Origin of the sequence: Flavobacterium pokkalii (assembly GCF_014596575.1) — a bacterium.
Lineage (GTDB): Bacteria > Bacteroidota > Bacteroidia > Flavobacteriales > Flavobacteriaceae > Flavobacterium > Flavobacterium pokkalii.
Window position 1 is genome coordinate 1 of record NZ_NASZ01000012.1, and the last position, 107,328, is coordinate 107,328.

Consider the following 107,328-nt stretch of genomic DNA (forward strand, 5'->3'; position numbering starts at 1 on the left):
CTCACTCAATATCTCAAATAACTTGCGCTCTTGCGGGCTGCAAATGTAAAACATTTTTTATCCAACTTCCAAACTTTATTTTTAAAAATTTCTTCTTAATTCCTCTTTCGTTTTTCAGTATGTCTATCAGAACGTTTTCGCTGTTGCGGGTGCAAAAGTAACACCTTTATTCAATTACACAACACCTTTTACTAACTATTTTGCTAACTATTTTTTAATAACCTGATAACAAAGCTTTTCTATTTTGAAGTTTTTTTTATTTGTAGGAATTTGGAAGGATTAAAATCGTTTTAAACACAAAGAACGCAAAGAAAGCACGAAGTATACTAAGGTTATTCACTATATAAAATTAATTTTACCACATAAGGCACAAAGAAAAAATCAAGAAAGCAAAAATTCATACTATAATATAAGTAGAAACCTCATTTTAAACTCTTACCCTAGCCCTGATAGTAGCGGCAGCCTCCTGCGCCGGGGTTCGGCGCTGGAGCTATAGCGAATAGCAGGAAACAGCTCCAAATAAAAACAAAAAACCCGTCTCGAACAATTGGGACGGGTTATAAGAATTAAAAACTACTATATCTTATTTAGTAGAAAACTTGAAAGTAGTTTTGGTTTTATAGTTTTCTCCAGGATTTAAAACCGTAGTTGGGAAAGCTTTTTGATTAGGAGAATCCGGATAATGCTCCGTTTCCAAACAAAGACCTGTTCTGTGTGCATAGGTTTTTCCGTCTCTTGTTGGCAAAGTACCATCTAAAAAGTTTCCTGTGTACAATTGAATACCCGGCTCATCAGTAAAGACTTCCATCACTCTTCCGCTTGTTGGTTCATAAACTGAGGCCGCAAAACGGAAACCTTTATCCTGATTGTTCAACACCCAACAGTGATCATAACCTTTTCCTCTTTTTAGCTGCTCGTTTGCAGTTTCAATATCTTTACCAATCGCTTTTGGCGTTCTGAAATCAAATGGTGTATTTGCAACATCATCCAACTTACCAGTAGGTATCAAAGTTTCATCAACCGGAACTAATTTATCAGCATCAATAGTCACAACGTTATCCAAAATCGTTTTTGTAAAATCACCTGAAAGATTGAAATAAGAATGTTGAGTCAAGTTCACCACTGTTTTTTTATCTGTAGTAGCTTCATAATCTACTTCTAAAGTATTATCAGACTTTAAAGTATAAGTTACAAAAACTGTTAAGTTTCCAGGAAAACCTTCTTCCATATCTTTTGAAACATATTTTAACTTTAAAACACCATCAGCTCCACCTTTAGCTTCAACAGCTGTCCAGATTGCTTTATGAAAACCCATTGGTCCACCATGTAAACTATTAGGACCGTCATTAGCAGCCAATTTGTATTCCACTCCATCTAAAGAAAATTTAGCTTTACCAATACGATTTCCGTATCTTCCAATTAACGCTCCAAAAAACGGATTATCTTTAGTGTATTGTTCGAAATTATTAAACCCAAGCACCACATCTTCAGAAACACCTGCTTTGTTTGGCACTTTTAGAGAAGTAATAATTCCACCATAGGTCATAATATCTACTTCCATCCCTTTTTGATTTTTCAGCTTATAGCTTTCAATCTTTTCTCCTTTGGTCGTAGTACCGTACTCTGATTTTTCAATGGTTACACTATCTTTTTCAGCAACATTTTGCTCTTGGTTTTCTTTCTTATCCCCTTTACATTGAACAGAAAGTCCCACTGTAGTAGCAACTACTAAACTTAAGACACAACTTCTTAATAAATTCATATTTTTTATTTTATTGGTTAATAGAAGAAGTCATAAAGCTAAAAAGAATTTCCTTTCAACTTTATGACTTTATTATTTTAGTTACTAACTAAGATTACAATCCCGTTTGAAATAAATGGTAGTAAGCTTCATTTGCATTCAAAGTTTCTTTGAAAGAACGAATCTTAGTATCGTTATCGATTACTACTAATTCGATTCCTGCAATATCAGCAAAATCTTCCATAAACTCAGTAGTAACTGCCTGGCTGTAAACTGTATGGTGAGCACCACCTGCTAAAATCCAAGCCGTAGCAGCGATATCCAAGTTTGGTTTACAATCCCAAAGTACACGTGCAACTGGTAATTTTGGTAAATCAGCCATTGGTTTTACAGCAGTTACTTCGTTAACGATTAAACGGAAACGAGTTCCCATATCTACCAATGAAACATTGATTGCATCACCTGCAGGTGAATTGAATACTAAACGAACAGGATCTTCTTTTCCACCAATTCCTAATGGGTGAATTTCGCAAGAAGGTTTTCCGTCAGTAATCGAAGGACAGATTTCCAACATGTGAGAACCTAAAACATACGATTTCTCAGGTGTAAAGTGATACGTATAATCTTCCATGAAAGAAGTTCCTCCTTCAAGACCAATGTTCATTACTTTTAAAACGCGAACCATAGCAGCCGTTTTCCAGTCACCTTCTCCACCAAAACCGTAACCATCAGCCATTAAACGCTGAGTTGCGATTCCAGGTAATTGTTTTAATTCTCCTAAGTTCTCGAAAGTATCAGTGAAAGCACCAAAACCACCTTCTTCTAAGAAAGCTCTTAAACCTAATTCGATTTTAGCAGCATCTAATAATGATTGTCTTTGCTCTCCACCTTTTTGCAATTTTGGAGCCAAATTGTATGATTCTTCATAAACCGCTACTAAAGCATCTACTTGCGCATCAGTAACCAGTTTCATTTTATTAACAATATCAGAAGAGTCATAACCATTTACAGAAACACCAAAACGAATTTGAGCCTCAACTTTATCTCCACAAGTTACAGCAACTTCACGCATGTTGTCTCCAAAACGCGCTACTTTCAAGTTTTGCATTTCGTCCCAACCTAAAGCTACTCTTGTCCAGTTCCCTAATTTTTGTTGAACACGTACATCTTCCCAGTGACCTACAACCACTTTACGTTTTTTACGCATTCTTGACATGATGTAACCAAACTCTCTGTCTCCGTGAGCTGATTGGTTCAAGTTCATAAAATCCATATCGATAGAAGCCCATGGAATTTCAGCATTGTATTGTGTATGTAAGTGACATAATGGTTTTTTAAGGATACTTAAACCATTGATCCACATTTTAGCTGGTGAAAAAGTGTGCATCCAAGCGATAACACCAATACAGTTTTTGTTTGTATTTGCTTCCAAGCAAATATCAGTAATCTCGCTAGGAGATTTTGCTACTGACTTATAAACCACTTTTACTGGAACGTGAGATGAAGCATCGATTCCTTTAGCAATTGCTTGAGAGTGAACCGCTACTTGCTTTAAAGTTTCTTCACCATATAAGTTTTGACTACCTACTACAAACCAAACTTCTTTTTTTGAAATATCTATCATTTTATATTTATTGTTTAATCGTTTATTTATGTGTTTTTTGAAATCAAAATTTACTGTCCGTAATAAGCATCTTTTCCATGCTTACGATCGTAATGTTTTTTAATTAAAGAATCTTTCAATCTTGGAGCAGCTGGATTAATTTGCAAAGTCAAATAAGCCATTTCAGCGCAAACTTCTAACACTTTAGAGTTGTAAACCGCTTTTGCTGCATTTTTACCCCAAGCAAACGGACCGTGATTTCCTAGTAAAACCATTTCTACTTCTTCGTAAGAAAGATTTTTTTCTTTGAAACAATCCAAAATTTGGATTCCTGTATTGTGCTCGTAGTTTCCTTCGATAAGATGATCAGCCATTGGAGCAGCACATGGAATATCAGCTGTTAAGTGGTCAGCATGAGTAGTTCCAAAAATTGGAATATCTCTTTGAGCCTGAGCCCAAGCCACTGAATAAGTAGCGTGCGTATGTGCAATTCCTCCGACATTTGGCCAATGTTTGTACAAATAAGCATGAGTTTTAGTATCAGAAGAAGGACGTTTGTCTCCTTCGATAATATTATTATCAAAATCAACAATTACGATATCTTCCGCTTTTAATTCTTCGTAAGGTACTCCACTAGGTTTAATAGCAAAAACTCCATTCTCTCTATCAACAGCACTTACATTTCCAAAAGTATACACCACTAAATTTAATTCATTTAGTTGCATATTAGCTTCGTAACATTCTTGTTTTAACGCTTGGTATTTTGACATACTCTTTTATTATTTTGTTATACTTTCTACGAATTGACTCAATACAGAGTACGAATCCATCAATTCCTGGTATTTTTCAATTTGATCAGCCTGAGGGAAATATTCACTTTCAAAATCACTTCCCATTTTTTTAGCCGCTTCTATTACATTTGGATAAATTCCGGCAGCGACCGCAGCATAAATAGCAGCTCCTAAAGCCGGTGCCTGATCAGAAGCACAAACTTTAATTGGCTTATTCAACACATTAGCCAATGTTTGCATGATAAATGGTGATTTTCTAGCTACACCGCCAATTCCAATAACACTATCAATACGAACACCTTCTTCTTCAAAACGATCTACAATTTTCTTAGATCCAAAACAAATTGAATTGATTAAGGCTTTGAAAATATGCGGCGCTTTAGTTCCTAAAGAAAGATTCGTCATTGCGCTTTTCAATCCTTGATTAGCATCCGGAGTTCTACGACCATTTACCCAATCCAAAGCAGTTGGAATACTTTCTGACAACGGAATTGCTTCGGCTTGTTCGGTTAAAGTTTTGATGAAATTAGATTCAACCTCATCTTTTAATTGGGCTTTTTGCTCATCAGATAAAATAGCTGAATTGTACACTAAATTATTCAACGGCCATGACAAAGTATCTTTGAACCAAGCCAAAACATCTCCAAAAGCAGATTGTCCTGCTTCCAAACCGATGTATCCCGGAATTACAGAACCATCAACCTGTCCGCAAATTCCTTTTACCGTTTTACTTCCTACAGCTTCATGAGAAGCCACAATAATATCACAAGTTGAAGTTCCCATTACACGAACTAATGCATGCTCATCAATTTTAGCACCTACAGCTCCTGAATGTGCATCAAAAGTTCCAACAGCAATAATCGTATCGGTAGTTAAACCTAATCTTGTTGCCCATTCCTGGTTTAATTTTCCGGCAACTAAATCAGAAGTATAAGTTTCATTGTATAATTTCCCTCTCAATTGAGCCAAATAAGGATCTAATTTTGTCAGGAATTCTTCCGGTGGTAAACCGTTCCAGTCTTCGTGCCACATGGCTTTATGTCCTGCTGCACAACGACTTCTTTTAAAAGTAGCTAAATCTTTATCATCAATTAACATGAAAGTCATGTAATCGCAGTGCTCCATCCAAGAGTGAGCTGCATTTTTCACCGCTTCGTCTTCACGAACAATGTGTAGAATTTTTGCCCAAAACCACTCCGAAGAATAAATTCCTCCTTCGTATTTAGTGAAATCCTCACCACCCCAGGAAGCAGCTAATTCATTGATTTCGTTAGCTTCGTTGATCGCGGTATGATCTTTCCACAAAATCATCATCGCATTTGGATTGTGCTCAAATTCTTTGGTTAAAGATAATGGAGTACCATCGGCAGTTACAGGGATCGGAGAAGAACCTGTAGTATCGATGCAGATACTTTTTATTTCTGACGGATTAACATTTGCCTGAGCAACAACTGATTTAATTGTTGATTCCAATCCTTCGATATGATCCAAAGGATGTTGACGGAATTGATTAATTGACGGATTACAATATTCATTGTTTTTCCATCTTTTGTAATGACAAACGTCTGAGGCTAGTTCATGCCCGTTTTCGGTATCAATTAATACAGCACGAACAGAATCCGAGCCGTAATCCAAACCAATTACATAATTTTTCATCTTCACTATTTAAAATATGGCTACAAATATATAATAAAAAACATTAAGTGTATCACTTACACTTAATGTTTTTTATTAAATTTTCTATAATTTTAGTTAAAATACAATTTGACTAAAATCAGCCGTAAAATTTTCTACTATTTCAATTTTAATTTTAAAACTACAAATGAATTAGCCGGCATATTTACCTCTGCTTTTTTTCCACTTACTTTATATTCTTTTTCAACAGGACTGATTTTTGTTGGCTCAGCCAAAGTATTATAATCCTCCAAATTGTCGTGAGTTAATATTATCATTTCTCCTTTGGACTTCACTCCTTTTCCGGACAAATTAATAGTAAGTTCCTGAGCTTTAGCTGAAGTATTTACCAATTTTACAATCAGTTCCTTTTGCTTCACATCTTTGGCTGCCGTAGCATACAAATCATTTTGACCCGTCAGGGCTTTTCCGTCCTGAGTAATTGACAACACATCGGTTCCTTTATTATTAGAATACATTTTCTGTACATAATAATTGGCTGTTCCGTAGGAATTCAGATTATCAAACCAAATCATATCCGGAGCCCATTGATAAGCTTCCACATGAGCCATCAAAGGCGCATAAGAAGTCAAATGAACCACATCGGCATTACGCTCTAAACCTGTCATAAAAGCTGATTCAGAAAGCGCTGCTAACCAGTTATTTTCCTTAAAACCATCTTCAACTCCTTTAGGATGTGCTGCATATTCTCCTGCAAAAACCTTAGGCCCTTTTCTATCATACTTATCATAACGTGCCGCATTTTCTTTAAACCATTCTGGATTTTTGTAATAATGCTCGTCTACGATTTCGGCATTCATTTTTTTCAATTCCTCCCATCCGTAATCAAACATTGCTCCGTCAGGCGAAGGTCCTGCTCCTGAAACAATAGTTATGTTAGGGTACTTAGATTTTATAGCTTTTGCAAAAACTTTATACCTTTCAATATATTGTGGTCCCCACTGTTCGTTTCCTACCCCAATAAATTTCAGGTTAAAAGGATTAGGATGTCCCATATCGGCACGTAATTTTCCCCATTTGGTAGTTACAGCACCATTGGCGAATTCAATTAAATCCAATGCATCCTGAACATAAGGATCTAATTCTTCCATTGGCACCAATTCACCAGAGTTGTACTGACAGGCAATTCCACAACTTAAAATTGGCAATGGCTGAGCGCCTAAATCTTCTGAAAGTTGGAAATATTCGAAAAACCCTAAACCAAAGGATTGGAAATAATCCGGAGCTTGTTTCTGCTTAAACTCCACATTCCAACGATTAATCATGGTTTCACGATCTTCAATTGGCCCTACCGTTTTTTTCCATTGATAACGGTTATCCAAAGTCATTCCTTCCACAATACACCCTCCCGGAAAACGAATAAATCCCGGTTTTAAATCATACAATAATTGAACGATATCTTTTCGAAGACCATTTTTTCTGTTTTTCCAAGTTTCTTCAGGAAAAAGTGAAATCATGTCTAGATCGATAATCCCTGTACCTTCAAAACTGATTTTCAACTGTGCCTTAGCTTCTGCAGCTGTTGCTGTAAGCTGAGCCGAATAGTCTTTCCAATCTGACGACGAAGGAACAATCATTGTTTCTCCTAAAACATTTTTATTAGCATCTATAAATTGGATGATTATCTTTTTGATGGCATTATCATGATTAGCTGCTTTTAATGAAAGATTATATTTGGCATCTTTCTTAATTCCCATGCCTCTGAAACCTTCATTAATTATTTGATAAACTTTGTCATTATTGATGGTAACTCGACAAAAATCATCATTTAATCTGTCTGCAGAAGCCTGCATTGGCAATGCAATTCCAGAATCTTTATTCATTGATTGGGTACTACTGTTGGGTTGTGACCATCCCATCAATGGAACATTAAATTCAAAAGAGCGATTTTTCACCATTTCGGCATACAAACCACCATCGGCAGCAAAATTGATGTCTTCAAAAAAGACACCGTACATTGTAGGCTGAATTTTTGCCACTGATTTTGTTAAATCTACAGTTAGATTCGTTTTTTGAGCGGTTGCTAAAAAACTGCTTAACAATAATCCGAAAACAGCACTTTTTTTTATTAAATTATTTTTCATGTATTTAATTTTATAGAATAAATTATCCCTTAGCCTTTTAATTAAATTGGAATATTGGTCTTCCGTTATTATCAAATTTCAATTTCATCATTCTTGCATGGCGATTAGGATCGTATAAAGGATCTGCGATGATCTCTTTCAACGGTCTTTTATCACTTGCAGGTACTACTTTTGGATCACCAATCGCTTTTTCATAATCTCTTGCGTGATATATTACTAAAGGTTCTCCGTTTTCATCAACAGTAAAAGAGTTATGTCCCGGACCATAAATCCCTTTTGCTTCATCCGTTTTTAATACCGGATATCTTGATTTTTTCCATGAATTTCTATCGAGTAAATCTGAATTTTCATCTGCCTCCATCATCCCCATAGCGTAACATGCTCCTGTAGCGCTTGCCGAAAAAGTAATGAAAATTTTTCCTTTATTTTTAATTACCGCCGGACCTTCATTCACCCAAAAACCAATACGCTCCCAATCATAATCCGGAGTGGTTAGCATAAATTGAACTGTTTTTAGTTTTATTGGTGATTCCATTTCGGCTAAGTACAAATTAGAAGCTGCAAATTGACCTCCTGTTTTTTCTGCCCAACAGAAATAGCGTTTGCCTCTATGTTCAAACACAGTACCGTCCAAAGAAAAATCGGTAAAGCTTTTTGGATCTGCATCAGCTGCCTGCATTTGTCCCAACTCAATCCATTTGTCATGCAACGGATCCGGACCTGTACACTGTAAAACATAAGGTCTTAACTTCCAAATATCTTCTTCTTCGCTTGCTGCAAAATACACGTACCAATTTCCATCCAAATAATGAATTTCCGGCGCCCAGACATGTCGACTCATTGGTCCACTTTTATGTTTTTCCCAAACTCTAAAAGTTTCGGCATTTTGAAGTTCATCAATAGATTTGGCACGCCTTAACTCTATGGCATCATAAGTAGGTATTGACCCCGTAAAATAGTAATAGCCATCGGTATGCTTATAGATAAATGGATCTGCTCTTTGCAATACAATCGGTTTGTTGGATAAACCCGTTTTTGTACTAATAGCCATTTCTTCTTTTGACTTATCATTTTGCGATTTTTTATCCGTAAAGGAAGCGACACTTACCAAAACAAGAGCATATAATGCTAGTTTTTTTATTTTTTTTATTTGCATCGTATACTTTGTTTGAATTAAAATTATTTGAAAGGAATTAGGAAATTCTACCTTAAGCACTTATTGACTTTATTAAAAATGGCTGGTTTTATAAATAAGGCCAGAAATCGGAATCCCATTTCATTTCTTTGATTAACAAAGTAGATTTTCCATTTTCCATAGCGTTATACCCATGAAATACCAAATAATCTACTCCATCAAAAGTATAGGCACTATTGTGTCCAACTCCATAGTAATCTTGATCTCCTTTTACAAGTATGCTTCCTCCTCCTTGGCTCAATAATTTTCCTTCTTTGTCTTTATAGGGACCTGTTACAGTTTTGGATCTTCCCACTGCAATTTTATAGGTACTTTCTTTGCCTTTACAGCATAAATCCCAAGAGGTAAATAAATAATAATAGCCATTTTTCTTAAAAATAAAAGGAGCTTCAATAGCAGATGTTTCACCAGAATGAACTGTATTTTTTCGATTTGCAACGGAATACCATTCCTGAGGTTGGGCAATAGATAGCAAATCAGAATTCAATTTCACCATTTTTATTCCGTCCCAAAATGAACCAAAAGACAACCAAGGCGTATTATTTTCATCAATAATCACATTCGGATCAATGGCATTCCATTCATCTCTGTTGGGATAAGATTGCACCACAATACCATGGTCTACCCATTTATAATTCGCATCATTTACATTTAATGTACTATTGGTAGCAACTCCTATTGCCGAGGTGTTTTTCCCAAAAGCTGAAATCGAATAATACAAATAGTATTGGTTATTATGAAAAATAATATCCGGAGCCCAAATATGATTTCCAAATTCTGGAACTACCTTATCTGTCCAAATTGGTTTTTCAGGAAAAACTACTGGTTCTGATTTCCAATTTTTCAAATCGGTTGAACTTAAACATTTTATTCCTTTTCCAGTACAAAACAGATAATAGGTATCCTTTTCTTTTATCATTACAGGATCATGTACAGAAATACTTTGTGCCAATGACGATAAACCAATTAGAACAGTTAGAAAAAAGAATAATGACTTTGTTTTGGAATATAATTTCATATTTTTTTGATTTATTTCTACCGCATTCTGAAATCTGATTTCTGCAAACTGTCTACTGAGTAATTCCTTCTGATGTCATTACCACACGTTTCATAGTTCCGTCGGGGTTATAATACAAACGATCTACACAAACCGAACGTCTGAAACTTCCTCCTTCTGTTGGGATAACGCCATTATGATAAATAAAATAAGACTTGCCTTTGAAATCAATAATCGACTGATGATTGGTATTCGAATTACCAGCCACTTCGTTTAAAATTCCTTTATATTGCCAAGGACCATTGATTGATTTACTCATGGCATAGGCAATTTTTTCAGGAAACTGGTACGCATAGGATAAATAATACCATCCATTTTTTTTATGAATCCAAGGTGCTTCAGTGAAATTAGGTAAATCAATGGTTTGCATCGGGCCATCCATTTCAATCATGTTTTCTTTCAATTTCACATAATTACACACAGTATTTCCCCAAAATAAATACGCCTGACCATCGTCGTCAATCCAAACAGTAGGATCAATATCATCCCAACTAATGTTGGTTTTGGTGGTCATATCATTCGTAATTAATGCTTTCCCCAAAGCATCTTTAAAAGGGCCGGTTGGGCTGTCAGAAACAGCAATCCCAATAGCTTTTCCATGGATTGTACCATGTGTAATAGCCACATACCAATAGAATTTTCCATTTCTTTCAATCACCTGTCCAGCCCAGGCATCTCCTTTTGCCCAGGCAAAATCCGAAGTCTTTAACGGAACCGGATGCTCCTGCCAATGCACCATATCAGTAGTAGAATAAACTAACCAATCGTTCATTCTATAGGATTGCACTCCTTTTTCCGGCACATCATGTCCCGTGTATAAATATACCTTGTCTTTATAAACCAAAGCAGCCGGGTCCGCAGTATATTTATCCGTAATAATTGGGTTATTCATTTTCAGCAATTGCTGATTTGTACTCGTTACTGTATCTTTTACAGCAGCTGTTTTACAGGAAACAACTGCCGATAAAAGACCTAAACTATATACTATTGTTTTTATTTTCATCACTCTTATTTAGCTTCTAAAACAACAACTGAAAACGCTGGAATAGTAATTTCTAACTTTCCTTTTGCATTTTTAAATCCTTTGAATTCTTTAGGCTCAATAGCATTTGGTTTATCAAACGAATTGTAATCCTGTAATTTTTTAGAAGTCAAAATTGTTCCTGTAACGTTTTTCAATCCTAAAGAAGCTAAATCTATTTCGATTTTATTATCTTTTTTAGAATCGATATTTACCAATGAAATATGTACCAACCCGCTTTTATCTTTAGAAGCCGAAGCAGAAACTGCAGGAAGTGTTTTACCTCCAAAAGTATATTCAGGAGATTTGAAATCAACCGGCAACAATTCGGCATCCTGATGTACACGATACATTTTCATAACATGATAGGTAGGCGTCAAAATCATTTTGGCCTTATCGGTCAAAATCACTGCTTGTAAAACATTCACACACTGTGCTAAATTGGCCATGCGCACTCTGTCGGCATGATTGTTAAAAGTATTCAAGGTTGTACCTGCAATCATCGCATCACGCATGGTATTTTGTTGGTACAAAAATCCAGGATTGGTTCCTTTTTCAACTTCATACCAGCCACCCCATTCGTCAACTGCCATTGTAACTTTTTTAGCAGGATCATATTTGTCCATAATGGCAGCATGTTTGGTAACCAATTCTTCCATTTTCAAAGCCGATTTCATGGTTTCAAAATATTGATCTTCGGTATAATCGACAGCATCTCCTTTTTTGTTCCAATTAATTACAGCATAATGGTGTACTCCAAGTCCGCCTAACATGTTCGTTGGAATATTTTTCATCAAAACTTCTGTCCAATTATAATCGGCACCATTTGATCCGGATGCAATACGAGTAATTCCACCTGTATTTTCCCAATCTGACATAAAAGTGGCATATTTGCGATACTCACCAGAATAATATTCTGCAGTCATATTTCCACCACATCCCCAGGCTTCGTTTCCTACTCCCCAGAATTTTACTTTCCAAGGTTCTTTTCTACCGTTTTTGATACGCAAGTCACTCATTGGGCTTTTCCCGCCAAAGTTTACATATTGAACCCAGTCCGCCAATTCCTGAACGGTTCCGCTTCCAATATTACCAGCTAAATACGGTTCAGCTCCCAGAACTTCACATAAATTTAAAAAATCATGGGTTCCAAAACTGTTATCTTCCGTTACGCCTCCCCACCATTGATTAACAATCGTTGGACGATTTTCTTTTGGACCAATTCCATCTTTCCAGTGATAAGTATCCGCAAAACAGCCGCCTGGCCATCTTAAATTTGGAATTTTTAATTCTTTCAAAGCCGCAATAATATCATTTCGAACTCCATTAGTATTTGGAATTTTAGAAGTATCTCCCACAAAAAAACCTCCGTAGATACATCTCCCTAAATGCTCTGCAAAGTGACCATAAATATTTTTATTAATAGTAACAGGTTTTTCCGCTTTGTTTATACTCAGCGTTGTGGTTTCTTTTTGAGAAAAAGCAAGTTGGCCACAAAAAGTAAAAGCCAACAATAAGAACAGATTTTTTTTCATTCTGATTAACATTTTTGATTGGTTATAAGTGTACGTTTAACATTTGTAAATATAGATAAAATAAAAGGATTAAAACAAACTAAAAATAAGTCCCGCTTGTATTTTAACAAAAACCCTTTCTTAAATGGAAAGGGTTCATGCTCTTTAATTTACTTTTTTACCCCAAACAGGTCTACCGTCAGCAGTTAGTCCGGAATAAGTTATTGTTACTTTTCTGGTTGAAGATTCCCAATCCCAGGCGTCACTTACTTTACATTTTATCCCATTAACTGTCAAGGTTTTATTAACACTATCATAAGACCAAGTACCAGTTATAGCACCACTTACCTTTTTGTCGGCAGTTAAATTAATTGTAACTGATTTTTGAATTGTTTGGAATTGATAATTCATCGTGATTTGCTCCCAGGTTCCAATAAAAGAAGCATCAGTAATTGTAGTTTCAGGAACAGCGGCATAACGCTCCGGATCTATTACCGGCCATCCGTCTTCTGTCCATTTAATAGCTCTTACATGCCCCATCATAATAGCATTAGAAACTGCAATTCCAGACACTCCTACAGGTAAGCGACCCTGAGAGGAATAATACCATTGTTTGGTATCCGGATTTTGAAAAATAGCACAATGAGAAATCCCCACCCATCCGGTATGATTATTAAAACTATAAGGGTGTGTTAACATAGGCCAACAATCAGCACCGTTAGTTACATTAGCCCCATTAATTCCATAATAAGGACCTGTAATTGTTCTGGAACGTGCCACACGGGTATTGTAGGCAACAGAAAGTTCATCATAAGCCATAAACAAATAATAATATTGGGTATCCGGATTATAAATGATTTCAGCGCCTTCCGAAGCCTGCCAACGACTGGAAGCATTTCGGGTTGCAATTCGAGTACCATAATCTGCTAAGGTTTTCAATTGATACGGTTTACCAGTTGTTGGATCTAATTTAACTATCGCAATACCAGAATGCCAAGATCCATAAATCAAATATTGCTCACCTTCTGGTGTTTCAATAAAACTAGGGTCGATAGCATTGTATTTAAAATAGGCGTTTTCCCAATTTCTGTCACCAGTATAAGAATATGATTTTACTCCATCCGGTTCAGAACATACGACCATACCTTTATCTGTCCATACATTAGAAGCCAAATCATCTGTTTCTGCTAAACCTATAAAAGCCCTTTCTGACCATGACGTATCAAAACTAGTTCCTACAATAGGATTATCTACCACAATACTATAATACATACGGTATTTATTCCCCACTTTACGCACACATGGAGCCCAATAACCATAATTTGGATTATCAATAGGCGGCAATGCCGGATTCATTCGAGCTCTTTTATTATTTAAAGAATCTTTGACCCATGCTGGAGCTGTAGTCATAGTAGACCCCATAAATTCCCAATTAACCAAATCTTTAGAACGACGGTAAAAAAAATGTCCATGTCCGTCATGAGCATTTCCGTATGAAGCATCGGTTTGATACATATAATAATAGTCACCCGACTTTTCTATAGAGGGATCGTGAACATTAGCCAAATTCCACTGCAATCTTGTATTCCAAGATGCAATTGATGAGTAATTATCAGCATAAGTTGGCCCCTTAAATGTGGCAGGAGGCACAACAACTACAGGAGGATCTACCGGATCCGAAGTTGTTGCATCATCGCCACTCGAACAAGCTGTTACCAATACTACTAAACCTATAACCGTCAAATATTTTTTTAATCTTAGAATTGATTTTAAATCTTTCATACTTTCATTTTTAAATTTTCTTTCCACATTACTTTCCTTTATCATTTAGTAGTTTTTCATAAAACTCTTTACACTAAAAATTTCATCAACTGGATAAATTTTAGTTTCAATCTTACTTTCAAACTTCAATAAGATTATAACACCATAATGGTTAATTCCTAAAAAAGGGACCATTATGGTGTTTTACAAATACTAACTATGAAAAAAATTAATAACTATCGTTTTGAATTGTACCCGGATTATTATCTCTTTCTAATTGTGGAATTGGGAAAAACTCTCTTCCAGGTGCATAAGAATTAAACTCTGCATCTCTTGATTTTAGCCAAGCTAATTTTGCTTCATCCTGCAACCATCCCCAACGACGAATGTCATCAAAACGATGGCCTTCCAAAGGAAATTCTAAGAATCTTTCATGACCTATTTGATCTCTCATTTGTGCTTGAGTCATATTTGGTTTCACTGTTGCTAAATTTGGTAAACCTACGCGGCTTCTAACAATTTGTATATATGTATAAGCTCCCGGAGTATCTCCTGTTTCATTTAAACATTCTGCATACATCAATAAAACATCAGCATAGCGCATTAAACGTTCATTAATACCAGAACGCCAATCAAACTCATTTACTTTTTGTCCATCAGAATTTTGATATTTTCTACAAAACAAATCGTTCAAATCAGCTGTATTAGAAGCGTACTTTGTAGCAAAATCTACTCCGTATAATTGCATTCCTCCGGGTTTATTATAAAACATAGTAGCATCTAAACGTGGATCGATCGTATTAGCAGTAGTTTTTTCAATTTGATATTCATTAAATAAGGTCCAGGTAGGTTGCACATCCGTAAATCCAAAATCTCTAGGACCATAAGTAATTGCTCTGGCCGAAGTTTTTCCCCAACCGGAAGCAGGAGCACCTCCCCAACCTAGGTCAACTCCACCTGCTTCTCTACTAAATTGCACTTCAAATATAGATTCTGAATTGTTCTCATTGGTTTCCGTAAAATTATCTCTGTAATTAGACACCAATGAATAAACCCCTAAATCAATTACTTCTTTAAAAGTATCGCGTGCATTTGTGAAATCTTTAGTAAACAAATAAGCTTTTCCCAAATACCCCAATGCAGCACCTTTAGTAGCACGTCCTTTTTGACCAACATCTAAACCACTTACATTATCATAAGAAACCGGTAGTAAGTCTGCAGCCATTTTAAAATCAGTAATCACCTGAGCCCAGCCTTCAGCTTCCGTTTTTTGAGGATAAATAGCAGCTAATTGAGTGGGAACTGGAACATTTTTAAACATATTTACCGCATGAAACAAATACAATCCTCTCAAGAAATAAGCTTGCCCTAAGATTCTGTCTTTTAATGCAGCATTTTCAAAATTAATTCCAGGAACATTAGCTAAAACCTGATTGGCTCTAAAAATACCCTGATAATAGGTTTCATAAGCCCAACCATAAATTGCTGCGTCACTAACATTAGAATTAAACTTACCTACATTAGCCATTGCTGGCCATGGACTATTACTTCTACAATCATCCCCTTTTAAATCTAACAATAATGGGGTACTTCTCATATAGGTTCCGTCTGTCAATAAACTTCCATAGGCCGCATTTACCCCTAATAAAGCATCACTATCCGTTTTCCAAAAAGAATCTACTGCTTTATTATTTGGATCAACCTGTATTAAATCTTCATCGTTTACACAACTAGTTGTTATTATTGCCATCGAAAAGATTCCGGCTAAATAATTATATATTTTATATTTCATTTTGATTCGTTTTAAATTAATTTACAGCTATTAGAAACTTACTTCAATACCCAAAGAAACTGTTCTTGGATTAGGGAAAGAACCTCCGTCATATCCTCTTGAGAACAATCCGTCACTCATGAAATCAGGGTCATAGCCTCTGTATTTAGAAATAATCCATAAGTTTTGTCCATTAGCATATACTCTTGCATTTTTAACAAAACTAGTCTTACCTAATGGTATATTATAACTAATCTCAGCAGTTTGTAATTTGATATAATTACCACTTTCTATAAAACGATTCGAATCTCGGCTGTTTCCGTTACCGTCCTCTATTGTTGGTCTTGGGACATTGGTATCAGTGTTTGTTGGAGTCCAATAATCTAACATATCGGTATGATGATTTCCATATTTCCCAACCATTAAGTCACGGTACAAACCATTAAATACTTTGTTTCCACCACTTCCCTGCCAAAACATAGTAGCATTCCAGTTTTTGTACGATGCACTCAAATTGATACCATAGTTGTATTTAGGGATCGTAACTCCCTGAAACACTCTGTCTCTATCATTTATAACACCATCTGCTGCATCCAAGACGCCATCTCCATCAGTATCTACTGTTAATTGATCTTTAAATTTCATGTCCCCTACTTCCACATTTGTTTGTGAAGGTGCTGCATCAATTTCAGCCTGAGACTGAAATATACCATCTGTTTCATAAGCATAAATTTCACCTATCGACCTTCCTACTTCTGTCATAGCGGCAAGACCCGGTATAGGGTTTCCGCTTTCAGAAAAACCAATTTGTGTTACTTTGTTTTTTAAAGTACCTATATTGGCCGCTATGCTGTATTTGAATTCATTTTTGTTATTATTATAAATTAATGAGAATTCAAATCCTCTGTTTTCTACAGCACCTGCATTGGTAGTAACGTCTGCGGGGAAAGCTCCTGAAGAAAAAGGCAACGGAACTCTAATCAATAAATCATTTGATTTTTTATGAAAGTATTCTGCCGTAAACTGTAAATCATTATTAAACATTCCAACTTCAAGAGCGACATTGGCAGTTTTAGTTTCTTCCCAATGTACATTTGGATCTAAGGCGTTCACAACTGTTGAACCAGGAGCCAATTCGTCATTGAAATCATAGCTGGCAAAACTGTTCATCGTAGTAGCAAAGAAATATTGCGGAATAGTATTGTTTCCTATAATTCCATAACCTCCTCTTAATTTAACATTACTAATCACTTCCGGTAAATGAATGAATTTTTCATTGCTCAATTTCCAGGCTCCTGAAAAAGAATAGAAATTAGCCGAATTGTATTTTTGACTGAATAGAGAAGTTTTATCCTGTCTAAAGTTAGCGGTTAATAAATATCGATCATCATATCCATAATTCAATCTGCTGATATAGGATTTCCCGGTAATAGTATATTCGTATTCATTGGTATTTGTATTATCTGCAAATTGTAATTTTTTAATATCAGTAGCATCGTAACCAACACCTGAAGAAAAATGGTTGTAATGCTCATTTCTTTCATCAATTGATCCAACTAAAGCATCAATATTATGTTTTCCTAAACTTAGATTATAAGTAAGAATGTTATTTACAAAGGTTTTAGTTTGGTTCCCTGTAGCAATGTTAAGTGTTGCTCTGTCGCTTGGCACTCTATAATACCAGCCTAATTCAAATTCCGGAGTATACTTTCGGTCAAACCAATGTAATTTATCATAACTAACATCCAGTTTATATTTTAATCCTTTAACAATTTCCAATTCTCCCCAGATGTCTCCAATAAAATGATTTCTTTTTCCTGTATTAGAAATTAAATTATTATATCCTATAACATTAAGCGAAATTGCTTTTTGAGTATCACTATAAGTTCCTCCGTATCCTCCTATCCAATGATCATCATACACTGGCATAGTAGGAATAGCGGTAACTAAAGCCTGAATAGCCGATTCTCCTACCCAGCTGTTAAAATTTTCTTTATCTGATTCGGTATAAGCTATTTTTGAGCCGTATTTGAATTTTCCTTTTTTTCCATGCAAATTCAAATTCATCGAATACCTTTCATAATCTTGTGGTGTCTCTAAATAAGAAGTATTTTTAAAGTAATCCACATTCAAATTATAACCTAAAAATTCTGCACCACCATTGAATGTAAGTGAATGATTTTGAATAGTACCTGTTCCATAGGCTTCTCTTTGCCAATTGGTATTGACATTGTTGATGTAAAAAGGACTTGTAGGATCATTTCCCGGAGCAATACTCAAACCATCATTCCTTTCAGCAGCCGAAGTAATATTTTGATACCCCACTCTATCGGTTACTGACCATTCTTTGGCTACATTTTGAACTCCATAAAGCGATTTATATTTAATCTCCATCGCTCCTGTTTTTCCTTTTTTGGTAGTAATAATAACTACTCCATTTGCTCCACGAACCCCATAAATAGCAGCTGAAGAAGCATCTTTTAAAACCTGCATCGATTCAATATCGCCAGGTGCAAAATCAAATGGTGAATCTACAATTACTCCGTCTATAACAAATAATGGATTGTTATTGCTAAAAGAATTCACTCCTCTAATTTTAATATTTACAAATCCTCCCGGTTCTCCCGAAGATTGCACACTAACACCCGGTGCCTGACCTTGAAGCATTTTAGCAACATCATAAGTCACTGCTTTTTTGGCACTTTCTACATTTACCACGGCTACAGAACCTGTTAAATCTGATTTTTTTTGAGTTCCATACCCCACTACAACAACTTCTTCTAACTTGGCGTAATCTTCTAAAAGTTTAACTGTAATATTGGTTTGACTACCCACTACAATTTCCTGATTTACAAACCCAATATAAGAAATCACCAGTACCGAATTTGGTCCGTCTACATCTATAGCAAATTTCCCGTCAAAATCAGACTGAACACCATTAGTAGTTCCTTTGACCAAAATATTTACCCCGGGAAGTACTGCTCCATTAGCATCAGTTATTGTTCCTGAAACCTTTTTTTTCTGTTGAACCTTTACCTCTGTCTTAATTTTAGTTATTACAATTTTATTTTTTCCAATAATTTCATAACTGAAATTTTCATCAGAAAGACTTTCGGTGAGTAATTTATTTGCATTAATTGTCCCTTTTTTAAGTTTTACTTTAGGAACATCTTTAAACATATCCTCTTGGTAAATAAATACAAAATCGGTTTGCTGCCTCAGCAAGTCAAAGACTTCATCAATTGTTACGGTTTTATCTTTATCGACAGTAATTTTCACATTCTGGGTAAAAACCTTGCCCGTAGTAAAACTAAATGCAGTCGTACAAAAAAACAATATAAATGCTTTCATACTGGTTAGTAAAAATTTTCTTTTCAAAAAGAAAAAATGGTTAGTAATTTCAATTTTCATACATTTGGTATTTATTGGTTAATTTTTATTAATTAATAAGTCTCTTAGGGGATAAAGTAGCGTACTGTCCAGGTATTACTTTATTCCCCTTTTTTTATTTGATAGTAATTTTTCTTTCTTTTATCTCATAGTCATTTATAAAATTGGTTTTCTTAATTATGGTTAGTATTTCTTTTATATCATCATTTTTACTTAGAACTCCGTTGAATTTTATTTTCTCCATAGCTGCTTTTTGAAACACTACGTCAACATCATACCAGCGAGACATTACGGTCATAATTTCTTTTAAGTTTTTCCCTTTAAAACTAAAAATCCCTTTAGTCCACAAAATTTCATTATAGGCTTCAATTGGATTTATGACCAAATCGCCATTTTTAAGATTTAAAATCGACTGTTGATTTGGAACTAAATATTTCTTAATTTTTGGATTACTTACAGTTACTTTTCCTTCCACCAAAGTAGTATAAACATTTTCCTCATCTTCATATGCTTTGATGTTAAACTCCGTTCCTAAAACCTCTACTTCCTGATTTTTATTCAAAACTTTAAATTTTGCACCTTTATGTTCAGTACTCGGAGAAACCACAAAGAACGCTTCTCCATAAATCAATTCCACCTGACGTAAACTACCTTCGGTAAAAGCAACCGGAAATTTCAATTTTGATTCTGAGTTTAACCAAACTTGAGTTCCATCAGATAATTTCATTTTAAATTGTCCGCCTCTCGGAATAGTTAGATAATTATAGGCTACTTCTGAGGGTGAACCATTAGCATTTTTACAAACTAATTCCTTTCCGTTGCTTACCAAATTATCTTTTTCATATTTTTTCTCCTCATTCAAAACAACTGAAGTACCATCCTCCAAAGTAAGTATTGCTTTATCAGTACCTACCTCAATTCTATTATTAACTACTACTTTTGGTTCTTCCGGAGTTTGCCAAAAACTAAATATTACTGCTACTCCCACTACTATAGCTGCAGCTGAATAATAAATGATTCTTCGCAACTTTTTACTTTGTTTTTCTTTTCTTTCTTTTACAAGAGCTTCTGTTATCTTTGCCTTAATTTTATTTGAATCAAATTCTTGAATATTATATTCAATAGCATAATTAATTTTAACAAATTCTTCAAAAACCTCTTGATTTCCAGAAACTGTTAACCAATTTTCTAATTCAGTTAATTCAGCTGCCGTAGCTTGTTTAGTCAGAAATTTTACTACTATATGATCTATTTTGGGTATTTTCATTGCATTCTGTTTTTTATTAATACGTGTGATTTTTACACTACCCTAACTTTTTTGATAATTTTTTTTGTATTTTTTTTTACATTGCACAAAAATTCAGCTGATAAATCACAATACCACCAATGAAAGCGCTATTTACAGACAACTCCGAATTAATTCAGGCGCTTAAAATTGGTGACCCGAAAGCTTATAACTATTTAGTAAATACCTATCACCATAAATTATGTGTGTACGCCTATAGTTTTACTCACGATCATGATTTATCTGAAGATATTGTACAAAATGTTTTTATGCGCATTTGGAACAAACGGAACAATCTAAAAGATGATTTTTCAATTATCAACTTTCTATATAGATCTGTTTACAATGAATTTATCGATCAGTATCGAAATCAAAAATCACTGTATCCATTAGAGAAAAAATATATTGATGCCGTAATTACAATTGTAGAATCGGAAGATGAACATTCGTTGGAACGAATTATCAAAATAGTAAAACAGGAAATTCAAAAACTTCCGCCTAAATGCAAAGAGGTTTTTTTACTTAGTAAAGAAGAAGGACTTACTAATATTGAAATTGCGGAATACAAAAATATCTCCATCAAATCGGTGGAAGCGCATATCACCAAAGCTTTTTCGATATTACGCGATTCATTGGGAGAAAAAGCAGGCTTATATCTATTTTTAACCTTCAGATAATTCAAAAAACATACGAAGTGTTTCTCCAACACTAATTAATTAGGATTCTTTATTCGGAAGTGAGTATCTTTACCCCAAAAAATAAACAACTAAGATGTTAAACAGTTATAGCGCCGAAGACAAAGTATTAGTTTCTGTCGATTGTATCATATTTGGTTTTGACAACGAAGGTTTAAAAATTCTTTTAATCAAAAGAGATTTTGAGCCTGAAAAAGGAAAATGGTCTTTAATGGGAGGATTTCTTAAAAAAGAAGAATCCTTAAACGACGCTGCCACAAGGGTACTTAACCATTACACGGGACTTCACAATATTTACATGGAACAATTTTATGCTTACAGCGAAATTGACCGCGACCCTGTAGAACGTACCGTTTCCGTAGCTTATTTTGCCCTAATTAACATTGAAAACCACAACACCGAATTGACTAAAGACCACGGCGCAGAATGGTTTAGCATCTCTAACATGCCTAAATTAATTTTTGACCACGACGAAATGGTTTCTCACGGAATAAGAAGATTGCGCTACAGAACTTCCACAAAACCCGTTGGTTTTGAACTTTTACCGGAAAAATTCACCATGCGCCAATTATTAGAATTATATGAAGCGATTCTGGACAAAGAATTAGACAAAAGAAATTTCATCAGCAAAATTAATTCGCTGGACATTTTAATAAAGTTAAACGAAAAAGACATGCTTTCCTCCAGAAAAGGATCTTATCTTTATATGTTCGACAAAGAAAAATACGATGCCAAAACACGAAATAACTTCGTTTTAAATCTCTAAAAAAAAACATTTTTATCCATAAAAAAACCGTTCCAAAATTGGAACGGTTTTTTCGTTTTTAGTTTTGTTTTTAGTTAAGTATTACAAGATATAATCGGTATTAATAAAGTTAGATTCTTTACTATTCAATAATTCCTGTAATATTTCGTTATTGTAAGCATTGTCCTTAGACGCTACAAAAGTTCTGATTGAGAAAGAACGCAAAGCATCGAAAACACTTAAGGTTCCCACTGCTGAATCTTTACGTCCTGTAAACGGATACACGTCCGGTCCACGTTGGCAAGAACTGTTTAAGTTTACTCTGCACACTAAATTCACTAAAGCATCAATAAGCGGAGCTAATGTTTTACTGTCTTTACCAAATAAACTTACCTGTTGTCCGTAGTTTGATTCCGCCATATCATTCAATGGTTCCTGAATATCTTTGAAAGTCATCACAGGTACTACCGGTCCAAATTGCTCTTCGTGATACACACGCATTTCTTTATTTACCGGGAATAAAACTGCCGGAAAAATATAATTTTCTGAAACCTGACCTCCTTTAGCATTGATTATCGAAGCTCCTTTACTGGTAGCGTCATCAATCAAACCTTGAATATAAGCCGGTTTTTCAACTTCAGGCAGCGGAGTCAAAGAAACTGATTTGTCCCATGGATTTCCAAAAATCAATTCATCAACCGCTTTAGAGAATCTTTTATTGAATTCCTCAGCAATAGATTCGTGAACATACAATACTTTCAAAGCCGTACAACGTTGCCCGTTGAAAGACAATGTTCCTGTTATACATTCAGAAATAGCTAAATCTAAATCGGCATCCGGTAAAATAATCGCTGGATTCTTAGCTTCTAATCCTAATACCAAACGCAATCTGTTTTTGTTTGGATGTTGATCCTGTAAAGCAATTGCTGATTTACTGTTACCAATTAATGCTAAAATATCGATTTTTCCGGATTTCATTATTGGAGAAGCAATTTCTCTACCTCTACCGTAAACGATATTGATGGCTCCTTTTGGGAAACTGGATTGGAAAGCTTCTAATAATGGCGAAATTAACAGCACACCATTTTTAGCAGGCTTGAAAATCACCGGATTCCCCATAATCAAAGCAGGAATCAACAATGAAAAAGTTTCATTCAAAGGATAATTGTAAGGTCCTAAACATAAAACCACTCCAATTGGTCCTCTGCGAATCATCGCATTTACACCCTGACTTTTGGTAAAATGAGCATTACTTCGGTCTAATTGTTTGTAATGTTCGATGGTATCATAAATATAATCCACCGTTCTGTCGAATTCTTTTTGAGAATCACCTAATGATTTCCCGATTTCCCACATCAACAATTTCACTACTTCCTCACGGGTAGTTTTCATTTTTGACACGAAATCTTCCATACATTTAATACGATCGGCAACTTTCATGGTAGGCCACAAACCCTGACCGTTATTAAAAGCATTGCTTGCCGACTCAACAACTTCTTTGGCTTCAGCCTCTCCCATAAACGGAATAGTTCCTAATAAAGTAGGGGCATATTCTTCGGTTGATGAAATGGTCGAATAAACTTCAGTCGTTTTTCCTGTCCATTTTTTCAATTCGCCGTTTACCAAATAGGTATCCTGATGTAATAATGTTTTTATCTTAAATTCTTCTGGTATCGAATTCATCAATTCTAATGTTTTAGTTAGTGTAAAATGTATTAGTGATTTAAGGAGCCACTACCTCACCGTCCCAGTCTAACATACCCCCCAGTAAGTTATAGGCATTTTCAATTCCTAATTCATTCATAATTTCACAAGCCTTAGCACTTCTGGCTCCCGAACGACAATAGACATAGTAATTTTTACTTTTATCTAATTGTTCAATTTCTGAAATAAATTCCTGTCCTTTATGAATATCAATATTGATGGCGTTAGGAATAATTCCTTCATCACATTCGTCCTCTGTTCTTACGTCTAAAATTACTGCGTTGTCATCTTGTTCAAGTTGCTCAACCCATTCTTCTTGTGTTAAATTCATAATACTGTTGTGTTTTTTGTAAAATTACGATGTTTTTGCAAAAAAAAGCCCTCTCTAATTTGATTTAGCGAATAATTTAAAGAAAACGTTTTAGTGAGATTGTAATCATCAACAAAACTTAAAATCCCCTACTATTTTGTTAAAAATTACCTCAATATTATCATCATAAATAAAATATCTGTAATCCGACTTCTCCAAATCAATCCTCAAATTCTTAACAAAAGCAACAATAACTATCTCTTTTTTTAATTACTTTTACCAAAGTCTTATTATTTTATCAAAAAAATAATATTTTAACAAGATATAGCCTTTTAAAAAACACCATGTCAGAAACAACGATCTCCTTAAAAAAAAATTTCCCAAATTTCTCTAATGATCTCATTGAGGAAATTGAAGCCCATTGCAGTTTTCAAACCTTCAAATCGGGAGATATTGTTATGCGCACCGGGCAATACATTAAAAACACCATTTTAATCTTAAAAGGACAATTAAAAATATATCGTGAAGGCGATGATGGTGAAGAATTTTTACTCTATTATCTTGAACCCGGACAGGCCTGTGCGATTTCTTTAATTTGTTCTTCAAAAAATCAAACCAGCCAGATAACCGCTAAAGTAGTTGAAGATGTCGAAGCTGTAACTATTCCGTTGACTTTAATGGATAAATGGATGATGAACCACCGCAGCTGGTACGAATTTGTGATTTATACTTACCGAACAAGATTTGAAGAAGTATTAGAAGTAGTCGATAATATTGCTTTCAGAGCTATGGACGAGCGTTTGGAATTTTATTTAAAACGTCATGCTAAAGCCTGTGGTTGCAAAGAAATAAACTTATCGCATCAGGAAATTGCCTTAGAACTCAACACCTCCAGAGAAGTTATTTCCCGTTTACTAAAAAAGATGGAACAACGAGGTCTGGTTCGCTTACACCGCAACCAAATTGAACTCATGATATAAAAAAATAGTCCATGTGACAAATGTTACTGTAGCTACCCGAAATACTTCCAACCTTTGTAAAAAATTTAAAACATGGAATATATCGGTTACTTAGCATCAATTGTCATTGGAATTTCTTTAGGTTTAATAGGCGGCGGAGGTTCCATCCTTACCATTCCTATTTTGGTTTACCTCTTTAAAGTCGATCCGGAACTGGCAACCAGTTATTCTTTGTTTATTGTGGGTACAACTGCGCTTTACGGCGGTTACAGCCATTACAAACTGGGAAATTTAAAACTAAAAACGGCGCTTTATTTTGCTATTCCTTCCATTTTTGCTATTTTAATCATCCGGGAAGTAATTTTTCCCAAAATTGCCAATACGCTTTTCACCATAGCTTCTTATGCGGTTTCAAAAAATCTACTGATCATGATTGTTTTTGCAATTCTGATGATTAGTGCATCAATTTCGATGATAAAAAAGAATAAAACCGAAGAAGCTATCTATAAAACCAATTTTACCCAACTTGCCATTATCGGTTTTCTGGTTGGAATTGTAACCGGATTTCTGGGTGCCGGAGGCGGATTCCTAATTATTCCGGCTTTATTGTTTTTTGCTAATTTACCAATGAAACAAGCCGTAGGAACTTCGTTATTAATTATTTTTATCAACTCGGCTATAGGCTTTGCCGGCGATTTATACCTGAACACTCCTATTGATTACAAACTTTTACTTAGCATTTCGGCAATGGCTTTCTTCGGAATGTTTCTGGGGGTTTTACTTTCTAAAAAAATAGACGGCAACAAACTAAAACCTATTTTTGGATGGTTTGTATTGGTAATGGGAATTTATATCATCATTAAAGAAGTACTGCTTTAACAATAAAACTTTTTATACACAAACCCTAATAATTGCAAAAAGAGCCAACTTTACTTTTGTTAAATTGGCTCTTTTTTATATTTATTCTTTCAGCAAATTAATGTTCTCCGTAACCTACCTCATCCATTTTACCTTTGAAAACTTTGTATTGAATGGTAAAATAACCAACAACCAAAAGTAAAGCTACCGCAAACCAATACACGCCCACTGACAAAGCATAATCTCCATTGGCTACATTATAGATCGTCAAAGAAGGATTCACCTTATTAGTTGAAGGCAAAACTTCCGGAAAAATAGAAGCCGTAGTCGAAGTAAATCCGCCAACCAAAAAAAGACTGGAAAACAAAAATCCGGTTCCGTCATTTTTAAAAGTTTTCACTTTAAAAAGCCCAAACAAGCCCACAAAAGTGATTAATGGAAAAATAAAAAGTATTGGATTTTCCAAAAAGTTATGAAATGGTTCTTTCTCTATAATATGCCAAACAGATAACGAAACAATTACCAACACCAACAACACAAAATTCAACTTATAAACCAAGGCTTTTAATTGATTATTCAAAGACGAATTGGTTTTAAAAATAATCCAATTAGCACCATGAATCATCAAAGCCACCACGCTTACCACACCAAGGAAAAGGGTAAACCAATCGATAATCCCCAGTTCATTGGCTACCGGACTAAAAGTGGGATTCCACAGTGGCAGGAAGAAAAAATGCGGCTCCTGAGTTGAAACGCCATTAACAACCATTCCTAAATTTACCCCGCGAACTACATTACCTAATGCCATTCCGAAAAACAAGGCCAACAATAAACTCGCAATTCCAAATGCTTTGTCCCAAACCGCTTCCCACATTCTGTTATGGATTTGTCCACGCAACTCTAACCCGACTGCTCTAAAAATAAGCAACCACAAAATCATCATCAAAGGAAGATAAAAACCACTAAAAGAGGCGGCATACAAAGTTGGAAATGCATAAAACAACACTCCTCCTCCGGCAATCAACCACACCTCATTGGCATCCCAAAATGGGCCAATCGCATTGGTAATTGCTTTTTTGTCTTTTTCTGTTTTGGCAAAAAACAAATGAATGATTCCCGCACCAAAATCGTAACCATCCAACACTAAATAAGTTGCCAAAATGCCTATTAACACTATATACCAAAAGAATTCCATACTTTATTTTTTTACCGGTTCAGGACCGTGATAAATAATTTTTCCAACTAAAATTGCAAACAACATTCCCAACAAAGCATACAAACCAACAAATCCCATCAGCGTAAATAAGGTATTTCCAGATGAAACCGTTGGCGAAGCCCCGTCAGCAGTTCGTAATAAATCATATACTAACCAAGGTTGCCTTCCTAACTCAGCGGTGTACCAACCGGTAGTATTAGCAATATAAGGGAATGGCATTAAAAACAGAAAAGACCACAACAACCATTTGGTTTGAAACAATTGTTTTCGTGTCAATTGAAAAGCAGCTAATACCATTACCCCAATAAAAAGTGTTCCTAAACCTACCATAATGTGATACGCATAATACAATCCTGAAATATTCGTTGGATGCCTGTCTTCTGCAAACTGATCTAAACCTTTTACTTCGGTATCCCAGTTTCCGTAAGTTAAAAAACTCAACACATTAGGAACCGCAATCTTATTATCCAGTTTTTTGTCTTTGACGTCCGGTTGCCCAATAAGAACAATTTCAGCACCTTTTTTCTCCGTATGAAAAATTCCTTCCATCGCTGCAAAAGTCACCGGCTGGTGTTTTACCACATTTTTAGCCAACAAATCGCCTGTTGGCATCGCCACAATAACACTCGAAATCAATCCAAAAACAACTCCGGTTTTCAAAAACAATTTCCCGTAAGACACATTTTTATTCCACAAAATATAAAACGCCCCAATTCCGGCTACCACAAAAGAACTTGTAACCAGTGAAGCCGCCTGATTGTGCAAATACGAAGGCCACAACCACACATTAGTAAACAAATCCTGGAAATTATTCAGCACAAATTTTCCGTTTTCCAAGACTTCATAACCTACAGGATTTTGCATCCAGGAATGCGTCGCAATAATCAAAAATCCGCTGGCCCAGGAACCTAAACAAATCAATAATCCGGTTACAAAATGCCAACGATGTCCCAGTATTTTTTCTCCAAATAAAAACATTCCTAAAAAAGACGATTCCAGAAAAAAGGAAAACATTCCTTCCATGGCTAAAGTTTGCCCTATAATTCCTCCAGTAAGTTCGGAAAATTTAGCCCAATTGGTTCCAAATTGAAATTCCATCGGAATTCCTGTTACTACTCCCATCGCAAAATTGAGCGCAAATATTCGCATCCAAAAATGAGTAGCTTTGTTGTAATGCGGATCATTGGTTTTGAGAAATTTCCATTTGAAATAAACAACAATCAACGAAAGTCCCATTGTCAATTGTGGAAACAAATAATGAAAGGTGATGGTAAATGCAAATTGCATTCGGTCATAAAAGAGCATTTCTTCCATACGAAGTTTTTTTGATAGCACAAATTTAACTCAAATGCCTTGAAAAGCCTTATTGAGAAAGACTTTTTAATTTACTTTTTGATTTTTTGACAAAATATACAATTAATCCCCATAATGTAACTTTAGTCACTTCCTGCGCTTTTACTATGCTTTATCTTTGTTACATCAAATTAAAAAAATCATTTTATGAAAATAGAACAAATATATACCGGATGTTTAGCACAAGGTGCTTACTATATTACTTCTAATGGCGAAGCTGCTATTATTGACCCACTGCGTGAAGTACAACCTTATTTAGACCGTTTGAAACGTGATAAAGTAAAACTAAAATACATTTTCGAAACCCACTTCCACGCTGATTTCGTTTCAGGACATGTGGATTTGAGTAAAGCAACCGAAGCTCCAATTGTTTACGGACCGACAGCTCAACCGGAATTTGACGCCATCATTGCCACTGACGGACAGGAATTCAAAATTGGAAATGTAACGATTAAAGTTTTACACACTCCGGGACACACCATGGAAAGTGCTACTTTTTTATTACTTGACAAAAACGGCAAAGAACATGCTATCTTCTCGGGAGATACTTTGTTTATTGGCGATGTAGGACGTCCGGATTTGGCACAAAAAGCAGCTCACATGACACAGGAACAATTAGCGGCTACTTTATATCATTCGTTAAGAGATAAAATCATGACTTTGCCGGATGACGTTATTGTATATCCTGCTCATGGTGCCGGAAGTGCCTGCGGAAAAAACATGAGTAAAGAAACTGTTTCGACTATTGGAAATCAAAAAGCTACTAATTACGCTTTAAGAGCCAATATGACAGAAGCTGAATTCATCAAAGAAGTAACCGATGGATTATTGCCTCCTCCGGCTTATTTTGGGATGAACGTTGCCATGAACAAACAAGGTTATGAGAGTTTTGAAAAAGTGCTAAATCAAGGAATGGTTGGAATTCCTGCTGCTGACTTTGAAGCCGTTGCTGACGAAAGCGGTGCCTTGATTTTAGATACCCGAAAAAATGGTGTTTTTGCCAAAGGATTTATTCCGCAATCCATCAACATCGGAATCGAAGGTGATTTTGCTCCGTGGGTGGGCGCTTTAATTGCCGATGTACGACAACCAATTATTTTGGTTACCGAAATTGATCAGGAAGAAGAAGCTGTTACCCGATTAAGTCGCGTAGGTTTTGATAATATTTTGGGACATTTAGAAGGCGGATTTGAAGCCTGGAAAAATGCCGGAAAAGAAATCGATAGCATTCATCGTATTACCGCTGAAGCATTTGCCAAAGAAATAAAAATTGGCGAAAGCAAAATTGTTGATGTTCGTAAAGAAAGTGAATATGCTGCCGAACATATCGAAGAAGCATATTCAAAGCCACTAGCCTACATAAACGATTGGATTAAAGACATCAATCCGCAGGAAGCTTTCTATATTCATTGTGCAGGTGGATACCGCAGCATGATTGCAGCATCAATTCTTCAGGCAAGAGGTTTTAGAAACTTTACCGAAGTAGAAGGCGGTTTTAATGCTATTGCAAAAACGACTGTTCCTAAAACGGATTTTGTGTGTCAAAGCAAAACTTTAAAATTATAACTACTTGATTTTAAACAGATTTATCCGTAAATTTATATAATAATACGATTGCATTAATAACCCTTAAATTGTAGAAATCATGAAACATAATATGGGAAAAACAGACAAGACAATCCGTGTGATTATCGCTATTACATTTGCGACATTATATTTTACGAATGTTGTTACAGGAAATTTAGGTATCTTCTTCTTAGCAATGGCAGCAATCCTGTTAATTACTGTTTCTATCAATTTTTGCCCAATGTATACTCCTTGGGGAATTAATACAAACAAAAAGAAAATAAGTCATTAAAATGATTGCAAATAAAGAACAATGCTGCACCGTAAGCTGCGAAAGCCCGCTGGATCAAAACTACTGGGACGCACAATACAAGTCCAAAGCCACCGGATGGGATTTAGGTGAAATTGCACCTCCCATCAAAAATTTTATTGATTCTTTAGAAAATAAAAACAGCCGCATCCTGATTCCGGGATGCGGAAATACCTATGAGGCCATATACCTATTAGCTAAAGGTTTTACCAATATTACCATTATTGATATTGCACCAACATTAGTTGCGCTGTTACAGGAAAAATTTGCCAATAATGCAAATATAAAAATTATTCTGGGAGACTTTTTTGAACACAAAGGTGAATACGATGTTATTATTGAACAAACTTTCTTTTGTGCGCTACCTCCTTTTATGCGTCAAAAATATGTTTGGAAAATGCACCAACTTTTAGCTCGTAACGGAATTTTAGCTGGCTTACTTTTTAATCGTGATTTTGATGTGAATCCCCCTTTTGGTGGTAACCAAAAAGAATACGAAATGCTTTTTAAAGCTGGATTTCATTTTGAAAAATTAGAAGTAGCTCTGGATTCGGCGGCACCAAGAAAAGACACAGAATTGTTTTTTGAATTCCAAAAAAATAATGCGGTTACGGTACAACTTTATACCTTTGAAGGGATTACCTGTAGCGGTTGTATGGAAAATGTTTTGTATAAAATAGCAGCTCTTTCCGGAGTTCTAAATGTAAGTATGAGTACCAATTTCGAAGAAATTCTAATCGTTAGCCAAGAGGAAATTCCTTTACAGCAACTTCAAAAAATAGTTTCTCATGATGAAAAATATAAAATCCAACCTATAAAAGCATGAAACAATTATTATTTTCCAACTGGCACATTATGCGTATCATTCGCCTGCTATTCGGATTATTTTCCTTACAACAGGCTTTTCAATACCGCGAAATTCTTTTTGGAGTAATGGCTGCCTTTTTTCTGTTTCAGGCTATTTTTAATACAGGTTGCAGCTTAAACGAATGTTCAATTCCTAAAAACAAAACCAACAATGAACAATAATTTTAACGAACTCATACAATCTGAAAAACCAATTTTGGTTGACTTTTTTGCTACCTGGTGTGGTCCCTGCAAAATGTTAAGTCCTATTTTAAAAGATGTAAAAGACCAACTGGGAGATCAAATTTCGATTATAAAAATTGATGTGGACAAAAACCAGCAAATTGCAGCTCAATATCAGGTTCGCGGCGTTCCAACAATGATTTTGTTCCAAAAAGGACAACAATTGTGGAGACAATCGGGAGTATTAGATAAAAGCACCATTGTAAATACCATTTTATCAAAAAAAATATAATGAACAAAAAAACATTCATAGTAACCCTCATCGGAGTACTTATTGGTGCTGTCGCAGGCTACTTGTATTATAAATATGTAGGCTGCATCACGGGGACTTGCGTCATTACTTCCAGACCTTTGAACGCTACTCTTTACGGCGCTTTAATTGGCGGATTATAAAGCAGTTCATTCATTAAAAAAGAGAAAAAGTAATTTCGATTACTTTTTTTTCTACCTTTGTTAACCAAATGGTTAAACCAAATAGTTAAAAAGCAAAAATGACAACTGAAGAAAAAATATTTAATGCTGCCCGAATTGTTTTTCAAAAGAAAGGTTTTGCCGGTGCCCGCATGCAGGAAATTGCAGATGAAGCCGGCATTAACAAAGCCATGCTGCATTATTGTTTTAAAAACAAACAACAATTGTTTCAGGCGGTTTTTATGAAAGCTTTTAGCCAACTCGCACCGCAAATCAATACTATTTTTAATTCGGAAAAGACAGTTTTTGAAAAAATCCACCAGTTTACTCAGGAATACATTGACTTTGTAATTCAAAATCCTTTTTTGCCCCAATTTATCATTCAGGAAATGAACAACAATCCGGAGTTTGTAATGTCGATTTTAAATCACGAAAACCGACCTCATCCTGCTGTTTTAATTACTCAAATTGAACAGGAAATTCAGCAGGGAATTATCAAACCACTCGATCCAAAACAATTATTGTTAAATATTTTTTCGATGACTGTTTTCCCATTTGCAGCACAAACCATGGTTAAGGGTATTCTTCGCATCAATGATTCTGAGTTTAACCAAATGATGGAAGAACGTAAAACGATTATTGCACAAGACATTATAAATTCGATAAAAAAATGAGAACCATCAAAATCTTATTGCTATTCTTATTTCCGTTCTTAGCGTTAGCTCAGCAACAATTATCTCTGGAAGATTGCTACAAACTGGCAGATAAAAACTATCCTTTGGCGAAACAAAATGATTTATTGGCAAGAAAATCGCAACTGGAAATCCAAAATATGGACAAAGACTATCTTCCAAAAATTGATTTGAATGCTCAGGCTACTTATCAATCGGAGGTAACTCAGGTTCCCATAAAAATTCCGAATGCAACAATCAATCCACTGAATAAAGATCAATATCGCGCCACACTGGATGTAAACCAGATTATCTACAACGGCGGATTGCATGAGATGAATACCAAAATGAAAGAAACTCAAAACAAGTTGCAACAACAACAAGTTGCCGTTTCTTTGTACCAATTGAAATTAAAAATTAACCAACTGTATTTCTCCGTTTTTCTGTTACAGGAACAAAAAGAAATTCTGCTGGCAAAACAAAAACAATTACAGTCAAAAATTAACGAGGTAAAATCCGGAGTAAAATTTGGTGCGCTCCTTCCCTCTTATCAAAAAATGTTGGAAGCTGAAAATTTAAAAATCCAACAGCAACTTAGCGAAATCAAATTTGATAAAAATAAAGCTTTAGAAAGTCTTGCGCTTTTAACCAATACAACTTTTGAAGAAAATATCATTTTAAACAAACCTGTTTTAAACCGGAATTTAAACCTGTCCAACAACCGACCTGAACTAAAACTATACGAGATTCAAAACGAACAAATGGATATTTCAAAAGAAGTCATTTCCAAAAATAATCTTCCTAAACTCAAAGCTTTTGGCCAGGCTGGTTATGGAAATCCGGGACTGAATATGCTGGACAATTCATTTCAAACTTTTTACATCGTAGGATTAAAAGCCAATTGGAATGTTTTTGACTGGAACAAATCGAAAACAGAAAAGGAAATACTTACAGTTTCAAAAGACATGATTGCGACCGAAAAAGAAAACTTTTTGCTAAACAATCAGCTACAATCCCAGGAGTTGGAAAAAGAAATTCAAAAATTGGAAACCATCAGCGCACAGGATAATGAAATTATTGAATTAAGAAATTCTGTTTTAAAAGCTACCGAAGCGCAGCTAAAATACGGGGCCATCACACTTTCGGATTACATTGTGGAATTTACCCATTTTTACGAAGCACAAACCAATCAAAAATTACACAAAATCCAATTGCTTTTGGCTATCGCCAATTACAATATCATTCAGGGAAACTAAAGAAAATAACATGAAAAATATAGCAACACTTATTATCTTAATCGGATTCATTTCCTGCAACAAAGACAACGAAAAAGCCGATGGTTACGGCAATTTTGAAGCTACAGAAATTACTATTTCGGCAGAAGCCAATGGAAAATTACTTTCTTTTAATGTCGAAGAAGGAAATCAACTGGAAGCGAATACTCCCATTGGTTTAATTGACACTACCCAACTCTATTTGAGCAAAATGCAATTAATTGCATCGCAAAAAACCATTGCTTCTAAATCTGAAAATGTCTTATCGCAAAACAATGTATTGCAGGAACAGTTAAAAACCGCTTTAATTGAACAAAAAAGAATTCAAAATATGTTTGCCGAAGCGGCTGCCACGCAGCGTCAATTGGACGAAGTCAATGGGAAAGTCAATGTTTTGAAACAACAAATGAACAGCACCAAAACACAAAACGCTCCAATTGACAATGAAGCCAAATCGATTGCTGTTCAAATTAAAAAAATTGAGGATCAAATTGAAAAATCAAAGATTATCAATCCTGTCAAAGGAACCGTTTTAGCCAAATATGCCGAGCCAAACGAAATTACCGCTTTTGGAAAACCATTGTACAAAATTGCCGATATTTCCGAAATGACTTTGCGTGTTTATGTAAGCGAAACCCAATTGCCACAGCTAAAAATTGGGCAAAAAGTGACGGTTAAAATCGATACCGAAAACGAAATGAAAAATTACGAAGGAACGGTTTCCTGGATATCATCTTCAGCTGAATTCACTCCAAAAATTATCCAAACTAAAGAAGAACGTGTTAATTTGGTTTATGCCGTAAAAATTACCGTAAAAAACGATGGAGCCTTGAAAATTGGTATGCCGGCTGAAATGTGGATTCACTAAGTTGATAGTTTGTGGTTTATCGTTTTAGTTTGTTATTGCCATTTTAATTGTTATTGAAAAATGAGTATTCAGGTCGAAAATATTTCAAAATCTTACCAAAAAACTTTGGCGGTTTCCGATATTTCTTTTGAAGTAAAGGAAGGGGAATTATTTGGACTCATTGGACCTGACGGAGCCGGAAAAACAACGCTTTTCAGAATTTTAACAACCGTTTTACTTGCCGACACCGGAAATGCAAGTGTTGCAGGATATGATGTGGTAAAAGATTATAAAGAAATCCGAAAAAACATTGGTTACATGCCCGGCAAATTCTCCCTGTATCAGGATTTAACCATTACCGAAAACCTCAACTTTTTCGCGACTATTTTCGGAACAACACTCGAAGAAAACTACGATTTAATCAAAGAAATCTACATTCAGATTGAACCTTTCAAAGACCGGAGAGCAGGCGCCCTTTCAGGCGGAATGAAACAAAAACTGGCTTTATGTTGTGCTTTGATTCATAAACCAAAAGTTTTATTTCTGGACGAACCCACTACCGGAGTGGATCCGGTTTCCAGGAAAGAATTCTGGGAAATGCTGAAACGCCTGCAAAAAAAAGGAATCACCATTCTGGTTTCGACACCTTACATGGACGAAGCTGCTTTATGCGACCGGATTGCGCTTATTCAAAAAGGACAAATTTTAAAAATTGACAGTCCGCAAAACATTGTTTCCCATTACGACAAAACAATATACAAGGTCAGAACCAAAAACACACATCAGTTGATTTTGGATTTAAAAAAATACCCAAGTCATTACAGTGCTTTTGCCTTTGGCGAACATGTACATTATATTGACCAAAACAGCGATTTTAATCCAACTGAATTAGAAAAATATCTCAAAGAACAGCTTCACAGCGAAATTGATATTGCTGTTGCCAAAACCAGCATCGAAGATGTTTTTATGGATTTTACTATGCTAAATCAATAAATTGTGAATCAGGAAAAAATCATATCGGTACAAAACCTCAGCAAGCAGTTTGGTCATTTTACGGCTGTAAACAACATTTCTTTTGATGTTTACAAAGGCGAAATTTTTGGTTTTTTGGGTGCCAATGGCGCCGGTAAAACCACCGCAATAAAAATGCTTATCGGGATTTCCAAACCTACTTCGGGCGAATCTTTAGTGGCTGGTTTTGATGTGAAACACAATGCCGAAATGGTCAAAAAAAACATTGGCTACATGAGTCAGAAATTCTCCATGTATGACGATTTAACCATCAAAGAAAATATTACTTTTTTTGGAGGCATTTATGGTTTGAGTCGGAATAAAATCAAAGAAAAAACCGCTCAGTTAGTTAGCGAATTGGGACTTGAAAACGAAATAAACAAACTTGTGGGAGCGCTTCCACTGGGCTGGAAACAAAAACTTTCTTTCTCGGTGGCATTGTTGCACGAACCCAAAATAGTTTTTCTCGACGAACCCACCGGCGGCGTAGATCCTATTACGCGAAGACAATTCTGGGAAATGATTTATGCACAGGCCGATAAAGGAACTACCATTTTTGTGACCACACATTATATGGACGAAGCCGAATATTGCGATCGCGTTTCGATAATGGTGGAAGGCAAAATCGAAGCTTTAGATACTCCCAAAAATTTAAAACAACAATATAACGTAACTTCTATGAACGAAGTTTTTTTGCAATTGGCACGAAATATCGAATAATTATGAAAAGATTTTTGGGTTTTATACAAAAAGAATTTTACCATATTTTCAGAGATAAACGCTCGATGTTTATTCTTTTTGGAATGCCTATTGCTCAAATTATGCTCTTTGGTTTTGCCATTACCAATGAAATCAACAATGTAAAAATTGCCATTTTAGACAAATCAAAAGACAAAGAAACCGAGAAAATCATCAACAAAATAAGTGCTTCCAAATATTTCCATATCGAACAACAAATAAGCAGCGAAAACCAAATCAAAGCTATTTTTGAAAAAGGAAAAATCAAAGCCGTACTACTTTTTGAAAATCATTTTATCAAAAATCTGCACGCGCAAAAACAGGCAAAAGTTCAAATTATTACCGATGCCACCGACCCGAATACCGCCAATACCATTACGAATTACATTAATGCTATTTTGCAAAATCACATTCAGGGAAACAATAAAATCAAAACCGAAAATTACCAAATTGACACACAAACCCAACTGTATTACAATCCGGAACTCAAAGGCGTTTTTACCTTTGTTCCAGGCGTAATGACAGTTATTTTGATGCTGGTTTCGGCTATGATGACTTCTATTTCCATCACCAGAGAAAAAGAACTCGGTACGATGGAAGTTTTACTCGTGTCGCCATTAAATCCGTTACAGGTAATTTTAGGTAAAGTATTTCCGTATATTTTTCTCTCCATCATCAATGCTACTGTCATTGTTATTTTGGGCGTTTTTGTTTTTGGAATGCCGATTCAGGGTAGTGTTTTTTTGTTAGCTTTTGAAAGTATTTTATTTATCATCACGGCTTTGTCACTTGGAATTCTCATTTCTACCGTTGCCCAATCGCAACAAACCGCCATGATGCTATCGCTAATGGGACTCATGTTGCCTATTATTATCTTGTCGGGATTTATTTTCCCCATTTCGAGCATGCCATTGCCATTGCAAATTATCAGTAATATTATCCCTGCCAAATGGTTTATCATTATTATTAAAGCCATTATGCTTAAAGGCGCGGGTATTGCAATTATTTGGAAAGAAACTTTAATTCTGATTGGAATGACTTTGTTTTTTATTCTTTTGAGTATCAAAAACTATAAAATCAGATTGGAATAATTTTAAGACTGACGATTTTGAAAACAATATTATTCATCATACAAAAAGAATTCAGACAGATTTTCAGGAACAAAACCATGTTGCCAATCCTTTTTGTCATGCCTTTTATGCAACTCCTTATTTTATCCAGTGCGGCTAGTTTTGAGGTCAAAAACATTCGGTTTTCATACATTGACAACGATCGTTCTACAGCTTCCAGAGAATTAATTTCAAAATTTCAGGCATCGGATTATTTCATTGGCTTTGAAAATTTCTCTTCGAAAAAAGAAGCGAATCTGCAAATGCAAAAAGGAAAAACCGATGTGATTTTGGAAATTCCGAATCATTTTGAGCGTAATCTTTTAAAAGATACAAAGACAAATTTATCCATCAGCATCAACGCGATTGACGGAGCCGCCGCCGGTGTTGAAAATGTATATATTTCGCAAATTATCAATAGCTTTAATCAAAAAATACGAAGTGAGCTTTTTCAATATCAAGATGCAAACTTTGTTCCTTCGGAAAATATTATCAGCATTCCTTCCTTTTGGTACAACAATACGCTGAACTATAAAACCCTGATGGTTCCGGGAATTTTGGTTTTACTGGTAACAATGATTACTTTATTTCTTTCTTCGATGAATATTGTTCGGGAAAAAGAAATCGGCACTTTGGAACAAATTAATGTTACTCCAATTCAAAAACACCAATTCATCATTGGTAAATTATTTCCGTTTTGGATATTGGGTTTACTAATCTTGACTATTGGTTTAGCTATTGCTAAAATTGTTTTCGATATTCCTATTTTGGGCAATGTAGGACTAATTTATTTCTTTACTTCTGTTTATTTGTTGGTGGTACTTGGCATTGGCTTGTTTATTTCTAATTACACTGAAACCCAACAACAGGCCATGTTTATTGCCTGGTTTTTCATGGTTATTTTCATCCTGATGAGTGGTTTATTTACCCCTATTGAAAGTATGCCGGACTGGGCTCAAAAAATCACCTTATTTAATCCAATACGTTATTTTGTTGAAATCATCCGAATGGTAATGCTTAAAGGAGCCCGGCTTTCGGATATTACCGAGCCCTTTTGTATCATTGCATTTTATGCGGTTGTAATTAATTTTTTAGCGATATGGAGTTACAAAAAAACCAATTAATCGGTAAGCCATTTTATCATAATCGACTCTAAATCATCAACACTAATCGGCTTAGTGATATAATCATTCATCCCGGATTTTAAGCATTCTTCTTTTTCTTCGACAAAAATTCCCGCGGTTAAAGCTATAATTGGAGTCAAACTTCCCTGTTCTATTTTTCGAATTTCATAAGTCGCTTCAAAACCATTTTTGTTCGGCATTTGAATGTCCATCAAAATAATATCCGGCTGTTCTTTTTTATACTGCACCACGGCTTCATCTCCGTCGGTGGCTTCAACAATGAGACTATCCGGAATTATTTTTTTTACCAAAGTTTTGGCTAACAACATATTGATGGCATTATCTTCTACAATCAGTACTTTTTTAGCTCCTAAACTATTTTTCATCACTGCTTTTTCATTCATTTTTAATGGAGAAAGATGTTGGTTTTGAGATTTCTTCAAATCAATTGCAAAATAAAATTTACTCCCCTGACCGTAAGTACTTTCTAATTCTAATTTGGAGTCCATCAATGCCAAAAGCTTATTGGAAATGGCTAATCCGAGCCCGGTTCCTCCAAACTGACGACTCGTAGAGGTATCTTCCTGAACAAATGAATGAAATATTTTTATCTGATTTTGCTCTTTAATTCCTATTCCGGTATCTTTTACCGAAAAAGTAAGAGACACAAAATCTTCTTCAGACGAAGAAACCGCCTGAACATTTAACTCTACTTTTCCTCTTTGAGTAAACTTAATCGCGTTTCCTACCAAATTGATAATAATTTGTTTCAGTCGCAACGGATCGGCAAAAAGGAATTGTGGCACATTAGTATCGATATGCAATTCTAAACCAATTTGCTTTTGACTTGCCTGGTATTTAAACAGAGAAATCACCTGATTGATTAAGGCAAAAAGATCAATCTCCTCAATTTTCAAATCTAATTTTCCGGCTTCAATTTTGGAAAAATCCAAAATATCATTTACAATATCCATCAGTGTTGCCGCTGATTCATTAATAGTACGGGTATATTCCTCCTGTTTTCTATCTAATTGAGACTCCATCAACAACGACGTAAAACCGATAATCCCATTTAAAGGTGTTCTGATTTCATGACTCATATTGGCCAGAAATTCGGTTTTAGATTTATTAGCAGTTTCGGCAATTTCCTTCGATTTTTGAATTTCAAGATTCATTTCTTTTTGCTCAGAAACATCAATAAAACTAATCACTACTTCCTGAATATTTCCCTGATTGTCCAGCATCGGAAATCCACTGACCAAAACCCAAACAACCGTTTCATCTGATTTTCTTTCAATACCTAAAGGAAAATTCTTAAGTGGTTTTTTAGTCTGAATAATTTGATTTACAGGATAATCCTCTTTTTTCATAGGAGTAAAATCCTCATTAACAAAATTCCATTTCAAGCTGTCTGATTTACTCGAAATCAATTTTTCCGCGCTATAACCTAACAATTTAGCCGATTGGCTATTGCACATCATAATAGTTCCTGCTGCATCATGAACCACAATTCCGGCTTCCAGATTATCGAGTAATCCGCGGTATCTTTCTTTATTTCTATGTAAATCTTCTTCGGTTTTCTTTTGTTCGGTAATATTTCTGGAAATTACAATAAAATGACTTTCGAAAGCTTGTCCTTCTTTCATTGGGGCAATTGATAATTCAAACCAATGTTCTTCTCCATCGGGAAAAATCAAACTGTATTGCTTTCCTCTTGAAATTCCTTTATTATTAGCTTCTTTTAATGCCAAAAGACAAACCGATGCTGCTTCGGGAGGTAAAACTTCCACTAAATTTTTCCCTATAAATACCGAAGGCGGCACTAATAACAAATCATTATCCGACGAATGATAATTAAAAATTTTCCCTGACAAATCAATCTCAAACATCATATCTGGAATGGCTTCAATAATGGCCTCCATCTTTTTATTGGTTTGAACAAATTTGTCTTCGGCCCGTTTTCTTTCGGTAATATCAGTAATGGTTCCCACAAACCCAACAATTTGATTCTCAGAATTGGTTTCAGGAGTTGCCTGACCAATTACCCAAACCACACTGCCATCCTCTTTAACAAAACGGTATTCCAAGATAGATCGAATTCTTTTATTGATTACTTTTCCCCATTCTTCATAAAATTTCACGCGATCATCCGGATGAATTGCAAAATACCAGCCATTCCCCAGAGACTCATTAAAATCAAGCCCTACAATTTCAGTCCAACGCTGATTAACATAGGTTGTTGCTCCGGTTAAATCGGTTCTGAAAATCCCCACCGGAGAGACTTCCGTTAAGGTATGAAATCTTTTTTCACTATCGGCAACGGCTTCTTCTGCCTGTTTTCTTCGCGCTTCTTTTTCGAATAATTCCAACGCAAAAGTCACATCGGCGGTTGCTTTTTTCAATAAACCGATTTCTTCTTCATCAAAATAATTTTTCTCGGCGGCATAAATCACAAAAACACCTACTGTTATATCAAATTTCTTAATGGGAATAGCCATCAACGACTGAAAACCTCTTTTTAAAGCTTCCGCTCTCCAGGGTTCCATAATCGGATCGTCGGCAATAGCATTACAAATGTAATAACGTTGCTGCCGCAGTGCTGTTGCTGCCGGTCCTCTTCCTCCTTTTTGATCCAGTTGTAAACTAACTGTCCTTAAAATATTCAAATAACCATTGTCTTCCCCGGCAAAACTTACCGGACTGACTGAATTAGTAGTAAAATCTATAGTCCCAATCCAGGCCATTTTGAATTTACCTTCAACAACCGCAGCGGAACAAACTTCGCTAAAAAGCTGATTTTGATTTTGAGAACGAACAATAATCTGATTAATTCTGCTTATAAAAAGATACAAGCGTTTAGCACGCTTCATTTTTTGTTCGGCCTGTATTCGTGAAGTAATATCGGTAATCATACCATGAATACTGATACTTCCATCTTTATTTATAGCCGGAACAGCATTGATTTCATGCCAAACACAGCCTTTTTCGGGATGAAAATAGCGGTATTCTAATTGTACCGGTGTCAAACTATTTAGTGTATGACGAAGATTATTTACAAGAGTCAAACGATCATCTGAATGAATATGATCCAAAATCTCAGTAGTATCTTTCAATTCTTTTAAATTCAAGCCAAAAATAGCATCATCCTGATTATTAATGTAAGGAAAATAAAAATCGCCTTTAGCATTAATAGTCAGAGAATAAATTAAAACGGAAGAAGTTTGAGTAGTGTTTCTTATTTCATTTAAAAAATCATTTTTGGTATCTAAATCTTTTTGTAATACTTCTATTTGTTGCTCCTGTTCTTTTATCTTAGTGACTAAATCCCGATAATCGAGATTTGATTCATCCTTATACTCACTCATAAGCCCCAATTTTTATGATATTAAATATACCGAATTTCTTTCAAATATTTTATACTAATTTTAACAAAAATAAGCCCTTAAATCAGGATGCTTTTTATGAATACTGTTGCTAATTTGTTCATACTCTAAATAATCTTCAAATTAGCCAAAATTAAAAAAACTCAATTTTACACTTCTTTAATCGATACAATAATACAAATTAATAACAACAGCGCTTATTTATTAAAACAAATGTAAAAAAAACAACTTTAACTTTTCAACTATCGAGTATTCGTTAACAATTAGAATACACATCAAAAACAGCTTTCCTATCTTTGTGATTGAAGCAAACATCTTTTAAATTTAACACTAAAAAACTGAATTTATCATGCATGAAGTTTTAAAAAAACATATCTGTAAATTCACTTTAATCAGCGATGAAGATTTCAATGCAATGAAGCATTATTTCAAAATAATTAAAGTGAATAAAAAAGAGAATCTGCTTTTGGAAGGCAACATCTGTAAACAACATTTTTTTGTATCAAAAGGTTGCTTGAGAAAATTTTTCATCAATGATAAAGGAGTCGAACAAACCACCGAATTTGCTATTGAAAATTGGTGGATTACAGATAATATAGCTTTCGAACACGGATTAGCTACTTCGTTTTACATCCAAGCCGTAGAAAACTCGGAAATTTTGGTTTTAGACCGTAATGCTCAGGAAAAATTACTCGAACAATTCCCTAAAATGGAACGTTATTTCAGATTTATCTATCAACGCGCTTATGCTGCTTCGCAAATGAGAATAAAATATTTATATGACTTTACGAAAGAAGAATTTTACGAGCATCTTTGTAAAAATCACCCCGAATTTGTCCAGCGTATCCCTCAATATCTGATAGCTTCATTCCTCGGTTTTTCACCGGAATATTTAAGCGAAATCAGAAAAAAGAAGCGTTCTTAAACCAGTTTAAGTTTTTACTGTTTCTTAATGCTGAACTTTGCTTTGTTCAAAATATAAAACAACAATTATGCGAGTAAACATTAACGAAACAGAACCACAAGCTTTCAAAGCAATGTATGCTTTAGAAGGTTATTTAGCTACAACACAATTGTCTAAAATCCAGAAAGAACTCATTAAAATTCGTACTTCTCAAATCAATGGATGCGCTTTTTGTATAGACATGCACACTAAAGACGCGCTTAAATACGGAGAAACCACCCAACGCATTTTTCTTTTAAACGCCTGGCGTGAAACCCAGTTATTCACAGAAGAAGAAAAAGTAATTCTGGCTATTACAGAAGAAATCACCTTAATTACTAACAAAGGTTTATCTGAAGAAACCTATGCAAAAGCGGAACAATTTTTCGATCAAAAGCAAATTGCTCAAATTATCATGGCGGTGATTACCATCAATGCCTGGAACAGAATTGCCATCAGTACGCATTTAGAACCCGCTTCTTAAATTAAATTACAAACCCAAAAAACACCCTGCTTAGAATAATTTAGGCAGGGTGTCTGGTTTTATAACAGGATACTTTTAGAAAAATGCTTTTATATTTTTGTGTTTTTCCACAAAAAACGGAATTAGAATTGAACAGCAACCATTTTATTCACAGCATAATTAACCTAAAACTCCCGGATGAAAAATTTTTTTATTTACAGTACCTTAATACTTTGTCTTTTTTCTTTTAAAACTGATTCTTCTAAAGTAGCAATTAAGCGAATAAAAGTAAAAGCACCCTTTGGCACCACTAAAATTAACATGCCGGATTTTAGCAAATGCCCCAATTTTATTATCTCCGATTTTGGAGCCCTAAAAGGTGATAAAATAAAAACAAGCCAAGCTATAGCTAAAGCCATCGACGAGGCTAATAAACAAGGCGGTGGAAATGTAATTATCCCCGAAGGTGAATGGCTTACCGGAAAAGTACATTTAAAAAGTAATGTCAATCTACACCTAAATAAAGGAGCTTTATTGCTTTTTTCTGAGGATCCAAATGATTATTTACCTGCTGTTCACACCACTTGGGAAGGAATGGAATGCTATAATTATTCGCCTTTGATTTATGCTTACCAATGTAAAAATGTTGCACTTACAGGTGAAGGAGAAATAAAAGCAAAAATGGATGTGTGGAAAAAATGGTTTTCCCGACCTAAAGAACACATGGAAAATTTAAAAAATTTATACATGATGGCTTCTTATTACAAACCCGTAGAAGAGCGCCAAATGGTAAACGGAACAGCCAATTTCCGTCCGCAATTTGTTCAGTTTAATCGTTGCGAAAACATTTTGATGGAAAACATTACCATTACCAATAGTCCTTTTTGGACGGTTCATCCCTATCTTTCAAAAAATATTGTGATAAGAGGAATCAAAGTCTATGCCCATGGTCACAACAACGACGGAATTGACCCCGAAATGTCACAAAATGTACTGATTGAAAACTGTATTTTGGATCAAGGCGATGATGCAATTTCGATTAAATCAGGACGAAATCAGGATGCCTGGCGTTTAAAAACACCCTCAAAAAACATTATTATCCGAAATCTGACTGTAAAAAACGGACATCAATTGGTAGCCCTTGGAAGTGAATTATCCGGTGGAATAGAAAATGTTTTTGTTGAAAAATGTAATGTAATTGACGGAGCCAAACTCAATCATCTTTTGTTTATCAAAACTAATGAACGCCGCGGCGGATATGTGAACAATATCTATATTCAAAATGTTACTTCGGGTAAAATTGACTTAGGAATCCTAGGAATCGAAACCGATGTATTGTACCAATGGAGAGATTTAGTTCCAACTATTGAGCGCAAATTAACACCAATAGCTAATGTTTATCTGAAAAATGTAAAAGCAAAAGACGTAAAATTTATTTCTCGAATTTTGGGCGAAAAAGAATTACCTATTCGTAACATTTCGCTAAAAAATGTAACTGCCGAAAAAGTAGAAGGAAAAGAAAAATTCATTCAAGAAAATGTTTTGAATTTTACAGTAAAATAATTTCTTAATTCAATTTATCTGATGCTTTTAAAAGACGATAAAAAGATGTTCTTCACAATATCTTTTTTAATTATTTCAATTTTGGCGTGGGGCCAAAAAAACAAAATAGACGCCATTTATTCCGGAATTCCCTGGTTTGACCAAAATGGAAATACGGTGAGTGCTCATGGTGCAGGAATCACAAAAGAGAATAACAGATATTATCTTTTTGGAGAATATAAAAGCGATGATGTAATTGACTTTACTGGTTTTAGCTGTTATTCCTCTGAAGATTTATACAATTGGAAATTTGAAAAAATAGCACTTCCGGTTCAGAAATCTGGGAAATTGGGTTCCCATCGTATTGGCGAAAGACCAAAAGTCTTGAAATGCCCTAAAACCGGCGAGTTTATCATGTATATGCATACTGACGATTTGAAATACAAAGACCAATGTGTAGGCTATGCAACTTCAAAAACAATTAATGGAGAATATACTTTTCAAGGACCAATTTTGTTTAATGGTGAACCTATAAAAAAATGGGACATGGGTGTTTTTCAGGATGAGGACGGAAGCGGATACATCATTACACATTCTGGAAATCTATATAAACTAAGTGATGATTATAAAAGTGTCACTAAACAGCTTGTAAAAGATATGACTTCTCATTGTGAAGCGCCAGTAATATTTAAAAAAGACAATATTTACTTTTGGATGGGTTCAGGACTAACGTCTTGGGAACGTAACGATAATTATTATTTTACAGCAACATCCTTAAAAGGACCTTGGGAATCACATGGCAATTTTGCCCCAAAAGACTCCTTAACTTGGAATTCTCAATCTACTTTTGTCTTGCCAATTGTAGGCAGCAAAGACAGCTCTTATTTATTTGCAGGAGACCGTTGGGCTTTTCCACATCAAAAATCGGCAGCCACTTATGTTTGGCAACCCCTTATGGTTTCCGGGAAAACAATTAGGCTACCTGATTACAAACAAAAATGGCAAATCAATCTTGTAACCGGACAATGGTCGGAATCAAAATTAAAAGGAAAAATTATCCCTAATTCTGATAACAAAAAAATTCACTATTCCGGACTTTGGAAAACACAAAACTCTTCAAATGATTCCTTTTCAGACAAATCTTCTGATGAAAAAGGCGCTACTTTTTCAATTGATTTCAAAGGAATACAAATTGGTTTGTTCGGAGTCGCACGTCCAAATGGTGGCTATGCACAAATTGAAATTGAAGACGAAACAGGGAAAACCATTCATTCTCAAATGATTGAAATGTATTGCAAATACCCGGAATCTTCTTTAAAATATTTAAGTCCTATATTAAAAAAAGGAAACTATAAATTTATAGTAACCGTTTTAGGCAAACACGGTAATTGGTACAAAAAAGATGGAACGGAATTTGGAAGTAGCGGAAACTATATTTCCGTGGATAAAATAATCATCCGGAAATAATTTACACCAAATCAAATCACAAAAATCCCGTTTTGAAATTTCAAAACGGGATTTTTAGTTCTTTATAAACGAAGAAAATTACTCCTCTTCTTCAGCTTGATGAGACTTCGAATAATTGCGCCATTTTTCGATACATTCCTTAAAATCATCCGGAAGTTCCGTATCAAAACGCATCATTTCACCGGTGTTTGGGTGCACAAAACCAAGTGTTTTAGCATGCAAAGCCTGTCTTGGCAAAGCTTTAAAACAATTATCTATAAACTGCTTGTATTTGGTAAAAGTAGTCCCTTTTAGAATCAAATGTCCTCCGTAACGCTCATCATTAAACAAAGGGTGTCCGATGTGTTTCATGTGGGCTCTAATTTGGTGTGTTCTTCCTGTTTCCAATATACAAGAAACTAAAGTTACATAACCAAAACGCTCCAAAACCTTATAATGGGTTATCGCTGGTTTTCCAATCTCGGGATCGTCAAAAACTGCCATTTGCATTCGGTCTTTCAAATGACGGGCCAAATTTCCTTCAATCGTTCCACTGTCTTCTTTGACATTTCCCCAAACTAGGGCTACGTATTCTCTTTCAGTAGTTTTGGCTTCAAATTGTTTGGCCAAATGGGTCATAGCCGCCTCAGTTTTAGCAATAACCAACAAGCCCGAAGTATCCTTATCAATTCGATGAACCAATCCAGGACGCTCACTGCTGTTCATAGGTAAATTTTCAAAATGAAAAGCCAAGGCATTTACCAAAGTCCCTGTGTAATTTCCATGCCCAGGATGCACCACCAACCCTGGTTCTTTATTGATTAAAAGCAATGCTTCGTCTTCATAAACAATATTCAACGGAATATCCTCTGGCAACACATGGTTTTCAAAAGGTGGATGTGTCAACATTATAGTAATAATATCAAAAGGCTTGACCTTATAATTGGATTTTACCTGCACATTATTGACATATATATTCCCTTCGGTAGCCGCATTTTGTATTTTATTTCGGGTAGCATTAGGAATCAATCCCATCAAATATTTGTCAATTCTTAAAAAGGCCTGCCCTTTAGGAACTTCAAACTTATAATGTTCAAATAATTCGTCTTCCTCTAATTCAATCGACTCAATATTATTGTTCATTCGGCAATTCTTCTGTTGGGTTGGCAATCGTATCGGTTACAATATCTTCTTCATAACTCGCTTTTCCGTCTCCTAAAACTAAATCAATTTTAGAGGATTTCAAAACACGGTCGCCCGGTTTTATATTTCTTCCTTTGTAACGCATTTCCAAAACCATATCTTTTCCAAGATTTGGAATATACGTAATTGTTCCTTCTTCCAGTCCTAAAGCTCTTAAAGTGGGTACTGCTTCACGATACGTTTTCTCAATCAAATCAGGCACTTTCACCGATGAAAAACCGGAACTGTTAATTTTAATATATACTTTACGGCCTTCTTTTACTTTTTCGCCCGGTAAAGGATCCTGCTGTACCACACTAAATTTTGGATAATCACTTCGGTAATCTACGCTGTCCAACAAAACATAGTCTAAGTCCAATTCGTCCAATTTCTCTTCCACTTGTTCTTCGGTTAATTTTCTTAAATCCGGAACCGTAATTTCATGTCCGTGATCGGTGGTAAAAGTCAACCAATGCATAAAAAGATAACCTAAAACGGCAATAATTAAAGCGGCCAAAAAGACTTGTGTAAAAAAAACGCGACTTGTTAAGTATTTACGTAAACTCATAGAATAATTTTTATAGGTGTCAAAGATAAAGCTATTTCGTTTCAAAAAAAATGATAATTTTGTTTTATGCGCCTTAACCTCAGCCATAGCCAAGATTAGGAGCTTTCCCGATAGCTATCGGGGCTAAAAAAATCGATATTTATCATACAAACGAAACTAAATGAAAAACATTGCCATCATCATGGGCGGCTATTCCAGTGAGTACAAGATATCACTTATTAGCGGTAACGTAGTTTACAAATTTTTAGATCAAACCAAATACAAAGGTTATCGCATCCATATTTTCAAAGAAAAATGGGTTTATGTAGACGATGCCGATAACGAATTCCCAATTGACAAGAACGACTTTTCGGTTACTGTTGATGGAAAAAAAACAAGTTTTGACTGTGTTTTCAACGCCATCCACGGAACTCCGGGCGAAGACGGATTAATGCAGGCTTATTTTGAATTATTAGGCATTCCGCAAACATCCTGCGATTATTACCAAGCTGCTTTGACTTTCAATAAAAGAGATTTACTTTCGGTTTTAAAACCTTATGGAATCAAAACAGCAATTTCTTATTATTTAAATCAGGGAGACGAAATAAAAATTGACGAAATCATCAACAAAGTAGGTTTGCCTTGTTTTGTAAAACCAAACAAAGCAGGATCCAGTTTCGGAATTTCAAAGGTAAAAACCGAAGCCGAATTGCCTGTCGCCATCGAAACCGCTTACAAAGAAGACAACGAAATCATCATTGAAAGCTTCCTGGACGGAACAGAAGTTTCGGTAGGTGTTATCAACTACAAAGGAGAAATTATCGTATTGCCAATTACCGAAATCGTTTCTGAAAATGATTTCTTTGATTATGAGGCCAAATACCAGGGAAAATCTCAGGAAATCACTCCTGCCCGACTTTCAGACGAAATGACTCAAAAAGTAGGCGCTGTTGCTAAGCGTGCTTACGAAGTATTGAAAATGAAAGGTTTCTCTCGTTCTGAATTTATTATTGTGAACGAAGAGCCACATATGCTGGAGATGAACACCATTCCGGGATTAACCACCGAAAGTTTGATTCCGCAACAGGCAGCTGCAGCAGGAATCACTTTGACTGATTTATTTACTAATGCTATTGAATTGGCACTAGCTTAATATTTTTAGCCACAGATTTAAAGGATTAGTACGGATTAATCTTTTAAAGCTGTGGCTTTTTATTTTAGCATCAATACAGAATCTTTAAATCTGGTCAACGAACTAATTATTTCATTAACTTTGTAAAAAACAATGCAATATGATTGATTACAAACAATATATCACCATAAATTCTGAAACCCGATTTGGAAAACCCTCAATCATCGGTACCAGAATTACCGTTTTTGATGTTTTAAATTGGTTAGCAAACGGAATGTCTTTTGAAGATATTATTGAAGATTTTCCGGAACTTAACGAAAACCAAATTAGAGCCTGTCTTTCCTATGCCGCCGATAGGGAACACAAAATTCAAATTGCATCGTGAAATTATTATTCGATCAAAATATTTCTTTTAGAATTATTTCCAAAATTGAAATTAATTTTCCCGAAGCAAAACAAGTCAGACAACTTGGAATTGAAAATTACTCCGATATAGAAATTTGGGAATTTGCCAAAAAGAATCAATACACCATTATAACATTCGATGCAGATTTTTTTGATTTATCAAATTTCAAAGGGCATCCTCCTAAAATAATTTGGTTTCGTTTTGGCAATACAAAGACAGACTTTCTGGCTGAAATTATTAATTCAAGAAAACGAATAATTGAGGAATTCATCCAATCAGACAGCTATACTGAAATAGCCTGTTTAGAAATTAAATAAACACAAAAGCCACTTAGATAGTGGCTTTTGTGTTTTTATTGTTTTGATTAGAAAATATTTTCTCCTCATTTTTGTTATTGCTTCGTTCCGATAGCTATCGGAACGAAGCAATCTCATAAAGAGCTGCTATTTTTTAACTAGATTATTTTTAATTTTAGGATTCAATTTTACTAATTCTTCCGCAAAACCGAACTTGTCTTTAGGAGAAATTATTATTGAATCAAATTTTCCGTATTTAATTTCAATTCGATCAAATGAAGGTGCAGGTGATGAAATTATACTTCTTGTTTTTGATATTTCCTTTATTTCTTCAATTGAAATTGGTCCATATGAAAAAAAGCCACATTTTACATCAAGTTGACCATTGCTAACAATATATTCGGTTTTAAAAAACAGATGTAAAATAAAAATAAAAACAACTAATAACATTATCCCTACTTTCAACAGTTTCTCATCGAATTGTCCATTTATCAAATTAAAAATTAGCTGTCCAAAAAAGGATAGAAAAATAAAAATCAGTAAACCAAATGAAACTTTAGAAGGGTATCTCTTCGTCATATTTATTATACTTTTTAAAAAATTAAACAATAAAATTTTAATTTACTTTTTCAAATATACAAAAATTACCCTACAAAAAATTATTCATAAACTAAACAGATGGTATTACAAAAAATAACTTCTAAAAAACTTTGTACCTTAGCCTTCCAGAATCTTAGTAACTCAAAAAAATGAGAAAAGCCATATTTCCGGGATCTTTTGATCCTATTACCTTAGGTCATGAAGATATTATCAAAAGAGGAATTCCTCTTTTTGATGAAATCGTTATTGCTATTGGGGTTAATGCTGAAAAAAAATACATGTTTCCACTCGAAGAAAGAAAACGCTTTATTGAAGAAACTTTCAAAAACGAACCTAAAATTTCGGTGATTACTTATGAAGGCTTAACGATTGATTTATGCAAAAGGATTGGTGCTAATTTCATTCTGCGTGGTTTGCGTAATCCCGCCGATTTCGAATTCGAAAAAGCCATTGCCCACACCAACAGACATTTATCCAAAATAGAAACGGTATTCTTATTAACAGCTGCCAGTACTTCTTATATCAGTTCCAGCATTGTGCGCGATGTATTGCGTCATGGTGGGGAATATGAATTATTAGTTCCTAAAGCGGTTAGAGTGAAATAGTTTTCAGTGTTCAGTAATCAGAAGGCAGAACTAAGGACTAGGGACTAAGAACTAATTACTAGAGACAAAACTTGCAAAAAGTACTCAATAACTGTACATTCGCCAAAAAAATAAAAAATGAGCTTAGACAGAGAATTAAATAAACGCAGCGGAGGAAAATGTGAACTTTGTGGTGCCACAGAAAACTTAAAAGTGTACGAGGTACTTCCAACCAAAAAAGGCGGAATTGACGAAGCTATTTTCGTTTGTCCTACTTGTAAAGACCAAATCGAAAATCCGGGAAATGAAGATTTAAACCACTGGAGATGCTTAAACGACAGCATGTGGAGCGAGCACACTGCTGTTCAGGTGGTAGCCTGGAGAATGTTAAGTCGTTTGCGTTCGGCTGGCTGGCCTCAGGAATTACTGGACATGATGTATCTGGAAGACGAAGTTCTTGAATGGGCCAAAGCAACCGGAGAAGGTGAAGACGATGAAAACAAAATCATTCACCGTGACAGCAACGGAGTAATTTTGGAACACGGAGATTCAGTCGTTTTAATCAAAGACTTAAAAGTAAAAGGTTCCAGCATGATTGCCAAACAGGGAACAGCCGTGAGAAACATTCGCTTAGACCATGAAAACGCCGAATATATTGAAGGAAAAGTGGATGGCCAAATGATAGTAATCATTACACAATACGTGAAGAAAATTTAGTCAGCAGAACGCAGTACTCAAGTTTAAACATAAAAATTAGAAAGCAGATTTCAGATAATATATTTTACTGAAAATCTGCTTTTTTTATTGCCTGTAGTCTAAATTCTGCCTCCTGCTTTCTGCCGACTGAAAACTACTCAGTAACTTTCTTAATCACATTACGAGCCACCTGAATTTTAAATTTCTTGCCTTTCATTTTTTCGCCCTTAAGACGATATAATAAATCTTTGACTTTTGAAAATTTTACAGCGGCAAACGAAACAAAATCTTTTACTTCAATTAACCCCAAATCCGATTTTTCCAATTTTCCTTTTTGAGAAAAGAAGCCTACAATATCCACCTTGTTCAACTTATTCTTTTTTCCGCCACTAATATAAATGGTTTGAAATCGCGGTGGCTTCGGTAGGGATTTTGCATTTTCAACGGAAAAAATCTCCAGATTTTCATAATCCACATAATCCATTTTTTTCTCCGATTCGTGTGCAATAATATAAGCCGTTCCGGTAGCCGTCATACGCGCCGTACGCCCATTTCTATGGGTAAATTCATCTTCTTTTAATGGCAAATGATAATGAATTACGTGATTCATTTCGGGAATATCAAGGCCGCGGGCAGCCAAATCAGTGGTTACCAAATAGCTCATACTTCCGTTTCTGAACTGAATCAAAGCCCGTTCGCGTTCTTCCTGATCCATTCCGCCATGATAATAGGTCGAATAAATTCCTTTTTCGTTCAAAGAATCACTAATCCGTTCGGCAGCATCACGGTGGTTGCAAAAAATAATTGCCGATTCGGATTGCAACGAACAAAGCAACTGAAACAAGGTATTTAATTTATCTTTCTCTTTGGAAACAACCAGTTTCGTAGAAAGATTAGACGCAGCTTCGGTTTCCGGAATAAAATCCAAAACTATTGGATTCACCACGCGGGTATATTTTGGAATCTCAATATCAGAAGTTGCTGAAACCAGAATCCGCTTATTTACCTTTGCTAATTTGCCAATGACAAAAGACATTTGCTCATGAAAACCCAATTGGAGTGACTTGTCAAATTCGTCCAAAATTAAAGTTTGAATTTTATCCAAACGGAAAGTTCCTCTTTCAATATGATCGGCAATTCGCCCAGGAGTTCCAATTAAAACAGCCGGTGGATTACTTAAATTCTTAATTTCTGTCTCCATCGAATGCCCTCCGTAACATACATTTACCTTGTAAGCCGTTCCCATTTTTTTCCAAACCTGTTCAATTTGCAAACCCAATTCTCGCGAAGGAACTATGATTAAACATTGTACCGAAAGGATTTCGGGCTGAAGCATTTCCAATATTGGTAATAAGAAAGCCAGTGTTTTTCCGGAACCTGTAGGCGACAATAACAACACATTCGCATCATTTAAGATAACATCATGAGCTGTTTGTTGCATTTCATTCAGGTTTTCGAAACCCAAATTAGAAAGTATATTTTTAGGATGATGATTTTTCATGCAGCAAAGGTAATGTTTTAGTCCGCAGTTTTCAGTCGTCAAAAGGCAGAATTCAGAAAGCAATTGGCAAAATGCGGAATGCAAACTATCTGTAAAAAAAATCAGATTAGAAATATAAACTTCTAATCTGAAATCTGTTTTCTTTTTGCGTTCTGCCGACTGCCTTCTGCAAACTGCTTTCTAACTACGAATAATATTCTCTTCTTCAAATAACAATTTGATGTTTTCGTAGGAATTTTTTAAAACTTCCGAAATTCCATTAGGAGGAATCCAGGCTACTTTTTCAATTCCTTCTTCTAATTGTCCCTGAGGCGTTCCTTCAAAATCGGTTTGCATTTCAAACCAATGGGTAATTTTCAACTTATAAACTCCGTTTCGTTTAAAAATATGATACGTTTTTTGGAGTTTGTTGGTAATTTTCAAATTCGTTACTCCGGTTTCTTCTTCTACTTCGCGAATAGCCGTTTGCTCAATTTCTTCCTTTTTTTCGACACCTCCTTTTGGCAAATCCCACTTCCCGTTTCTAAAAATAAACAGCACCTCTCCTTTTTTATTATAAACCAATCCGCCACCTGCTTTATTTACAGGAATTTTAGCTTTCAAAGTTTTCATAATCTCCTTCTCATCAGGATGATAGAGATAGGCCTTTTGAATTTTATTTTGAAAAATTTTAACTATAATTTGCTTTATATCAATACTTTCCAACAAAAACAACTGAAAATCGGTCTCTTTGGAGATTTTATTTGTCAAAAAAAGTGGTTTGTCGTTCACAAAAACTTTATACATTTGTACTATGATTTTTAATAAAGATACAGCCGAAAAAACAGCCGAATTGCTTTTACAAATAAATGCAATTAAATTGAATCCTGAAAATTCTTTTACATGGGCTTCCGGATGGAAATCACCTATATATTGTGATAACCGTCTAATACTTTCATTTCCTGCCATAAGAAATTATGTGAGAGATGAATTTGCAAAAAATATTGAGAAACAATTTGGGAAACCAGATGTTATTGCCGGAGTAGCAACCGGAGCTATCGGAATAGGAATGCTTGTTGCCGAAAGCATGGGATTGCCATTTGTTTATGTGCGTCCGGAAGCAAAAAAACACGGTCGCCAAAATCAAGTGGAAGGTTTTCTTCAAAAAGGACAAAATGTAGTTGTTGTTGAAGATTTAATCAGTACCGGAAACAGTAGTTTGATGGCTGTAGAAGCTTTAAAAGCTGCCGGCGCTAATATTAAAGGTATGGCCGCTATTTTTACTTATGGATTTGATGTTGCCGAAGAAAACTTTAAAAAAGCCAAACTGGATTTATACACTTTGAGCAACTACCAAAATCTTCTAAATCTTGCCGTAGCTAAAAAATACATTACAGAAAAAGAAGAAAGTACTTTAAGAGAATGGAGTATAACTCCTTCTACTTGGGGACAAGCAGTATAAAGATTAATCAAAAAAGATAACATGAACTTAGAAAGTCCAAAGGTAAGTGTTGAAAAATCGGCTCAGGAATTGTTCGATTTATTGACCGATATGAAAAATTTCGAAAAATTAATGCCTGAAAACATTGCTAAGTTTGAAGTTATCGGAGAAGATTCTTTTCTTTTTGGTTTAAAAGGAATGCCTGAAATCCAATTAAAACTCAAAGAGAAAACAGCTCCTAACAAAATTGTATTTGGCGCAGCAAGTGATAAAGTTCCATTTACACTTATCACAAATATTGAAAGTGTTGCTACAAATTCCTGCAATGTCAAACTGGATTTTGAAGGTAGCTTCAATCCCATGATGGCGATGATGGTAAAAGGTCCTATTGGAAAGTTTATTGAAACCCTTGCGACCAATATGCCAAAACTGTAGTTTTTACTTTTCTAAACAATACTTAACAAACCCTTTTAGGTTCTCCTAAAAGGGTTTTTCTTTTGTACTCCATTCTTCCCTTTTCTTTTCTAAAATTAGCTAATCCTAAAAGCGGTATTTAGAAATTCCCTTTTATTCAAAATTATCCACTAAACGGTTCTTCAAGTATTTCAATTCCTCCAAAAAAGAACTAACAAAGCCCAAACTTCAGCCATTTCAAATCAAAATCTACATTTTCCAAACAAAGGTTCAATCTTCAAGCAATTCACCACAATAAAAAACACAACAAAAAACCAAACACCCCTATATTTTTGACACCAAAACCAAATAAATCAAATAAAAATCAAATAAAAATCAAAAATAAAACCTAAAAAACACACAACACCCCCTGTTTTTTAATAGGTATACTAAAAATTAAATTATGAATTAATCAAAATTAAAGAGCTCAAATTAATAATAATCCATATAATCGAATTCGATTTTCGGTAATTAACAATTATTCGACTTTTTGAGTAAATAATGCTAAATCTTTATCTTTTTTAAAGCAAAAGTTAATAAATTCGCCATTATCAATAACAAAATAAGAAATTATTAAGAATCTTTAATTTTTAAAATAAGATTAAAGACTTAAAGAAGCTAAATTTTAATAACAATAATAATCTTGGAAATGAAAAAACAAAAAAACTTTAAGAATCATAACCAAACGATTCCGTAATCCAATTAGAAATCTTTAAAAACCGAATAACATACAAAACTTTTACTATAAATCAATTTAAAACCCATTTATTATGAAAAAAATCGAAGCAGTGATACGCAAATCAAGATTTGAAGAAGTAAAAAAAGCTTTGCACCAAATCGAGGTTAACTTTTTTACCTATTGGGATGTTACTGGAGTTGGTAACGAAAAAGAAGGACACGTATACAGAGGAATCACTTATAGCACTACAGACATTCAAAGAAGATATATTTCAATAGTAGTTTCTGATCCTTTTTTAGAAAGAACTGTTGACGCAATTTTAAATGCAGCCGGAACAGGAATGGTAGGAGATGGAAAAATCTTCGTTTCTGACATCATTGAAACGTACCGTATCAGAACTAAAGAAAAAGGGACAGACGCTGTAAACTAAAAAAACACTTAAAAACAATAATTAACTTATAAAACATATATTATGGATACGAATGCTGTATTAGACTTAATGTGGGTATTGATCTGCGGAATTTTAGTATTTTTCATGCAAGCTGGTTTTACTTTAGTAGAAGCTGGTTTCACCAGATCAAAAAACACTGGAAATATTATCATGAAAAACTTAATGGATTTTTGTATTGGCAGTATTGCTTTCTGGGTGATAGGATACTCTTTAATGTACGGAGATTCAATTGGAGGTTTCATCGGAACACCAAGCTTATTATTTGACTCAGCTGCTGACATGCACAGTTTATTTTTCCAAACGGTATTTGCTGCAACTGCTGCAACAATCGTTTCTGGAGCTATCGCTGAAAGAACAAAATTCACTACCTATTTATTTTTCTCATTATTAATGACATTAGTAATCTATCCTATCTCAGGAAGCTGGGTATGGAATGGCGGTGGATGGTTAGCCGGAATGGGCTTCACTGATTTTGCCGGTTCAACTGTAGTACACTCTGTAGGAGGATGGGCTTCATTAGTTGCTGCCGCAATGGTAGGACCTAGAATTGGAAAATATAACGCGGATGGAACTTCAAACGCGATTCCCGGACACAACATTATGTTAGGAGCTTTAGGAGTGTTTATCTTATGGATGGGATGGTTCGGATTCAACCCAGGTTCTCAATTAGCTATCTCTGGAGATAACGCTGTAGCTGTAGCCGGAATCTTCATCACAACTAACTTAGCAGGAGCAATTGGAGCTTTAGCTGCAATGTTTGTGACTTGGATTATCTACAAAAAACCAGATATCTCTATGACATTAAATGGTGTTTTAGCTGGTTTAGTAGGTGTAACTGCTGGTTGTGCTGCTGTAAGTCCAATGGGTGCTTTCTGGATTGGATTAATCTGTGGTATTGCTGTAGTTTTCTCAATCGAATTCATCGACAAAAAACTTAAAATTGACGATCCAGTTGGAGCTGTTTCAGTACACGGTGTATGTGGAGCTTTAGGAACAATCCTAGTAGGGGTATTTGCTACTGACGGAGGATTACTTTACGGAGGTGGATTTGCAAAACTAGGAGTTCAAATCACCGGTGTTGTTGCTATTGGTGCATGGGCTATGGCTGCTTCATTTGTAGTTCTATTCATCCTTAAAAAAGCAATCGGTTTAAGAGTAACTAAAGAAGAAGAAATCGACGGACTAGACATCCACGAACACGGTTCTAACGTTTACAACGACTAAATAAAAACAAAACCTATACATTACTTAAAAGCCACAACTTCACCGTTGTGGCTTTTATATTTTCTAAAAAATAATTTCATAACCAATAGATCAAACTAACAACATTAGCTCAAAATTCACAAAAAATTGAGACTTCTTTTACGACAAAATACAAGATAAATGCTTAAATTTAACGTAGAAAAGCTATTGCTATCACAATTAATATCAATTTAAAATGTACACATTATGAGCTTATTGAACGAAAACATCATACCTGGTGAACACGGAAAAACTTTTGGCACCAATGCTATTGAAGAAACTGAATTAATTGAAATCAAAAGCAAACTCTTAAAAATAGACGGTATAAACGATGTACAAATTAACAATTCCATTTTTCCGAAAGAATTTACTGTTTTCACCAACAAAGTCATCAGTATTGAAGATATAGAAAAAGCAGTAAAATCTATTGGTTACCACGCTATCCCTAAAGCAATGATATAAAAATCAAATAATTAAATAACAAGTCTCTCAGAAAATTTTCCTAAGAGGCTTATTTTTTTATATAAAATTAAACACTTATTTTCAATTTATTATCGTAATATTGCAATATAAACATATAACAATGGGAACAACTAAAACAATCCATTTTACAGACGAACAAAATGAACTGGCAACACTGGCTAAAGCAATTGGTCATCCGGCGCGTATAGCCATTATCCAACATCTTATCAAAGTTAACAGTTGTATTTGCGGAGACATTGTAAATGAACTACCTCTGGCGCAACCAACGGTTTCTCAACATCTGAAAGAACTAAAAAATGCCGGTTTAATCAAAGGAAGTTTTGAAGGAAACGCTATTTGTTATTGTCTGGATGAAAATGGTTTTAACAAAATAAAAAACTTTTTCCAGTACGTCGATAAACATTTGGAAAATCAAAAAAATCAATGTTGCTAATTTAAAAACACAAAATCATGAAACTCTCAGAAATCAAAACCGTTTTAAACAACATCGAAAATGTTGCTTTTGTATTAGAAAACGGAACTCCGGTTCCGGAACACTTCCACGTAACCGAAATTGGACTCATCACCAAAAACTTTATTGATTGTGGCGGTACTGTTCGTAACGAAAAAGTTGTCAATTTTCAATTGTGGAATGCTAACGACTTTGACCATCGTTTAAAACCAAAAAAACTTTTAGACATTATCGCATTATCCGAAAAGACACTGGGAATTGGCGATTTCGAAATTGAAGTAGAATACCAATCAGAAACCATTGGAAAATATGACTTAGGATTTAACGGAAAAGATTTTCTTTTGTTAAACAAAAAAACAGCCTGCTTAGCCGAAGACCAATGCGGAATCCCGGCTGCTAAACCAAGAATCAAACTTTCTGACATCCAGTCACAAAACAGCTGCTGTACTCCGGGTGGAGGTTGTTGCTAAATTACAAAACACTAAATCACATTAAAATGAACCTGACACAAACAAGATTATTTCCCGAAATCGAAAAAACAATACAGCAGCTAAATTTCGAAAGTATAACAGCCGAACGCAAAATTATTTTACAACCATTAATTGACTACATCCAGTTAAAAGTCACAAACCAACAGGAAATAAGGCTTAATTTTATCTGCACACACAATTCCAGAAGAAGTCATTTATCTCAGGTTTGGGCGCAGACTGCGGCTGCTTTTTACAGCATTAAAAATACTTTTTGCTATTCCGGAGGAACAGAAGCTACAGCTCTTTTTCCAATGGCCGCTCAAACTTTAAGCAAACAAGGTTTTCAAATTGAAACCATCTCACAGGGAAACAATCCCGTTTACAGTATAAAACACAACGAAAACACACATCCGATTATCGGTTTTTCAAAAACTTTCGACAACAGTTTTAATCCGCAATCCGAATTTGCAGCAATCTTAACCTGCTCCAGCGCTGACCAGGGTTGCCCGTTTATTGCCGGAGCCGAAAAACGTATCCCCATAACTTACGAAGACCCAAAGGCCTTTGACAATACAGCACAACAAGCTGAAAAATACGAAGAAAGAAGCCTTCAGATTGCCACCGAATTATTCTATGTCTTTGCTCAAATTCAAAAATAAATATGTCAGCCAATAATTGCACACCCACCGTTCATCGAAAACAGCTCAGTTTTCTGGATCGCTATTTAACACTTTGGATATTCGCCGCTATGGTTTTAGGAGTTACCATCGGTAATTTTATTCCATCAAGCAGTGGTTTTATCAATTCCTTTTCAAGCGGAACAACCAATATTCCCTTAGCCATAGGACTTATATTAATGATGTATCCGCCTTTAGCCAAAGTAAAATACGAACAAATGAGCTCCGTATTTAAAAACACCAAAGTTTTAAGCGCTTCCTTATTATTAAATTGGATTATCGGACCAGTTCTGATGTTCTTTTTAGCGCTAACCTTTCTGAATGACTATCCGGAATACATGATTGGTGTAATTTTAATTGGATTAGCCCGATGTATTGCCATGGTAGTTGTTTGGAACGATCTTGCCGACGGAAACCGCGAATATGCCGCCGGACTCATTGCCTTAAACAGTATTTTTCAGGTACTTTTATATAGTCTATATGCTTATATTTTCATCACCATACTTCCTCCTTATTTTGGATACAAAGGTTTTGAAGTCAACATTAGTATTGCTCAAATAGCCGAAAGCGTAGGTATCTATTTAGGAATTCCTTTTGCTTTAGGCATTATCAGCAGATATCTTTTGATTTACGTCAAAGGAGAAGAATGGTTTCAAAAGAAATACGTACCTATTATTTCTCCTATCACTCTAATTGCATTATTATTCACTATTATTATAATGTTCAGCCTGAAAGGCGCCTTGATTGTTCAAATTCCGATGGATGTTGTTCGAATAGCCATTCCTCTTGTTATTTACTTTACCATCATGTTTGTTGTTAGTTTTTTTATTGGCAAATATTTTGGCGCAGATTATTCTAAAAGCACTGCCATTGCCTTTACTGCCACTGGAAATAATTTTGAATTAGCTATTGCGGTAGCCATTGGTGTTTTTGGTATCAATAGCGGACAGGCATTTGCAGGCGTAATTGGCCCTTTAGTCGAAGTTCCCGCTTTGATAGCTCTAGTAAATTTGGCTTTTTGGTTTCAAAAACAATATTTTACGAAAAATTAAGTAATACTACTTAACACAATCAACCATTTTTTTAAAACAAAAGCATCGAAACCATTTTAAAGTTTTGATGCTTTTTTAGTATTACCCCCTAAAAAAAACAGCACAACACTGATTTATTACCTAAAAAAAGAAAACACAAGCTCAAAAAAACACCTCAAACTTATCTTTTGATTAAAAATAAAAAAATCAGATGCCGTTTTTTTACACAATCTATATTTTATCTTCTTCCTTTTCATAATTTCTCAAATCCACTCAAAAAAATAAAAATTAAGTATTTAAAATAAGTATTTATACGTATATTTGCTTCGTAATACTTAATAATGATATTATGATTAAAATAATTGTAGTCGGAAACGGCATGGTAGGTTTCAAATTTTGTGAAAAATTTATTTCGAAACAAGGACAGGAAAAATATCAAATTACCGTATTTGGAGAAGAGCCAAGACGCGCTTATGATCGCGTTCACCTAAGCGAATATTTTGCAGGAAAAACAGCTGAAGATTTATCCATGTCAACAGCAACATGGTACGAAGAAAATAATATCACACTAAACACTTCCGAATTAGTAATTGACATCAACAAAGAAAACAAGACAATTACAACACATTTGGATAAAATCCATTCTTACGATTATTTAGTTTTAGCGACAGGTTCGTCTGCTTTTGTACCACCAATTGAAGGGGTAGAAAAAGAAGGTGTTTTTGTTTACAGAACCATTGAAGACCTTGACGCCATCATGGCTTATGCTTCAAAAATAAAAAAGAATGGCGCTACCGAAGCAGCTGTATTAGGCGGTGGATTATTAGGTCTTGAGGCTGCAAAAGCAGTTCGCGATTTAGGACTAAATCCTCACGTAGTAGAATTTGCTCCGCGTTTAATGCCAAGACAATTAGACAAAGGTGCCAGCAACATGCTTCGCTCTAAAATTGAAGAATTAAACATCAAAATTCACTTAAGTAAATCAACGCAATTCATTGATGGTGATAATGCCATTACCGGAATGATGTTTGAAGAAGAAGAATTACTAAAAGTAGATATGCTGGTTATTTCGGCCGGTATTAAACCAAGAGACGAACTAGGAAGAAGCGCAGGTCTTGAAGTAGGTGTTCGCGGCGGAATTGTAGTGAACAACAAAATGCAAACTTCTGACCCAAATATCTTCGCTATCGGAGAAGTAGCACTATACAATCACATGATTTACGGATTAGTGGCTCCTGGTTACGAAATGGCCGATGTGGCTGCCGAGCAAATTATGCAAGGCGAAAAAACCATGAGAGAGTCTATCGACATGTCCACTCAATTAAAACTAATTGGAGTTGAAGTAGCCAGTTTCGGAGATCCTTTTATCGAACACCAAGACGGCACTCCAATTGTTTACGAAAACAAATTAACCGGAATTTACAAAAGAATCAACATTTCTAAAGACGGAAAAAAATTATTAGGAGGAATCTTGGTAGGTGATTCCAGCGATTATAATAGCTTATATCAAATTTACATTAACGGAATGGCTATTCCTAAAAATCCTGAAGACCTTATTTTAGGAGCAAGAGGCGGCGAAAGCACTTCATTAGGAAGCGTAATGGATTTACCGGATACCGCAGTTATCTGTTCTTGTGAAAATGTAACCAAAGGAACTATCTGCAAATCCATCACAGAAGAAGGTTGCGATTCATTATCCGATGTTATTAAATGTACCAAAGCCGGAACAGGTTGCGGAGGATGTAAACCAATGGTTATTGATTTGGTAAAAGAAACCCAAATCAGTATGGGTAAAGAAGTAAAAGATGTAATTTGCGAACACTTTGCTTACACCCGTCAGGAATTATTTGACTTAGTTAAAATTAACAAACACACTAATTTCTTTGATGTAATTGACCATCATGGTTCCGGAGACGGTTGTGAAATTTGTAAACCTGTTGTCGCTTCAATTTTCTCCAGTATTTATAACGACACAGCTAACAAACACGTAACCACTCAGGACACTAACGACCGATTCTTAGCTAACATTCAACGTAACGGAACTTATTCGGTTGTACCAAGGGTAGCCGGTGGAGAAATTACTCCTGAAAAGCTTATCGTTATTGGTGAAGTTGCGAAACAATTCGACTTATATACCAAAATTACCGGAGCACAACGTGTAGATTTATTCGGAGCTCATTTAAGTGATTTACCTCAAATTTGGAAAATCCTAATCGAAAACGGTTTTGAAAGTGGTCACGCTTACGGAAAATCATTAAGAGCGGTAAAAAGCTGCGTAGGAAACGCCTGGTGTCGTTACGGAATGGACGACAGCGCCGGATTTGCCATTGAATTGGAAAACCGCTACAAAGGAATCCGTTCTCCGCACAAATTAAAAGGAGGAGTTTCGGCTTGTATTCGTGAATGTGCCGAAGCCAGAGGAAAAGATTTTGGAGTAATTGCCGTAGAAGGCGGATGGAATTTATACATCTGTGGAAACGGAGGAGCCAATCCGAAACACGCGGTACTTTTGGCGGAACAAATTGATCGTGAAACCGTAATCAAATATTTAGATCGTTTCTTAATGTACTACATCCGAACAGCTGGACCATTAGTAAGAACAGCAACCTGGTTAGAAAAACTGGAAGGCGGAATGGATTACTTAAAAGAAGTGATTATCGAAGACAGCTTAGGTCTTTGTGAAACTTTGGAAAAAGAAATGGAAAAACTGGTTGGCACTTACGAATGCGAATGGAAACAAGTATTAGAAAAACCAAGATTATTAAAACGTTTCAGCCATTTTGTTAACAGTGACGAAAAAGATGACAACATCGAATTTGTACCGTTAAGAGATCAAAAAATGCCAAAAGCCTGGTAATTATCAAATCAAAAGAATTAAAATATCAACTTCTATGTTCCCTATCCTCTTTGTTGCTCATTGTAAGTATTACACAAAACTCACAACACAATTATAATTTACACTGAGGATAGGTACATAAAATAAAAAAATAACACCATGGAAAATATCTTAAGCGAATATAAAACAGTACTACCGGAAGATGTAAAAATTTGGTTTAAAGCAGGAACCGTTGAAGATTTCCCAACTAACCGAGGTGGTTGTATTAAATACAAAAACAAACAAATTGCCGTATTTAACTTTACCCGCCGAAATACCTGGTATGCCTGCCAAAATGCCTGCCCTCACAAAATGGAAATGTTACTTTCAAGAGGAATGCTTGGTTCAGCCGAAGAAACTCCAAAAATTGCCTGCCCAATGCACAAAAAAACCTTTTCATTGGTTGATGGGTCCTGTTTGAGCGGAGAAGATTACTCAATTGCCACTTACCCTGTAAAAATAGTAGGCGACGAGGTATTTGTTGGCTTTATTGATTAAATTAAATATGTATCTTTGAAGTATTAAACAAATACGACAAATGACAGCCTCAAAATTTCAAAAAGCCATCGAATGGATTGATGCCGAAAACGCACAAGATCCAAACACAGAAATACACGAATCCGTAAGTTTTCCAAAAGAACTATTATACTCTGATAGAATGTATGCAAAACTTATGGATTTTTATCCTAATGCTTCCGAAGCAGTCCAAATCGCGGCTAAAGCACAACACATTTGCCGATGGAAAATAGCCCGCGAATCCTACCCAATGGATCGTGTAGGTTACTTAAAATGGCGCGAAGAGTTAAAAAAATTCCACGCCAAAACTACCGCAACCATTCTGGAAAAAGCAGGTTATGACGAGGATTTTATCGCCAGAGTTTCTTTCTTAATCGAAAAAAAACTACTTAAAAAAGACGAAGAAACCCAACTATTAGAAGATGTTATTTGTTTAGTTTTTCTGGAATACTATTTAGCTCCTTTTGTCGAAAAACACGACACCGAAAAACTTAAAAACATTATCCTTAAGACATGGAACAAAATGTCCGACAAAGGACATCAGGCGGCTTTACAAATCAGCTACAGCCCTGAAAATCTACAATTAATAAAAGACGCGCTGGGATTGTAATTAAACATTAGTATGATAAAAGAAGCCAAAGCGTTTTCTGAAAATCTAAATTTTAAAAAATTAAAGCAAATGTATCTGTTTGCTTTAATTACTATTGCCATTACGATTCTTTTGAGTCAGTTGCTCATTCAGCATAACATTAGCAGCCAGCTTAATGATTCCCGACTGATAAATATCTCGGGAAAACAACGTATGCTGAGTCAAAAATTAGCCAAAGAAATTCTTATCCTGAATTCTTCCAGTATTGATTCGAATAAAGAAGCTGCAATTTCCAACATCCGAAAAACACTGAAACTTTGGAAATCAACCCATTTGGCTTTAGAAAAAGGAAACGACAGTCTTCATTTTCCCAGCGAAAAAAGTCAGATGCTTTTAGCTTTATTCAAAGACATTAAACCGAATGTCCTCAACATTGACAAGGCCACCCGAAACTATTTAAACAACAGCATCCGCAATCGTAACGAGAATACAAATCAGGCTGAAGTAAAAACTATTTTGGACAATGTTGCTGTATTTTTAGACAAAATGAATGTTATTGTAGGGCAATATGAACACGAAGCCTTAGAAAAAGTAACCCGCCAACGCAACATTGAATACGGCATTTTAAGCTTTACTTTATTGGTTTTGCTTTTAGAATTCCTTTATATTTTTAAGCCTACTAATAAAAAAATTGAACTCTTAATTTCTAAATTATTAATTTCAGAAAAAAGAGCTATCAAACTGGCACGCGACACCGAAGCTATTAGTATCATCAAAGAAAATTCAGTAAAAGAATTGAAGTCGCTGAATTTTGCGATGGAAAATACGTTATTGTATTGCCGCATCAGTCCGCAGGGAAAAATCATTCACATGGGGGAAAAATTCGCCAAATTATTGCAATACAACCCTTCTTTTGATTCCGACAAAAGCTTTGCAAAAGCACTTACAGCCGTAGAAAAAGAGCAACTGGAAATCGACCGCATTATTGCCGACAAACAAAGAAGCGGCTGGCAGGGCGAACTCAACACCACCGATAGATACGGCAACAAACTATGGCTAGACATGTCTATGATTCCGGTTCGCATTCGCAAAGAAGAATCCGAATTACTAGTGATTTGTTTTAATATTACCGTTCGTAAAAATGCCGAGCTGGAAGTAGAACGCCTTAACAGAGAAAACATCATTGAAAAGGTAAATCAGCAAAAAATTATTTCAAGCAAAATTGTTGAAAACCAGGAAAACGAACAAAACCGAATTGCACGCGAAATTCATGATGGAATCGGACAAATGCTTACCGGATTGAAGTTTAGTCTGGAAAGTATTAATTTGGATGACAAAGAAAAATCGGCTCAGAAAATCGAATATCTAAAAAAACTTTCGCTTGATATTATCAAAGGAGTCCGTACCGCCACATTCAACCTGATGCCGCCCGAATTGAGCGATCATGGAATTGTTTCCTCGATAGCCAAACTAACTTTGGAATTAGCCAAATTAACCGGTAAAAATGTTCAGTTTTACAACAAAACCGATTTTGATCAAAGACTGGATTCATTAATCGAAATCAACATTTACCGTTTAACTCAGGAAGCGATAAACAATGCTATAAAATATGCCGACTCGTCACATATTATTGTGCAACTTTCCCACAGTAACAAAATACTTAGTATTACCATAGATGACAACGGAAAAGGATTTGACATTAATACTGTAGAAAAAAAGCGCAATAGCGAGTCCGGAATGGGCTTATTATTCATGAAAGAACGCGTGCAATACATCAACGGAAGAGTATTTATCAACTCTATTCCCGGAGAAGGAACCCGAATTACTTTCAATATTCCGATATAACACTAGAAAAAATACGTAAAAAATACGTATATTGCACTACTTTTGACTAAATACGTAAATTTTATATTCTTAAAAATAAGTAAGTTATGAATCAAACCATTCGAGTTGTCCTTGCTGATGATCATTTTTTTGTAAGAGATGGTATCAAATCACTTTTAGAAAGCGAAAAAAACATTGTTGTAGTTGGAGAAGCAACTGATGGACAAGAGGCTTTAGAAGTGGTTGCAACTACTAACCCTGACTTATTAATTGTTGATATCAGAATGCCACATCACACAGGAATTGAAGTGGTTGAAAAATTACGCAATCAAAATAATCCCGTAAAAATCATTGTACTATCGATGCACGAATCGGAAGAATATGTTTTAAAATCAATTAAAGCAGGTGCCGACGGTTACTTATTAAAAGGTTCCAGCAAAGAAGAATTTTTGAAAGCACTGCATGCTGTAGCCAACGGAGGAAAATATTTCACCGGAGACATCTCCTCTATTTTAATTAATCAATTAACGAATACAACGGCTTCTTTAGAACCTAAACCGACTCTGGCTGAAGATTTAACAATTACCAAAAGAGAAAAAGAAATCCTTACTTTATTATTGTCCGGAAAAGGAAATAAAGAAATTGCCGAAGCTCTGGAGATCAGTAAACGTACCGCCGAAGTACACCGTTTTAACCTGATGAAAAAGTTAAAAGTCAAAAACCTGATGGAACTTTCCAACAAAGCCACCGAATACTCTTTAATATAATTATCAAAAAAAACTTCCTAAAAGCTTAATCTTAGGAAGTTTTTTTTGATTATTTGTCACTACAAACTACTCATCATCCGGTTCTATATGAATCAAAACATGACCCAACTCCGGAATTTCTTTTCGCAACGTATCTTTAAGAATATGCGCCAGCTGATGCCCTCTTTTGACCGTAATTTGAGCATCAACAACTGCATGCAAATCTACATGGTATTTCATCCCTGATTTCCTGATAAAACATTTTTCTGTAGCAATAATTCCATCAACATTTAAAGCTACTATTCGGATATGCTCGATTAAATCATCGTACAAATGTTCATCCATAATTTCGCCCAAAGCAGGACGAAAAATCAAGTAACTATTGTAAAAAATAAAACAGGAAGCAAAAAGTGCCGCCCAATCATCAGCCGACTCATAACCTTTACCTAAAATTAAAGCAATAGAAATACCTATAAAAGCAGCCACCGAAGTAATAGCGTCACTACGATGATGCCAGGCATCGGCCTTTAAAGAAGAACTATTGGTTTCAATACTTCGCTTCATTACTTTCTGAAAAGAATACTCTTTCCAAATAATAATGGCACCTAACACAAACAAAGTCCATGATTTAGGCAAATCATGTGGCGCCTGAATATTAGCGATACTTTCATAAGCAATAACAGTAGCCGAAGTGATTAAAAAACCAACCACCAAAAAAGTAATCAAAGGCTCAGCACGTCCATGTCCATACGGATGATTTTCATCTGCTGGTCGGTTAGAATATTTTATTCCAAACAAAACTAAAAGCGAAGCAAAAATATCAGTAGTAGATTCTATTCCGTCAGCAATTAAGGCATAAGAATTGCCAAAAAAACCTGCTAAGCCTTTTATAATTGCTAAGCAGGTATTTCCTATTATACTAAAGTAAGTTGCCTCTACGGCTGCTTGTTGTTGTTTACTCATATTATTTATTCAACACGAACAATTTTAGCTCCAATAGCTCTTAATCGTTCATCGATACGCTCATAACCGCGGTCAATTTGTTCGATATTCTGAATTGTACTGGTTCCTTTGGCAGAAAGCGCTGCAATCAATAAAGAAATTCCCGCACGAATATCAGGCGAAGACATGGTAGTTGCTTTTAATGTCGATTTAAAATCATGCCCGATTACCACCGCTCTGTGTGGATCACACAACATAATTTTGGCTCCCATATCAATTAATTTATCTACAAAGAACAATCTGCTTTCAAACATTTTTTGGTGAATCAACACATCTCCTTTAGCCTGAGTAGCCACTACCAAAACAATACTCAACAAATCCGGAGTAAAGCCCGGCCAAGGTGCATCGGCAATGGTAAGAATAGATCCATCGATGTCGGTTTTTACTTCATACCCATTTTCATGAGTTGGAATATAAATATCATCACCACGACGCTCTAAGGTGATTCCTAATTTTCTAAAAGTATTCGGAATTAATCCTAAATTTTCCCAGCTAACATTTTTGATGGTAATTTCACTTCTGGTCATGGCAGCAAGACCAATCCAGGAACCAATTTCAATCATATCCGGAAGAATACGATGTTCGCAACCGCCTAATTGCTCAACTCCTTCAATAGTTAATAAATTCGAACCAACACCAGTAATTTTGGCTCCCATAGAATTCAACATTTTACAAAGCTGTTGCAAATAAGGTTCGCAGGCAGCATTATAAACCGTTGTTTTTCCTTTTGCTAAAACAGCTGCCATTACAATATTAGCTGTTCCGGTTACCGAAGCTTCGTCTAAAAGCATATCGGTTCCTTGAAGACCTTCTTCCGGCGATTCTACTCCGTAAAAATGATCTTCGCGGTTGTAACGGAATTTTGCACCTAAATTGATAAAACCTTCAAAGTGAGTATCTAATCTTCTTCTTCCTATTTTATCTCCTCCCGGTTTTGGAATATAACCTTTACCAAAACGTGCCAAAAGTGGCCCTACAATCATAATCGAACCTCTTAAAGCACCACCTTCTTTTTTGAAAGCTTCTGTTTCAAGGTACCCCACATTTACTTCATCCGCTTGGAAAGTATAAGAACCGGAACCGTTCTTAGTTATTTTTACACCTAAATTACCTAAAAGGGTAATCAGTTTATTGATATCAATAATATCGGGAATATTGTTAATGGTTACTTTTTCTGGAGTTAAAAGTACAGCACACAAAATCTGTAAGGCTTCATTTTTTGCGCCTTGTGGAGTAATTTCTCCTTTTAAACGGATTCCTCCTTCAATTTTAAAAATTCCCATATTCTTTTTTTAGTTTTTCTGAGTTACTGAGATTCTAAGTTTTTCTTCAAAAAAGACCTAGCAACTTTATTGATTTTTTTGATTGTTATTTTTTTGAAAAGACTTTTGTTTTCCCTGTCCTTTATTATTTTTATTATTCTGATTTTTATTAGACTGCCCCTGAGAAGAAACTTTATTAGACATTCTCTTATTAGTACGCAACAAATCAGTTGTATTAATAAGCTCTTCTGAACTTTGTAATAAATTCAATTTTCCCCCTGACAACTCGTAAAGATGTTCAAAAATCACATCATCTTTCACCGTATCTTTGTTCCAGCTCAAATAAGACTTTTTCATGTGATTGGCAATTACTTTTACCAAAGCACTTTTCATCTCGCCTTCTTCCCATTTATTAGCAACATCAATCATATATTTGATATTGTTTCCGTAATAACGGTATTTTGGGAAATTTTGAGGATATTTTAAAACTTCCGGTTTAAGTTGCAAAACCTCTCTGGAAGGAATTGGATACGGTGATTCGACATCCAATTTAAAATCAGACATGATAAAAAGCTGATCCCAAAGTTTATGCTGAAAATCAGGAACATCTCTCAAATGCGGATTTAAACTCCCCATAACCTGAATGATATATTTGGCTGCTTTATTTCTGGTTTCAGCATCTTCAATTTCGGTAGCCTGGTCAATCAGTTTTTGCAAATGACGTCCATACTCAGGAATAATCAAATGCGGACGCTCGGCATTATACTCTAAATGATGCACCACATCATTCGCATTTTCTTTTATATATTTCTGATTCATATTTTTGGATTGATTTAAAACTTTTGCAGAAAAAACCCTTAGACGGTCTTTTTCTAACAAAATTACAACGAAATAATTCCCTCAATAACGGACACTTCAAGATACTTATCAATAACTGCCTGAGGACTTTCCATCTGAACATCAATGGAAACGCTGGTAAACTTTCCGGTTTTAGACTGCGTAGTTTTAATAACCGCTCCCATACCGTCAAAAGCCTGTTCCACCTGTTTAATTTTCTCGTTGTCTGTTGGTACAATAAATTTAAACAAATATATCGCCGGCCAGGTATTACTTTTTTCTAATTCGGCTTTTAATCTATCGAAAAATTCCTCCGTTTTCTTATCCATCTTGTCTTTAAAAAATAAAGCAAATATACGGTTTCAATTCTAAAATATAAATTCTCCAATATGATTTTTAGCAAATTCGTGATTTTGATTCCTCTTATTTTAAAATTTCTAAATTAGTTTGAGTAAGTTTGCTTTAAATTCTGTTTTTTAGCCCCGAAAAAATAGGCTGCTATTTAATTTTTAGCATTCAAAAAACGAATTAATATTTTTGCAATTGCATGTCTGAAGCTTTACAAATCCTACAAAAATACTGGAATCACAGCAGTTTTAGAACTCCACAGGAAGAAATTATCAATTCGGTTTTAAACGGAAAGGATACTTTTGCACTCATGCCTACCGGCGGCGGAAAATCCATCTGTTTCCAAATTCCGGCACTGATGCAAAAAGGAATTTGCTTAGTCATTTCGCCTTTAATCGCATTAATGAAAGATCAGGTTGCCAATTTACAAAAACGCGACATCAAAGCCATTGCGCTTACCGGCGGAATTAAATCAGACGAAATTATTGACCTTTTAGACAATTGCCAATACGGAAATTACAAATTCCTGTATCTTTCCCCGGAACGGCTGCAATCGGACTGGATTTTGGAACGCATTAAAAATCTGCCGATTAATTTAATTGCTATTGACGAAGCGCATTGCGTTTCGCAATGGGGACACGATTTTCGTCCGGCTTATTTAAAAATTGCACAACTAAAAGAATTATTTCCTAAAACTCCATTTCTGGCATTAACTGCCACAGCCACTCCCAGAGTAAAGACTGATATTATTCAGGAACTAGGACTGAAAAATCCGCAATGTTTTGAAAAATCATTCGAAAGAAAAAACATTGCTTATATGATTTTTGAAATCGAGGATAAACTTTTCAGAATTCAACAAATTTTAAAGAAAAACACACAGCCTTCAATCATTTACGTCCGAAACCGAAGAGCCTGCACTGATACTGCAGCACAACTCAATTCACTGGGTTTCAAAGCTACTTTTTACCACGGAGGCTTGCCTACCAAGGAGAAAACCAAAAACATGGAACGCTGGATGAACGAAGAAGTTCAGGTTATGGTAGCCACGAATGCTTTTGGAATGGGAATTGACAAAGCCAATGTTAAAACCGTCATCCACATTCAACTGCCCGACAATCTTGAAAATTACTATCAGGAAGCGGGTCGCGCCGGAAGAAATAACGAAAAAGCTTTTGCTATTTTACTCAGCAGCCCGTCGGATATTGCTCAAACCGAGAATCAATTTTTAAATATTTTACCGGATAAAAAATTCTTGAAAGAGGTTTTTATCAAAATTTGCAACTATTTTCAAATTGCTTACGGCGAAGGCATCAACGAACAATTTTCCTTTAATCTGAACCAATTTTGTCTTCGCTACCAATTTCCGGTTTTAAAAACTTTCAATGCCATTCAGTTTTTGGACCGTCAGGGAATTATTAGTTTATCACAGGAATTTTCAGAAAAAATAAGTCTGCAATTTATTATTTCTTCTAAAGAAGTTATTCGCTACATCAGCCTGAATCCAAATGACGAAGAAATTATTTTGGCAATTTTAAGAGCCTATCCCGGAATTTACGATACCCAAATCAAGCTGAATCTTCCGTTTATCGCTAAAAAATCCAATCATACAGAAGCCGAAGTGGTCACTGTTTTAGAAAAACTACAAGAAAAACAAATTGTAGCGTATCATTCCAAAAATAATGACACGACTTTAATTTTTAATGAAATTCGCGAAGACGACAGAACAATTAACCGCGTTTCAAAATATCTTGAAAACCAAAATCAGTTAAAAAAAGAACAGTTTGAAGCGGTTTTACATTATATAAAAACAGATGATCGCTGCAAAAGTCAGCTGCTCTTAGCTTATTTTGGAGAAAAACAAGTTACTAATTGCGGCATTTGTTCTTATTGTATTCAACAAAAAAAGAAAAAAGAAACCAACAGTTCTCTTTCAAAAAAAATACTTGAATTACTCGAAACAGCTGATTTAAGTTCCAGAGAAATCCAACTTAAACTCGATAATCCTTCAAACGATGTTATCTTTGCATTACAAGAATTATTAGAATCTGAAAACATTCTGATAAAACCAAACAATAAATATAGCCTGAAACAATAATGGAAAAATTACGAATTGTATTCATGGGAACTCCTGATTTTGCAGTAGGAATCCTTGACAGTATTTTAAAAAACAACTACGAAATAGCTGCTGTTATCACCGCAGCCGACAAACCTGCGGGTCGCGGACAAAAAATAAAATATTCAGCCGTTAAAGAATACGCTTTAGCGAACAATTTAAATTTACTTCAACCAACTAACTTAAAAGACGAATCTTTTCTTGCCGAATTGAAAGCGCTTAATGCCAATTTACAAGTAGTGGTTGCCTTTAGAATGTTGCCTAAAGCAGTTTGGGAAATGCCAAAACTAGGCACTTTCAACCTGCACGCTTCACTGCTACCTAATTACAGAGGAGCCGCCCCCATTAACTGGGCTATTATTAACGGAGAATCTAAAACCGGAGTTACTACTTTTTTTATTGATGACAAAATAGACACCGGCGCGATGATCATGAGTAAAGAAACCGAAATTGATCCGAATGAAAATGCCGGACAACTTCATGACCGATTAATGAATATTGGAAGTAGCACCGTAATTGACACCTTAGCCTTAATTGAAAAAGGAGAAGTTAAAACAACGATACAAACTGATGATGCAGATATTAAAACAGCCTATAAACTCAACAAAGAAAACTGTAAGATTGACTGGAATAAATCGGCTACGGAAATTAACAATCTAATAAGAGGATTAAGTCCTTATCCGGCTTCCTGGTGTTTTTTTACCGACAAAAATCAGGAATGGAACGTAAAGATTTATGATTCCAAAATAATTAAAGACTCTCACAACTATACTACCGGAACAATTATTAGCTCTAAAAAAGAATTAAAAATTGCCGTAAAAGAGGGTTTTATTCAAATATTAAGTTTACAATTTCCGGGAAAAAAGAAAATGACAACCGCCGAATTACTCAACGGAATCTCTTTTTCGGAGGAAGCAAAAGCGCTTTAAGCTCAATAAAAACAGGCTAAAAGAGCTAAAAAATCGTCAAAACGCACTATGTTATGAACAAAAAAAACAAGTTATTAACAAAACAAGGTAAAATCCGTCAAAACACTTGTGAGGTCTGTATTTACTGCTAAATTTGTTGTAGTAACAATTTATTTTTAACCAACAATTAATAACTCTTATTATGAACAAATCAGAATTAATCGATGCTATCGCTGCTGACGCAGGAATTACTAAAGCAGCTGCAAAATTAGCTTTAGAGTCTTTTTTAGGTAATGTAGGTGACACTTTGAAAAAAGGTGGAAAAGTTTCTCTTGTAGGATTCGGATCTTGGTCAGTTTCTTCAAGAGCTGCCAGAGACGGAAGAAATCCTCAAACTGGAAAAACAATTCAAATCGCAGCTAAAAATGTTGTAAAATTTAAAGCTGGAGCTGAATTAGAAGGAGCTGTTAACTAAGGATTTGTTTCTAAAACCTAGTCAATATAAAAAACCCTCAATTGAGGGTTTTTTTATGCATTTTACCGATTATGTTTGGATTTTTTTAATTTTTTTTCTTAAATTTAATTAATAAACACACCAAGTCATGATTTCAGAACCATTAATAAAAGGACAATTACTTATTGCTGAACCTTCAATAATTGGAGATTTATCATTCAATCGATCTGTGATTTTACTAGCTGATCATGACAAAGACGGATCAGTTGGTTTTATCATCAATAAACCGTTGAAATACACCATTCAAGACTTAATTCCGGAAATTAATTCCCGTTTAAAAATATACAACGGAGGTCCGGTAGAACAGGACAATCTGTATTTTATTCACAATGTTCCGGATTTAATCCCCAACAGCATTGAAATTTCCAACGGAATATACTGGGGCGGTGATTTTGAATCTACTAAATCACTTATAAACAGCGGAAAAATAAACAAAAACAACATTCGTTTCTTTTTGGGCTACACCGGCTGGTCTGAAAGCCAATTGCAGAACGAAATGGACAATAATTCCTGGATTATAACCTCTAACAGCTATAAAAATAAAATTATAGGAAAATCATCTGCTCATTTCTGGAAAGAACAAATTTTGGAATTAGGAGGCGACTACTTAATTTGGTCGAACGCTCCTGAAAACCCCTATCTTAACTAAGAGTTACACTAACAACCTCGTTTAATTTAGAAACTAACTTTTGAGACAAATCTGTTTTAAAAGTTTTTTTTCTGTATTTAGTTATCGGCTGAATTCCTTTTATAACATTGGTAATAAACAATTCATCCGCTTTTTGAAGATCAAACGGAGAAATCACTTCTTCAGCCACTTCAACACCTTCGATTGTTTTTGCTAATTTCAAAAGCTGTTTACGCAGCACACCATTCACACAACCTTCTGAAACAGGCGGAGTTACCAACTTATTCCCCACAAGCATAAAAATATTCCCCTGAATAGCCTCCACCACATTTTTACTATCATTCAACAACAAACAATTATCAAGTCCATTTTCACTGGCAAAAATACTAGCCGTAACATTCAGCAATCGATTGGTGGATTTTATAGAAGACAACAACTGCTTGGTCACATAAAAATCTTTAAACAAGTCAACCTCATATTCTTCTTCGTCAATTACATACAAAGTCGAATCCAAAGCTGTGGCATGAACTAAAAAGGAAACCGTTTTATCTATTGGCAAATAATAACCTCCGTCATTTCTAAAAACCGTAACACGAGTACGAGCCGCAGCAGAAATTCCCAATTTATTAGTTAACGAAAGAATTTGTTCCTCAAAATATTCCATTGTAAAATCCATCGGAATCTCCATCCGAACCACACGCATCGAAGCCATTAATCTAAAATAATGATCTTCTAAATACAACACCTGAGAATTTACAATTTTTACTGTTTCAAAAACAGCATCTCCATACAAAAAACCTCTGTTTTGCGTTAATATATTTGATTCCTGAGTTACTAAAGTTCCGTTGAAATTAATCATAAAAAAAGCCCTGAATTTTGTTCAGGGCAAATATAAGCTTTAAAAAATAGATTTTACTACACAGAACCTAAGAGATGTTTTAAATCTGAAATTTGGTTTTCCCATAATTGTTTAGCCTCATCAATTTCGTCTTCTTCAGCAAAATCAATAATCATTAGAGAAACATCTTTGGTCAACTCATCTTCCAAAATATGCAATTCAAAAAAATAATCGGTATCTTTATTAGCCGAATCCACCCATTTAAACTTTACTTTTTCTCCTGATTTTTTAGAAGCTAATCTGGCTTTTTCTTCAGAATCATTCCATATAAAAGTAAAAAATTCTCCTCTGGAATTTACATCATCAGCAAACCATTCCGACAAACCGGAAGGAGTAGAAATATATTGATACAATAATTGTGGGGAAGAATTTATAGGAAACTCAATTTCGTAACGTACTTTAACATCCATAAAGGTCAATTTATTTTTTTTCGAATATATAGAATATAATGTCTAAAAAAAAACGTTTTGAAAAATATTTTTTTTCTTCATTTTTTACTTGCACGATTTATTTTTATTCCTATCTTTGCACCCGCAATCAGGAACAGAAAATACCTGAGTAATTGGCGAGGTAGCTCAGTTGGTTAGAGCGCAGGATTCATAACCCTGAGGTCACGGGTTCAACTCCCGTCTTCGCTACGAAAACAAACCCTTAAACATCAACTGTTTAAGGGTTTTTTATTGGGGTTTTATTTCAAAAAAAGCTAGACCTAAATATAAAAAGTGAGGAATTAGAGTGAGGAATCATTCCCAAATATTTTTATTTCGATAGCCCCTTTTTCCACTACTGATAAAATTTGGGGGTCTATATAATATGATTCCAACACTTTTTCAGTCGAATGCGAAGTTAATAGCCCTGTTTCTTTTTGCATTACTTGATGTACCCACGAAATATATGTTTTCCTTAAACTCTTCAAACTTATATCCTTTTTTATACCAGCTCCATTTTTATAATGAGTAAAAGATTTTGAAAGCGCATCCATAATTGTTTTGCTTTGAACTTTTCTATCAGGTAATAATATATAATTCTCAGATTGTTTTTTTTCATCATATCCCATCTCCACCAATAAGTCAAACAAATCAGAGTTTATTGGAATGTATTTATACAACCCATCAATATTTCGACTTCTTTCTACTTTTAAGTTTTGAATTCTAAAAAATTTAACGCCACTAACAGACACATATATATCACTCCAACGCAAATCAACAATTTCCTCTCGCCTTCCCCCTGTTAACAAAAACAATCTAAATCCATCTTTCAAATACGACTTAAACATGTTTTTTCGCTCTCCTCTACCTCCTAAAACCATAAAAGGACTATAAGTATCAACTGCTTTCAAAATTGCACTAAACTCTTCCCTGGTAACTGTATCAATATTTGATTTCCCTACCTGCTTCCGTGAATATTTTCGAAAAGGATTTTTCATTTCAATTTCTTCAATATCGATTAGAAAATCAAAAAAACCTTTGACTCCATTCATACATTTGTTAAAAGTTTTGGGGCTATAATGGTTTTCAGCCCAAGTATAAAAATTTGATACATCTTGTCTACTCACATCTATAATTCTGGTAGTCTCAATGTTTTTATTTTTTTTTAACGTCTTTACAAAATATTTACAAAATCGTATTAATTCCTTACGGTGTTCATCAGTAATATTCTTTTTAAACTGAGCATACTCACTATCACCATTTAGATAATGATTATATTTTATTACTGAATCAACAACCGAATAGTCATTTCCTTGTGTCGAATCAACAACTATTGTTTGGTAATTAGTCTCTTTTAAATGTTTTTCAAAATTAATCGCTTCGATTACAGCTTCGCTATAGACTTTTGATTTCAATATTTTTGACTTGACACTTCTTTGAGTTCCTGGTACATGAACTCTTACTTTATATGAAAACCTTTCAAAATGTTTACATTTAGGATTATCTACTTTACATTCTTTACAATAAATCTTAATCCCTTTATATTTATTCTTGGGCAATACTAACTTATTCATCTCATTAAGTCATTATATAATTTCTCATCCTCTACATTTCTTTTCACTTTAGTGGTTGGCTTGAAATCAAACTCTCCATCTAATTGTAAAACCATAAGGTCATACGCATTCTCATCTTTAACCAGATTTCTATATATTTTTTTCCATTTGGATGGATACTTCAATTTTAAAGATTTCACAAAAGGCTTGTCAATTTCACAGATAACTTCAATTTCATAAACAATATTTTGTTTTGAAAATTTATGAATTAAAACACCTTTTCTTTCTAGCCATCTTTTAGCAGTTGCATTATTTACAAGTTTTAGTTTAGCGGCAACTTCTGAAATTGTTAGAATTGACAAACTGTTTAGTTTTTCTTGTTTATCCTCGCTATCCACCACTTCTTTACTAAATAATCCTTTCTTCACTTCAGAAGGTTGTAATTCAATCTCAAACTCATTCAATGATTTTTGAGTTCTAATTTTACTTTTTCCATTCATTAATTCTTCTTCCATACTTGAGTCCTTTCCATTAGAAAAAGACCATCACTGGTCTTTTTATCATCCAACAATCATTTATCTTATAAAGATAAATCGTATAAATGAATTTACCCTAATCAAAATTTGTATAGGATAATTACTTTGAAAATGGTTTTAATTTGTCTTTATGGACAATCGTTGATTAATCAAATTCAACTTCTTTCAATAGTTTAGCTTTGTTAATTGTAGTATCTAATTCAGCATTCAATTTCTCAACAATCTCTTTCATTTGAGTTACTTGTTGTGTTTTAAGCTTTGATAATTTATGCTCTAGCATCATGTGTTTTTCTAAAAACGGAAAGAAATCCGTCCAGAAATTTTCTATCAGATAATTGTATTTGTAAATATCGGAATCAGCATACAAACACATTTTCCATAATGTCTCATTGGAAACATAATTAGGAATGTAATAGGTTTTTATATAAATGTAGGATCGGCAGAAAGACTGAAAAAACAGAGTAAACAAGTATTCTAAACCTTGATAGTTTTGCTCTTCATTATTAACTATTATCAAAAACTGCGTAGCTGTATCCTTCACTGTTCTGTAATGAAAATGTAAATCAGCATAATGATCTTCATGAGGAACTTCCCAATGAATTTCCGCATGGTATTTACTGGAAGAATAAATCATATTACTTTCTTTAACAACAACTGTAAAGAAACTTTGATACCAATAGAGATGATTTTGTATCCAGCTTCTGCTATGCGCTAATAAAACAAAATCATAGCAATCGCCCATTTTACTTTGTAATGACTGGTTAATGGAGTGTAATTTCTCATTACTTATTCCATTTGCTATAAGCAGGAGATAATAAGTAGTAAATTCTCCGTAAGTAATTTGGTGATACAAAAAAATCTCTTCGGCATCAATTGATTTTATTATCGTTTGTATTGCTGAGTCAAGAATTAGATTTTTGGGTTTTTCTTCAATTTGATTTACAGTTCGTTGCTCTTTTGAGTATCCTTTTTTGATTAGCTTCTTCAATTCAGAAAAACGTTCTCCAATAAGATTAAAGAGATTTTGTTCAGCGACACCCACAGCCTCATACATTTCGTTTTCATACAGAGCATCATCGTCAGCAGAAGCTTCTTTTGCTCTTTCAAAGAATTGCGTAAGGTAATATTTACTAGGACTGTCTTTTACAAAATACTTTTGAATTTCCGGAATGTAATCTATCAGATTAGTGATTCTTTCATCCAAACTCAGATTCTCGGATTTATATCCAGCATATAACTCTTCCAAATAATCTAAGTCATATTCAATCAATCTGGAATAAGAAGTAAAAACAGTGTTTGAAATACCTTCTGAAATGATTTTTTTAATTTCTGAGTGATGCAAATCATGATCGTGATAAAAACGGTCTTGGTATATATTGAATTTCTTTTTGTATTTCTTCCAATTCCGTTTAATGACAAGTAAGTTTTCTGATTTACTATTTTGGTAAATAATACACGTTTGGCGACAGTAGTATTCGATAAATGGATAAGCTAAAAAATACAGATGGTGAAGTCTGGAAGAGTAAATAAAATAAACATCGATATCCCAATTCCTTTTAACCTTATTCACCCACTTGTTCAATTGAAGTTTTATCGCATCTGAATTTTTTTCAACATGAATAATAAGATGTGAACATGAAGAAGATGTACTTTTGCTAAAAAACATCTGAATAATATTATACTGATTCACCAATTGTCTGAGTATATTTTCCAAGTACCCGTTTTCGAGTTCAGGAAAGGATAGTTTTGCTAAAGCTTTCATAATTTTACTTTTTTTAATTAATAGCTGTCTGAAAAATTGTATTTTTGTTTTATACACAGCAAGTAAGTAATAGATTGTACCGTACCGAACTAATCGGAATTGTATCTTACAAAAGCTGGCTTGTAAATTACCAAGAGACTTTTCTTTTTAGAAATTTTAAATATCTTTGAGACATGAACACAGCAACAAAAACAAAACATATCGGTAGAAATATTAGCCGTATTAGAGAGCTTAGAGGTATGAAGCAGGAAGCACTTGCGCAAGCTATCGGCATAAGTCAACAATCTGTTTCAAATATTGAAGGAAGTGAGACTGTTGATGAAGATAAATTAAAAGCTATTGCTGAAGTATTAGGTGTATCAACTGAAGCAATAAAAAACTATAGTGATGAAATTGTATTCAATATTATAGGAAATACTTATCATGATAATTCTTCATCATTAAATTATAGTTGCACATTCAATCCAGTTGACAAAATTGTACAATTATATGATGAAAAAATAGCTTTGTACGAGCGAATGTTGAGAGAGAAAGATGAAATGATGGCTAGGCTGGAAAAATTATTAAATAAATAAGATTTCATAATATATATTAATTCCAACAAAGAGACTCGTAAAACGAGTCTCTTTGTAGTTAGAAGTATTTTATTTGTTGTAAAAACACTTTAAAAACCAAAATGGATAAGATTATAAAACTTAGAGTAAAAAAGGAAATTGACAGGGTAAATGAGCTTAAAGTTTTAAAATTAAAAGGAACTTTAATTACTAAAGGTTACACCGAAATTATTCATATTGAAGATGAAAATAAAGATTTTTATCTCAACACTTTTGCTACTTCACCGGAACAAAAAAAGGATGCTGAAAATTATGTTTTAGAATTTATTTCTACAAACAATTTAAACGATACAATTTCTTTAATAAGCACTCCAAAAAAATAAAACTTCAGACTGCTTTTTCTCTTTCAGACATCCCCAAAAACCTTCGGAGAAATCCTCAGAATTTTGTGGATTGAAAAACAAAATATTGCTTGAAAAAGTACACTTCTTCTGCTCTTCATTTTTAATTGGATTTTGTGGAAGTGTACCCTTTCAAAAGACATTAAAAACAGAAGACTCTTTCAGAATATTGATAGGTTTTCCGATTCCATTCCAAAGGAGAAAAAAGCCAGCCAAAGTATTGAACATTTGACAAAGAAGTGCGCATAATGACAAGCTTCTAAACGAAGCCTGTCACCCTTCGGGACTTATAGCACTTCCATTGCCAAATATTCAATTGAAGAACCGCTTTCTTTTTTTCCTTTTTGTTTTGGAAAAAAATTATTTATGATAAGTTCCTGTTGTCATAATCCATTTTCCCGATTTCCGTCTTTTTTGAATTTAAAACATCCTAATCAAAATTTGAGCAGGATTGCTCATTTCTGAAAGCTATTTTACCTTAGTATCTGACTTTAAAAAGCTGAAAGACTGCCACGTTCCTGAGTCTGGCAAGATGAACGGTTGTCTGACAACCGCCTATCTTGCCACGTATTGCCTCGGAACTCGGCGGTGGAGACACTTAAAAGCGAAGAGTTTGAAAAATAATGAAAATGATAGATGATGGAAAGAGGAAATTTAAACAGAACTCGCAGGATAACACTGCGTCTGACAGAACAAGAGTATGCAAAAATTGAAGCAAAATTTAAGGCTAGCTGCTGCCGAAAGTTAAGTAATTACATTAGAAAACACTTATTCAACAAACCAATTATAAGCACCTACCGCAATCAATCTTTAGATGATTTAATGGAAGAAACCATTGTATTAACTACTGAACTTCGGGCTATTGGAAATAACATAAATCAGATTGCTAAAAAGATAAATTCAGCAAAAACAATTACTGATTTTAAGGCGCAATATATTTCGTTTGAGCAGCATCGAGAAATACTTTTTGACAAAATAGATTTCATTGGAAAACACACTCAAAAAATAGCAGAACGATGGTTGCAATCATAAAAACCGGAAACTCAATTCACTCTATTTTGAATTATAACGAAAACAAAGTTAAGGCTGAAAAAGCGCAGTGTATTCATGCTGTAAATTATCCATTAAAATTGGAAAATTTAAGTTTTAATTTGAAGTTAAATCGATTTTTAAAACTGGCTGAACTTAATGAAAATGCCAAGCGAAATACTGTACATATTTCGCTCAATTTTGATCCTTCGGAAAAGCATTCCAAAGAAAAATTAATTGAAATAGCAGACACTTATATGGAGAAAATCGGTTTTGGAAAACAACCTTATTTAGTATACCAACATTTCGATGCCGGACATCCGCATCTCCATGTAGTGACAAATAACATTCAAAGGGATGGAAAGCGAATTGATTTGCATCTTTTAGGCATTAGAAAATCAGAACCTGCCCGAAAAGAAATCGAAAAACACTTTGGTCTTGTAAAAGCTGAGGATAGAAAAAATAAACAACATGTTACTCTACAGCCGATTGATTCTCGCAAGATAGAATATGGAAAAGCGGAATCTAAAAAAGCAATAAACGGCGTTTTAAATAAGGTCTTAAACGAATACAAATATTCCAGTCTTCCGGAACTCAATGCCATTTTAAACATGTACAATGTTCATGCTGACAGAGGTACTGAAGATTCCAGAGTTTTTAAAAACAAAGGATTGCTTTATAAGATTCTCGATAAGAATTCTAAACCTATTGGAGTTCCTATCAAAGCCAGCGATTTTTATAATAAGCCCACTTTAAAATTTCTGGAAGAAAAATTCAAAACAAATGACATAAACAAGCAGTCTCAAAAGAGTCAATTGAAGAATGCAATCAATCTTGCTTTCTTTGACAAGAAAATCTATTCTCCTGAACAATTAGCTCTTAAACTTCAAAAAGATGGAATCCATGTAGTTTTTAGAAAAAGTAAAGAGGGACAGCTATATGGAATCACCTATGTTGACCATAGAACGCAATGCGTTTTTAACGGAAGTAGCCTGGGAAAAGAATATAGTGCTAAAGCAATTCAAGAACGTTGCGAATCATGCAAGACTTCTCAAAAACATTTTAACCTATACGAAAATCTTGAAAGACTAAAAACAGAAATGAATTCGCAAACTACTTTTAACCCTACACTTATTAATAACTTTTTAGATGCATTACTAAAAGGTGAATTCGTTGATAATAGTTATACGCCTAAAGAATTAAAGCAGAAAAAAAGAACCAGAAGAAGAAAATTGTAAATTCATTCCAGCTATGAATATCTCAAAAATTGTATTTTAAAATTCAAAAGAAAATTAATTTACTTAACAAAAGAAAAAGAGAAAAAAGAAAGCTTTCAATCATGTGGAGGTTATGAATAGAACAAGACTTGGCACAACCTGAAAGGCTTGGCCTTGTTTATTTCAGAACCGGAACTTAACTTGCTTTGCTTTTTTTGGTTTTTTTTAAATATTAAAAAATAGTAATCTAAAACATATTACTACTTTAGTATCGTTGACATAAAAATTATCTACCTGTTACTAACTCTATTTTTTGTACAAGTAGCTTTTATTTAAAACTGACGATAAACAAACGACAACAAATGTTTGTTATTGTGAACAAAAACATTATTTTTGTACATAATAATAAACATTATTTGTTATGAGTAGTAAAAAACAATCCATATTTCCAAAACATTTTAAAATCTTGGAGCACATGGGCGAAAACATAAAATTGGCTAGAAAAAGACGAAAATTAACGACAACACAAGTTGCTGAAAGAGCTGATATTGTCCGCACAACACTATATCAAATTGAAAAAGGAAATCCAAAAGTTGCGTTGGGATCATATTTCAATGTACTCCGTGTTTTAGGCCTGCAAAACGATTTTCTCAAATTGGCTGCAGATGATGAACTTGGAAAAAAATTACAAGATTTAGAACTTTTAAAATAATAAATGGCTCAAAATAAAACCGACATATACGTTTATGCACACTGGAAGGGCATGTCAGAACCTAAATTAATAGGTATTCTATCAGCTCAACAAGCAAAAGGAAAAAAAACTTTTAGTTTTGAGTACGATAAACATTGGTTAAAATCGGGAAATCAATTTCTTTTAGATCCCGATATTCAATTATTCAGTGGTCCGCAATATCCCAACCAAAAGGAAAACTTTGGAATTTTTCTCGACAGTATGCCTGATACTTGGGGACGTACATTGATGAAACGTCGAGCCGCACAAATCGCCAAAGAAAGTGGAGAAAAAACACCTACACTTTACGATATTGATTTTCTATTAGGTGTATATGATGAAAGCCGTATGGGAGCTTTACGCTTTAAAACCGATCCTAATGGAGATTTTCTAGACAACAACCAAACCACTCCAACACCGCCTTGGTCTTCAATTCGCGAATTGCAAAACGCAGCTAATAGTTTTGAAAATGACGATCATAATGATGAAGTAAAAAAATGGCTGACAGTACTTATGGCTCCAGGCTCTTCATTAGGAGGCGCCAGACCAAAAGCCAACATACTCGATACCGACAAAAGTCTTTGGATTGCCAAATTCCCTTCCAAAACCGATACAACAGACAAAGCCGCTTGGGAATTTCTGGCCTACCAACTCGCTTTACAAGCTGGTATTACAATGGCTGAAAGCCGAATCCAAAAGATTACAGGCAATTATAATACTTTTTTTACCAAACGATTTGATCGCGAAAACGGCGAACGCATACATTTTGCCTCAGCTATGACTATGACTGGAAATAATGAAGATACGATTCGTGACAATCCGGCTAGTTATCTTGATTTGGCAGAATTTATTAGCAACTATGGAACAAATGTAGAAGCCAACCTACACCAACTCTGGCGCAGAATCATTTTTAACATTGCAATTTCCAATACCGATGATCATTTACGCAACCATGGTTTTATATTAACAAAGGATGGTTGGATACTCTCCCCAGCTTACGATCTCAACCCTTCAATTGACAAAGACGGCTTAGCACTAAATATAGATATGGACAATAATGCTCTTGATTTTGAACTAGGCAAAAGTGTAGGTGAATATTTTAGGCTAAATAACTCTCAAATGGATACTATCATTCATGAGGTAACAACAGTCGTGAATCAATGGAAAGATTTAGCCTCTAAAATAGGCATTCCAAAAAGCGAACAGGAACTAATGGGAAAAGCGTTTAAATTAATTTGAAAACGTTGAACATATAGATATCATCTGTAATCCGACAGCAGAAATAAGAAATAATATAAAATAAAATTTTAAAACTGACACTATGGAAAATTGATCACCATTTCCAATTGAACGAATATGTTTATAATTTGTTCAATCTATTACACATAAACTAGTTGTTTTTTATACTTTTGAATAATTATCTATTTCATTAATTATACGCATAAATCATCAATATAAAATTACTTACGAAAGATTATTTTTTATTAAATTGTATAATATTAGGTAAAACTATTAGGATGATACGTAAAAAAAAGTCTATACTCTGGAACAACTTGCCCACAATTATACAAGTGAGTAGTACAACATTATCAAAATCAAAAATGGAAGACCGAATTGTACTATCTACTACTTACTAAAATTTCATTGTTATTTTGGATTTTGAAATTGCAATTAAATAAGAGTTTCGATTAAATTATTAAATTAACCTTTTATCAATTACTTGGTTTAAATTATTATAAAATAAATGCCAAAATATAAATTTATTGATTTGTTTGCTGGTCTAGGTGGAATTAGACTAGGATTTGAACAGGCAGCAAAAGAATTAGGTTACCAAACCGAATGCGTATTTACTTCAGAAATTAAAGACAGTGCTATAAAGGCGCTAAATAGAAACTTCCCAAATGAAAACATTGTATCAAGAGATATAACAAAAATCAAAGAAAGTGACATACCTAAGTTTAATATATTACTTGGAGGATTTCCTTGTCAAGCATTTAGCTATGCAGGAAAACAAAGAGGATTCACAGAAACAAGAGGGACTCTTTTTTTCGAAATCGAACGAATTTTAGAATATCATTTTAAAAATATAGATGGTTTTATACTAGAAAATGTTGAAGGTTTAATAGTTCATGACAAAAAAGAACGATCTGACAAAATTGGACGTACGTTAACTGTAATACTTAATATCCTTAGGGAAAAACTTAATTTTAATGTAGAATTTGCAATGCTAGATGCATCTGATTTTGGGGTTGCACAAATTCGAAAGAGAGTTTTTATTGTTGGCTGCAAGAAAAAATATGGTGAATTAAATTTACATTTTTCTCCAAAACCAAAATCAATCGTAAGAGACTATTTAGAATTTGGACAACCTTGTCTCGATAATAAATTCACACAAAAGCTATTAAAACATTTTACTCCTGAGGACTTAAATGGAAAATTTCTAAAAGACAAAAGAGGAGGAAATCTAAATATCCATAGCTGGGATTTTGAATATAAAGGAACTGTTTCTTCTGAACAAAAACAATTATTAAATCTACTTTTTAAACAACGTAGGCATAAATCATGGGCTTCAGAAATCGGTATTGAATGGATGGATGGAATGCCTCTAACAAAAAAACAAATTGAATCATTTTTCCCTAATGAAAATCTTCAAGAATTATTAGATGATCTTATTAACAAAAACTACCTTGTCCTTGAACATCCTAAAAAGAAAGTTGTTACAGTAATAAATGAGACTTCTTATTCCGAAAGAATTCCAGACACTACGCTACCAAAAGGTTATAATATAGTAACTGGAAAATTATCCTTCCCTATTAGCCACTTTTTGGACATTTACAATCAAGCTCCTACAATGGTAGCTATGGATATGAATGCAATTGGGGTTGTTGATGGTAACGGTATACGAAATCTTACACTTAAAGAAGGTTTAGGATTATTTGGATACCCTAACGATTATTCTTTGGATGAATTTCAAAAAGATTCTAAATCAATTAGATTAGGTTATGATTTATTAGGAAATTCAGTTTGTGTTCCTGTAGTTAAAGAAGTTGCAAAAAGATTATTATCTCTAATTAACAAGAAATAGGTATGGAAAAATTACTTTATAAAGAAGCACTTAAAACTACAACAATGTTTTTGTGTGACAGTACAATAGAAGCTTATTTTGAAAATTACCTTACATCTGAAGTAAAACTTTTAAAAGAAAAACTTAGAGGTATTGGCACTTTGTCTGGTTTAAAATTATTTATCAAAAGCGATAAAGAATCAATAGATAAAATCATTACTCTTTTAGGAATCAGTAATGAAAAATTTAGAAGAGTCGTTTCTTGGATTAGACTAAATCAAGGTTACACATTTGAATCCGAATGGTCAAATTCAAAACTTAGAACAGAATTAATAAGTAATCCAAGTATGATGGAGGAATATTGCGAATTATTTTCCTCTGGTTATGTTAGCCCAAAATTCTCAGCCATTATACCCCAGTTCATACTTTATGATTTTAGAATTGATGACAATACAATTGAAAGATTGAATAATGATGATTACATCAGGAATTTAATAAAAGACAAAGTCACTACTAATTACAATAGTAAATACCGTGATTTATATCAGAAAAAACTTGATGAAAAAATATTAAAAATTGTATCAGGATTTGGTTTAGAATATAAAAAGATGGATATACCTGGCTTTTTAAACAAACAGTTGAATTTAATTTCATTTCAAGGCAAACAAATCATTATAAATTCTAGCTTCTATTTAACAACTAGTTCAAAGCAAACTGATTATTACAACGATACAATCAGACTCATTGTTCAAGATGCGCAAGCAAATCAAAACACAAGAGTTGTAAATATTTTAGATGGGGCTGGTTGGATTGCGAGAAATTCAGATTTTAAAAAAGTTTATCGTGACTGCGATTTTTTTCTTAATTTAAAAACAATTGACAGTTTAAAAATTATTATTCAAGAATTCTTTAATATTAACTAACATGACCACACAAGAAAGAAAAATCAAGATTAAAGAAATTAAAGACGGAACACCTGTAGCTACAGGTACCAAATTGAAATATCAAGGAGAAATTCGAGAATTTAATGTTTATAAAATACCTATAGAATTTCTTGCTTATAATGTTGAAAATGGTCGAATTAGCAGTTTGGTAAAATCATATAAAAGAGAATATGGATCATTAGATGTAAATAACGAAAATGATTCTCAAAGGATTGCTAAATTCCTATTTGATTCAAACGAACAACGTAATAAAAAAACATTAAAAGATTTAGCTGAAAATGGACAATTAGAGCCTGGAATCATTACTATGGACGGTATAATTGTAGATGGCAACAGACGAGCTTCTCTTTTAAGAAGAATTGCGAAAGAGTCAGATTATGATCAAACTACAAAGGATAAATGTTCTTATTTTTTGGCAAGAATTCTTCCAGAAGATGCTAATGAAAAAGAAATACTCCGTTTAGAAACATCATTTCAAATGGGTGCTGATAGTAAGGTAGATTACAATCCTATAGAAAAATATTTACACACTCGGGATATGCATGTAAAAAAATTTACATTAGACCAAATTGCAGAATATATGGGATTTGATTCCGCAAAAGATGTAAATCTAAACTTGGATATCATGGAACTTATCGATGATTATCTCGAAACATATGGCTATGATGGAATTTATACACGTTTGCCTAGAGGATGTGAGGATGATTTTTTAAAATTAAATACAGCCATTAAGAAAGTACAAAGCGGAAAAATAAATTGGATTCAAACGGATCAATTGGATGAAGTTGAAACTGATTTGCGAAATATTAGTTTTGATTTTATTAGACTTGAAGAAAAAGGTGATTTTGATTTTAGAGCAATTGCTTCAACTTCTAACCATAATTTTCTTAATGACGAGGAAACTTGGAATACGTTCACAGACGCATATAATAATTTAATTCAAGATTGTGAAGAAGAAGAAGAACTCGAAGATGTTTTAAAAAAAGCTGGTAACGAAGCAGATATTTATAGATTACTAAATCAACGTGATAAGAAATGGAAGGATGAAATGCGTGAGGGATTAATGTCTGCTTTCAATGATAGCAAAAACATCATTGAAAATAAAAAATCTAAGGAAAAGCCCGAGGAATTAATTAAAAAAGCAATTAATGCTCTTGCTGCAATCGATCTTAATAGTGTATCTCAAAGTAATAAAAAATCTGAATTACTTACAAAGATTAATACTTTAACGAAAATCACTGAAGACATTTCAAAAGTATTAAATGAAAAATTATGCAGTTAAAAATATCATCATGTGATAATTCAAAATATTTAGTAACCGGTTCAGTTCAGGAGCTAATGAGGAACAGACGTTCAAAAATGCTTCTACGTACTAAATTAATTTATACTTTAGAATCAAATTCTCTTTATATTGAATCAGATGAGCCAATTGAACGTGTCGCTGAACTTTTAGGACTCGCAGCTAAATATATTGGTGCAGAGGTGAAATATGATACTCAAATTAGCTCTGATATTCAACAATACTTGGAAAGAGAATCTCAATTCGAAGAATTTAGTGAAAAAGCACAGAATATCAAAGCTAACAATTGCATAAAAGATGATTTCGAAGAATTCACAAATGCATTAATTGATCATTTGCCTAAAAGGAGACTCTATCCTCTACAACTATTATCAGCTTATCATTTAGCATTTTCTCAAAGCGGTTGTAACTTTTCTGTTCCTGGAGCGGGAAAAACAAGCATCGTTTATGGTGCATATACTTATCTAAAGAATCTAAATCCAGATAATCCAAAAAAGGTTGATAAAATAATAATCATTGGTCCCTTAAGTTCATTCTCACCTTGGGAACTGGAATTTCAAGAATGCTTTGGATATAAACCAGATAGTAAACGAATCAACGGTGCAATTTCTTCTGAAAATAAGAAACAATATTTCTATGGAATTCCTGCTGAAATAACTCTCATTAGCTATGCTTCTGTTTTGTCTGTAAAAGATTCTTTAAAATATTTTTTATCAAACTACAAGGTTATGGTTGTACTTGACGAAGCTCATAAAATTAAAAACACAAACGGCGGTATCATATCTTCAACAATTATGGAACTTGCTCCTTTATGTTCATCACGAATAGTACTTACTGGTACACCTGTTCCAAATGGTTATGAAGATTTATACAATCTTTTTAATTTTATTTGGCCTAAGAGAAACGTTACAAAATACAATATTGGCCAATTACGTGATATGAGTAACACTTTCAGTGATAATAGAATACCACACCTAATGTCTAATATAGACCCTTTTTATATACGTATAAAAAAGCAGGATTTAAATATCCCTGAACCTATTGAACATCCTCCTATCTTGATTCTAATGAAAGAATCTCAACAACGTATATATGATTTTATTGAAAAACGTTTTGTTGATGAAGTCAATAAATCTCACTCTAATTTACATTCATCATTAGTTAAAGCAAAATTGATAAGACTTCAGCAGGTAGCTTCTAATCCAGCCTTACTACGTGATCCATTAATTAAATTTGGAGAAGAAAATGGCGAAGATTTTTCTGGTATTTCAAACGAGGATTCACATATTATGAACGATGTTATGAGATACTACACAGACGAAATTCCATCAAAATTTGAAAAATGTGGGGAGTTAGTTAACCAAATCATCCAAGCAAATGGAAAAGTAATAATTTGGGCTATATTTATCAAAACGATCGAACATCTTGAAATCTATTTTCGTTCAATTGGCATTGAAAGTCGGACGTTATATGGAGCAACCCCAGTCGCAACTGACGGTATGACTCCTAATGATGAAAATTACAATTTAACACGTGAAGCTATTATAAATGAATTCCATAACCCTCAAAGTAGTTTCAAAGTAATAATTGCAAATCCATTTGCTGTTGCAGAATCAATTTCATTACATAAAGTTTGTCATAACGCTATATATGTAGAACGTTCATTTAATTGTGCTCATTTCATCCAATCAAAAGATAGGATTCACAGGTATGGTTTACCAGAAGGGGTCAATACGAATTACTATTATTTACTTTCAAAAGACACTATTGAGGAAACCATAAATACTCGATTACAGATAAAAGAAGAAAGAATGATTTCATTAATCGAATCGGCTCCTATACCATTATTTGATAATATTGGGGATGAAGGTGATGAGGATATTAAAGCAATAATTTTTGATTATGTTAAACGAAAAAATAGAAACCTGTAGTGAAATTGCTGACTTAAATGGTCTTTATTTTATTTGGAAAAATTTAATTGCTGGAGTTTCTTCAATTAATTCCTTAACAAATTTACGTCTGCATCATAAGGGAAAAATAAACTTAAATATAGATTTTACGCTATTACTATTTGAACAACTTAATATTGTTTATTTAGAAAGTGATAAAATTCAATTGTGTAATCCAGAAATAAAAAATTTAAATTTTGACTTATACAGTTATCAAGATTGGTTTTCTAAAACTCTTTTAGATTTCTTAATAAAAGAAAATGTAATATCTCTTTCTGAAATAAAATATGAAAGTCAAATTGATAAATATGTATTACCACGTTTTAATATAAAATACAAATATGCTTGCTACCGTAATTTATTAATATCTCTTAGTATAATAGAGAAATCTAATGAAGGTAATTTTTATATTGGTGATTTACTCATAAATTATATCATCAGTGAAAATAAGGTAAAAAGAAAAATAACTGAAGCTGAACTTTTAAAAAAGCTAGAGGAGCAAAGGTCGCTTGGAGAAACTGGAGAACTGTTCGTAATCAATTATGAAACTCAACGTCTTTCATCTAGGAACGATACAAATAAAATTAAACGTATTTCACTTATGGATGTAACTGCGGGTTATGACATTATTTCATTTAACGATGATTACTCTAACTCTTTAGATCGATTTATTGAAGTAAAAACATTTAAAGGAAAACCTCATTTTCATTGGTCTTCAAACGAAATTCAAACAGCAAAAATTAAATCAAAAAATTATCATTTATATTTAATCGATGCTACTAAGATTACAGATACTTCTTACACCCCTTTAATAATTTATGATCCAGTATCTTATTTTGAAAAAAGTAACGAATGGATTTCTAGTCCAGATTCATTTTTATTTGAAAAAATTAATATCTGACTATTCTAACAAAAATATTAATCACTTAATCTAAAACTATTTACTAAAAAAGCAGTCTTTTAAGACTGCTTTTCTTCTCCTTTATACTTCAATTTAACCTACAACATGTTTCAAAAATAATTGGCTCTCTGTAGTAGGATTAACAAAATCTATATTTTCTTTTCTTATTGGTAATGTATCAAAAAAAGCTGAACTAGTTAATTCTGATGGTCTAATCCTTTTCAAATGAGAATCTCTAATTTCTTGTAATATACCATTATTTGAAACGGTAGCAATTTGATCTAATTGTACTTGTATACTCTCAATCCAATACTGAAAATCCTGTTGCAAACTATCAATTGTGCTGTTGTCCCAATCATCAATCTCTAAATACTTATTATTTTTATATAAGCGCCCTCTAATAACATTTATGCAAAAACCAACACATGTAGTAATATCAGGCAAATTGTTTTCAGAATAATATGAACCATCGGGATTATAAAATGACTCTTGAAAAACAAATCCAAAACTTGGGGAGACCTCATCTTTTAAAATTTCACAGTAGGCCAAAAATGATAGTACTATGCCATCCCCAAATATTGTTATTTTTTTTATATATAAGTCATTAGGTATATTATCTATATCCAGCTCTACAAAATGTACTATTCCTGTAAAATGAAAATAGTAAAGTTTTTCATCATAGCAAATTATAATACCACTATGAGTAGCTTGTCCCAACTCATCAACTTGTACACAGATTGAAATAAAATCCTCGTGTATTTCACTATCACATAATCGTAATAGTTCTTCCCCAATTGTATTTAAATTAACCTGCACTATACTAATCGTTTTTTTGTTTTAGAAACAATAATATCTTCAATATTCTTCAACAAATCTTTAAGATCATTATGATGCTTAAAAGCCTTTGAAATAATCAAAATAGTAGTCAAATCATTTATATCTGCTAAATCATTACAATATAATTTAAGAAATTTTCTAGATTCTTTAAATTGTTCATTTGAATAAAAATCTTTCAACTTATAGTGAATTCTCTTTAGTGGGGCTGTCCCTTCCAATCTATTTTGCTCTTTAAAAAATTCTTTAAACTCATTGTAAAAATCTCTTTCATTAGCGTTATAAATATCACATAATGTATATTCCATTTTATGGTTAGAATTCATCTTTGCCCAAGCGGAAAATTTCACAGTCTTATACAAAAAAGGGCTAATTTTAATTGCATCAGCTCTTTCACACTTTATTTTAAATGAATGACCAGCTCTTTTTACATGAAAATTAGGCCTATTCCCTCCACTTTCCATTAGTTCGGCTTCAAAAAATTCAATATTGAAATTATTTTCAACTTCTCGACGTTCTCTTTTTTTTCTAAATTTTTGACCAAAAAGTTCTATTACTGGAATTCTTTCTCCATCTTCCAAGAAACTAACTTCAAAATCTAATTCTGAATTTGTAATTTGATCCTTGATGATTTGCATATTGTGGACATATATATTGTTTCTCTCAGAATCATTATTGAAAACCTTTAAAAATCCATCTCGAACAACTTGTAATCCTTCATTTCCATTAATAGATGCACATGCACTTCCTCGTTTAACACCAATAGTCAAATCGGGTCTACTTTCATATTGAGCAATATTTCTTAATGCAGTTAATATTTCTATTAATGAATTTGTCGCTTTTATCGACATATTATCCAAAGAAACATTTTCTCCACTTGCATCTTTTATAATCCTAAACTGAATATCTTCGACCACTTTTTTATTCATGTTATTAAGTAAAACAATGAAAATATAAACTATAACCTAGAAAACCACTTGGTTAATGGTACAAATATTATTATTTTTTATCTAAAAATCTATTTTTTTATAAGAAAAAAAATACTTTTAATTATTCAGCATTCTGTTTTAAAGAACAATCAGAAAGATTTATAATTTATTCAAAATAGGAGGACGATCTAAATAAATTATAAAAAAGTCAAATAGAAAACTAAACTATTAGACTCAGATTCCTAAAATTAAATACAGTAATAATGAATGTGGCTTAAGTAATTTATTAAAAAAGTTTAATTAAGTTAAAAGTCCCGATAAAGCATTCCTTTTTTACTGAAAGTCTTTTCAAATCTTGCAAAAAGAGGTTTGAATGCTGTACCGTCAAGGTCCCAATTTTATCATTAAAACAGTGCCTTCTAATGGAAGTTTAACCTATGTAGCTTTACAAATATTATTCATAAACACACAAATTGTATACACAAATTATACAAACAGAGAATAACCTTTAAATATCTGATTAAACATTAGATATATGTCACTATTAATAATACCTACCTCGATTAGTAATTTCTAAATTTTGAGATAAAAGAGTGAGGAAAAAGAGTGAGGAATACTCAAAAAAAAGTCGAATACCAAAGTATTTAAATATTTCAATAATTCGCATATAAGATAAGTAATGTATATTATAAAAATAATCCACTTTTCATAACCCTGAGGTCACGGGTTCAACTCCCGTCTTCGCTACGAAAACAAAGCCTTAAACATCAATTGTTTAAGGCTTTTTTATTGAAAAATACTTCCCTAAAAACAATCTTTCATCTGGGGATTTAAGTCTTCATTTTTTTTCAAAAGTACACCTGAAAAACATAAACTCCTCTTTCAAAAACACTTAGCAAAACTCCCCTGTTTTAAAAGTCATTTTACTCACCTAATTACTGCAAAATCATATTTTAACTCTCATAAGCAAACCACAAATCCAAGAAAAAAGTAAATCGCTCATTTCCAACTATTAAACTCAAAGACAACATCACTCTAAATAACCCTAAAAAAAAAGAAATCTTAATCCTACTTTTTACACAAAAAACGCATTTAATCGATCTTTTTTTACACTTAATCGATAGTTTTTAAAAAAATGTAGTAATTTTACCTTCGAAGAATTAGCCCTCTACTTTTAGAAAATTATTTTAATAAAATATAGCAACCCCAAATCTGCCATACGACTATGAAAAAAAACTACTCTAGCAAAAGAAACATATACATACTGCTTCTTTTATTGATATTATTAATCCCTGTTTTATCAACTAAAACAGTAGCTCAAGTAAGAAAGTCTTTTACTCAGAGAACAGCTTCAGCAACACCCACAAAGACCATTTATAATATAAAAGGTGATTTTACTATGTTAGGAAACACTAACCTGACGCTGAAGACCTACGGAAATACAACCGACAATGACGGCGAAATGATTTACGTGGATATAGATGGAGATTCCAACACCTGGAACTCCTCTTCTGCCGATTTACAACTTTCTACAGAAAATGGCGCAACCCCAGCATGCTCAACCATTTTATTCGCTGGATTGTATTGGACCGGAAAATCGGATGATTCAGATACTTTTACAGTTTCTAAGCAAACACAAAACGGGACACAAGCTATAAACAATAACCTAACCGTTATTCATAATCAAAGTATCGCAAATACAAACTACAATATGACAACTGCGTCCGTTAGTGGAGGTGGAAATAAATACCCTTCTTATACTTTTTCAGGAAATGGGAACAGCTATGTATTTGAATATACCAATTCATCGACAGTTACCCTCTCTGTAAATGGCGGTTCTTCTACAAGTTACCCAGTCAGCATTGTAGTTTCAGGATCAACTGCGACTGCTACATTATCAACACCTTACGTAATAACAGACGGAACTGTAAGCCTAACTATCAATAAGTTAATAAGAAACACAGCAACTAACTTAAATACCCCAGATACACAAACCTATTCATCAGCCTATGTAAATGTCTCTGGTACAATACCCGCTTACACTACAAGTACAAAAAATTACGATAAAAAAGTAGTTTCATTAAAAGGACCGGGAGCAGCTTCCTATACGACAATAACCGCCAGCTCATCTGATATTTGGTATCCGGGTTCCGGTGATGACGGAATTTATGTTGGATACAAAGAAATAACAGACTATGTAAAAACTTACGGATTAGGAACCTACACTGTAGCAGATATAGCCCTAAAAACAGGAACAGGCCCTACACCCGGATATTCCGGTGGTTGGGGAATTGTTGTTATTTACGAAAACCCATTGATGAACAGTAGAGCAGTCACGCTTTTTGATGGATATGCCAATGAAAATGGATCATTTGTGGGTGATATCCCGATTTCAGGTTTCGTGGCGGTAAATGCCGGTCAGGTAAATATGAAACTGGGAGTTATGGCCAGTGAAGGTGACGTTGCAAAAACCGGGGACTATTTACAAGTCCAACAACTTAATACTACAACCTATGTAAGTTTATCACATTCCGGAAATACAACAAATAATTTCTACAACTCTTCCATTTTAACCGGAGGAAATACCAGAAACCCAAACTTACAAAACAATACCGGAATCGACTTAAGTATGTTCAACATTCCAAATACAGGAAATGCTAATATAGCTAATGGTCAAACTTCGACTAATTTCAAATATGGTTCCAGTTTAGATAAATTTTCGATCTTTGGCTTTGCCATGTCTGTGGACTCCTACGTACCAGATCCTCAAGGTTTAATTAGCGTTAATTCTATTAATAATGTTACCAATCCTACGGTTTTAAATGCTTTACCGGGACAAACCATTAATTATTCGCTAAATATTACGAACGAAGGCACAGAAGCTACTAACAACACCATTGTTTCTATTCCAATTCCTTCAACAGCTATTTTTGGCACCGGAACGAATATTAGCTATCATACCCATAACGGATTTACGACTAGCAATGTTCCTCATTATGACTCAGCTACTAATTCAATTATCTGGGATTTAGGAACCCTACCTATTACTGCCGGACATCCGGAATACATCTATGCCGATTTAAGTTTTGACTTAGTTGTAACTACTGATTGCGACATTCTGTTAAGTGCCGGATGTAATCCTGAAGTTTCTCTGGAAACAGGAACAATTACCGGAACCGGAGCTACTTCGGGTTCTTCTTTTACTAATTATTTCTTTCAGGGATATGACGACAGCAGCTGTCAATTACCTATTGATGGTTCGATAAAAGTGGCTATCGATGCCAGTTCCTGTTGGTCAAGTTTGGCTGGAGCCGACCAAAACACCTATTGTGGCGGAGAAACAGTAACACTAAACGCTAAATCCGGAAGTACAGGAACCTGGTCTATCGTGAGCGGTCCTGCTGGTGGAGGAGAAATTTTCTCTGACAACAGCAGTCCTGCATCTACTTTCTACAGTCCAAACATTGGAACTTACACCCTTCGCTGGACAACCAATTGTGGCGCTACCGATGATGCTTTAGTTACTTTTGAACTTTGTAATGTGGTAAATTTTGACGGAGTCGATGACAATATTAATTTCAAAAACAAATTCAATCTCGACAGCGGTAATTTCAGTATCGAATGTTGGATTAAATCCAATGCTGCTAACAGCAACACCCAAACTATTCTTTCCAAACATCTTAGTCCAACAGCTACGGATGGTTATGATTTAAGAATTGTAAACAACAAAGTAGCTTTTTATTGGAACAACAACGCTGTTACAACCACAAACAGTATCGATACGGACAGATGGTACCATGTTGCCCTGATTTTTGACGGAACGAATTACAATTTATACATTGATGGTATTTTAGAAAAAACGACAGCCGGTTCCAATCCGTCAACTAACAGTGTGGATTTCATTATTGGAGCAATGAGTCAAAATACAGATGTTCCATATAATTATTTTAACGGATGGATAGACGAACTTCGCTTATGGAATACAGCTTTAAACGAAGATCAAATTCGTCGTATGATGAATCAGGAAATTGAAAATGATGGCAGCAATAATGTAAAAGGAGTAATTGTACCCAAAAATATCAGCGGTATAAACTGGAGTAATCTCTCAGGTTATTATCAAATGAACAATAGCGACGACATCAGCAATGGCTATTTGGTTGACCAATCAGGAAACAATAATAACGGAAAACTCAAAGGAATTTATCTTCCGGAACCGGACACTGCGCCAATTCCCTATACATCCGGAGCAAATGGAGCCTGGGAAACGGATGAAACCTGGACTAATTATGAAGTTTGGGACCCTCCATATAGCCTAGGAATTGACAATTCGACTCCTATCGACTGGAATATTGTAAAAACATCCCACAATATTAGTTCAACTGGAAATAAAACGGTTTTAGGATTATTAGTAAACAGCAATACTATTAGTGCCAACAATGATTCTAAAATTGAAATTTCGAGCTATTTAAAATTAGACGGAAAAATTGATTTGGTTGGAAAATCACAATTAATTCAAACTCTCGACAGCGATTTAGACGTAAACAGTTCTGGTTCTCTAGAACGAGACCAACAAGGACAATCCAATTTGTACAATTATAATTATTGGAGTTCTCCTGTTGGAACCATAAATACCACAACCAACAATGTAACCTATACAGTAGGTGGCGTTATGAAAGACGGCACCACCACTACGCCACAAAATATCAAATGGATTGGCGGTTATAATGGTTCGCCAACAACTCCTATTAGTCTTGCCCGATATTGGCTTTTCAAATTTGATAATTATGCCAATGCTTATGCAAATTGGGTACAATTCAACGAAAATTCTCCTATAAGAGTCGGACAGGGTTACACCATGAAAGGAAGCGGAGCTGCAAGCAGTACACAAAACTATACTTTTGTTGGAAAACCAAACAATGGAGCGATTACATCCAACACGGTTTCCGCCAATCAATTATTGTTAGCCGGAAATCCGTATCCGTCTTCTTTAGATAGTGAAGCTTTCATCAATGATAATGCGAATTCCATGAATGGAACTATTTATTATTGGGAACATTATGCCACTAATAACACACATATTTTAAGGGATTACCAAGGAGGTTATGCCACCCGAAACCTTACCGGAGGGGTAGCACCTTCTTCCACCAATGTGGACTATATCAGTAAATTAGGTACTCCTTCCCGCGGAATTCCTAATCGTTTTATTCCTGTTGGTCAGGCATTCTTTATCATTGGAAAACCTGACGGAGGCGGAACTATTACTTACAACAACAATCAAAGAAGTTTCCATAAAGAAGACGATGCTGCAAATTCGAACGTGATGTATAAAATTACAACTCAAACCAAACAATTGTGGCAAAACAATAAGAACGATGAAGTGGTAAATGAAAATCACAAAAAAATCCGTTTAGGCTTTAACTCCCGAAATGATTATCATCGTCAAATTTTATTAGGTTTTATGGATGAAAAAGCCACTGACCAAATGGATTTTGGTTATGATTCCTACAACCTTGACAACATTCCAAATGATATGTATTTCTTAATCGGTGAAGACCAATTTGTCATTCAGGGTGTGGGTTCTTTTAACAAATATGCCTCCTACCCGATTGGCATTAAAACAGATGCCGAAGGAACTATCAAATTCATGATTGATGATATTGAAAATTTCGACAGCAGTCAAGGCGTTTATATTTACGATGCCACCACCAACACTTACAATGATATCAGAAGCACTCCTTTTGAAATCAATGTAGCGGCAGGAACTAACAACAGCCGATTTGCTTTACGTTTTTCCAAAACAACAGAGGAAGAAGACAAACTGGCGGAAGAACAATTGAAAGCTAATAAAATTGACATTATTCATATTCAAAAAACAAATCTCATCAATATCAATAATCATATTGAAGATTGCAGCGTTACTAAAGTTCGCCTTTATGATGATTCCGGAATTGAAATTGAAAACTGGAAAATTCAGGAAAACCGAGATCAATCAAATATTCAGGTGCATATCAAGAAAACAAAAATGGGTGTTTATATCGTAAAAGTTGAAACAACCCGAGGTGAATTCACTAAAAAAATAATTATTCAATAATTGATAATTAACGTAAAATCGCAAAAACGTTCTGACCACAAAATCAGGACGTTTTTTTTTATAATATTTGTTCCCTATTCGAAAAGAATAAAAAATTTAAAAAAAATCTTTCTTTCAGGAACAAATATTCTCTTTTAATTTTTACTTTTGCTTATTTTTATTTATTCTAAATAGAAAATTAAATTAAACCTAAACAATTAATAATTATCTAATCGATAAAATGTCCAAATAATGAAGAAAAATCTATTTGCTTCCCTTGCGCTGGCTACTACTTTTTTGGCTACAGCCCAACAAAAAAACACGCTTTTAGAACAAAATTTCTGGAAATCTGCTCCAGATGTTAATGCAGTAAAAGCAGAAATTGACAAAGGAAATAATCCTTCCGAAAGTACTCGAAATGCCTTTGATGCTGTGGTTTATGCTATAAACAGCGATGCGCCAACGGAAACAATTAAATTTTTATTAGATCAACCCGGCAATACCGTTAATAAACCAACGCATGACAATCGTATTTACCTGCATTGGGCCGCCAATAAAGGAAATGCTGAAGTTGTAAATTACTTAATAGCCAAAGGATCTAACATCAATCTGGAAGACAGTCATGGTACAACTCCGATTACTTTTACAGCAAATAGTGGTCAAAAAAACACAGCCGTTTACGAAGCCTTTTTTAAAGCCGGCTTAGACCCAAAGAAAAAATACAAAGACAATACAACTCTTTTATTATTGGCAATCCCAAATGATAAAGATTTGACATTAACCAATTATTTTATTTCCAAAGGGCTTTCTTTGAAAGACACCGATGCCAACGGAGCAACCGCATTTGATTATGCCGCCCGAACAGGAAACATCGAACTTTTAAAAACATTGGTACAAAAAGGAGTAAAATATACCGACAATGCACTACTTATCGCCTCACAGGGTTCTCGTCGTGAAGCAAATACATTAGACGTGTACAAATATTTAATAGACGAATTGAAACTGAATCCTAAAGCGGTTTCAAAAGAGGGTGAAACGGTTTTACATAATTTGGTTCGAAAATCCAATCAAACGGAGATTATCAATTATTTTTTAAGTAAAGGAGTGGATGCAAATAAAGCGGATAACGATGGCAACACCGCTTTAATGAACGCTGCTTCGAGTAGAGACACGGAAGCTTTAGAATTATTATTACCAAAAGCCAAAGATATCAATGCTAAAAATGCCAAAGGAGAATCGGCATTATCATTAGCTGTTCAAAACGGAAGTCCGAAAGCTGTGGAACTTTTGTTAAAACAAAAAGCAGATATCAATGTGACGGACAAAGACGGAAATAACTTGGGTTATTACCTTATTCAATCCTATCGCCCACAAATGGGAGGTCGTGAAATGAATGCACGCGGACCACAAGGCGAAACGGCTGCAAAAGAAGATCCTTTTACAGAAAAATTAATGCTGTTGCAACAAAATGGACTGAATCTTTCTCAGCCTCAACAAGACGGAAGTACTTTATATCATTTTGCTGTGCTGAAAAATGATATAACTTTGCTGAAAAAATTAGCCGCCGTTAATATCGATATCAACGCCAAAAACAAAGACGGTTTAACTGCTTTGCACAAAGCGGCTATGATTGCAAAAAACGACAACATTTTAAACTATTTATTGTCCAATGGTGCCAAAAAAGATATCAAAACCGATTTTGACGAAAGTGCTTATGACTTAGCCAAAGAAAACGAAACCTTATCTAAAAACAATATTTCCATCGAAATTTTAAAATAATACCATGAATTCAATTTTTAAGACAGCGCTTTTGAGTGCTTTTATCTGCCTTATTTCTTTCCAGTCTTTCGCTCAAAGCAGCAAATACAAATGCATGTTGCAAATGTCTAATTACATGGGCGAAGGCGCTTATGTAGTGGTTTCATTAATCAATCCCAAAGGTGCTTATGAAAAAACACTTTACGTTATGGGGGACGATAAAAAATGGTACAAAACCTTAAAAGAATGGCATAAATTTTATTCTAAAAAACCTTCTAATATCAGTGCTATTACCGGAGCTTCAGTAACCGGAGGAGACCGAAGCATTACGACTATCGAAATTGAGGATTCTAAAATCAACAGCGGATATAAATTGCGTTTTGAATCGGCAGTGGAAGACCAAAAATACCATGTTTCCGATTTAGAAATGCCTCTTACTACTGCGGCTTTAGCCGATAAAACGGAAGGAAAAGGTTATATCCGTTATGTAAGATTCAGTAAACTATAATCCTAAATTATCTAAATGACGCTTTCCGTTTGGCGATACGCCCACCTTACTTTGGCGGTATTTTCTGCTGCATTTTTATTTCTGGCTGCGACAACAGGAACTATCCTCGCAGTAGATGCTATTCAGGAGAAAATTCCGTCTCATCGGGTAACTAATTTCAATGATATAACATTGGCAGCAACTTTGCCAATTCTAAAAAAAACATATCCGGAAATAACCGAAATTAGTATCGACCACAATCAGTCTGTTACTTTACAGGCTATAGATAAGGACGGGAACGATGTTAATGCATACATCAATCCAACAAACGGAAAAATAATTGGTAAACCCGAAAAAAAAAGCGATTTTATTAACTGGATTACCAGTTTGCATCGTTCACTGTTTCTGCATGAAACCGGACGTCTTTTTATTGGAATTAACGCCTTTTTATTGTTGCTTATTTCCATTTCCGGTTTTGTTTTGGTTCTCAAAAGACAAAAAGGAATCCGTAATTTTTTCTCTAAAATCATCAAAGAATATTTTGCTCAATATTATCATGTGGTTTTAGGAAGACTGGCTTTGATTCCTATTTTAATTTTGGCTCTTTCCGGGACTTATTTGTCTATGGAACGTTTTCATCTTTTTGAAAATGAAAATAAAACTGAAACAGAAAATTCGAAACCACAACAAAAATCTTTTGATTTCAAAAAAACTTCTTTTGCTGAAATCACAAAAATAGAATTTCCTTTTTCGGATGATCCAGAGGATTATTACACTTTCGAATTAAAAGACCGAAAAATAGAAGTAGAACAATATTCGAATACTATAATTTCGGAAGAATTATTCCCGACTACAAAAATGTTGACGGAATTAAGTTTGGATTTACACACCGGAAGAGCCAATTCTTTTTGGGCTTTTGTACTCGGATTAGCTTCTTTAAACATTTTGTTTTTCATCTATTCGGGTTTTGCGATGACTTTCAAAAGAAGAGCCAGCCGCATAAAAAACAAATTCAAAGCCGAAGAAAGTAAATATATTTTGCTAGTGGGGTCCGAAAACGGAAGTTCGCTCCGTTTTGCCAATGCCATTTTGAAACAACTCAACGAACAAGGCGAAAAAGCTTTTATGGCACAACTCAACGATTATAAAAACTTTGCAAAAGCCGAACATTTATTGATTTTTAGCTCGACTTACGGTTTGGGCGATGCCCCTTCGAATGCCAATAAATTTGAATCGCTTTTAGCCAAATTTCCACAAACAAATACTGTAAATTATTCAGTAATTGGTTTTGGTTCCAAATCCTATCCGGATTTTTGCGGTTTTGCCCGAACAATCGATTCGCTTTTAGAAAAACAAAAATGGGCTCATCGCTTTTTAGAATTACAAACCGTGAATGATAAATCGGCTGAGGAATTTGTAAACTGGGTAAAATTGTGGAGCGCTAAAACCGAAATCGCGCTCAGCACTACTCCATCGGTTTACAATCATATTCCAAAAGGTTTGCAACAATTGATGGTTTTGGACAAAACCACGGTTTATGAAAACGAACAGACTTTTTTATTGACTCTAAGGGCTGGAATGCGAAGCCAATTTACTTCCGGCGATTTATTAGCCATTTATCCTGCCAATGACAATCAGGAACGTTTGTATTCTATTGGAAAACATAATGGTAACATTCAACTGGCAATAAAATTACACCCCAATGGTTTGGGTTCCGGATTTTTATACAATTTAAAAGCGGGTGATGTTATCAAAACACAAATAATCAACAATCATGCGTTTCATTTGCCTAAAAAAGCGACAAAAGTCGCACTGATTTCTAACGGAACCGGAATTGCTCCTTTTTTGGGAATGATTGAACAAAACAAGAAAAAAACCGAAATCCATTTGTATTCCGGCTTTCGCCAAAAAACCGAAATCACAAAACAGTATCAGGATTTTGCTTTAGCTATGATGCAAAAACAACAATTGAAAAATTTCCATTTGGCTTACTCACGTGAAGCAGACAAACATTATGTGATGGATTTGATTCAGATGGACGCTAATTTCTTTGCTGAATTATTAAAAAATGGAGGTATCATCATGATTTGCGGTGCATTGGCCATGCAATTTGACGTTGAAAAAGTTTTAGACCAAATTTGTCTTTCCATAAACCACAAACCACTTAGTTACTACAAAACACAAGGACAACTTTTAACCGATTGTTACTAAGCAATTCTTTCCAAATTTTCGAATGACAAACAAACACCTTAATATAATTTTCTTTTTAAGCTTATTAATTAGTTTCACTTGTCAGTCTCAAATTTTACGAAAAAGAACCACCTTACTGATGGGCGGACGCTTCGATATTAGTATTGTTGCAAAAGATTCCCTTACCGCCGAAGAAAATATCGATGAAATAATTACAGAAATCAGCCGGATTGAAAATCTGATTTCCGACTGGAAACCGACTTCTCAGGTTTCTGAAGTCAATCAAAATGCAGGAATCCGTCCGGTAAAAGTGGATAAAGAAGTCTTCGAATTGACCCGAAGAGCTTTGCAGCTTTCTGAAATTACCAATGGAGCATTCGATATTAGCTTTGCTGCGATGGACAGAATCTGGAAATTTGACGGTTCCATGACCGAAATGCCTTCTGCGGAAGCTATCAAAAAATCGGTTGCAAAAGTGGGCTATAAAAATATAATTCTTGACAGCATTCATTCGACAATTTTCCTGAAATTAAAAAGAATGAAAATTGGTTTTGGCGCTTTGGGTGAAGGCTATGCCACTAATAAATGCCAGGAAATGATGCTCGCTAAAGGAATTCATTCGGGTATTATAAATGCCTCCGGCGATATGAGCGTTTGGGGAACGCAAATTAACGAAAAACCCTGGAACATTGGTATTACAAATCCTTTTCATCCCGACAAAATTCTGGCTACAATGCCTTTAAAACAAGGAGCCGTTACCACGTCGGGTTCTTACGAAAAATTTGTTGTTTTGAACGGCAAACGCTATTCGCACATTATTAATCCGGCAACCGGATATCCTTCAACCGGACTGTGCAGTGTTACTGTTTTTGGTCCCAATGCTGAAACTGCTAACGGTTTTAGTACTTCGGCTATGGTTTTGGGCAAAAAAGCTGCTATTCCATTTTTAAATCAATTTCCGGATTACTATTTTATGATGATTACCGATTCAGGCAAAACTATCTTCTCTAAAAACTTCCCGAAACGACTGTTAAAAAAATACAGATAACTGAAAATTTTTACTTCAAAAAATAATTTCATTCAACTCTTCATTTGAAATTAACCAACAATTCATTAAGTATTAAAAATCTCTTTTTTCAACTCAAATAAAGTAAAACAATACTTTCAAATCTACTGACTTCTAAATTTCTGTACTTAATCGAGTTATCCTACACCTCATCGATTAAAGTATAATAAAACATGGCTATTCTTTAATTTTACCACTGTTACCAAAAAGGTAATTTCCAAACAAATGATCCTTGCTGTTTTTGAGTTTTTAAACTCTAAAAACATTCGACTTTTCCTAAGAACAGAGCATTTAATTAGTAGTCTCTATCTAAAAATATTTCGGCTCAAAAAACAAATAAAATATGAGCCTTGTAAAATAATTGAAAGTTATTTTTTGAATCTAAATCACTAAACTTATGAAACAAAAATACTTATTCATTCTATACCTTTTTTTTTCTTTCGTTCAAATTTTCGCTCAAAATACTGGTGATTTTAGATCAATTGCAAACGGAAATTGGGAATCAGCTTCGTCATGGGAATTCTATAACGGTAGTTCATGGACAGCAGCCGGTGTTTATCCTGGTCAAAGTACAGGTACTTATTCGGTAACCATTTCTAGTGTAAACACTATTTCCATTACTTCAAATCTGACAACAGCAGAAATGGGTAGCGTAATTGTTAAAGGTACATTGGATTTAAATCCTCCATCCCCTTTTAATATTACACTTTCAACATTACATTTATTTATAGATGGCGGTGTATTGAATTTTAATGGCCCACAAATAAGTTTAAATCTGCCACTAAGAGCTTCTCCCAACCCTAGTCCGTATATTGAAATAAAAAACGGAGGGACAATTGGCGGAAATTGTACACATAATGACGAAATTTTAATAGGTAATAATGTATATGCCGTTTGTAAAACAACAGGTTCCAGTGATTATGTAACCTTTGGGGAGATAGCAACTTCAGGAGGAACAATAAATGCAGTTATAAATTTACCTCCTTCTAACACTACAAGTTGTAAAGACCAACCTATAACTTTGGAAGGACATTATGAAGGAGCGGCCGGCAGTACTGTAGACTATCAATGGACTGCTACAGATCCAAATGGAGATCCCATTACAATTGCCAACGGAACCTTATCAAATAATTCCGATATTGCCTTAGCATCACTCACTCCAACTATATTCGGAAATTATTTAATATCATTTACAGTTTCCACAGACATTAGCGGAATTAACTTTTCTAATACTGTTACTAATTTAGTTACCATTGAAGATACTCAGGCACCAATTATCAACTGTCCGGTTGCCACTAATGCCAATCGAAATACCAATGCTGCGCTTTGTACTTATACCGCTGTAGGAACCGAATTTAATGCTACTGCTACTGATAATTGTGCGGTAACTTCTTTAACTTACTCTCTAAGCGGAGCTACGACCGGAAGCGGAACTTCTCTTGCCGGTGTAGTATTTAACAAAGGGGTTACTACTGTGACATGGTCGGCTTCTGACGGAGTAAATACTGTTGTAAACTGTAGTTTTACCGTAACAGTTAGCGACAATCAGGCACCAAGTATCAACTGTCCGGTTGCCACTAATGCCAATCG

The 107,328-nt window shown here is 34.3% G+C and carries 95 protein-coding genes and 1 tRNA gene; 62 read left to right on the forward strand and 34 right to left on the reverse strand.

Going from position 1 to position 107,328, the window contains the following annotated elements:
* Positions 1 to 583: 583 nt before the first annotated feature.
* The 13 genes from B6A10_RS08870 to B6A10_RS08930 form a co-directional block, all read right to left on the reverse strand.
* Positions 584 to 1,762 (reverse strand): aldose epimerase family protein, encoded by a 1,179-nt coding sequence (locus B6A10_RS08870; protein ID WP_188220602.1) that lies wholly within the window; start codon positions 1,760 to 1,762, stop codon positions 584 to 586.
* A 94-nt stretch (positions 1,763 to 1,856) separates the two neighbouring features.
* On the reverse strand, positions 1,857 to 3,365 hold the full coding sequence (gene araA, locus B6A10_RS08875; protein ID WP_188220603.1) for an L-arabinose isomerase: 1,509 nt from the start codon (positions 3,363 to 3,365) through the stop codon (positions 1,857 to 1,859).
* Between the two features lie 50 nt (positions 3,366 to 3,415).
* On the reverse strand, positions 3,416 to 4,114 hold the full coding sequence (locus B6A10_RS08880; protein WP_188220604.1) for an L-ribulose-5-phosphate 4-epimerase: 699 nt from the start codon (positions 4,112 to 4,114) through the stop codon (positions 3,416 to 3,418).
* 9 nt (positions 4,115 to 4,123) lie between these two features.
* A complete protein-coding gene (locus tag B6A10_RS08885) occupies positions 4,124 to 5,791 on the reverse strand; it encodes a ribulokinase (RefSeq protein WP_188220605.1) in 1,668 nt (555 codons plus the stop codon).
* Between the two features lie 137 nt (positions 5,792 to 5,928).
* Positions 5,929 to 7,914, reverse strand: a complete 1,986-nt coding sequence (locus B6A10_RS08890) for an alpha-L-arabinofuranosidase C-terminal domain-containing protein (protein WP_188220606.1) — start codon at positions 7,912 to 7,914, stop codon at positions 5,929 to 5,931.
* Between the two features lie 37 nt (positions 7,915 to 7,951).
* Entirely contained in the window at positions 7,952 to 9,070 is a 1,119-nt protein-coding gene (locus tag B6A10_RS08895) for a family 43 glycosylhydrolase (protein ID WP_188220607.1), read from the reverse strand.
* A gap of 88 nt (positions 9,071 to 9,158) precedes the next feature.
* Positions 9,159 to 10,127, reverse strand: a complete 969-nt coding sequence (locus tag B6A10_RS08900) for an arabinan endo-1,5-alpha-L-arabinosidase (RefSeq protein WP_188220608.1) — start codon at positions 10,125 to 10,127, stop codon at positions 9,159 to 9,161.
* Between the two features lie 52 nt (positions 10,128 to 10,179).
* Positions 10,180 to 11,169: a glycoside hydrolase family 43 protein gene (locus B6A10_RS08905; RefSeq protein ID WP_188220609.1), complete on the reverse strand. Its 990-nt coding sequence runs from the start codon at positions 11,167 to 11,169 to the stop codon at positions 10,180 to 10,182.
* A 5-nt stretch (positions 11,170 to 11,174) separates the two neighbouring features.
* A complete protein-coding gene (locus tag B6A10_RS08910) occupies positions 11,175 to 12,722 on the reverse strand; it encodes an alpha-N-arabinofuranosidase (RefSeq protein ID WP_188220610.1) in 1,548 nt (515 codons plus the stop codon).
* A gap of 144 nt (positions 12,723 to 12,866) precedes the next feature.
* Positions 12,867 to 14,483 carry an arabinan endo-1,5-alpha-L-arabinosidase gene (locus tag B6A10_RS08915; RefSeq protein WP_188220611.1) on the reverse strand — a complete coding sequence of 539 codons (1,617 nt, stop codon included), beginning with the start codon at positions 14,481 to 14,483 and terminating at the stop codon, positions 12,867 to 12,869.
* A gap of 208 nt (positions 14,484 to 14,691) precedes the next feature.
* Positions 14,692 to 16,254 (reverse strand): RagB/SusD family nutrient uptake outer membrane protein, encoded by a 1,563-nt coding sequence (locus B6A10_RS08920; RefSeq protein WP_188220612.1) that lies wholly within the window; start codon positions 16,252 to 16,254, stop codon positions 14,692 to 14,694.
* Between the two features lie 30 nt (positions 16,255 to 16,284).
* Entirely contained in the window at positions 16,285 to 19,584 is a 3,300-nt protein-coding gene (locus tag B6A10_RS08925; protein WP_188220613.1) for a SusC/RagA family TonB-linked outer membrane protein, read from the reverse strand.
* A 154-nt stretch (positions 19,585 to 19,738) separates the two neighbouring features.
* Positions 19,739 to 20,890, reverse strand: a complete 1,152-nt coding sequence (locus tag B6A10_RS08930; protein ID WP_188220614.1) for a FecR family protein — start codon at positions 20,888 to 20,890, stop codon at positions 19,739 to 19,741.
* Between the two features lie 119 nt (positions 20,891 to 21,009).
* On the opposite strand from B6A10_RS08930, the gene B6A10_RS08935 reads away from it, so the two are divergent.
* Both B6A10_RS08935 and B6A10_RS08940 read left to right on the forward strand, forming a co-directional pair.
* A complete protein-coding gene (locus tag B6A10_RS08935) occupies positions 21,010 to 21,585 on the forward strand; it encodes an RNA polymerase sigma factor (RefSeq protein WP_188220615.1) in 576 nt (191 codons plus the stop codon).
* A 94-nt stretch (positions 21,586 to 21,679) separates the two neighbouring features.
* Positions 21,680 to 22,369 (forward strand): NUDIX hydrolase, encoded by a 690-nt coding sequence (locus B6A10_RS08940; RefSeq protein ID WP_026714520.1) that lies wholly within the window; start codon positions 21,680 to 21,682, stop codon positions 22,367 to 22,369.
* 81 nt (positions 22,370 to 22,450) lie between these two features.
* Here B6A10_RS08940 and B6A10_RS08945 read toward each other — a convergent pair whose 3' ends face one another.
* On the reverse strand, positions 22,451 to 24,031 hold the full coding sequence (locus tag B6A10_RS08945) for an NADP-dependent glyceraldehyde-3-phosphate dehydrogenase (RefSeq protein WP_055090100.1): 1,581 nt from the start codon (positions 24,029 to 24,031) through the stop codon (positions 22,451 to 22,453).
* Positions 24,032 to 24,071: 40 nt separating this feature from the next.
* Entirely contained in the window at positions 24,072 to 24,383 is a 312-nt protein-coding gene (locus B6A10_RS08950) for a rhodanese-like domain-containing protein (RefSeq protein ID WP_055090099.1), read from the reverse strand.
* A 323-nt stretch (positions 24,384 to 24,706) separates the two neighbouring features.
* Between B6A10_RS08950 and B6A10_RS08955 the strand changes: the two genes are divergently transcribed.
* Both B6A10_RS08955 and B6A10_RS08960 read left to right on the forward strand, forming a co-directional pair.
* Positions 24,707 to 25,342 carry a Crp/Fnr family transcriptional regulator gene (locus B6A10_RS08955; RefSeq protein WP_055090097.1) on the forward strand — a complete coding sequence of 212 codons (636 nt, stop codon included), beginning with the start codon at positions 24,707 to 24,709 and terminating at the stop codon, positions 25,340 to 25,342.
* Between the two features lie 72 nt (positions 25,343 to 25,414).
* Positions 25,415 to 26,200, forward strand: a complete 786-nt coding sequence (locus tag B6A10_RS08960) for a sulfite exporter TauE/SafE family protein (protein ID WP_188220616.1) — start codon at positions 25,415 to 25,417, stop codon at positions 26,198 to 26,200.
* A 97-nt stretch (positions 26,201 to 26,297) separates the two neighbouring features.
* Here B6A10_RS08960 and cydB read toward each other — a convergent pair whose 3' ends face one another.
* Both cydB and B6A10_RS08970 read right to left on the reverse strand, forming a co-directional pair.
* On the reverse strand, positions 26,298 to 27,374 hold the full coding sequence (gene cydB, locus B6A10_RS08965) for a cytochrome d ubiquinol oxidase subunit II (protein ID WP_188220617.1): 1,077 nt from the start codon (positions 27,372 to 27,374) through the stop codon (positions 26,298 to 26,300).
* A 3-nt stretch (positions 27,375 to 27,377) separates the two neighbouring features.
* Positions 27,378 to 28,709: a cytochrome ubiquinol oxidase subunit I gene (locus tag B6A10_RS08970; protein WP_188220618.1), complete on the reverse strand. Its 1,332-nt coding sequence runs from the start codon at positions 28,707 to 28,709 to the stop codon at positions 27,378 to 27,380.
* Positions 28,710 to 28,895: 186 nt separating this feature from the next.
* Here B6A10_RS08970 and B6A10_RS08975 point away from each other — a divergent pair, with 186 nt between their 5' ends.
* The 13 genes from B6A10_RS08975 to B6A10_RS09030 all read left to right on the forward strand — a co-directional run bounded on the left by B6A10_RS08975 (position 28,896) and on the right by B6A10_RS09030 (position 38,898).
* Positions 28,896 to 30,314 (forward strand): MBL fold metallo-hydrolase, encoded by a 1,419-nt coding sequence (locus tag B6A10_RS08975; protein WP_188220619.1) that lies wholly within the window; start codon positions 28,896 to 28,898, stop codon positions 30,312 to 30,314.
* Positions 30,315 to 30,393: 79 nt separating this feature from the next.
* Entirely contained in the window at positions 30,394 to 30,606 is a 213-nt protein-coding gene (locus tag B6A10_RS08980) for a YgaP family membrane protein (RefSeq protein ID WP_055090087.1), read from the forward strand.
* A 1-nt stretch (position 30,607) separates the two neighbouring features.
* On the forward strand, positions 30,608 to 31,450 hold the full coding sequence (locus tag B6A10_RS08985; RefSeq protein WP_188220620.1) for a methyltransferase domain-containing protein: 843 nt from the start codon (positions 30,608 to 30,610) through the stop codon (positions 31,448 to 31,450).
* Complete coding sequence (locus tag B6A10_RS08990; protein ID WP_188220621.1) at positions 31,447 to 31,653, forward strand: hypothetical protein; 207 nt, start codon at positions 31,447 to 31,449, stop codon at positions 31,651 to 31,653. Before B6A10_RS08985 ends, B6A10_RS08990 begins: the two co-directional genes overlap by 4 nt.
* Complete coding sequence (gene trxA / locus B6A10_RS08995; protein WP_026714507.1) at positions 31,643 to 31,945, forward strand: thioredoxin; 303 nt, start codon at positions 31,643 to 31,645, stop codon at positions 31,943 to 31,945. The genes B6A10_RS08990 and trxA overlap by 11 nt, the downstream gene beginning before the upstream one ends.
* Positions 31,945 to 32,106: a DUF6132 family protein gene (locus tag B6A10_RS16345; RefSeq protein WP_238929385.1), complete on the forward strand. Its 162-nt coding sequence runs from the start codon at positions 31,945 to 31,947 to the stop codon at positions 32,104 to 32,106. Before trxA ends, B6A10_RS16345 begins: the two co-directional genes overlap by 1 nt.
* A 98-nt stretch (positions 32,107 to 32,204) precedes the next feature.
* Positions 32,205 to 32,798 carry a TetR/AcrR family transcriptional regulator gene (locus tag B6A10_RS09000; protein WP_188220622.1) on the forward strand — a complete coding sequence of 198 codons (594 nt, stop codon included), beginning with the start codon at positions 32,205 to 32,207 and terminating at the stop codon, positions 32,796 to 32,798.
* Complete coding sequence (locus tag B6A10_RS09005) at positions 32,795 to 34,051, forward strand: TolC family protein (RefSeq protein ID WP_188220623.1); 1,257 nt, start codon at positions 32,795 to 32,797, stop codon at positions 34,049 to 34,051. Before B6A10_RS09000 ends, B6A10_RS09005 begins: the two co-directional genes overlap by 4 nt.
* 10 nt (positions 34,052 to 34,061) lie before the next feature.
* Entirely contained in the window at positions 34,062 to 34,937 is an 876-nt protein-coding gene (locus B6A10_RS09010) for an HlyD family secretion protein (RefSeq protein WP_188220624.1), read from the forward strand.
* Positions 34,938 to 34,997: 60 nt separating this feature from the next.
* Complete coding sequence (locus B6A10_RS09015; RefSeq protein ID WP_188220625.1) at positions 34,998 to 35,909, forward strand: ABC transporter ATP-binding protein; 912 nt, start codon at positions 34,998 to 35,000, stop codon at positions 35,907 to 35,909.
* Positions 35,910 to 35,912: 3 nt separating this feature from the next.
* Entirely contained in the window at positions 35,913 to 36,647 is a 735-nt protein-coding gene (locus tag B6A10_RS09020; protein WP_188220626.1) for an ABC transporter ATP-binding protein, read from the forward strand.
* 2 nt (positions 36,648 to 36,649) lie between these two features.
* Positions 36,650 to 37,756: an ABC transporter permease gene (locus B6A10_RS09025; RefSeq protein ID WP_188220627.1), complete on the forward strand. Its 1,107-nt coding sequence runs from the start codon at positions 36,650 to 36,652 to the stop codon at positions 37,754 to 37,756.
* 17 nt (positions 37,757 to 37,773) lie between these two features.
* Positions 37,774 to 38,898 (forward strand): ABC transporter permease, encoded by a 1,125-nt coding sequence (locus B6A10_RS09030; RefSeq protein ID WP_188220628.1) that lies wholly within the window; start codon positions 37,774 to 37,776, stop codon positions 38,896 to 38,898.
* Here the strand turns inward: B6A10_RS09030 and B6A10_RS09035 are convergent.
* Positions 38,895 to 42,263, reverse strand: a complete 3,369-nt coding sequence (locus B6A10_RS09035; protein WP_188220629.1) for a PAS domain S-box protein — start codon at positions 42,261 to 42,263, stop codon at positions 38,895 to 38,897. The two genes, B6A10_RS09030 and B6A10_RS09035, sit on opposite strands and share 4 nt — an antisense overlap.
* Positions 42,264 to 42,630: 367 nt before the next feature.
* On the opposite strand from B6A10_RS09035, the gene B6A10_RS09040 reads away from it, so the two are divergent.
* The 4 genes from B6A10_RS09040 (at position 42,631) to B6A10_RS09055 (ending at position 46,696) form a co-directional block, all read left to right on the forward strand.
* Complete coding sequence (locus tag B6A10_RS09040) at positions 42,631 to 43,206, forward strand: Crp/Fnr family transcriptional regulator (RefSeq protein WP_188220630.1); 576 nt, start codon at positions 42,631 to 42,633, stop codon at positions 43,204 to 43,206.
* A gap of 67 nt (positions 43,207 to 43,273) precedes the next feature.
* Positions 43,274 to 43,708 carry a carboxymuconolactone decarboxylase family protein gene (locus tag B6A10_RS09045; RefSeq protein ID WP_188220631.1) on the forward strand — a complete coding sequence of 145 codons (435 nt, stop codon included), beginning with the start codon at positions 43,274 to 43,276 and terminating at the stop codon, positions 43,706 to 43,708.
* 177 nt (positions 43,709 to 43,885) lie between these two features.
* A complete protein-coding gene (locus B6A10_RS09050; RefSeq protein WP_188220632.1) occupies positions 43,886 to 45,250 on the forward strand; it encodes a glycoside hydrolase family 28 protein in 1,365 nt (454 codons plus the stop codon).
* 81 nt (positions 45,251 to 45,331) lie between these two features.
* Positions 45,332 to 46,696, forward strand: a complete 1,365-nt coding sequence (locus B6A10_RS09055; protein ID WP_238929386.1) for a family 43 glycosylhydrolase — start codon at positions 45,332 to 45,334, stop codon at positions 46,694 to 46,696.
* Between the two features lie 78 nt (positions 46,697 to 46,774).
* Here B6A10_RS09055 and B6A10_RS09060 read toward each other — a convergent pair whose 3' ends face one another.
* Positions 46,775 to 47,818 (reverse strand): RluA family pseudouridine synthase, encoded by a 1,044-nt coding sequence (locus tag B6A10_RS09060; RefSeq protein WP_188220634.1) that lies wholly within the window; start codon positions 47,816 to 47,818, stop codon positions 46,775 to 46,777.
* Positions 47,808 to 48,425 (reverse strand): PASTA domain-containing protein, encoded by a 618-nt coding sequence (locus B6A10_RS09065; RefSeq protein WP_026714495.1) that lies wholly within the window; start codon positions 48,423 to 48,425, stop codon positions 47,808 to 47,810. Before B6A10_RS09065 ends, B6A10_RS09060 begins: the two co-directional genes overlap by 11 nt.
* A 160-nt stretch (positions 48,426 to 48,585) precedes the next feature.
* On the opposite strand from B6A10_RS09065, the gene B6A10_RS09070 reads away from it, so the two are divergent.
* From B6A10_RS09070 to B6A10_RS09080, 3 genes are all read left to right on the forward strand, one after another.
* Complete coding sequence (locus B6A10_RS09070) at positions 48,586 to 49,557, forward strand: D-alanine--D-alanine ligase (RefSeq protein WP_188220635.1); 972 nt, start codon at positions 48,586 to 48,588, stop codon at positions 49,555 to 49,557.
* A gap of 139 nt (positions 49,558 to 49,696) precedes the next feature.
* The gene (locus B6A10_RS09075) at positions 49,697 to 49,921 is read left to right on the forward strand and encodes a DUF433 domain-containing protein (RefSeq protein WP_055090057.1); all 225 of its coding nucleotides are present in this window, start codon (positions 49,697 to 49,699) and stop codon (positions 49,919 to 49,921) included.
* Positions 49,918 to 50,259, forward strand: coding sequence for a DUF5615 family PIN-like protein (locus B6A10_RS09080; protein ID WP_055090055.1), 342 nt, complete (start codon positions 49,918 to 49,920; stop codon positions 50,257 to 50,259). The genes B6A10_RS09075 and B6A10_RS09080 overlap by 4 nt, the downstream gene beginning before the upstream one ends.
* A 126-nt stretch (positions 50,260 to 50,385) precedes the next feature.
* Here B6A10_RS09080 and B6A10_RS09085 read toward each other — a convergent pair whose 3' ends face one another.
* Complete coding sequence (locus tag B6A10_RS09085; protein ID WP_238929387.1) at positions 50,386 to 50,817, reverse strand: PH domain-containing protein; 432 nt, start codon at positions 50,815 to 50,817, stop codon at positions 50,386 to 50,388.
* Between the two features lie 170 nt (positions 50,818 to 50,987).
* On the opposite strand from B6A10_RS09085, the gene coaD reads away from it, so the two are divergent.
* Both coaD and B6A10_RS09095 read left to right on the forward strand, forming a co-directional pair.
* Entirely contained in the window at positions 50,988 to 51,443 is a 456-nt protein-coding gene (gene coaD, locus B6A10_RS09090) for a pantetheine-phosphate adenylyltransferase (RefSeq protein ID WP_055090052.1), read from the forward strand.
* Between the two features lie 117 nt (positions 51,444 to 51,560).
* Entirely contained in the window at positions 51,561 to 52,139 is a 579-nt protein-coding gene (locus B6A10_RS09095; protein ID WP_188220636.1) for a PhnA domain-containing protein, read from the forward strand.
* Between the two features lie 133 nt (positions 52,140 to 52,272).
* Here B6A10_RS09095 and B6A10_RS09100 read toward each other — a convergent pair whose 3' ends face one another.
* Positions 52,273 to 53,619 carry a DEAD/DEAH box helicase gene (locus tag B6A10_RS09100; protein ID WP_188220637.1) on the reverse strand — a complete coding sequence of 449 codons (1,347 nt, stop codon included), beginning with the start codon at positions 53,617 to 53,619 and terminating at the stop codon, positions 52,273 to 52,275.
* A gap of 180 nt (positions 53,620 to 53,799) precedes the next feature.
* Entirely contained in the window at positions 53,800 to 54,405 is a 606-nt protein-coding gene (locus B6A10_RS09105) for an NUDIX hydrolase (RefSeq protein ID WP_055090046.1), read from the reverse strand.
* A 7-nt stretch (positions 54,406 to 54,412) separates the two neighbouring features.
* Between B6A10_RS09105 and pyrE the strand changes: the two genes are divergently transcribed.
* From pyrE to B6A10_RS09175, 14 genes are all read left to right on the forward strand, one after another.
* Complete coding sequence (gene pyrE / locus B6A10_RS09110) at positions 54,413 to 55,060, forward strand: orotate phosphoribosyltransferase (protein ID WP_188220638.1); 648 nt, start codon at positions 54,413 to 54,415, stop codon at positions 55,058 to 55,060.
* 21 nt (positions 55,061 to 55,081) lie between these two features.
* Entirely contained in the window at positions 55,082 to 55,474 is a 393-nt protein-coding gene (locus B6A10_RS09115; RefSeq protein ID WP_188220639.1) for an SRPBCC family protein, read from the forward strand.
* Between the two features lie 788 nt (positions 55,475 to 56,262).
* On the forward strand, positions 56,263 to 56,601 hold the full coding sequence (locus B6A10_RS09120) for a P-II family nitrogen regulator (RefSeq protein WP_026714486.1): 339 nt from the start codon (positions 56,263 to 56,265) through the stop codon (positions 56,599 to 56,601).
* A 42-nt stretch (positions 56,602 to 56,643) separates the two neighbouring features.
* Positions 56,644 to 57,846, forward strand: a complete 1,203-nt coding sequence (locus B6A10_RS09125; protein WP_188220640.1) for an ammonium transporter — start codon at positions 56,644 to 56,646, stop codon at positions 57,844 to 57,846.
* 225 nt (positions 57,847 to 58,071) lie between these two features.
* Positions 58,072 to 58,326 carry a heavy-metal-associated domain-containing protein gene (locus B6A10_RS09130; protein ID WP_026714484.1) on the forward strand — a complete coding sequence of 85 codons (255 nt, stop codon included), beginning with the start codon at positions 58,072 to 58,074 and terminating at the stop codon, positions 58,324 to 58,326.
* Positions 58,327 to 58,447: 121 nt separating this feature from the next.
* The gene (locus B6A10_RS09135; protein WP_055090033.1) at positions 58,448 to 58,780 is read left to right on the forward strand and encodes an ArsR/SmtB family transcription factor; all 333 of its coding nucleotides are present in this window, start codon (positions 58,448 to 58,450) and stop codon (positions 58,778 to 58,780) included.
* Between the two features lie 17 nt (positions 58,781 to 58,797).
* Positions 58,798 to 59,268, forward strand: a complete 471-nt coding sequence (locus B6A10_RS09140) for a DUF6428 family protein (RefSeq protein WP_188220641.1) — start codon at positions 58,798 to 58,800, stop codon at positions 59,266 to 59,268.
* 26 nt (positions 59,269 to 59,294) lie between these two features.
* Positions 59,295 to 59,927 carry an arsenate-mycothiol transferase ArsC gene (locus B6A10_RS09145; RefSeq protein WP_188220642.1) on the forward strand — a complete coding sequence of 211 codons (633 nt, stop codon included), beginning with the start codon at positions 59,295 to 59,297 and terminating at the stop codon, positions 59,925 to 59,927.
* A gap of 2 nt (positions 59,928 to 59,929) precedes the next feature.
* Positions 59,930 to 60,997: an ACR3 family arsenite efflux transporter gene (gene arsB, locus B6A10_RS09150; protein WP_188220643.1), complete on the forward strand. Its 1,068-nt coding sequence runs from the start codon at positions 59,930 to 59,932 to the stop codon at positions 60,995 to 60,997.
* Between the two features lie 328 nt (positions 60,998 to 61,325).
* The gene (nirB, locus tag B6A10_RS09155; protein WP_055090025.1) at positions 61,326 to 63,833 is read left to right on the forward strand and encodes a nitrite reductase large subunit NirB; all 2,508 of its coding nucleotides are present in this window, start codon (positions 61,326 to 61,328) and stop codon (positions 63,831 to 63,833) included.
* Between the two features lie 138 nt (positions 63,834 to 63,971).
* Positions 63,972 to 64,349, forward strand: coding sequence for a nitrite reductase small subunit NirD (gene nirD, locus B6A10_RS09160; protein ID WP_026714478.1), 378 nt, complete (start codon positions 63,972 to 63,974; stop codon positions 64,347 to 64,349).
* 40 nt (positions 64,350 to 64,389) lie between these two features.
* Positions 64,390 to 64,977, forward strand: a complete 588-nt coding sequence (locus tag B6A10_RS09165; protein WP_188220644.1) for a DUF4202 domain-containing protein — start codon at positions 64,390 to 64,392, stop codon at positions 64,975 to 64,977.
* A 12-nt stretch (positions 64,978 to 64,989) separates the two neighbouring features.
* On the forward strand, positions 64,990 to 66,801 hold the full coding sequence (locus tag B6A10_RS09170) for a sensor histidine kinase (protein ID WP_188220645.1): 1,812 nt from the start codon (positions 64,990 to 64,992) through the stop codon (positions 66,799 to 66,801).
* A gap of 86 nt (positions 66,802 to 66,887) precedes the next feature.
* A complete protein-coding gene (locus tag B6A10_RS09175; protein WP_188220646.1) occupies positions 66,888 to 67,547 on the forward strand; it encodes a response regulator transcription factor in 660 nt (219 codons plus the stop codon).
* A 66-nt stretch (positions 67,548 to 67,613) separates the two neighbouring features.
* Here the strand turns inward: B6A10_RS09175 and B6A10_RS09180 are convergent, their stop codons facing one another.
* The 4 genes from B6A10_RS09180 to B6A10_RS09195 all read right to left on the reverse strand — a co-directional run bounded on the left by B6A10_RS09180 (position 67,614) and on the right by B6A10_RS09195 (position 70,956).
* The gene (locus tag B6A10_RS09180; protein WP_055090017.1) at positions 67,614 to 68,489 is read right to left on the reverse strand and encodes a cation diffusion facilitator family transporter; all 876 of its coding nucleotides are present in this window, start codon (positions 68,487 to 68,489) and stop codon (positions 67,614 to 67,616) included.
* A gap of 5 nt (positions 68,490 to 68,494) precedes the next feature.
* A complete protein-coding gene (gene murA / locus B6A10_RS09185) occupies positions 68,495 to 69,811 on the reverse strand; it encodes a UDP-N-acetylglucosamine 1-carboxyvinyltransferase (protein WP_055090016.1) in 1,317 nt (438 codons plus the stop codon).
* A 66-nt stretch (positions 69,812 to 69,877) separates the two neighbouring features.
* Entirely contained in the window at positions 69,878 to 70,609 is a 732-nt protein-coding gene (locus B6A10_RS09190) for a DUF4290 domain-containing protein (protein ID WP_026714472.1), read from the reverse strand.
* A gap of 62 nt (positions 70,610 to 70,671) precedes the next feature.
* Positions 70,672 to 70,956 (reverse strand): DUF493 family protein, encoded by a 285-nt coding sequence (locus tag B6A10_RS09195; protein ID WP_026714471.1) that lies wholly within the window; start codon positions 70,954 to 70,956, stop codon positions 70,672 to 70,674.
* Between the two features lie 218 nt (positions 70,957 to 71,174).
* Here B6A10_RS09195 and B6A10_RS09200 point away from each other — a divergent pair, with 218 nt between their 5' ends.
* The 4 genes from B6A10_RS09200 to B6A10_RS09215 all read left to right on the forward strand — a co-directional run bounded on the left by B6A10_RS09200 (position 71,175) and on the right by B6A10_RS09215 (position 75,159).
* Entirely contained in the window at positions 71,175 to 73,070 is a 1,896-nt protein-coding gene (locus tag B6A10_RS09200) for a RecQ family ATP-dependent DNA helicase (RefSeq protein ID WP_188220647.1), read from the forward strand.
* Positions 73,070 to 74,017 carry a methionyl-tRNA formyltransferase gene (gene fmt, locus B6A10_RS09205; protein WP_188220648.1) on the forward strand — a complete coding sequence of 316 codons (948 nt, stop codon included), beginning with the start codon at positions 73,070 to 73,072 and terminating at the stop codon, positions 74,015 to 74,017. Before B6A10_RS09200 ends, fmt begins: the two co-directional genes overlap by 1 nt.
* 181 nt (positions 74,018 to 74,198) lie before the next feature.
* The gene (locus tag B6A10_RS09210; protein ID WP_055090010.1) at positions 74,199 to 74,471 is read left to right on the forward strand and encodes an HU family DNA-binding protein; all 273 of its coding nucleotides are present in this window, start codon (positions 74,199 to 74,201) and stop codon (positions 74,469 to 74,471) included.
* Between the two features lie 127 nt (positions 74,472 to 74,598).
* Complete coding sequence (locus B6A10_RS09215; RefSeq protein ID WP_055090008.1) at positions 74,599 to 75,159, forward strand: YqgE/AlgH family protein; 561 nt, start codon at positions 74,599 to 74,601, stop codon at positions 75,157 to 75,159.
* Here B6A10_RS09215 and B6A10_RS09220 read toward each other — a convergent pair.
* Positions 75,152 to 75,997, reverse strand: coding sequence for an aminotransferase class IV (locus tag B6A10_RS09220; RefSeq protein ID WP_188220649.1), 846 nt, complete (start codon positions 75,995 to 75,997; stop codon positions 75,152 to 75,154). The genes B6A10_RS09215 and B6A10_RS09220 overlap by 8 nt on opposite strands.
* A gap of 56 nt (positions 75,998 to 76,053) precedes the next feature.
* The gene (locus B6A10_RS09225) at positions 76,054 to 76,446 is read right to left on the reverse strand and encodes an START-like domain-containing protein (RefSeq protein WP_055090121.1); all 393 of its coding nucleotides are present in this window, start codon (positions 76,444 to 76,446) and stop codon (positions 76,054 to 76,056) included.
* 154 nt (positions 76,447 to 76,600) lie between these two features.
* On the opposite strand from B6A10_RS09225, the gene B6A10_RS09230 reads away from it, so the two are divergent.
* Positions 76,601 to 76,674 (forward strand) — tRNA-Met (locus tag B6A10_RS09230).
* Between the two features lie 92 nt (positions 76,675 to 76,766).
* Here the strand turns inward: B6A10_RS09230 and B6A10_RS09235 are convergent.
* From B6A10_RS09235 to B6A10_RS09245, 3 genes are all read right to left on the reverse strand, one after another.
* A complete protein-coding gene (locus tag B6A10_RS09235) occupies positions 76,767 to 78,038 on the reverse strand; it encodes a tyrosine-type recombinase/integrase (RefSeq protein WP_188220650.1) in 1,272 nt (423 codons plus the stop codon).
* Complete coding sequence (locus tag B6A10_RS09240) at positions 78,035 to 78,532, reverse strand: hypothetical protein (protein ID WP_188220651.1); 498 nt, start codon at positions 78,530 to 78,532, stop codon at positions 78,035 to 78,037. Before B6A10_RS09240 ends, B6A10_RS09235 begins: the two co-directional genes overlap by 4 nt.
* A gap of 166 nt (positions 78,533 to 78,698) precedes the next feature.
* The gene (locus B6A10_RS09245) at positions 78,699 to 80,315 is read right to left on the reverse strand and encodes a hypothetical protein (protein ID WP_188220652.1); all 1,617 of its coding nucleotides are present in this window, start codon (positions 80,313 to 80,315) and stop codon (positions 78,699 to 78,701) included.
* A 173-nt stretch (positions 80,316 to 80,488) separates the two neighbouring features.
* Between B6A10_RS09245 and B6A10_RS09250 the strand changes: the two genes are divergently transcribed.
* The 11 genes from B6A10_RS09250 (at position 80,489) to B6A10_RS09300 (ending at position 92,404) form a co-directional block, all read left to right on the forward strand.
* Entirely contained in the window at positions 80,489 to 80,890 is a 402-nt protein-coding gene (locus B6A10_RS09250; protein ID WP_188220653.1) for a helix-turn-helix domain-containing protein, read from the forward strand.
* A 101-nt stretch (positions 80,891 to 80,991) separates the two neighbouring features.
* Positions 80,992 to 81,252, forward strand: a complete 261-nt coding sequence (locus B6A10_RS09255) for a hypothetical protein (protein WP_188220654.1) — start codon at positions 80,992 to 80,994, stop codon at positions 81,250 to 81,252.
* Between the two features lie 654 nt (positions 81,253 to 81,906).
* Positions 81,907 to 82,302: a plasmid mobilization protein gene (locus B6A10_RS09260; RefSeq protein ID WP_188220655.1), complete on the forward strand. Its 396-nt coding sequence runs from the start codon at positions 81,907 to 81,909 to the stop codon at positions 82,300 to 82,302.
* On the forward strand, positions 82,287 to 83,537 hold the full coding sequence (locus B6A10_RS09265) for a relaxase/mobilization nuclease domain-containing protein (RefSeq protein WP_188220656.1): 1,251 nt from the start codon (positions 82,287 to 82,289) through the stop codon (positions 83,535 to 83,537). The genes B6A10_RS09260 and B6A10_RS09265 overlap by 16 nt, the downstream gene beginning before the upstream one ends.
* 400 nt (positions 83,538 to 83,937) lie before the next feature.
* On the forward strand, positions 83,938 to 84,228 hold the full coding sequence (locus B6A10_RS09270; protein WP_188220657.1) for a helix-turn-helix domain-containing protein: 291 nt from the start codon (positions 83,938 to 83,940) through the stop codon (positions 84,226 to 84,228).
* A gap of 51 nt (positions 84,229 to 84,279) precedes the next feature.
* Complete coding sequence (locus B6A10_RS09275) at positions 84,280 to 85,485, forward strand: HipA domain-containing protein (protein WP_317172023.1); 1,206 nt, start codon at positions 84,280 to 84,282, stop codon at positions 85,483 to 85,485.
* Positions 85,486 to 85,990: 505 nt separating this feature from the next.
* Positions 85,991 to 87,331 (forward strand): DNA (cytosine-5-)-methyltransferase, encoded by a 1,341-nt coding sequence (gene dcm, locus B6A10_RS09280; protein ID WP_188220659.1) that lies wholly within the window; start codon positions 85,991 to 85,993, stop codon positions 87,329 to 87,331.
* 2 nt (positions 87,332 to 87,333) lie between these two features.
* A complete protein-coding gene (locus B6A10_RS09285; protein WP_188220660.1) occupies positions 87,334 to 88,233 on the forward strand; it encodes a DpnII family type II restriction endonuclease in 900 nt (299 codons plus the stop codon).
* Position 88,234: 1 nt separating this feature from the next.
* Positions 88,235 to 89,536, forward strand: a complete 1,302-nt coding sequence (locus tag B6A10_RS09290; RefSeq protein ID WP_188220661.1) for a hypothetical protein — start codon at positions 88,235 to 88,237, stop codon at positions 89,534 to 89,536.
* On the forward strand, positions 89,527 to 91,485 hold the full coding sequence (locus tag B6A10_RS09295; RefSeq protein WP_194431830.1) for a DEAD/DEAH box helicase: 1,959 nt from the start codon (positions 89,527 to 89,529) through the stop codon (positions 91,483 to 91,485). Before B6A10_RS09290 ends, B6A10_RS09295 begins: the two co-directional genes overlap by 10 nt.
* The gene (locus tag B6A10_RS09300) at positions 91,457 to 92,404 is read left to right on the forward strand and encodes a DUF3883 domain-containing protein (RefSeq protein WP_188220662.1); all 948 of its coding nucleotides are present in this window, start codon (positions 91,457 to 91,459) and stop codon (positions 92,402 to 92,404) included. The genes B6A10_RS09295 and B6A10_RS09300 overlap by 29 nt, the downstream gene beginning before the upstream one ends.
* A 93-nt stretch (positions 92,405 to 92,497) precedes the next feature.
* Here B6A10_RS09300 and B6A10_RS09305 read toward each other — a convergent pair whose 3' ends face one another.
* Both B6A10_RS09305 and B6A10_RS09310 read right to left on the reverse strand, forming a co-directional pair.
* Positions 92,498 to 93,220 carry a hypothetical protein gene (locus B6A10_RS09305; protein WP_188220663.1) on the reverse strand — a complete coding sequence of 241 codons (723 nt, stop codon included), beginning with the start codon at positions 93,218 to 93,220 and terminating at the stop codon, positions 92,498 to 92,500.
* Complete coding sequence (locus B6A10_RS09310; RefSeq protein ID WP_188220664.1) at positions 93,220 to 94,167, reverse strand: hypothetical protein; 948 nt, start codon at positions 94,165 to 94,167, stop codon at positions 93,220 to 93,222. Before B6A10_RS09310 ends, B6A10_RS09305 begins: the two co-directional genes overlap by 1 nt.
* A 1,399-nt stretch (positions 94,168 to 95,566) precedes the next feature.
* Here B6A10_RS09310 and B6A10_RS09315 point away from each other — a divergent pair.
* The 6 genes from B6A10_RS09315 to B6A10_RS09340 form a co-directional block, all read left to right on the forward strand.
* Positions 95,567 to 100,258: a LamG-like jellyroll fold domain-containing protein gene (locus tag B6A10_RS09315; protein ID WP_188220665.1), complete on the forward strand. Its 4,692-nt coding sequence runs from the start codon at positions 95,567 to 95,569 to the stop codon at positions 100,256 to 100,258.
* A gap of 231 nt (positions 100,259 to 100,489) precedes the next feature.
* A complete protein-coding gene (locus B6A10_RS09320; RefSeq protein ID WP_188220666.1) occupies positions 100,490 to 102,016 on the forward strand; it encodes an ankyrin repeat domain-containing protein in 1,527 nt (508 codons plus the stop codon).
* A gap of 4 nt (positions 102,017 to 102,020) precedes the next feature.
* Positions 102,021 to 102,503 (forward strand): DUF2271 domain-containing protein, encoded by a 483-nt coding sequence (locus B6A10_RS09325; protein ID WP_026714451.1) that lies wholly within the window; start codon positions 102,021 to 102,023, stop codon positions 102,501 to 102,503.
* 15 nt (positions 102,504 to 102,518) lie between these two features.
* Positions 102,519 to 104,693: a PepSY domain-containing protein gene (locus B6A10_RS09330; protein ID WP_188220667.1), complete on the forward strand. Its 2,175-nt coding sequence runs from the start codon at positions 102,519 to 102,521 to the stop codon at positions 104,691 to 104,693.
* 118 nt (positions 104,694 to 104,811) lie between these two features.
* Positions 104,812 to 105,720 carry an FAD:protein FMN transferase gene (locus tag B6A10_RS09335; RefSeq protein ID WP_188220671.1) on the forward strand — a complete coding sequence of 303 codons (909 nt, stop codon included), beginning with the start codon at positions 104,812 to 104,814 and terminating at the stop codon, positions 105,718 to 105,720.
* A 415-nt stretch (positions 105,721 to 106,135) separates the two neighbouring features.
* Positions 106,136 to 107,328 (forward strand): hypothetical protein (locus tag B6A10_RS09340; protein WP_188220668.1); only part of this gene is annotated, 1,193 nt, incomplete at its 3' end.

Coding starts and splice junctions, on each gene's coding strand:
- B6A10_RS09190 (WP_026714472.1), bottom strand. CDS start 70,609: ATGAATCAGAAATATATAAAAGAAAATGCGAATGATGTGGTGCATCAT.
- B6A10_RS09310 (WP_188220664.1), bottom strand. CDS start 94,167: ATGAATAAAAAAGTGGTCGAAGATATTCAGTTTAGGATTATAAAAGAT.
- B6A10_RS08935 (WP_188220615.1), top strand. CDS start 21,010: ATGAAAGCGCTATTTACAGACAACTCCGAATTAATTCAGGCGCTTAAA.
- B6A10_RS09000 (WP_188220622.1), top strand. CDS start 32,205: ATGACAACTGAAGAAAAAATATTTAATGCTGCCCGAATTGTTTTTCAA.
- arsB (WP_188220643.1), top strand. CDS start 59,930: ATGTCAGCCAATAATTGCACACCCACCGTTCATCGAAAACAGCTCAGT.
- B6A10_RS09130 (WP_026714484.1), top strand. CDS start 58,072: ATGAGCTTATTGAACGAAAACATCATACCTGGTGAACACGGAAAAACT.
- B6A10_RS09195 (WP_026714471.1), bottom strand. CDS start 70,956: ATGGATAAGAAAACGGAGGAATTTTTCGATAGATTAAAAGCCGAATTA.
- B6A10_RS08870 (WP_188220602.1), bottom strand. CDS start 1,762: ATGAATTTATTAAGAAGTTGTGTCTTAAGTTTAGTAGTTGCTACTACA.
- B6A10_RS09320 (WP_188220666.1), top strand. CDS start 100,490: ATGAAGAAAAATCTATTTGCTTCCCTTGCGCTGGCTACTACTTTTTTG.
- B6A10_RS16345 (WP_238929385.1), top strand. CDS start 31,945: ATGAACAAAAAAACATTCATAGTAACCCTCATCGGAGTACTTATTGGT.
- B6A10_RS09210 (WP_055090010.1), top strand. CDS start 74,199: ATGAACAAATCAGAATTAATCGATGCTATCGCTGCTGACGCAGGAATT.
- B6A10_RS08960 (WP_188220616.1), top strand. CDS start 25,415: ATGGAATATATCGGTTACTTAGCATCAATTGTCATTGGAATTTCTTTA.
- B6A10_RS09085 (WP_238929387.1), bottom strand. CDS start 50,817: ATGACGAAGAGATACCCTTCTAAAGTTTCATTTGGTTTACTGATTTTT.
- nirD (WP_026714478.1), top strand. CDS start 63,972: ATGGAAAATATCTTAAGCGAATATAAAACAGTACTACCGGAAGATGTA.
- B6A10_RS08970 (WP_188220618.1), bottom strand. CDS start 28,709: ATGGAAGAAATGCTCTTTTATGACCGAATGCAATTTGCATTTACCATC.
- B6A10_RS08985 (WP_188220620.1), top strand. CDS start 30,608: ATGATTGCAAATAAAGAACAATGCTGCACCGTAAGCTGCGAAAGCCCG.
- B6A10_RS09260 (WP_188220655.1), top strand. CDS start 81,907: ATGATGGAAAGAGGAAATTTAAACAGAACTCGCAGGATAACACTGCGT.
- B6A10_RS09010 (WP_188220624.1), top strand. CDS start 34,062: ATGAAAAATATAGCAACACTTATTATCTTAATCGGATTCATTTCCTGC.
- B6A10_RS08920 (WP_188220612.1), bottom strand. CDS start 16,254: ATGAAATATAAAATATATAATTATTTAGCCGGAATCTTTTCGATGGCA.
- B6A10_RS09170 (WP_188220645.1), top strand. CDS start 64,990: ATGATAAAAGAAGCCAAAGCGTTTTCTGAAAATCTAAATTTTAAAAAA.
- B6A10_RS09215 (WP_055090008.1), top strand. CDS start 74,599: ATGATTTCAGAACCATTAATAAAAGGACAATTACTTATTGCTGAACCT.
- B6A10_RS08890 (WP_188220606.1), bottom strand. CDS start 7,914: ATGAAAAATAATTTAATAAAAAAAAGTGCTGTTTTCGGATTATTGTTA.
- B6A10_RS09140 (WP_188220641.1), top strand. CDS start 58,798: ATGAAACTCTCAGAAATCAAAACCGTTTTAAACAACATCGAAAATGTT.
- B6A10_RS08950 (WP_055090099.1), bottom strand. CDS start 24,383: ATGAATTTAACACAAGAAGAATGGGTTGAGCAACTTGAACAAGATGAC.
- B6A10_RS09135 (WP_055090033.1), top strand. CDS start 58,448: ATGGGAACAACTAAAACAATCCATTTTACAGACGAACAAAATGAACTG.
- araA (WP_188220603.1), bottom strand. CDS start 3,365: ATGATAGATATTTCAAAAAAAGAAGTTTGGTTTGTAGTAGGTAGTCAA.
- B6A10_RS09060 (WP_188220634.1), bottom strand. CDS start 47,818: ATGAACAATAATATTGAGTCGATTGAATTAGAGGAAGACGAATTATTT.
- B6A10_RS08880 (WP_188220604.1), bottom strand. CDS start 4,114: ATGTCAAAATACCAAGCGTTAAAACAAGAATGTTACGAAGCTAATATG.
- dcm (WP_188220659.1), top strand. CDS start 85,991: ATGCCAAAATATAAATTTATTGATTTGTTTGCTGGTCTAGGTGGAATT.
- nirB (WP_055090025.1), top strand. CDS start 61,326: ATGATTAAAATAATTGTAGTCGGAAACGGCATGGTAGGTTTCAAATTT.
- coaD (WP_055090052.1), top strand. CDS start 50,988: ATGAGAAAAGCCATATTTCCGGGATCTTTTGATCCTATTACCTTAGGT.
- B6A10_RS09120 (WP_026714486.1), top strand. CDS start 56,263: ATGAAAAAAATCGAAGCAGTGATACGCAAATCAAGATTTGAAGAAGTA.
- B6A10_RS09265 (WP_188220656.1), top strand. CDS start 82,287: ATGGTTGCAATCATAAAAACCGGAAACTCAATTCACTCTATTTTGAAT.
- fmt (WP_188220648.1), top strand. CDS start 73,070: ATGGAAAAATTACGAATTGTATTCATGGGAACTCCTGATTTTGCAGTA.
- B6A10_RS09225 (WP_055090121.1), bottom strand. CDS start 76,446: ATGGATGTTAAAGTACGTTACGAAATTGAGTTTCCTATAAATTCTTCC.
- B6A10_RS08925 (WP_188220613.1), bottom strand. CDS start 19,584: ATGAAAGCATTTATATTGTTTTTTTGTACGACTGCATTTAGTTTTACT.
- B6A10_RS09290 (WP_188220661.1), top strand. CDS start 88,235: ATGACCACACAAGAAAGAAAAATCAAGATTAAAGAAATTAAAGACGGA.
- B6A10_RS09025 (WP_188220627.1), top strand. CDS start 36,650: ATGAAAAGATTTTTGGGTTTTATACAAAAAGAATTTTACCATATTTTC.
- B6A10_RS09325 (WP_026714451.1), top strand. CDS start 102,021: ATGAATTCAATTTTTAAGACAGCGCTTTTGAGTGCTTTTATCTGCCTT.
- B6A10_RS08955 (WP_055090097.1), top strand. CDS start 24,707: ATGTCAGAAACAACGATCTCCTTAAAAAAAAATTTCCCAAATTTCTCT.
- B6A10_RS09165 (WP_188220644.1), top strand. CDS start 64,390: ATGACAGCCTCAAAATTTCAAAAAGCCATCGAATGGATTGATGCCGAA.
- B6A10_RS09335 (WP_188220671.1), top strand. CDS start 104,812: ATGGGCGGACGCTTCGATATTAGTATTGTTGCAAAAGATTCCCTTACC.
- B6A10_RS08980 (WP_055090087.1), top strand. CDS start 30,394: ATGAAACATAATATGGGAAAAACAGACAAGACAATCCGTGTGATTATC.
- B6A10_RS08990 (WP_188220621.1), top strand. CDS start 31,447: ATGAAACAATTATTATTTTCCAACTGGCACATTATGCGTATCATTCGC.
- B6A10_RS09015 (WP_188220625.1), top strand. CDS start 34,998: ATGAGTATTCAGGTCGAAAATATTTCAAAATCTTACCAAAAAACTTTG.
- B6A10_RS09115 (WP_188220639.1), top strand. CDS start 55,082: ATGAACTTAGAAAGTCCAAAGGTAAGTGTTGAAAAATCGGCTCAGGAA.
- B6A10_RS09220 (WP_188220649.1), bottom strand. CDS start 75,997: ATGATTAATTTCAACGGAACTTTAGTAACTCAGGAATCAAATATATTA.
- B6A10_RS09040 (WP_188220630.1), top strand. CDS start 42,631: ATGCATGAAGTTTTAAAAAAACATATCTGTAAATTCACTTTAATCAGC.
- B6A10_RS09200 (WP_188220647.1), top strand. CDS start 71,175: ATGTCTGAAGCTTTACAAATCCTACAAAAATACTGGAATCACAGCAGT.
- B6A10_RS09270 (WP_188220657.1), top strand. CDS start 83,938: ATGAGTAGTAAAAAACAATCCATATTTCCAAAACATTTTAAAATCTTG.
- B6A10_RS09125 (WP_188220640.1), top strand. CDS start 56,644: ATGGATACGAATGCTGTATTAGACTTAATGTGGGTATTGATCTGCGGA.
- B6A10_RS09100 (WP_188220637.1), bottom strand. CDS start 53,619: ATGAAAAATCATCATCCTAAAAATATACTTTCTAATTTGGGTTTCGAA.
- B6A10_RS09255 (WP_188220654.1), top strand. CDS start 80,992: ATGGATAAGATTATAAAACTTAGAGTAAAAAAGGAAATTGACAGGGTA.
- B6A10_RS09105 (WP_055090046.1), bottom strand. CDS start 54,405: ATGTATAAAGTTTTTGTGAACGACAAACCACTTTTTTTGACAAATAAA.
- murA (WP_055090016.1), bottom strand. CDS start 69,811: ATGGGAATTTTTAAAATTGAAGGAGGAATCCGTTTAAAAGGAGAAATT.
- B6A10_RS08910 (WP_188220610.1), bottom strand. CDS start 12,722: ATGAAAAAAAATCTGTTCTTATTGTTGGCTTTTACTTTTTGTGGCCAA.
- B6A10_RS09005 (WP_188220623.1), top strand. CDS start 32,795: ATGAGAACCATCAAAATCTTATTGCTATTCTTATTTCCGTTCTTAGCG.
- B6A10_RS09180 (WP_055090017.1), bottom strand. CDS start 68,489: ATGAGTAAACAACAACAAGCAGCCGTAGAGGCAACTTACTTTAGTATA.
- B6A10_RS08900 (WP_188220608.1), bottom strand. CDS start 10,127: ATGAAATTATATTCCAAAACAAAGTCATTATTCTTTTTTCTAACTGTT.
- cydB (WP_188220617.1), bottom strand. CDS start 27,374: ATGGAATTCTTTTGGTATATAGTGTTAATAGGCATTTTGGCAACTTAT.
- B6A10_RS09275 (WP_317172023.1), top strand. CDS start 84,280: ATGTCAGAACCTAAATTAATAGGTATTCTATCAGCTCAACAAGCAAAA.
- B6A10_RS08915 (WP_188220611.1), bottom strand. CDS start 14,483: ATGAAAGATTTAAAATCAATTCTAAGATTAAAAAAATATTTGACGGTT.
- B6A10_RS09050 (WP_188220632.1), top strand. CDS start 43,886: ATGAAAAATTTTTTTATTTACAGTACCTTAATACTTTGTCTTTTTTCT.
- B6A10_RS09045 (WP_188220631.1), top strand. CDS start 43,274: ATGCGAGTAAACATTAACGAAACAGAACCACAAGCTTTCAAAGCAATG.
- B6A10_RS09075 (WP_055090057.1), top strand. CDS start 49,697: ATGATTGATTACAAACAATATATCACCATAAATTCTGAAACCCGATTT.
- B6A10_RS09300 (WP_188220662.1), top strand. CDS start 91,457: ATGTTAAACGAAAAAATAGAAACCTGTAGTGAAATTGCTGACTTAAAT.
- B6A10_RS08975 (WP_188220619.1), top strand. CDS start 28,896: ATGAAAATAGAACAAATATATACCGGATGTTTAGCACAAGGTGCTTAC.
- B6A10_RS09065 (WP_026714495.1), bottom strand. CDS start 48,425: ATGAGTTTACGTAAATACTTAACAAGTCGCGTTTTTTTTACACAAGTC.
- B6A10_RS08945 (WP_055090100.1), bottom strand. CDS start 24,031: ATGAATTCGATACCAGAAGAATTTAAGATAAAAACATTATTACATCAG.
- B6A10_RS09070 (WP_188220635.1), top strand. CDS start 48,586: ATGAAAAACATTGCCATCATCATGGGCGGCTATTCCAGTGAGTACAAG.
- B6A10_RS09295 (WP_194431830.1), top strand. CDS start 89,527: ATGCAGTTAAAAATATCATCATGTGATAATTCAAAATATTTAGTAACC.
- B6A10_RS09245 (WP_188220652.1), bottom strand. CDS start 80,315: ATGAAAGCTTTAGCAAAACTATCCTTTCCTGAACTCGAAAACGGGTAC.
- B6A10_RS09095 (WP_188220636.1), top strand. CDS start 51,561: ATGAGCTTAGACAGAGAATTAAATAAACGCAGCGGAGGAAAATGTGAA.
- B6A10_RS08905 (WP_188220609.1), bottom strand. CDS start 11,169: ATGAAAATAAAAACAATAGTATATAGTTTAGGTCTTTTATCGGCAGTT.
- B6A10_RS08895 (WP_188220607.1), bottom strand. CDS start 9,070: ATGCAAATAAAAAAAATAAAAAAACTAGCATTATATGCTCTTGTTTTG.
- B6A10_RS09315 (WP_188220665.1), top strand. CDS start 95,567: ATGTTAGGAAACACTAACCTGACGCTGAAGACCTACGGAAATACAACC.
- B6A10_RS09145 (WP_188220642.1), top strand. CDS start 59,295: ATGAACCTGACACAAACAAGATTATTTCCCGAAATCGAAAAAACAATA.
- B6A10_RS09330 (WP_188220667.1), top strand. CDS start 102,519: ATGACGCTTTCCGTTTGGCGATACGCCCACCTTACTTTGGCGGTATTT.
- B6A10_RS09035 (WP_188220629.1), bottom strand. CDS start 42,263: ATGAGTGAGTATAAGGATGAATCAAATCTCGATTATCGGGATTTAGTC.
- B6A10_RS09235 (WP_188220650.1), bottom strand. CDS start 78,038: ATGAATAAGTTAGTATTGCCCAAGAATAAATATAAAGGGATTAAGATT.
- B6A10_RS09240 (WP_188220651.1), bottom strand. CDS start 78,532: ATGGAAGAAGAATTAATGAATGGAAAAAGTAAAATTAGAACTCAAAAA.
- B6A10_RS08885 (WP_188220605.1), bottom strand. CDS start 5,791: ATGAAAAATTATGTAATTGGTTTGGATTACGGCTCGGATTCTGTTCGT.
- B6A10_RS09250 (WP_188220653.1), top strand. CDS start 80,489: ATGAACACAGCAACAAAAACAAAACATATCGGTAGAAATATTAGCCGT.
- B6A10_RS08940 (WP_026714520.1), top strand. CDS start 21,680: ATGTTAAACAGTTATAGCGCCGAAGACAAAGTATTAGTTTCTGTCGAT.
- B6A10_RS09175 (WP_188220646.1), top strand. CDS start 66,888: ATGAATCAAACCATTCGAGTTGTCCTTGCTGATGATCATTTTTTTGTA.
- trxA (WP_026714507.1), top strand. CDS start 31,643: ATGAACAATAATTTTAACGAACTCATACAATCTGAAAAACCAATTTTG.
- B6A10_RS08930 (WP_188220614.1), bottom strand. CDS start 20,890: ATGAAAATACCCAAAATAGATCATATAGTAGTAAAATTTCTGACTAAA.
- pyrE (WP_188220638.1), top strand. CDS start 54,413: ATGATTTTTAATAAAGATACAGCCGAAAAAACAGCCGAATTGCTTTTA.
- B6A10_RS09285 (WP_188220660.1), top strand. CDS start 87,334: ATGGAAAAATTACTTTATAAAGAAGCACTTAAAACTACAACAATGTTT.